The sequence below is a fragment of the Kluyvera sp. 142486 genome, from assembly GCF_046569695.1.
In the GTDB taxonomy this organism is placed as follows: domain Bacteria; phylum Pseudomonadota; class Gammaproteobacteria; order Enterobacterales; family Enterobacteriaceae; genus Kluyvera.
Map to the genome: position 1 here is coordinate 1 of NZ_JBKHUI010000009.1, position 115,343 is coordinate 115,343.

The following is a 115,343-nucleotide window of genomic DNA, read 5'->3' on the forward strand; positions in this document are numbered from 1 at the left end:
ACGGCCACATCTGGCCCTGAAGTACAAAACGCCCGATGACGTTCATCAGGCGTTTTATCGACAGAAAACTGTCAACCTATATCAGGACTAGTCACAACGCTCTTATACGACCGCAATTCTCTGTAGGCCGGATAAGGCGTTTACGCCGCCATCCGGCAATCAGCACCGAATTGCCTGATGGCGCTGCGCTTATCAGGCCTACAAATACCTTTACTTCGCGCTGGTACAGTCTTTACCCGGCGCAAACGCCCCGGCTTTATCGGCCGCCAGGGTTTTCACCATCGCACCAGTATCTGGATTTGGCTCAACGGTAAAGTGCCCTTCGACCACCAGCAGAATTGGTTTGCTGTCGCTGCCCTGTGCGGCGGCGTAGTCACGCTCCAGCTGCGCGTTATTGGCTACCGCTACGCGCTGCCCGGTGGCGCAGTCGGTAAAGATGGCCGCATCGGCCATATAGAAGTACATACCGCGCATCGCCATCGGCGTGGTTGGCAGGCTAGCTTTCACCGGTTCCAGCGTGTAGTTAAGCTTTGACTCAATCGGGTTACCTTCTCGGTCAAGCATCTCCAGCTTTTCGCCCTTCGCACGATAGTAAGACTTCTCGCCTTCGCTATCGGTCAGCACCAGCTTATCGGCGGTGCGCGCCCAGGTACCGTAGGAGCCAAACGACGACGGCTCACGGCTCACGCCCTGATAGCGTTCGTTCATCACCCAGGTACCGTCCTTTTCAAGGAACAGCGAGGTTTCAATGCCCTCACAATCGGCGCAAGGGATCACCCCACGCCAGCTTTGCTGCATCGGCGTCAACTCAGCTGCCTGAGTCGGTTTCAGGGTTTTCATTTCCGAATGGTTGCATCCGAAAAGCCCAAACAGCATCCCCGTAGCCGCAATGGCCAATATCGCTTTTTTCACCCTCAATTCCTTATTCTTATTACATCCACGTCCGGCTTAATAGCGAACTTTACCGCGCAAGTTTTTCACTGAAGACTTTTGCGCTTTCGACGTCAGCCGCCGCTCCTTCGATGCCCGAGTTGGGCGCGTCGGTCGTCGGCTTTTTTGTTCTGCGGTCAGCGTTTGGATAACGGAAACCAGGCGAGCTAACGCCGCTTCACGGTTCATTTCCTGACTGCGGTACTCCTGCGCCTTAATAATAATCACACCGTCGGCAGAAATTAAGTGGTGGCTGGCTTCGAGCAGGCGCTCTTTATAATACTCTGGCAGGCTGGAGGCCCGGATGTCAAAACGCAGATGAATCGCCGTTGAGGCCTTATTCACGTGCTGACCGCCCGCCCCCTGCGCCCGGATGGCGGTAATCGTCAACTCCGTGTCAGGAATACTTACCTGCCGGGAGATAACAATCATGCCGGCAGTTGCCACGGCGTCAGATGAATTTCCAGATTATTCTGAGCGTCAGAGAGCCAGATTGCCCCTTCCTGAATCGTCGCCTGTAGCGTCATAGTACGCTCGGCAAAAGCGCTCAGCTTCGCCAGCTGTTCATCGTCGAGGTACCAGATCGTCAGGTTCTTAAAGCCCGCCATCTTGTTCTGGTTCTGCTGCCACCAGATTTCCGCGGCACGACTATTGTAGGTGAACAACGCGACTTCCTGAGACAAGCTGCAGGCTTTTTTAATCCGACGGTCGTCCGGCAGACCCAGTTCAATCCACAGATCGATGCCCAGGTGATCGTTACGCAGCCACACTTCCGGCTCGTCCTCAGAAGAGAGCCCGCGGGTAAACTGCAGACGTTCGTTCGCGTACTTAATCCACGCCAGCAGGCGCAGCATCATGCGCTCCTGGGTCTCAGAAGGATGGCGTGCCAGCGTTAACGACGCGTCCAGAAACTGGTTGCGGTCGAGATCCGCGACGTTCACCACCGCTTTATAAATTGTTGCTTTCAGCGCCATGACTTCACTCCTGCGAAAAATGGGGCTCATTGTAGCGAAATCAGGGCCAAAAGGCTGTCCTGAATTGCATCCGCCGTCACTCATCCCGCTGATAATGCTTAAATGAGTATGATATAGTCACCTTGCTAAACAGAGATTATCTTCATAGGCTTATTGAAGCGCAGACAGGAGGGCACGTGGGCAACTATTGTGAGTTGATTCGTCAACGCTACGCAGAGATTGCGAGCGGTGATTTGGGGTATATCCCGGATGCGCTAGGTTGTGTACTGAAGGTGTTGAACGATGTTGCGGCGGATAATGCCATTTCCGAATCAATCAGGGAAAAAGCCGCGTATGCGGCGGCAAACTTACTGGTGAGCGATTATGTCGATGAATGATACTTATCAACCCATCAATTGTGATGACTATGACAATCTTGAGCTCGCCTGCCAGCACCACCTCGTCCTGTCACTGGAGCTAAAAGACGGCGAAGTGCTGCAAGCCAAGGCTCATGATCTGTTATCGCGTAAAAACGTGGAATATCTGGTCGTTGATAGCGCGGGTGAACTGCGCGAACTGCGCCTCGACCGTATTACCAGCTTCAGCCACCCCGAAATCGGGACCGTGGTCGTTAGCGAATCATGATTCAATCACGGGCGGCGTCGCTGCCCGTTTTATCCCACCTCAGCGCTATACCCTCACCTGCTTCACACGCTCCGTCGACCGTGACAAAGACACCGACAGCCGTAATAAGCGTTTCACCATAAAACAGCAGCGGCGTGGTGTCGCGCAGCCAGGGCGGCACGCCCAGTTCCTGCCATATTTTCTTTAGCTTACGGCCACCGTGGCGCCCGACAATATGCAGCATCCCCGGCGCTTTAAACCGCACGGAAACCGGTTCATCTGCTCTCGGCAGGCGAATGTCTCCTCCGGTGATACAATGCAGTTCACCGAGTTCCCCCGGCAGCACCAGCGGCATCGTGAGATCAGCCCACTCCAGCACCGATTCCGTTTGCCCCTCAAGCGCCTTCACCCACCAAAGCTGCTGCTGATAACGGCGAATCTCGAAGTTACCCAGGCGCAGGCAAGGCGTCGCGTCTTCCCGCGCCAGCGCCACCTCTTGCCATACCCGCACAAGCATCTCACGCGAAGGCATCGGCGCACCGTGCCACGCCAGCCAGCGGCGCAAAATCGCCGCCCGTTTTGGCGCGCTCATCGCCATCATTGGTTCGATGGTCAACGTCCCGACATCCGTACGCAGCCGTGCAAATTCATCCGCCAGCAGTTCATCCAACAGTTGTTCCTGTTCACCGCAGAGCGCCGCGCTTCTGGCTGCCGCTTCGGCAAAATGGGGCCAGCGGGCGTTGAGTAATGGCAGGACGCGTAGACGCAGGAAATTGCGGTCGTAGGTGTCGTCCTGATTGCTCTCGTCTTCAATCCACGTCAGTGCATGCGTCTGTGCCCACTGCAGCAACGCCGCACGGGTTTCCTGTAGCAACGGACGAATTAGCTGCGTGTCACCAAACGCTGCATGCATCGGCATTGCCGAAAGTCCGGCAGGCCCGCTGCCGCGTTTAAGCGCTAACATCAGGGTTTCACTTTGATCGTCCAGATGCTGTGCCGTCACGAGAACTTCGCCCGGCATGAGCGCATCGTGAAACGCCTGATAGCGCGCGTTTCGGGCTTCCGCCTCCAGCCCAATACCACTCTGTGCCAGTTTCACCCGCTCTACCGCCAGCGGTACCTGCCATTGCGCACAGACCTGCTGGCAGTGTTCTACCCAGCTATCGGCGTTCTGGCTAATACCGTGGTGAATATGGATTGCGCGCAGCAATAGCGTTGGCTCCTGCTGCCGCCAGCAAACCAACTGGTGCAACAGCACCGTTGAATCGAGGCCACCGCTGAACGCCACCAGAAACTGGCGGTGCGGTGAGAGTCGTTGCGCGAGCGAAGATGATGTCATGGCGATGTCATAATGGAAGATATAGCCCGGCACGTTACCGGGCCGGGAGGTTAGTGGCAAGCCTTAGTGCTGGTATAGCTCCAGCGGCAGACCGTCTGGATCATTGAAAAAAGTAAAACGCTTATCGGTAAACGGGTCGATACGGATGGCTTCACAAGCCACGCCGTGCGCCTCAAGGTGCGCCACCGCCGCATCAATGTCATCCACGCTGAACGCCAGATGACGCAGGCCACAGGCTTCCGGGCGGCTAGGACGCGCCGGCGGGAACGGGAAGGAGAACAGCTCAATCACATACTGACCGTTTAGCGCCAGGTCGCCTTTCCATGAATCACGCGCTTCCCGATAGGCTTCGCTTTGCAGCGTAAAGCCGAGAATGTCGCAGTAAAAGGACTTACTCTTTGCGTAATCGGCCGCAATAATGGCAATGTGATGAACCTGTTTTAATCCCAGCATCGTTTCTCTCCGTTAACCTTATCTCTGCACGTTACCCGCGCAGGTCGTTATCACGCAACCCCCCAATGGTTTTTTAGGACTCTCACACGGTAGACGCCATTTTCATCGCGTTTTGCACCGTGAATATCGGTTTCAAAGCCCGGATAATGTCGCCCAACGGAGCAGAGCATCAGCAGGAAGTCGAGCACCGAACGGCTCTCTTCAGTGATCATCTCACCCGGCATCAGCAGCGGTACGCCCGGCGGGTACGGCAGGATCATATTGGCCGAGACGCGCCCTACCAGATCTTCCAGCGCGACCGTTTCCACCTCGCCTTTGATCTGTTTCTGCCACGCCCGATGCGGCGTGAGCTTCATCTCAGGCAGCACGTCAAAGGCACGCAGCATCAAGCGAGGGAGATCGTGCTGGCGAATCAGGCGGTGGATCCCCTGCGCCAGATCCTGGATACGCATGTTGCGATAGAAGTCCGGATCTTCGGCGTAGAGATCCGGCAGCATATTTTTGACCCGCAGGTTAAGATCGTAGGCGCGCTTAAACTCGGTCAGCCCACGCAGCAGTCCCATCGCACGGGTTTTATCAATCCCAATACTGAACAGGAACAGCAGGTTATACGGCCCGGTCTTTTCAACGACTACGCCGTGCTCATCAAGGTATTTCGCCACCAGCGCCGCCGGAATACCGTCATCGCTCATGTTGCCCTGTTCATCCATTCCTGGCGTCAGGATCGTCACCTTCACCGGGTCGAGGAACATATGATCGGCGTCAGCGTCGCTAAATCCGTGCCACGATTCACCCGGCGACACCGGCCAGCACTCCGCTTCGTCGATGGCTTCCGGCTGCCAGATATCAAAGAACCAGCTGTCAGACTCTTCGCGCAGGCGCTGAACCTCTTTACGGAAATGCAGCGCGCGTTCCACTGAACGGTTGATCAATCGTTTGCCCGGGTTACCGCGCAGCATGGCCGCTGCCGTTTCTATCGAGGCGACGATCGGGTAGCTTGGCGAGGTGGAGGTATGCATCATAAAGGCTTCGTTGAAGGTGTCTTCATCGTAGTCACCCTTAATGTGGATTAACGAGGCCTGCGACAGCGCCGCCAACATCTTGTGGGTGGATTGGGTTTCGAAGAAGACCTTGCCCGGTACCCGCTCGCCGCTCATACCGCTTTTGCCCTGATAGATGGGGTGGAAGTGAGTATAGGGTACCCAGGCCGAGTCGAAGTGAATCGACGGCACGTCCAGCGTCTGTTTGATCCAGTTGGTGTTATACAGCAGGCCATCGTAGGTAGAGTTGGTGATCACCGCGTGCACCGGCCACTCGGCGCCATCGGTACTGTTCACCTTCTGCTGCAGGCTGTCGCGGGTAAACTCGCGTCTCGGAATGCCGCCTAGTATCCCCAGTGCGTTGCGCGTCGGCTTCAACCATAGCGGCACGACGTCGTTCATCATCAGCAAGTGTGCCAGCGACTTATGGCAGTTGCGGTCAATCAGCAGCGTGCTACCGCTCGGCGCAGCGTACATACCAACGATTTTGTTCGAGGTTGAAGTACCATTGGTCACCATATAGCTCTGCTCGGCACCAAAGGTGCGGGCGATATACTCTTCGGCTTCAAGGTGCGGCCCGGTGTGATCCAGCAGCGAGCCCAGTTCGGTGACGGAAATCGACACGTCTGCCTTCAGGGTATTGGCACCGAAGAAATCATAGAACAAGCAGCCCACCGGGCTTTTCTGGTAGGCCGTACCGCCCATGTGTCCCGGCGTACAAAAGGTGTACTTACCTTCCGTGACATAGGTAAACAGTGCCTTGGTGAACGGCGGCATGATGTTATCGAGGTACTCATCGGTGTACTGACGAATGCGCGTGGCGATATCATCGGCCTGGCCCAGCGCATACTCAAAGAACCACAGCGCCATGCGCATGTCGTGCGCGCTAACGTCCATCGTCGAGTGGTTATTGATAAAGGCGTAGAGCGGCAGATATTCATTAAGCTGATTGATCTCACCGCAGAGATCGACGCTGTATTCATCCCAATCGAAAATGACTCCGCAGATACGCGGGTTGTGTTCGATAAACTTCAGCAGGTCGGCACTGTTCTGTGGCCAGATAATTTTGAAGCCTTGCGCCAGCAGCGCGCCTTCCAGCTCCTTAATCGGTTCGTCTTTGTAGTAGACGCCGTGCGGGCCCATAATGGCGATAATATTCATGCGTTCCTCCTGGAAATCCTTTACCTATCATAGCGCAGGTAGAACGCAGACAATAAAAAAGGGCCACAAACTGTGGCCCTTTTCAGTAAGGTCTTAACGAAATCGTTAGGCGTAGCCGTAGCTCATCAGGCGCTGATAGCGGCGGTTAAGCAAATCTTCTTTGCTCAGCACGTCGAGATCGGCAAGGTCAGCCAACAGCTGCGCCTTCAGGGATGCCGCCATCACCTCTGGGTTACGGTGTGCGCCGCCCAGTGGTTCCGGAACGATAGAGTCGATAAGCTTCAGCTCTTTCAGACGCGGCGCGATGATGCCCATGGCTTCAGCAGCCAGCGGTGCTTTGTCGGCGCTTTTCCACAGAATGGACGCACAGCCTTCCGGAGAGATAACGGAATAGGTGCTGTACTGCAGCATATTCACTTTATCGCCCACGCCGATAGCCAGCGCGCCGCCGGAGCCGCCTTCGCCGATAACGGTACAGATAACCGGCACGCTCAGACGAGACATTTCACGCAGGTTGCGTGCGATAGCTTCGGACTGACCGCGCTCTTCCGCGCCCACGCCAGGATAAGCCCCTGGGGTGTCGATGAAGGTGATAATAGGCATGTTGAAGCGCTCTGCCATCTCCATCAGACGCAGGGCTTTACGATAGCCTTCAGGTGCAGGCATGCCGAAGTTACGACGGATTTTCTCTTTGGTTTCGCGACCTTTCTGATGACCAATGATCATCACCGGACGACCGTCCAGACGCGCGATACCGCCAACGATAGCTTTATCGTCAGCATAGGCGCGATCGCCCGCCAGTTCGTCAAATTCATCAAACGCCAGGCGGACATAATCCAGGGTGTACGGGCGCTGCGGATGGCGCGCCAGTTGGGCTACCTGCCATGCGCCGAGATCGGCAAAGATTTTGCGCGTCAGCTCTACGCTTTTTTCACGCAGACGATGCACTTCTTCGTCGATATTAATATCCAGTTTCTCATCCTGACGGCTAACCGCAGTCAGAGAATCGATTTTCGCTTCCAGCTCTGCAATCGGCTGTTCAAAATCAAGGAAATTCAGACTCATAGTATTCCTGTATTAGTCAAACTCCAGTTCCACCTGCTCCGAACCGATGAGGCCACGCAGATCGTTGAGTAAACGATCGCTCGGAGAGACACGCCAGGTTGCACCGAAACGCAACCGCGCACGTGCATCCGCCCTCTGATAGTAGAGATGTACTGGAATGGTTCCCGAACGATGGGGTTCCAGAGACTGACGGAGTCGGTTTAAAAGCTGGTCATCAATTTGCCTGTCCGTCAGCGAGATAGCAAGCCCACGAGCGTATTTTTCCCGGGCTTCGTCAATGTCCATCACTTCGCGGGCCATCATTTTAAGGCCGCCGCTGAAGTCATCAAAGCTGACCTGTCCGCTGACGATAAGTATGCGGTCGTTTTCCAGCAGATGCTGGTATTTTTCCAGGGCTTCGGTGAATAACATCACCTCTAACCGTCCGGATCGGTCATCCAGCGTGCAGATACCGATACGATTGCCTCTCTTGGTGACCATAACCCTTGAGGCAATCACGAGCCCCGCAGCCGTGGTCACTTTACCACGTTCTGTCGGATGCATGTCTTTTAGGCGATAGCCGCCGACATAGCGCTCAATTTCTTTGAGATACTGGTTAATCGGGTGACCCGTTAAGTATAAGCCTAACGTTTCCCGCTCACCTTCCAGTACCGTGTGTTCAGGCCAGGGTTGGCAGTTCGCATAGGACTGCTCGATCTGCTCCGGCTCCTCGGCCAATACGCCGAACATATCCGCCTGCCCAATGGCTTCCGCTTTCGCATGCTGGTCAGCAGCTTTTAACGCATCGCCCAGCGAATTCATCAGCGCGGCGCGGTGTGGGCCAAGGCGATCGAACGCCCCTGACATGATCAATTTTTCCAGCACCCGGCGGTTGAGCTTTTTGGTATCGGTGCGCGCGCAAAGGTCAAACAGTTCGCGGAAGTAGCCGCCGTTATTACGCGCTTCGATGATTGCTTCAATTGGGCCTTCACCCACGCCCTTAATCGCGCCGATACCATACACGATTTCCCCGTCATGATTAACGTGGAAATGATATAAACCGGAATTGATATCCGGCGGCAGGATTTTTAGCCCCATTCGCCAGCATTCATCCACAAGGCCGACCACCTTCTCGGTGTTATCCATATCGGCGGTCATTACCGCTGCCATAAACTCAGCGGGATAGTGTGCTTTCAGCCACAGCGTCTGATAGGACACTAAAGCATAAGCAGCGGAGTGCGATTTGTTAAACCCGTAACCGGCGAATTTCTCTACCAGGTCAAAGATTTTCATCGCCAGTTCGCCGTCAACACCGCGACTTTTCGCCCCTTCTTCAAAGGTGCCGCGCTGCTTGGCCATCTCTTCCGGCTTTTTCTTACCCATTGCACGACGCAGCATATCCGCGCCGCCGAGGGTATAGCCGGAAAGCTCCTGGGCAATCTGCATGACCTGTTCTTGATACAGGATGATGCCGTACGTTGGTTCCAGCACCGGCTTCAGACATTCGTGCTGCCACTGTACGTCTGGGTATGAGATCTCTTCTCGCCCGTGCTTACGGTCGATAAAGTTATCTACCATCCCTGACTGCAGGGGGCCCGGTCGGAACAGAGCCACCAGTGCGATCATATCTTCGAAGCAGTCAGGCTGCAGACGTTTAATCAGGTCTTTCATGCCGCGGGATTCAAGCTGGAAGACCGCGGTGGTCTCCGAGCGCTGCAGCATATCAAAGCTTTTCTTATCGTCGAGCGGAATGGCCGCAATATCCAGCGGCGGCTCGCCGTTACGTTCACGCCGGGCGTTGATCATTTCCAGCGCCCAGTTGATGATGGTGAGCGTACGCAGGCCGAGGAAGTCGAACTTCACCAGCCCGGCGTATTCGACGTCGTTCTTATCAAACTGGGTAACCGGGTGCAGACCCTGCTCATCGCAGTACAGCGGCGCAAAGTCGGTAATTTTTGTCGGTGCGATAACCACACCACCGGCGTGTTTACCGGCGTTTCGGGTGACACCTTCAAGCTTACGCGCCATATCAATCAGCGCGCGAACCTCTTCATCCGCCTCATAAATTTCCGGCAGTTGCGGTTCAGCTTCAAAAGCTTTCGCCAGCGTCATTCCCGGATCGGGCGGCACCAGCTTAGAGATACGATCCACGAAGCCGTACGGGTGACCCAGGACACGGCCCACGTCGCGGATAACCGCTTTCGCCGCCATAGTACCGAAGGTGATGATCTGCGATACCGCATCACGCCCGTACATTTCCGCCACGTGTTCGATAACCTGGTCGCGTTTCTCCATGCAGAAGTCGACGTCGAAGTCGGGCATCGAGACACGTTCCGGGTTAAGGAAGCGTTCGAACAGCAGGTCAAACTCCAGCGGATCGAGGTCGGTAATTTTCAGCGCATACGCCACTAAAGAGCCCGCACCGGAACCACGGCCCGGCCCAACCGGCACGCCGTTATCTTTCGACCACTGGATAAATTCCATCACGATCAGGAAGTAGCCGGGGAAGCCCATCTGGTTGATAACTTTAAGTTCTGTCTCCAGACGTTCATCGTACGGCGGGCGCTTCTCTTCGCGCACTTTCGGATCGGGGAACAGAAATGCAAGGCGTTCTTCCAGACCTTCACGTGATTTGACAACGAGGAAGTCCTCGGTGGTCATATCGCCGGTCGGGAACTGCGGCAGGAAGTACTCGCCCAGACGCACCGTGACATTACAGCGCTTGGCGATTTCAACGGTGTTTTCCAACGCTTCCGGGATGTCGGAGAACAGCTCACACATCTCGTCTTCGCTGCGCATATACTGCTGCGCAGAGTAGTTGCGCGGACGTTTCGGGTCGTCGAGAGTAAAACCATCGTGGATGGCGACGCGGATTTCGTGCGCGTCAAAGTCGCCCGGTTCGAGGAAGCGGACATCGTTGGTCGCCACCACCGGCAGACCGCGCGTTTCCGCCAGCTCTACCGCCGCATGCAGGTAAGTTTCTTCATCCTGACGACCGGTACGAATCAGCTCGAGGAAATAGCAGTTGGGAAAATGTTCTTCATAAAAATCAACGCACTGATCCACCAGTGCCATATTACCGCGCAGCAGGCTGCGCCCGACGTCGCCCATGCGGCCGCCGGACAGCAAAATCAGCCCCTCTTTCAGCTCAATCAGCCAGTCACGATCGATGATCGGGCCAGCCGCGCCGTAGCCGCGTTGATAGGCTTTGGAGATCAGCAGCGTCAGGTTCTGGTAGCCGGTGTTATTGGCCGCCAGCACCGTTAAATGGGTGAGTTCGTCGCCGAACAGTTCGCTCTGAACGTTAAAATCTGCGCCGACGATCGGCTTGATTCCGGCACCGTGGCCCGCTCCGTAGAACTTCACCAGGCCGCACAGGTTAGTAAAATCGGTGATCGCCAGCGCAGGCATGCCAAGCGCGGCCGCCTTTTTCACCAGCGGCCCGGTTTTTGCCAGCCCATCGATCATGGAGTAGTCGCTATGCACCCGCAGGTGCACGAAACGTGGTTCAGCCATCTTTAGATTCCGGTTTACTTATTCACGACACACGAATCAGGACGCAAGTCCCAGTGCACGTTTGACGGGAGCAAAGCTGCGTCGGTGATGCTCGGTAGCGCCATATTGCGCCAGCGCTTCCAGATGGAAAGCGGTTGGATAGCCCTTATGCTGGGCAAAACCGTACTGCGGGAACACTTTATCCAGCTCAGTCATCTCGGCATCTCGCGTCACTTTAGCGAGAATAGACGCCGCGCTGATTTCCGCCACTCGGCTATCGCCTTTCACTACCGCCATAGACGGCATTGGCAGCGCCGGGCAACGATTGCCGTCGATCAGCACATATTCCGGCGGGATAGAGAGCCCGGCAACGGCGCGCTGCATCGCCAGCATGGTGGCATGCAGAATATTCAGTTCGTCGATTTCATGCGGCTCCGCGCGGCCAAGGCTCCAGCACAGCGCTTTTTCTTTGATTTCATCAAACAGCGCCAGGCGGCGTTTTTCGCTCAGCTTTTTGGAGTCGTTCAGGCCGACAATCGGGCGTGCAGGGTCGAGAATGACGGCTGCGGTAACGACCGCGCCAATCAGCGGGCCACGGCCCACTTCATCCACACCCGCGACTAAATGGGTATGGGGATATTCAAATTCAATCATTGTGCAAGCTCCAGCACCGCATCTGCCGCCTGTTCATCGGCATTGCAGCGAATTTGCAGGTGCAGGTCGCGGAACGTATCGTGCATTGCGTGGCTGGTCTTACCGTTTGCCAGCAGCGGCTGCAGCGCGTCGGCTAACGCCTGCGGCTGGCATTCGTCCTGCAACAACTCTTTCACCAGCTCACGACCGGCGAGCAGGTTTGGCAGGGAGACGTAGTCGGTTTTCACCAGACGCTGCGCCAGCCAGAAGGTGAACGGCTTCATACGATAGCCCACCACCATCGGGCATTTCGCCAGCATACACTCCAGCGCCGCCGTCCCGGAGGCCAGCAGAGCGGCATCGCTGGCGATCATCGCTTCACGCGCCATACCGTCCAGCATATGCACGGAAAGATCTGGCGCCACTTCTGCCTTGATACGTTCAAACTGTTCGCGACGCTTTGCATTCACCAGCGGGACCACGACCTCAAGGTCCGGATACTGCTGGCGCAAAAGCTGCGCGGTTTTTAAAAAGTCAGCGCTGAGCATTTCCACTTCAGCACCGCGACTGCCGGGTAACAGTGCCAGGCAGTGCACATCGTGGGCGATACCCAGCGTATCCCGTGCGGCATTTTTATCGGGGTCGAGCGGCATGGCATCCGCCATGGTATGACCGATAAAGCGGCATGGGACGTTAAATTTGTCATAAAACGCTTTTTCAAAAGGCAGAAAAGCGAGCACCAGGTCAGTGGCTCTGCCAATTTTGAAGACGCGTTTCTGTCGCCAGGCCCAAACGGACGGGCTAACATAGTGAATGGTTTTGATCCCCTGCTTCTTAAGGTTGCCCTCAAGGGTGATATTGAAATCGGGGGCATCAATGCCGACAAAGACGTCGGGTTTGAGATCGGTAAAGCGTTTGGTCAGGTCAGCGCGAATGTGCAGCAGACGACGCAGTCGCCCCAGCACTTCAACGATGCCCATCACCGCCAGCTCCTCCATTTCGTACCAGGCTTCGCAACCTTCAGCCTGCATACGTGGGCCCGCAACGCCAACAAAACGAGCGTTGGGAACTCGCGCCTTGAGGGCGCGAATCAGACCGGCACCAAGAATATCGCCGGAGGTTTCTCCGGCGACCAGGGCAATCGTTAGTGGACGCTGCTCAGTCATTAACGAATCAGGCCACGCGTAGAGCGCGCGAAGAAATCGCTAAATGGCTGAACTTCCGGATACTGCTTCGCCAGTTCGGCGATTTCCGGTTTCACTTCGTCCAACGTTTTGCCGCTGCGGTACAACGCTTTATAGGCGTTGCGGATCGCGGTGATCGCTTCACGGCTAAAGCCGCGGCGCTTCAGGCCTTCGATGTTGACGCCAAACGGCGTCGCGTGGTTGCCCTGAGCAATAACGTACGGTGGCACATCCTGAGCAACGCCAGAACAGCCGCCAACCATCACGTGTGCACCGATAATGCAGAACTGGTGCACGGCGGTCATGCCGCCGATGATAACAAAATCATCCAGCGATACGTGACCTGCGAGGGTCGCGTTATTGGCCAGGATGCAGCGGTTACCTACGGTACAATCGTGCGCTACGTGAGCGTTGATCATCAGCAGGTTATCGCTGCCCACCTTCGTCAATCCACCGCCCTGTTCTGTGCCACGGTGAATGGTGACGCTTTCGCGAATGCGGTTGCGATCGCCAATTTCCACGCGAGTTGGTTCACCAGCATATTTCAGATCCTGGTTAACTTCCCCGATAGAGGCGAACTGATAGATCTCGTTATCACGTCCAATAGTAGTATGGCCGTTAACAACAACGTGAGACTTCAGTACGGTGCCTTCGCCGATAACGACGTTTGGCCCCACAATACAAAACGGACCAATGTGGGCATTAGCACCGATAACGGCGCCGTCTTCCACAATGGCAGTAGGATGGATAAAGGCGGTTTTATCAATCACGGATCAGGCCTCCCGGCTACGCGCACACATCATCGTCGCTTCGCAAACCACTTTACCGTCTACCAGCGCAACGCCTTTAAAGCGAGTCAGGCCACGGCGAGTTTTCTCGAAGGTGACTTCCATAATCATCTGATCGCCAGGCACAACAGGACGCTTGAAGCGCGCTTCGTCGATGCCAGCAAAGTAGTACAGCTCGCCCGGCTCCAGTTTACCAACGCTTTTAAACGCCAGAATACCTGTTGCCTGCGCCATTGCTTCCAGAATCAGCACGCCCGGTAAAATCGGTTTGCCAGGGAAGTGGCCCTGGAAAAACGGCTCATTTACGGAAACATTTTTCACTGCGCGCAGAAAACGACCTTCTTCAAAATCCAGCACGCGGTCTACCAGTAAGAACGGGTAGCGGTGCGGCAGAAGTTCTAAAATCTCTTCAATGTGCAGAGTATGAGTGTCAGTTGTCAAAATACTCTTCCTGTCAAAATATACTAAGGGGCAATAATAACACGGCCTGCCGGATTACAAGAATGCCGACAGGCCGGAAAGTATCATGCGATACAGATGAAAATTAGTCTTGATTATCAAGCTTGCGTTCTACTGCTTTGAGACGCTTGCTCATTTCATCAATATTCATCACCAGTGCGGCAGTTTTGCGCCATGCCTTATTAGGCTGGAGCGGAATACCCGACGAGTAAACGCCTGGTTCGGTAATAGGACGCATGACCATGCCCATACCGGTTACTGTCACTTTGTCGCAAATTTCCATATGGCCGTTGATGACGCTGGCACCGCCAATCATGCAATAACGACCAATTTTCAGGCTACCGGCCATGATAACACCGCCTGCAACCGCAGTATTGTCGCCAATCACCACGTTGTGCGCAATCTGGCACTGGTTATCAATGATAACACCGTTGCCGATCTGCGTGTCATCAAGCGCACCGCGGTCGATCGTCGTACAGGCACCGATCTCTACACGATCGCCAATAATGACGCGACCAAGTTGAGGGATCTTCACCCAATTACCACGATCGTTGGCATAGCCGAAACCATCCGCGCCGATCACCGTGCTGGATTGGATCAGGCAATTCTCACCGATCTCGACTTCGTGGTAAATGGTGACATTAGCCCACAGACGTGAACCCGCGCCAATTTTCGTTTTTTTACCAACGAAACACCCCGCCCCAATCACGACGTTATCGCCCAGCACAACGTCAGACTCAATCACCGCATTCGCGCCGATGGAGACGTTGTTACCGAGTACCGCAGACGGACTGATGACCGCGCTCGGGGCGATATCCTGCGCCGGCTGTGGCGTGGTATCTAAAATTTGAGCCATACGTGCGTAAGTCAGGTAGGGATTCTTCACTACCAGCGCAGCGCCTTTGGCAAAAGGCAGTAAATCTTGCGTCAGGACAATCGCCGACGCTTCGCACGCAGACAGGTGATCACGGTACTTAGGGTTAACCAGGAACGTGATTTGACCCGCTTTAGCGGATTGCATGGACGCGACAGCGGTGATGACGATATCGCCATCACCGTGTAATTCCGCATCCAACTGCTGAGCTAAGTCAGCCAGTCGAATTGAAGGCATTACTTATTTAACCTGTTTCAGTACATCAGCGGTGATGTCTTTAACATCGCTGCTGTTGAATGCAACGGCGTTAGCATCAACAACCAGGTCAATGCTCTGGCTGGCAGCAACGGATTTCACAGCAGTCTGGATACGAGTAACCAGTTTGCCACGTTCTTCGTTGGTGCGACGCTGACGGTCCTGTTCAAAGGACTGTGCTTTCTGGGAGAAAGTCTGACGCTGGGAAGAGATGTCTTTTTCCAGCTTGGTGCGATCGGCACCTGCTTTCATAGACTGCAGACGCTGCATTTTAGACTGCAGGTCACCTTCCATACGCTGAAGTTCTCCAGCACGGCCTTTGAATTCGTTTTCCAGGGTGCTGGAAACGCCAGTTTTCTGTGCAACTTGCTGGAACAGGCTACCCATATTAACAATTGCAATTTTGTCTGCTGCTTGAGCAGATGCAGCCATTGCTAAACCCAGACCTGCAGCGACTAACCACTTTTTCACAATAATACTCCTTACCATCCCATATGTACCCGAGGGTACTGTTCTTTTGGTGGCCGAAGCCACCTTGACGCTATCGCCTAATGCCAGCAAAACTACACTGAACTTGCATTCCTTTGCAAAGAGCAATTACCAGGTTTTACCAATGTTAAACTGGAACTGCTCGGATTTGTCGCCCTCGTATTTCTTATACGGCTGGGCGTAGGAGAAGACCAACGGCCCTAATGGGGACATCCATTGTAATGCGATACCCGCGGACATACGGATATTGCTTGGATCGCTGTAATCTGGAATGCCTAAATTCTTCATATCCGCCGTGTTCTGCCAGTTGGTATCCCACACGGTACCGGCATCCCAGAAGAACGAAGTACGCACCGAGTTCGCGTATTTGTCGCTGATAAACGGCGTTGGGACGATCAGCTCAAGGCTGGCCACACCCATGGCGTTACCACCGACCGCATCGTCAGACTTACAGTAACCGCCGCTCTGGTCGCAGTTATCCAACCCTGGCCCACCGTTATAGACCGCTTTTGGACCAATGGTGTTGGATTGGAAGCCACGCACTGTGCTGGAGCCACCGGCATAGAAGTTCTCATAGAACGGCAGTTCTTTACCGCCTAAACCATCACCGTAGCCCCACTTGGTACGACCCAGAACCACCCACTTGTGATCTTCATCCAGTGGGAAGTAGGACGCCGTATCCAACGTCACCTTGTAGAATTCGTTGTCGGAGCCCGGAATAGTGACTTTACCGTTCAGGTTGACGCGCGAACCGTCCGTCGGGAAGTAGCCGCGGTCAAGTCGGTTATAGGTCCAACCGTAGTTAAAGGTGAAGTCATCTGCCGTAAACCCATTATCGTCGGTAGTCGTTCCCGGGTTCTGACCGATAGATTTCAGATAACGCCACATCGCCACCTGCGGTTCCATATTGGACAGGTCGTTGTGGACATAGCCCAGACCCGCACGCAGTGAGTTGTATTCGTTAATCGGGAAGCCCAGCGTACCGTCTACACCATAACTTTTGTTGGTATAGGACGACAGGTCAGCATCATCCGCTTTAAAGTCATTGTAGAAGAGACGGCCGCCAAGGCTAACACCATCCACCGTAAAGTACGGGTTGGTCACAGAAAGCTCGGTATAGGTCTGGTAGTCGTTCTTGGTACCGTTGATACCGACAGAGTAACCGGTACCTAACCAGTTATCCTGCTGAACGCCTGCCTGGAAGCTCACGCCACTTTCCGTACCGTAGCCCACACCGAAGTTGAAGCTACCGGTGTTACGCTCTTTCACCTTGTAAACCACATCTACCTGATCCGGGCTGCCCGGCACGCGTTGGGTTTCGGTGTCGACGGTTTCGAAGTAGCCCAGACGGTTCAGACGATCTTTACCCTGGTCAACTAAATCGCCGCCCAGCCACGCCCCTTCCATCTGGCGCATTTCGCGACGCAGAACGGAATCTTTTGAGGTGTCGTTGCCTTCAAAGCGAATGTTACGCACGTAGAAACGGTTACCCGCATCAACGTTGATATGCAGCTTAACGGTTTTATCCGTGTCGTTGATTTCAGGCTGAGACTGTACGCGTGGATACGCGTATCCGTAGCGACCAAGAAGTTTCTTAATGTTATCTTCCATTTTGGTCACTTTCGCGCCGTTATAGAGTTCGCCTGGTTCAATCTTGGTCAGGCCTTCAATTTCAGCCGAATGCCCTGCCAGGTTACCCGTCACCTGCACGCCAGACAGTTTGTACTGGTCGCCTTCGGTGATGTTAACGGTGATGTAGATGCCTTTTTTGTCTGGTGTCAGGCTCACCTGCGTGGAATCGATGTTGAAACGGGCGTAACCGCGATCCAGGTAGTAGCTGCGCAGGGTTTCAAGGTCACCCGCCAGCTTCTGTTTCTGGTATTTACGATCGCCAACCACGTTCCACCACGGCACTTCATCACGCAGCTGGAATGTTGAGATTAGATCTTCGGTACTGAACGCATGGTTACCGACGATGTTGATCTGTTGAATCTGGGCGGAAACCCCTTCCTGGAAGACCAGCTTCAGGTCGACACGGTTACGCGGCAGTGGCGTAACAACCGCCTTCACGCTCGCGCTGTACTTACCGACGCTGTAGTAGAAATCTTCCAGTCCTTTTTCGATATCGGACAGGGTTGTACGGTCGAGAGATTCACCAACACGGACACCTGAAGCCTCAAGGTTCTGCTTCAGCATGTCATCTTTCACCGACTTGTTGCCGGAGAAGGTGATGCTGGCGATCGTTGGGCGTTCTTTGACCTGCACCAGTAACACATCGCCGTCTCTCAGAACGCGAACGTCCTCAAAGTTACCCGTGGCAAACAGGGCGCGAATGGTGTTACTGATATCATCATCAGAGACGGTATCGCCAGGACGTACTGGCATACTGAGAAGGGCCGCACCAACAGCGACACGCTGCAAGCCTTCGAAATGAATGTCCTTCACTACGAACCCGTCAGCACCGTATACGGTTGCGCTGCTAAACAGCAGCGACGCTATAAGCAACTTTTTCATCGCCATCGTTATTATGCGTTCTTCCTAACTAACTCTCTTACAACCGAGAGAAATCATTGAAAAGTGCAAGCCCCATTAACATCATCAGCAGTATCGAGCCGATGCGATAACTAAAGTCTTGAACTCGCTCGGATACCGGGCCGCCTTTCAGCTTCTCAATCGCTAAAAACAGCAAGTGTCCCCCATCTAACACAGGGAGCGGGAACAGGTTGATTATGCCTAAATTCACGCTGATGAGTGCAAGAAACATCAGGTAGTAAATCAGCCCATACTCCGCAGACATCCCAGCCCCCTGGGCGATCGAAATCGGCCCACTGAGGTTGTTCAGTTTGACGTCACCGGTGATCAATTTTCCCAGCATACTGACGGTCAGCTTCATCAACTGCCCGGTTTTTTCCGTGGCTTCGACGATAGCGCTGAACGGCCCATACTGGCGCACTGTTTTATATTCCTCAGGCAGCGGGATAACCTTTGGTACTACCCCTGCAAACCCTTCTGTTTTTCCGCTACCGTGTTTTGTATCCGGTATCAGAGTTAAAGACAAGAGACTCCCCTGCCTTTCGATCTCCAGCGGTAATGCCTTGCCTGGATTGTCGCGCACCAGCGTGACAAACGTCATCCACTGCGTCAGCGGTTGACCGTTGACTGTAACGATCCGATCCCCTGCTTGTAAACCGGCTTTACGCGCCGCAGAGTCAGATTGCACTTCCGCCAGCACCGGTTCAATTTGCGCACCACGAGGATGAATACCGAGCGTCGTGACCGGGTCTTGCTTATCCGGTTCAAACGCCCAATGACGCAGATTAAGGATTTTATCCTGCCGCTGGTCGCTGCCGAAAGGGGCAACGGTGAGGGTGGTACTGTCATCACCAATTTTTGCCACTAACGCCATGCGCACAGCATCCCAGTCAGGCGTTTCGATACCGTCAACAGCTTTTAGTTCCGTGCCTGGTGCAATTTGTGCTTCTGCGGCGATGGAGTTGGCGGTTATTTCGCCAACTACTGGACGAACAGCCGGGACGCCGATGATAAACACCAGCCAGTAGGCGAAGATAGCAAAGAGGAAGTTGGCGATAGGCCCGGCAGCAATAACGGCAGCGCGCTGGCCAACCGTTTTGTGATTAAACGCCATATGGCGAATCTCAGGTGCCACCGCGTCAACGCGCTCATCAAGCATTTTGACGTAGCCGCCCAGCGGGATAAGGGCGATAACAAATTCGGTGCCGCGTTTGTCCACGCGGCGCCAGAGCGCTTTACCAAAGCCTATGGAAAAGCGCTCTACACGGATACCACAGCGCCGAGCGACCCAGAAATGACCAAATTCATGTACGGTGATCAATATCCCTAGCGCGATAATAAACGCGGCAAGGTTCCAGAGAATGCTCAGCATAAGTCCATCCGTTAAATCGTCCTGAAAACCAGCAGCAGCAAGCAGGCGAAGACCGGAACCGCCGCCGTCAGGCTGTCAATGCGATCAAGGATCCCACCGTGACCGGGGATCAGATGACCGCTATCTTTGATACCAGCTTCACGTTTGAACATGCTCTCAGTGAGATCGCCCAAAACGGAGGCCAACGCTGCCACGATGGAACAGGTTAACAGTGTGGATGGGGCGACGTCCAGATTTGCCCACAGGCCATAGGCCCAGGAAATGATTGCTGCCGTTACCAGGCCACCGAAGAACCCTTGCCAGGTTTTCCCTGGAGAAACTTTCGGTGCCAGCTTATGTTTGCCAAACAGCTTGCCAAACATATAGGCGCCGGAGTCTGCACCCCAGACCAGAATCATGACGTACAGCAGCCACAGCGCACCGCTGTAGTGGTTTTCATCATAATGCCAGGAACGCAGCGCCAGCATGCCCCAGAAGAAAGGAACGATAGTGACGATGCCAAAAATCAGGCGCAGCGCCTTTGATTGACGCCAGAAAGCAGCGGAACCAGGATAAGAAAGCACCAGCAGTAAGGCCACTACCCACCAAATCAGGGAGGCCCACAGCGAGGTTTCTACCACCGGCTGATGGATATTATGGTGATATTCCGGAATTAAGAAGAGCATCACCGTTAGCAACAGGCCACAGAGTACCGCCAGCCACACGCGTTGTGTCCGCGAGGTGAAACCGCTTAATTGCCCCCATTCCCATGCCGCCAGCATACAAACCACCAGCGTGACAATAGCGAAGCCGCCGGGCGGCAGCAAAAATAGGGCTGCAATAACAACCGGTATTAAGATTAATGCAGAAATCAGGCGATACTTCAGCAAAAGCTACCCCCATCAGGCCTTGTCGCCACCAGGCTCGGTGCCACCGAAACGTCGTTCGCGATTGGCGAAAGCATGCAGCGCACCTTCAAAGTCTTGTTCATCGAAATCGGGCCAAAGAACATCAGTAAAGTAAAGTTCAGCATAGGCGATTTGCCAGATAAGAAAATTACTGATTCGATGCTCTCCCCCGGTCCTAATAACTAAATCAACGGGAGCCAGTTCATGCATGCAGATCTGCTGAGACAGCAGTTCTTCACTAATTTGATCGGGGCGGAGCTCCCCTTCCTGAACCTGTTCGGCTAAGCGCTGAACTCCCTGAACAATATCCCATCGGCCGCCATAGTTAGCCGCGATGTTCAATGTTAACCCCGTATTATTTTCCGTCAGCGCTTCGGCTTTGCGGATTCGTTCCTGCAGGCGCGAATTAAACCGACGGGTATCGCCAATGATCCGCAACCGAACGTTATGACGGTGCAGACTTTTCACTTCGCTGTCCAGCGCCCAGACGAACAGCTCCATCAACGCACTCACCTCTTGCTCAGGGCGATTCCAGTTTTCACTGCTGAATGCGTATAGCGTTAATGCTTCTATACCGTTGCTAGCCGCGTAGGATACGGCGCGGCGCACGGATTTCGCCCCGGCTTTGTGGCCAAAGGCGCGAATCTTACCTTGCTTTTTCGCCCAGCGACCATTGCCATCCATAATGATCGCCACATGACGGCAACCGTGGGCTGGCTGATTCTCACTGGTTGGTTGATTAGCAGACAACATAACGCGTTTTTAATCCATGAAAAGGGATGAGCGGTACCCCGGAATACAGCTATACACTTCATCCTCCAGGTAAACCTGAATGATTTTACGTATCTTTGTCTCGCAAAAAAGCCGTGCTAAATCACGGCTCTCCCAACCACCCGGCGAAAATGCACGGCAATTGGGTGGCGCAGACTATATCACTGAAGCCAGAAGCTAACAAATGCCGTGACGGGTTGTATGCTGATTCGGCTCTCATTACCTGACGAAAAGTTTCGTCTGGGTAGCCGCCTCTTCGCGCGCCCTGGCATCAATCTCCAGCACCTCTTCCACGCTTTGCGGTTCCCGGTGGTTAAGATGATTGAGCACCGCCAGATTGACGTTGGCAATATCGGTAAAGCGGATTTGGCCGTCAAGAAACGCCGCTACTGAGACTTCGTTCGCCGCATTCAGTGCCGTTGTTGCCGCCTGCCCCTGCTCGAAGGCCTCCATCGCCAGCTTCAGACAAGGGTAGCGAGCATAATCCGGTTCGGAGAAGCTTAATGCGCCCATCTTGCAGAAATCTAACGGCTTCGCGCCGGAAACGACGCGATGAGGCCATGCCATCGTATTGGCGATCGGCGTCCGCATATCAGGCTCACCCAGCTGCGCCAGTACGCTGCCGTCCTGGTATCGCACCATTGAGTGAATCACCGACTGAGGATGAATCAGTACTTCCATCTGCTTAGCTGAAGCATTGAACAGCCAGCGGGCTTCGATGTATTCCAGACCTTTATTCATCATAGTGGCCGAGTCGACGGAGATTTTACGTCCCATCGACCAGTTCGGATGACGGCAAGCCTGATCCGGCGTCATTGCACCGAGATCGCTGATTGGCGTCTCACGGAACGGGCCACCTGACCCGGTAAGCAGAATGGATAATACCCCATGCTGCTCAAGGTCAGCGTACCCTAAGTCGGACTGAAAACTTTGCGGTAAACTCTGAAAGATGGCGTTATGCTCGCTATCAACCGGCAAGAGCTGTGCGCGATGCGTTTTTACCGCCTCCAGGAACAGACGTCCGCAGGTCACCAGCGACTCTTTGTTCGCCAGCAGGATGGTTTTTCCTGCGCGAATAGCTGAGAGCGTCGGCAACAGCCCCGCAGCCCCAACGATAGCCGCCATGACCTGATCGACCTCATCCAGCGCGGCAACATCACACGCCGCCTGCTGCCCACAAAGCACTTCCGTACGGCTGCCATGTTCACGCAGCGCCAGCTTTACCGCATCGGCGCTCTTCGCGTCATCCATTACCGCATAGCGAGGAGAAAACTCCAGGCACTGTTCAACCATCCGCTCGACGTTTTTACCTGCCACCAGCGCCGTTACCGCAAAACGTTCACGGTTGTGACGCACCACGTCCAGCGTGTTGCAACCAATAGAGCCCGTTGAGCCCAGGACAGTTAATTGCTTCATGAGATATTCCGGGTAGATAGATTTACTCTATGGATTTCAAGCAGCAGGAAGGTGGCAAATGAACGAGCCCGATGAGCTTACTCTAGTAAGTGATTCGGGTGAATGAGCGCAGCCAACGCACCTGCGGCTTGAAAGACGACGAGTAAAAGCAAAACGCCGCCAGCAAAGCACTAATGCTTCCTGTACGGCGTTCATCGCACAACTTACACAGCTTAGAACTGCATCAGTTCCGCTTCTTTCTCAGCCAGCGCCGCTTCAATTTTCTTGATAGCAACGTCAGTCAGTTTTTGTACGTCTTCCTGAGAACGGCGATCGTCATCTTCGCTGATCTCTTTGTCTTTCAGCAGCGCCTTAACTTTATCGTTCGCATCACGACGAACGTTACGCACGGAAACGCGCGCCTGTTCAGCTTCGCCACGGACAATTTTGGTCAGGTCTTTACGACGCTCTTCGGTCAGCGGAGGCAGCGGAACGCGAATGTCGGTGCCCGCTGAGCTTGGGTTCAGGCCGAGGTCAGACGCCATAATCGCTTTCTCAACGGCCGGGCCCATAGAGCGGTCGAATACGTTGATTTTCAGGGTACGGGTATCTTCTACGGTGACGCTTGCCAGCTGACGCAGCGGGGTAGCGGTGCCGTAATACTCAACGACAATGCCGTCCAGCAGGCTAGGAGAAGCACGACCCGTGCGAATTTTGCTGATTTGGTTTTTGAATGCTTCTACGCATTTGTCCATGCGTACTTCAGCATCTTTTCTGATATCGCTAATCACGTTACGAATCCTTGAAAACTAGTCTCAGTCGACCAGACAATGACACATTGCTATGAATGCGCTAAGTATAGTCTCGTTTAAATCATGCCACAGAATATACTCGTCGTCTTTCAAGCTGCGGGGGCGTTGGCTGCATTCGCTCACCCGAATCACTTACTAAAGTAAGCTCATCGGGATTCCCTCACTTGCCGCCTTCCCGCAGCTCGAAATCCATAGAGTATGAATCAATTCTGCCGGATAAACGCGAATCTTACCCGGAAATGGCCTCAACGGAAATTATTCTGTAATTAAAGTGCCTTCTTTTTCGCCCATCACCACGCGACGCAGTGCGCCTGGTTTATTCATGTTGAATACGCGAATTGGCAATTTGTGGTCACGAGCCAGCGTAAAGGCCGCCAGATCCATGACTTTCAGTTCTTTATCCAGCACTTCGGTGTAGGTCAGCTGCTCATACATGGTGGCAGACGGATCTTTTGCTGGGTCAGCGGTAAACACGCCGTCAACTTTGGTTGCTTTCAGTACCACGTCAGCTTCGATTTCGATGCCACGCAAGCAGGCTGCAGAGTCAGTGGTAAAGAACGGGTTGCCGGTACCGGCGGACAGAATCACGACGCGGTTATTACGCAGCAGGCTGATAGCCTCTGCCCAGCTGTAGTTGTCGCAAACGCCGTTCAGCGGAATCGCTGACATCAGGCGGGCGTTCACATAGGCGCGATGCAGTGCGTCACGCATTGCCAGGCCGTTCATTACCGTTGCCAGCATGCCCATGTGGTCGCCCACAACGCGGTTCATACCCGCTTTCGCCAGACCCGCGCCGCGGAACAGGTTGCCACCACCAATGACGACACCCACCTGGATGCCCAGCTCAACAAGTTCTTTAATCTCTTGCGCCATGCGGTCAAGAATACTTGCGTCAATACCGAAGCCTTCAGTCCCCTGCAATGCTTCACCGCTAAGCTTGAGCAGAATACGTTTGTAGACAGGTTTTGCGTTGGTAGCCATTTTCTTTCCTGGAGTGTCACGATTGGGATGGTAAAAATTCTGGTGACATCATGCGTTCCTTGCCAGAGCGTCCCTATAGGAGCTGGCTGATTTTCACATGACGATTTTGTGCATTAACCTCTAGCGCACAAAAGAGAGCCGCCCTCAGGCGGCTCCTTTACAGCAATTAAGACTGCTTGGACATTGCAGCAACTTCTGCTGCGAAGTCAGTCTCAACTTTCTCGATGCCTTCGCCCACTTCGAAGCGGATGAAGCCAGTTACGTCAGCATTGTGCTCTTTCAGCAGCTGACCAACAGACTTGCTTGGATCCATAACGAATGGCTGGCCAGTCAGAGAAACTTCACCGGTGAATTTCTTCATGCGGCCTTCAACCATTTTCTCTGCGATTTCTTTTGGCTTACCAGACTGCATCGCGATGTCCAGCTGTACCTGGTATTCTTTCTCTACCACTTCAGCGGATACGTCTTCTGGTTTAACGAATTCTGGCTTGCTTGCAGCAACGTGCATTGCCAGCTGTTTAACCAGCTCTTCATCAGCGCCTTTAGCAGCAACCAGAACACCGATACGTGCGCCGTGCTGGTAGTTGCCCAGAACTTCGCCTTCCAGGGAAGCAACGCGACGGATGTTGATGTTCTCACCGATTTTAGCAACCAGCGCAACGCGTTCTTCTTCGAACTGTGCTTTCAGAACGTCAACGTCGGTGATGTTACCAGCAACAGCTGCGTCCAGAACTTTGTCAGCAAATGCCTGGAAACCGGAGTCTTTAGCAACGAAGTCAGTCTGGCAGTTAACTTCCAGAATGAAGGCGATGTTGCCATTGATTTTGGTTTTGATCACGCCGTCAGCAGCAACGTTGCCTGCTTTTTTCGCTGCTTTGATAGCACCGGATTTACGCATGTTTTCGATTGCCAGCTCGATGTCGCCATTAGCTTCAGTCAGGGCTTTTTTGCAATCCATCATGCCTGCGCCAGTACGCTCACGCAGCTCTTTTACCAGGGAAGCGGTAATTTCAGCCATTCTAAAATCCTCGGAAGATTTGATCTGCCCGGCGATAAACCGCACAGATTTAAAAGTGAAAAAGGGGGCCATAAACAGGCCCCCTAACCAAACGTGTTACTACCTGGTTTATAAGGGCTCTTTCGAGCGTGCCTTATTACTCAGCTTCTACGAAGCTTTCTTCCGCCTGGGAAGCCAGATCAGAAGAACGGCCTTCACGAACGGTAGCAGCAACTGCGCTCAGGTACAGGGTCACAGCACGGATTGCATCGTCGTTACCAGGGATAACGAAGTCAACGCCATCTGGATCAGAGTTGGTATCAACGATAGAGAATACTGGGATACCCAGGTTGTTCGCTTCTTTGATAGCAATGTGTTCATGGTCAGCATCGATAACGAACAGTGCGTCCGGCAGGCCGCCCATGTCTTTGATACCGCCCAGGCTGTTTTCCAGTTTCGCCAGCTCACGAGTACGCATCAGCGCTTCTTTCTTGGTCAGCTTGTCGAAAGTACCGTCCTGAGACTGAGTTTCCAGATCTTTCAGACGTTTGATGGACTGACGAACGGTTTTCCAGTTAGTCAGCATACCGCCCAGCCAGCGATGGTTCACGAAGAACTGGTCGCAGCTGTTAGCAGCTTCTTTCACAGCTTCGCTTGCAGCGCGTTTAGTACCAACGAAAAGGATTTTACCTTTACGAGCGGAGATCTTGTTCAGTTCAGCCAGAGCTTCGTTGAACATTGGTACAGTTTTCTCAAGGTTGATGATGTGAACTTTGTTACGAGCGCCGAAGATGAAAGGCTTCATTTTCGGGTTCCAGTAACGGGTCTGGTGACCGAAGTGAACACCAGCCTTGAGCATGTCGCGCATGGAAACAGTTGCCATGGTTAAAACCTCTATAGATAAAGTTGGGGTTATGCCTCCACGTATCCCATATTACCGACCCCAAAGGGCACCCCGGAATATGTGTCGATACGTGTGTGTTATTTACACAAAGTGAGATTTGTCGCTTCCGGACAAAACAATGAACGGAAGTTCGGCGCGCTTTATACCATAAAATCGATGCCGACACCAACAGTTGTTATCATTGCGCAGGGCACGAAAGGCGAAGTTCAGAATGATTCTCAATTTGGCACAGGACGCTTCTGGCTGTTAACATTGACATCACTAATACTCAATTATTGTCGAAAAAATCGACACTGATGGACATATTCCATGGCGATTTCTATTAAGACCCCTGAAGATATTGAAAAAATGCGCGTTGCCGGCCGTCTGGCCGCTGAAGTGCTGGAAATGATCGAACCGTACGTGAAGCCTGGCGTGACCACCGGCGAACTGGACCGCATCTGCAATGACTATATCGTTAACGAGCAGAAAGCGATCTCCGCTTGCCTGAACTACCACGGTTTCCCGAAATCCGTCTGCATCTCTATTAATGAAGTGGTGTGCCACGGTATTCCGGATGACGAAAAACACCTGAAAGACGGTGACATCGTCAACATCGACGTCACGGTCATCAAAGACGAGTTCCACGGTGACACCTCCAAAATGTTTATCGTCGGTAAACCAACCATTCTGGGCGAGCGTCTGTGCCGCGTAACTCAGGAAAGCCTGTACGTCGCGCTGAGAATGGTGAAACCGGGCGTAAACCTGCGCGAAATCGGCGCGGCTATCCAAAAGTTTGTGGAAGCCGAAGGGTTTTCCGTCGTTCGTGAATACTGCGGTCACGGCATTGGCCGCGGCTTCCATGAAGAACCACAGGTTCTGCACTATGACTCTCGTGAAACCGACGTGGTGCTGAAGCAGGGCATGACCTTCACCATCGAACCGATGGTGAACGCCGGTAAGAAAGAGATCCGCACCATGAAAGACGGCTGGACGGTAAAAACCAAAGACCGAAGCTTGTCTGCGCAGTACGAGCATACTATTGTGGTGACAGACAACGGCTGCGAAATACTGACGTTACGCAAGGATGACACCATCCCGGCGATAATCTCGCACAATGAATAACGAAAAGCCGGCGAATGCCGGCTTTTTTAATGGGTGATAGTTTTTTCTTATGGGCGGCGCGCGATGAGTAACTCCATACCTGAACTGGCTTGTACAATCCTCCCTGCCCTGCCCGGTCAGCCGGAGAACCCCGTCAGCTGGCCCGAAAGCAGCCTGAACTGCGCCGATATCAAAACGCACCTCGATGAATTCCAGCGCTGGCTGGGGGTCGCTTTCGATGAAGGCATCTCTGCCGAGCAGTTGATTGAAGCGCGCACCGAGTTTATCGATCAACTGCTGCAGCGGCTGTGGCTGCTGTACGGCTTTGGCGGAGTGGATGACGCGGCCTTGGTTGCCGTTGGCGGCTACGGTCGCGGCGAACTGCACCCGCTTTCCGACGTTGACCTGCTGATTCTGAGCCGCAAAAAGCTGCCCGATGAGCAGGCGCAAAAAATTGGCGAACTGCTGACGCTGCTGTGGGACATCAAGCTGGAAGTGGGCCACAGCGTACGCACGCTGGAAGAGTGCCTGCTGGAAGGTCTATCAGACTTAACCGTCGCCACCAACCTGATTGAATCACGCCTGCTGATTGGCGACGTGGCGCTGTTCCTTGAGCTACAGAAACATATCTTCAGCGAGGGCTTCTGGCCGTCAGCTAACTTCTTCCCGGCCAAAGTCGCCGAGCAGGAAACGCGCCACCAGCGCTATCACGGCACCAGTTACAACCTCGAACCGGACATTAAAAGCAGCCCCGGCGGTCTGCGCGACATCCACACCATTCAGTGGGTCGCCCGCCGTCACTTCGGCGCGACATCGATGGATGAGATGGTGAGCTTCGGTTTCCTGACCGAAGCTGAGCGTAATGAGCTGAACGAGTGTCTGCATCTGCTATGGCGCATCCGTTTCGCCCTGCATCTTGAACTCAACCGCTATGACAACCGTCTGCTGTTCGACCGCCAGCTTAGCGTGGCCCGCCGTCTGAAGTACGAAGGCGAAGGCAACCAGCCAATCGAACACATGATGAAGGATTTCTATCGCGTCACTCGCCGCGTCGGTGAGCTGAATCACATGCTGCTGCAGCTGTTCGATGAGGCGATCCTCGCCCTCACTGAAGATGAAAAGCCGCGCGCGATTGACGACGATTTCCAACTGCGCGGCACGCTTATCGATCTGCGTGACGATACCCTGTTCATCCGCGAGCCGCAGGCCATTCTGCGCATGTTCCATATCATGGTGCGTAACAGCAGTATTACCGGTATTTACTCGACCACGCTACGTCATCTGCGTCATGCCCGTCGCCACCTCAGCCAGCCACTGTGCTATATCCCGGAAGCGCGTGAGCTGTTCCTGAGCATGCTTCGCCACCAGGGCGCCGTCAGCCGTGGCCTGCTTCCGATGCACCGCCACAGCGTACTGTGGGCCTATATGCCGCAGTGGTCATACATCGTCGGTCAGATGCAGTTTGACCTGTTCCACGCCTACACCGTGGATGAACATACGATTCGCGTGATGCTCAAGCTTGAGAGCTTTGCCCACGAAGAGACGCGTCCGCGCCACCCGCTGTGCGTCGACCTCTGGCCACGGCTGAATCATCCGGAACTTATTCTGATTGCCGCCCTGTTCCACGATATCGCCAAAGGGCGCGGCGGCGACCACTCCATTCTCGGCGCCCAGGATGTCCTGAAGTTCGCCGAGCTGCACGGCCTGAATTCGCGGGAAACCCAGTTAGTGGCCTGGCTGGTGCGTCAGCATCTGCTGATGTCGGTCACCGCCCAGCGCCGCGATATCCAGGACCCGGAAGTGATCAAGCAGTTTGCCGAAGAGGTGCAGACCGAGCACCGTCTGCGCTTCCTGGTGTGCCTGACGGTCGCCGATATCTGCGCCACCAACGAAACGTTGTGGAATAGCTGGAAACAGAGCCTGCTGCGCGAACTTTACTTCGCCACCGAGAAACAGCTGCGTCGTGGGATGCAGAACACGCCGGATATGCGCGAGCGCGTTCGTCACCATCAGATGCAAGCGCTGGCGCTACTGCGCATGGACAATATCAACGAAGAGGCGCTGCACCAAATCTGGAACCGCTGTCGCGCCAATTACTTTGTGCGTCATACGCCAAACCAGCTCGCGTGGCATGCCCGCCATCTGCTGAAGCACGACCTGACGCAGCCAATGATCCTGCTCAGCCCGCAGGCCACGCGCGGCGGTACGGAAATCTTTATCTGGAGCCCGGACCGTCCCTATCTGTTCGCCGCCGTGTGCGCCGAACTTGACCGCCGCAACCTCAGCGTCCACGACGCGCAGATTTTCACCACCCGCGACGGCATGGCGATGGACTCCTTTATCGTCCTTGAACCCGACGGCAGCCCGCTCTCCGGCGACCGTCACGAAGCCATCCGCTTTGGGCTGGAGCAGGCGATCACCCAACGCAGCTGGCAGCCACCGCAGCCGCGTCGCCAGGCGGCAAAACTGCGCCACTTCTCGGTCGATACCGAGGTCAATTTCCTGCCAACCCACACCGACCGGAAATCGTTCCTCGAGCTTATCGCGCTCGACCAACCTGGCCTGCTCGCTCGCGTCGGCCAGGTGTTTGCTGACCTCGGGATCTCGCTCCACGGGGCGAGAATTACGACAATTGGTGAACGAGTAGAAGATTTATTTATAATCGCCACCGCCGACCGGCGTGCGCTTAATAATGTGCTCCAGCAAGAAGTGCAACAACGGTTGACAGCAGCCCTCAATCCAAACGATAAAGGGTGACGTATTTTTTTTAAGTAAATGGAAAGAGTAAACAATGCAGCAATTACAGAACGTTATTGAGTCCGCTTTTGAGCGTCGCGCCGACATCACGCCGGCAAATGTGGATACCGTAACCCGCGAAGCGGTTAACCAGGTGATTTCCCTGCTGGATTCCGGCGCGCTGCGTGTCGCTGAAAAGATTGACGGTCAGTGGGTGACTCACCAATGGCTGAAGAAAGCGGTTCTGCTCTCTTTCCGTATTAACGATAACCAGGTTATCGACGGTGCGGAAAGCCGCTACTTCGATAAAGTACCAATGAAATTCGCTGATTACGACGAAGCGCGTTTCCAGAAAGAAGGTTTCCGCGTGGTACCGCCGGCTGCCGTTCGCCAGGGCGCATTCATCGCTCGCAACACCGTGCTGATGCCATCCTACGTGAACATCGGTGCTTACGTTGACGAAGGCTCCATGGTGGATACCTGGGCGACCGTAGGTTCTTGCGCGCAGATCGGTAAAAACGTTCACCTGTCCGGCGGCGTCGGCATCGGTGGCGTACTGGAGCCGCTGCAGGCGAACCCAACCATCATCGAAGACAACTGCTTCATCGGCGCACGCTCCGAAGTAGTCGAAGGCGTTATCGTAGAAGAAGGCTCCGTTATCTCCATGGGCGTATACCTGGGTCAGAGCACCAAAATCTACGACCGCGAAACCGGTGAAGTGTTCTACGGCCGCGTACCGGCAGGCTCCGTTGTCGTTTCCGGCAACCTGCCATCCAAAGACGGCAAGTACAGCCTGTACTGTGCGGTGATTGTGAAGAAAGTAGACGCCAAAACCCGCGGTAAAGTAGGCATCAACGAGCTACTGCGTACTATCGATTAATAAGATGCGAAAAAGCGGGGGCAACCCCGCTTTTTTTTATTCGTAAGCTGGCGGAAATAGATTTTTTCGTTAATTATTCAATAGTTAATTTAGATCAGGGGTACCGCTATGTACGATAATTTGAAAAGCCTGGGGATCACCAATCCCGATGAAATCGATCGTTACAGCCTCCGGCAGGAAGCCAACAACGATATCCTGAAAATCTATTTCCAGAAGGATAAGGGTGAGTTTTTCGCCAAGAGCGTGAAGTTCAAATACCCACGCCAGCGTAAAACCATTGCCAGCGATGGTCAGGGCTTCAAAGAAGTGCAGGAGATAAGCCCGAACCTGCGCTACGTGATTGATGAGCTGGATCAGATTTGCCAGCGCGATCGCACCGAAGTCGATCTTAAACGTAAGATCCTCGACGATCTACGCCATCTCGAAAGCGTTGTGACCAACAAGATCAGCGAAATTGAGGCCGATCTGGAGAAGTTGACTCGTAAATAACAGCATGTGGCTGTATTCGTAGGCCGGGTAAGGCGAAGCCGCCACCCGGCATTTTTGCCTGATGGCGCTGCGCTTATCAGGCCTACACAGACCACACACTATGCGGTTTTATCATCTCTGCTCATCCAACTGCAGCGCAATATACAGCAGCAGCCTGTCGTCGAAATTCCCCAAATCCAACCCCGTCAATTCTGAGATTCGATTGAGCCGATACTCCAGCGTATTGCGGTGAATAAACAGCGCCTTTGAGGTTGCCAGCGGCTGCACGTTGTTGCGAAACCATGCCGTCAACGTCCGGCGCAGCAAGCCGTTATTATCCATCGCCTTCAACCGCATCAGCGGGCGCGATAGCTCATTGGCCTGCCAGCCACCGCGCAGGCTGTCGAGCAGCACCGGCAGCATTAAATCCTGGTAAAAATAGCTACGGCTCTCCGGCATACGCTGTTTACCCACCATCATGGTGGTGCGCGCCGTACGGTAGGAACGGGCAATACTGCCCGGCCCGGTAAAATAGTTGCCCAGCGCCACGCGAAAACGCAGATGCCCGTTCTCTTTCATACGGGAGATCAGCTGTTCCACGCGCTTCTGGTGGTCTTCCGCGTCCCAGCGGCCAAACTGATTAAGCGCCGGTTTCAGCACCACCATCTCGGTCAGTGAGACTATCGCAATCAGATTGTTACGCTCCGGCGTCGTCAGCGCATTTTGCAGCTGCTGAAGCTCCGCCATCGCGCTATCCACGCCCAACTGCCCGCTGTCGACCTCCACCACCGCCGCGACACGCGGCTGATTAAGATCAATGCCCAGCCGCTGCGCCCATTCGGTCAACGCTGGGGTGTTCTCTTCGGCCTGAATCAGGTTCATGACCAGCTCTTCACGCAGTCGGCTATCCTGCGCCAGCAGGTGCATCAGGCGCGATTGCTCGAGCATCATCTCGGCGGTCATGCACACCAGCTCGCCGTATTTACGCAGCGTTTCCGGTTCACCGGTCAGGCCGATAACGCCGACAATCTCGCCTTCCAGCCGCAGCGGCAGGTTAATCCCCTGACGCACACCGTGCAGGTGTCGGGCCACGGCATCGTCGATGTCTACCACACGCCCTTGTGAGAGCACCAGCAGCGCACCTTCGTGCAATTCCCCAATACGCTCACGATCGCCGCTGCCGATAATACGCCCGCGGGCATCCATTACGTTGATATTGGTATCGATAATGCGCATCGTGCGCGCCACGATATCCTGCGCCATTTTAGTATCAAGATGCCAGCTAGCCATGAACCCCTCCTGTGAGCAGGTTACATGATAGGAAAGATGCAAAAGCGCCGCACTGTGCAAATGCACAAAGCACGATTGAGATCTATGGAGTTGTGGGGTGCTTCACATTACGAAGGGAAAAACCCTTTCCCCGAGCGGGGAAAGGGTTGAGGTCTCGATTACTGCATCAGCAGATAGATGGAGCTATCGCCACGCTGAATATTCAGCGCCAGTACCGAAGGTTTGCTATCGAGGATTTTGCGCAGCTCAGCGATGTTTTTCACCGCCTGCTGGTTGGCACCGACGATAATATCCCCTTTCTTCAAGCCAATCTGCGCCGCCGGAGAACCCGCTTTCACGGTATTCACCACTACGCCTTTGTCCTGACCTTTGTTGCTCATTTCAGCCCCTTCAATACCGCTGAAGATGGAGCTGGAGTCAACCTGGGTCTGGCTGCTCTGCTGCAGTTCCAGATCCACCGTCACCGGCTTACCGTCGCGCAGCAGGCCAAGGCTGATTTTGCTGCCTACCGGCATGGTGCCAACCTGCGCACGCAGCGCGGCGAAGCTGCTGATCGCCTTGCCGTTTAGTGAGGTAATCACGTCACCGGCTTTAATCCCGGCTTTCGCCGCCGAAGAGTTAGGCATCACCTGGCTCACGAAGGCACCGCGCTGGGCGTCTACTTTCATCGCTTTTGCCAGTTCGGAGTTCAGTTCGGTCCCCATGATACCCAGCTCACCGCGTTTCACCTGGCCGAATTTCACCATCTGGTCGGTCAGGTTTTTCACCATGTTGCTTGGGATGGCGAAGCCGATACCGATGTTGCCACCGTCCGGTGCGAGGATTGCGGTGTTGATACCGATAAGCTCACCGTTCAGGTTCACCAGCGCGCCGCCGGAGTTACCGCGGTTAATTGCCGCATCGGTCTGGATAAAGTTTTCGTAGTTTTCAACGTTCAGACCGCTACGACCCAGCGCGGAGACGATACCGGAGGTCACAGTTTCACCCAGGCCAAACGGGTTACCGATAGCCACGGTGTAGTCACCAACGCGCAGCGCATCAGAATCCGCCAGCTTAATCGCCGTCAGGTTTTTCGGATCCTGAATCTGAATCAGCGCAATGTCGGAACGCGGGTCTTTGCCTACCACTTTCGCATCGAACTTACGGCCGTCGCTCAGCTGAACCTTAATGGTATTGGCGTTATCCACTACGTGGTTGTTAGTGACGACGTAGCCTTTCGCGGCGTCAATCACGACACCCGAGCCGAGGGCCATAAATTTCTGCTGCTGCTGTGGCTGATTGCCGCCGTTACCGCCATCCGGGCCGGCACCGCCCTGACAGAACGGAGAGCTCTGGAACGGAGAACCATCCTGGCAGAACGGCGAGTTGTCGCCGAAGAACTGCTGGAAGTTACGTCCCATACGCGGCGTGTTTACCGTTGTGCTGCCTTCAACATTAATGCTGACGACAGACGGCATAACCTTTTCCAGCATCGGTGCCAGGCTTGGCATTGGCTGTGCGGCGGATGCGGAAGAAGATGCCGTCTCGGCCGCGCTAGCGGACAACGGAGACAGAGCCAGACTTAAACTAAGAGCCAGTGCACTCATTGCTAACGTGGTTTTTTTCATGTGTTTCAATCTCAATATCAGATTACGCAAAATTGCTGTGTTCGTGACTATCAGATTCACTTTATGGCACTAAGTTCCGTACAACTGCATCTGCTAAAAGTAAAAATTTATTGAGCGTATTTACAAAACTTCTGATTATTCTACCGCCATCAACCGCCGATATTCATCCCATGCATAGAGGTCGGTCATCCCGCTGATATAATCCTGCAGCAGGCGGCAACGATAATAATATTCCATCACCGGAAACTCAACGGAATCACGGGAAAGTTTATTAACCGCCTCAACGTAAGCTAAACGATGTCGCGTTGAGAGTTTACAAAACAACCGTGATTCGATAGGCAAGTGACGCACCCGTTCTTGCTCAACCAATTCGCTAAAGTCGCTTAATGATAATTTAAGCAAAGGCGCATAAATATCTAATAACCCGCCAATCACCCGGTAGCCCTGCAATTCTAATTGCTCGACTTCATGATGGCTAAAGACATGTTTTCTAGCTACATTTTTATATAGCTTCAGCAATTGGCTATAGCTGCTTTCATCTTCCAGCAGCGCATGATTAAAATCACCCTGGTAGATCTGCGGCAGATTTTCAATAAAACGCTGTGCCGCGTAGGGCACCAACTTATTTAACGTATTCACCCGCAAATACATAAAGAACTGATCTTCCGTACTGCGACTTAATGAATTCGCCCGAGATTTATCCCAGGCGTTTTCCACCACCTGAGCAAACAGCGACCCCTTTGTATGTTCAGGCCATGCATCATATAAATGCTGGTACAATTGCTCAACGCTAAAAATCCGCTTTTCTACCGCATCCTCGAGGTCAGCCACGCAATAAGAAATATCATCAGCAGCCTCCATAATCCACGTTAATGGGAATCGATTGTAAGGTGCTAAATCCAGTTCTTTACGTAAGCGCTCAATATAGTGCTCTTCCGCCAGGTAGTAGCCCGGTTTTTTCATTAAATAGCTGTGCGTTGCCGGGGTCTCAGCCGACCACCAGGCCGGGCGTGTGTATTTTAAAATACAGCCGACCTGCGCCCAGGTCAGGTTCATACGCATCAGGGTATGAACCTGACGGATCCCCTGCGCATTGCCTTCAAAATGGCAGAGATCCTGACGCACTTTGCTGCGCAGCGTATTAAGCGTGTCTTCGCCCTCACGGAGTCGAAGGTCGATCACCTCGCAGCGGTCATGGCTGAGCGGTTGACGCAGCGCGTCTTTTGGCGCCAGGCGCTGGCTGAACCAGTCGTTAATTGCCGCTTCGCCAAAATGACCAAATGGTGGGTTGCCGATATCGTGCATCAGGCAGGCCATCTCAACGATGCTTTCAAACGGCCCGGTCAGTTCGTCCAGACCGTAGGCCACCAGCAGTTTTTTTTCCTTTAAGCGGCTCAGAATCTCTTTGGCAATATAGCGCCCGACCTGCTGCACCTCCATCGAGTGCGTCAGGCGGGTTCGCACTGCGGCGTTGCGCTCCAGCGGGAATACCTGCGTTTTTTGCTGCAGGCGACGGATAGCCGGTGAGTTGATAATACGCCCGCGATCGCTTTCAAAAATACGCAGAATCTCATGCTCGGAGCTGACACCCTGCGGCGAGCGATAGCGCCGACGCCAGTTAATTTTGTTGCGAAAATCAATCTTAGCCATAGCCTCTCCGTCGCGAGCTTCCTATTACAAGAAATGCGCTTCCCCTGAACCACATGATAAACTATGCCTTTAAACATGGCACATCGCGAGTAAATCTATGAAAATCGGCATTATTGGCGCAATGGAAGAAGAAGTTACGCTGCTGCGTGACAAAATCGAAAATCGTCAGACTATCACCATCGGCGGTAGCGAAATCTACACCGGCCAGCTGAACGGCGTGGATGTGGCGTTACTGAAATCCGGGATTGGCAAAGTGGCCGCCGCAATGGGCGCAACGCTGCTGCTGGAGCGTTGCCAGCCGGACGTGATTATCAACACCGGTTCCGCGGGTGGCCTGGCGCCAACGCTGAAAGTGGGCGATATCGTGGTTTCTGACGAAGCGCGCTACCACGATGCCGACGTCACCGCCTTTGGCTATGACATTGGCCAGATGGCCGGTTGCCCGGCGGCGTTCAAAGCCGACGACAAGCTGATTGCCGCCGCTGAAGAGTGCATCAAATCCCTCGACCTGAACGCCGTGCGCGGCCTGATTGTCAGCGGCGATGCCTTTATTAACGGTTCCGAAGCGCTGGCAAAAATCCGCACCAACTTCCCGCAGGCGATTGCGGTAGAGATGGAAGCCACGGCGATTGCCCACGTTTGCCACAGCTTTGCCGTGCCGTTCGTGGTAGTCCGCGCGATTTCCGACGTGGCCGACCAGCAGTCTCATCTGAGCTTCGAAGAGTTCCTGGCGGTTGCCGCGAAGCAGTCGACCCTGATGGTCGAAACGCTGGTGCAGAAACTGGCACGTGGCTAAGCGATACCTGACAGGGCTGCTAGCCCTGCTGCTTAGCGCCCCGGCGTGGCTCCTCGCCACGCCGCGGGTTATTACCCTCTCCCCCGCTAATACCGAACTGGCCTTTGCTGCCGGGATCACCCCCGTTGGCGTCAGCGCGTGGTCTGATTATCCCGCCGCGGCAAAAGAGATCGAACAGGTTGCTTCCTGGCAGGGCATTAACCTCGAACGTATTGTCGCCCTGCACCCGGACGTCGTGCTGGCGTGGAAAGAAGGCAACGCCGAACGTCAGGTGAACCAGTTGCGTTCACTGGGCATTACCGTGCTGTGGGTCGATTCGCACAGCATTGAAGAAATAGCCGCAACGCTTCGCCAGCTGGCGAAATGGAGCCCGCAGCCTGAAAAAGCCGAACAGGCCGCCGCCACGCTGCTGCATGACTATGCACAGCTAAAGGCGAAATATGCAAAAGCACCGAAAAAACGGGTGTTTATGCAGTTCGGCTTTAACCCCATTTTCACCAGCAACAAAAGCGCCATCCAGAACCAGATACTGGAAGTATGCGGTGGTCAAAATATCTTTGCCGACAGCCGCGTGGCCTGGCCTCAGGTCAGCCGTGAACAGGTGCTGATGCGCCAGCCGCAGGTGATTGTCGCCGCAGGCGATGCGGGTCAGATTCCGAAAATTCAGCATTACTGGGCCAGTCAGCTCACAATACCTATTATTCCCCTTAATAGTGACTGGTTTGAACGCGCAAGCCCACGTATTATCCTCGCCGCAAAACAACTCTGTACTGCACTATCGCAGGTTAATTAATCAGGTAATGGGTCATGCTTGTCTACTGGCTGGATATTGTTGGTACCATCGTTTTCGCTGTCTCCGGCGTCTTGCTGGCAGGGAAACTGCGTATGGACCCTTTTGGCGTTCTGGTACTTGGCGTGGTAACCGCCGTGGGCGGCGGGACCATTCGTGATATGGCGCTCGCCAACGGCCCGGTCTTCTGGGTGAAAGACCCCACGGATCTGGTGGTAGCGATGGTCACCTCAATGCTGACTATCGTGCTGGTACGTCAACCGCGTCGCCTGCCAAAATGGGTGCTGCCGGTGCTGGATGCCGTGGGGCTGGCGGTGTTCGTGGGGATTGGCGTGAACAAGGCGTTTATCGCCCACTCCGGGCCGCTGGTCGCCGTCTGCATGGGGGTAGTAACCGGCGTTGGCGGCGGGATTATCCGCGACGTGCTGGCGCGTGAAGTGCCGATGATCCTGCGAACAGAAATCTACGCCACGGCCTGTATTATCGGCGGGATTGTGCACGCCACGGCCTATTACACCTTCCAGATACCGCTGGAGAACGCCAGTATGATGGGGATGGTGGTGACGCTAGCCATTCGCCTGGCGGCGATTCGCTGGCACCTGAAGCTGCCGACCTTTGCGCTGGATGATAACGGGCGCTGATTGCCGGATGGCGCTTCGCTTATCCGGGCTACCGACCGGTGTATCCCGGCCAAGCGCTGCGCCGCCGGGATACACCGGAGCCTGCGCTAGCGCACCTCGTCCGGGTGACAAGAAATACCAACAAAAAGCCCACCTCTCGGTGGGCTTTTTAATCTATCTGGTCAGCAAGCTTAGATGCTGAAAGAAGAACCACAGCCACAGGTACTGGTTGCGTTCGGGTTGGTCACGATAAAGCGTGAACCTTCCAGACCTTCGGTATAGTCCACCGAACCACCTACCAGATACTGCAGGCTCATCGGATCAACCACCAGGCCTACGCCCTGTTTTTCGATGGTCATGTCGCCTTCGTTGATCTGGTCGTCAAAGGTAAAGCCATACTGGAAGCCGCTGCAGCCGCCGCCTGTGATATACACGCGCAGCTTCAGGTTTGGATTCTCTTCATCCGCAATCAGGACTTTTACTTTTTTGGCTGCGGCGTCGGTAAACTCCAGCGGCAGCACTACGTCATCACTCATTTTTTGCTCCCATTAATACAGCGGGTCTGGGCAAATAATAACCCGACTCTTTTGGTCATTATCTAATACCCTGGTAAATCGTTCAAGTATTCTCCGGGGCCGACTGCCTGGCCTTAGCCTCTTGCTCGGCCTCCTGCTTCGCCAGGGTTCGCGCCAGAATCGTGGCGTAGAGCGGCTGCCCGCCGAGGAACTGCGCCAATAGCGTGGCACCGAGACCGGTAATAATCATTGGCAAAATGAGCTGATAATTGTCGGTCATCTCCAGCACCAGCACAATCCCGGTGAGCGGTGCGCGGACGGAAGCCGCCAGCAGCGCGCCCATTCCGGCAATCGCGAAGGTTCCCGCCTCCAGATTGTAGGCCGGGAATAGATGCATCGCCGCCATACCGAAGGCCGTTCCCAGCAGCGTGCCCAGCGCCAGCATGGGCGCAAAAATCCCGCCCGGCGCGCCGGAGGAGAAGCACAGCAGCGTGGTGATAACGCGGGCGACAAACAGGAACAACAGCGAACCGACGGTAAAGTTCCCCGCCGCCGCAATCGGGATCAGGTTAAACCCGCCGCCCGCCGCAGCCGATTGAAACAGCCCCAGCACGCCGCAACCGCCGCCAATCAGGCCGCCAATCAGCACCCATTTTGTGGTGTTGCCGCCGTGGATACGGAAAAACATATCCTGGGTTTTCAGCACCAGGGTATTAAACAGCGGACCAACACAGCCGAAAATCACGCCCAGCACCAGATACAGCCACAGCGTGTTGACCGGCGCGTTGGTCAGCTTGCCCACTTCAATCACCGGCGTTTCGCCGTTGAAAATGCGGAACATAATGCTCGACATGATAACGCCGGTGAATACTGCTTTAATCGAGATCAGGCTGTAGCGGAACTGCGGGCGCATCTCTTCGATGATAAACAGAATGCCTGCCAGCGGCGCATTGAACGCTGCCGACAAACCTGCCGCCGCGCCGGTAGCCAGTAGAGTGTGGCGTGACTCTTCATCACGCTGACGAAAAATATCGCCAACCATGCGCCCGATATTGCCGCCAATCTGCACCGTTGGCCCTTCACGCCCAAGCACCATGCCCGCGCCCAGCGTACCCATCCCGCCGAAGAATTTGACCGGCAGCACGCGCCACCAGCGTACCGGGCGCAGGTCTTCCAGCGCGCCTTCAATCTCCGGGATACCCGAACCGCCCGCTTCCGGCGCAAAGCGTCGCATCAGCCAGTAGCCAAACATGGCCAGCAGCGCCGACAGGATAAACGCCAGCGGCCAGACCAGATACCAATGGTCGGCAACCTGCGCCAGCGTGCCAATACGCAGGTTCAGCACCCAATTCACCGCATGTTCAAACGCCACGCCAACCAGTCCCACGACCGAGCCAACGATGGCGGACATCAGCAGCACCATCAGCGGGGTTTTATCGCGGTTCAGTAATTTACGCACTACGTCGCGGCGGCGTAAACGCACCATCCGCTGTGCTTCTAAAGGGGGTATTTCTGCTTTCATACCGTCATCACTAATTGGTAATACAAATACGAAGGGAGGGCATTTTACCCAGAGATGTGCGCGACGTCGCGAAAAAATTACGCGGCGAATGCTTTGTTGCAGCAGGGTAAAAACTTAGTTCACTACAGGTTAGTACGAATAGAGGAAAAGCGGCGCAGAAGATCGTTTGAACGGACCTGACCGGTTGACGTCCCTGGTGTTGGGATCTCTGCGCCTGATAAGGAAGGACTATCGTCAACATGCCTCCAGACGGAGGCATGTTTTATGTTGTGTAATACCTTACTCTTCTACGGGTTCAGGCTTCTTTTTCGCCAGCAGGTTGTAAGCCACCAGCAGAGCAAAAATACCGGTAATCGTCATGGTGATGGTGCCCGGCGTCATAAAGCGCGCCATGTTGCCAAGAATAATCCCCACCACGCCGAAGTCGGTATCGGAGAAGGTCGTGTTGGTTAAGCCCAGCGCACCCAGTACCGGAATCAGCGCCACCGGTAAGAAAGTAATCAGAATACCGTGAGCGAAGGCACCGAGAATCGCGCCGCGTTTACCGCCGGTCGCATTACCGAATACCCCAGCCGTTGCCCCACAGAAGAAGTGAGGGACGACACCTGGCAGAATCAGTACCCACTTGAGCTGCCCAAGGATGAACAGCCCCACCAGGCCGCCAACAAAGCTTGAGATAAAGCCAACTAACACCGCGTTTGGCGCGTACGGGAAGACGATTGGACAGTCCAGCGCCGGGCGTGCGTTAGGTACCAGACGCTCGGAGAAGCCGGTAAATGCCGGAACGATCTCCGCCAGGATTAAACGCACCCCTTGCAGGATAATAAATACCCCAGCCGCAAAGGTGATGGCCTGGATAAAGGAGTACACCAGGTAGTTCTGCCCGTGGCTAAAGTTGGCCTCGACGTACTCTTTGCCCGCAGAAATCGACAAGACCAGATAAATGATCATCATCGTCAGAGAGATAGAGATCGTGCTATCGCGCAGGAAGCTCAGGTTCTTCGGCATGTTCATCTCTTCGGTAGATTTAGAACCTTTACCGACGACAGAACCAATCCACCCAGAAAGCACGTAGCCAACCGTACCGGTATGCGCCAGAGCCACCTGGTCATTACCGATAATTTTACGCATATAGGGTTGTGCAATAGCCGGGAAGAAGCCCATTAACATACCGAGCGCCAATGAACCGGTGTAAATAAGCTGAACGCCTTCGAAGCCGGCTACCGACAGAATAATCGCCACCATACAGGCCATATAGAAGGTCACATGCCCGGACAGGTAGATATATTTTAAACGGGTGAATCTGGCGACCACGATATTCGCGACCATACCGAACGCCATGATAAGCGTCGTCGGCGCGCCATATTTTTCCAGAGCAATAGAGACCATCGCCTCATTGTTCGGAATAATACCCTGCACATCAAAGGCCTGCTTGAAGATATCACCTAACGGCGATAGCGAACCGACCAGAACTAAAGCCCCTCCGGATAACACCAGGAAGCCCAGTATTGTTTTAACGGTCCCTTTGATGACATCAGGGAAGGATTTTTTTTGTGCAACCAGGCCGAACAGCGCCACCAGCCCGACAAGGATTGATGGCACTTTCAGGATATCAACAATAAGCTGTAAAACGTTTTGAACAAACATATTAACCTCTGTCGCAGGGTATTTTTCTTGCCCGACTTAATTATTGCTGGTCAAAGTAGTCTTTTATTTTTTGTTCAACTTCGTTCAGGTCGATAATGTTATTAATCACAATAACTTTATCTGCCGGTAAGTTAGCGCTGAAGGCGATATCTTTCGCCATCACGAAAACATCGGCCACGTCGGGCGTTACGGAACCCAAATCAGAGTGTTCAACGTCCGCCGTGATATTAATTTTTTTGAGCACCTTTTTGATGTTCATTTCCATCATAAAGCTGCTACCCAGACCTGAACCACATACCGCCATAATTTTCATAGTAGACCTCATATTTTTACGATTGGGGTGTCATTAACAAGACGCCGACGTTTCACCGAGCAAAATCGCCTGCAATTCTTCAGTACTTTGCGTGTTAAAAATCTGCTGCATCACCTCATCATCTGACAGCACTTCAGCGAGCTGCGAAATCATTTCAATGTGGCTATTGCTGTCCGGGGCCGAGAACATGAAAATCGCGTCCACCGGATCGTTCTCTTCCGAATTGAACTCAACCGCCTGTCCCAGTTTAACAATAGAGAGACCCAATGCCTTTGCACCATGCTCTGGCCGCGTGTGCGGCATCGCGATACGCGGCGCAATCACGAAATAGGGGCCGATCTCTTCTTTCTGTTTGATAATCGAATCGATATAGGCAGGTGAAATCGCCCCTTCATCCAGCAGCGGACGAGCAGCAATCTGGATCGCCTCTTTCCAGTCACTTACCGATTGAACATACTGAACTTTGTTTTTATTCAGCCAGTTGGATAATGTTGGCATGGATATTACCTATCGTTCTTAATGAAAAAATGGGGTGACTAAAGCATGCGACGGGCAGTTTCCGTCACATTCTCTTTCGTAAAGCCAAAGTATTTAAACAGGACGCTCGCTGGCGCAGATTCCCCAAAGGAGTCCATGCCAATAACCTTTCCATCCAACCCGGTATAGCGCTGCCAGAACCCTTCAATGCTGGCTTCTATCGCCAGACGGTTACGCACGCGTTTCGGCAATACGGACTCTTTATAGGCTTCATCCTGCTTATCAAAGCGCTCGGTGCACGGCATGGAAACCACGCGAATCTGATGGCCTTCCTGCTGCAGCGTACGAGCCGCGGCAACCGCCAACGCCACCTCTGAGCCTGCGGATATCAGGATCAGCTCAGGCTCACCCTCGCAATCGACCAGCACATAGCCGCCACGCGCAATATTGTTAAGTTGTTCCGCGCTGCGAGCCTGCTGTTCAAGCGGCTGACGGGTCAGCACCAGGGCCGATGGCCCGTCCTGACGTTCAATTGCCTGCTGCCAGGAGACCGCCACTTCCACCTGATCGCATCCGCGCCAGGTTTCCATATTCGGCGTCAGGCGCAGCGAAGCCAGCTGCTCAACCGGCTGGTGTGTCGGGCCATCTTCGCCCAGACCGATGGTGTCGTGGGTATAGACAAAGATGGAACGAATCTTCATCAGTGCCGCCATGCGCAGCGCATTGCGGGCATATTCCATAAACATCAGGAAGGTGCCGCCGTAAGGGATAAACCCGCCGTGCAGCGCCAGGCCATTCATAATGGCCGACATGCCAAATTCACGAACGCCATAAGAAAGGTAGTTCCCCGCCCCATGCTCGGCGGTAAAATCGACGGACTTCTGATGCCTGGTCAGGTTAGACGGCGAAAGATCCGCTGACCCGCCCATCAACTCAGGCATCATATCGGCGAAAAAATTTAGGCAGTTCTGGCTCACCTGGCGCGTGGCCAGCGATGCCGGGTTGGCCTGCAAATCGTCAATATAGTGCTGGATATTCCCTGCCCACTGCGCAGGCAGTTCGCCCTTCATACGGCGGACAAACTCGGCGGCCAGTTCAGGCCATTGCAGTGCATAATCGGCAAACAGCGCCTCCCATGCCTGCTCGTCCTGCGCCCCTTTTTCGGTCGCATCCCAGGCAGCGTAAATATCGGCAGGAATTTCAAACGGCGGATACGGCCACTCGAGGCGCTCGCGCACCAGGGCAACTTCATCAGCGCCCAGCGCCGAACCGTGGCATTCATGGCTGTCCGCTTTATTCGGCGAGCCGAAACCGATAATGGTTTTACAGCACAGCAGGCTTGGTTTATCGCTGACCCGTTTGGCTTCGCGAACGGCAGCGTCAATCGCCTGCGGATCGTGACCATCAATACCTTCGATCACGTGCCAGCCATAGGCACGGAAGCGGGCGGCGGTATCTTCAGCGAACCAGCCTTCAACATGCCCATCGATAGAGATGCCATTATCGTCCCAGACGGCAATCAGGTTCCCCAGCCCTAAGGTTCCGGCCAGGCTGCATGCTTCATGGGAGATACCCTCCATCAGGCAGCCATCGCCCAGGAACAGCCAGGTGTAGTGATCGACGATATCAAACCCAGGCTTATTGAATTCAGCGGCCAGCGCTTTCTCGGCAATGGCCATGCCGACGGCATTCGCTACCCCTTGCCCCAACGGGCCGGTGGTGGTTTCAACGCCGGGCGTATAGCCATATTCCGGGTGTCCAGGCGTACGAGAGTGAAGCTGACGGAATTCACGGATGTCATTCATGCTCAGATCATAGCCCGTGAGGTGCAACAGAGAATAAATCAGCATCGAGCCATGACCATTCGACTGCACATAGCGATCGCGGTTAAACCACTGCGGATTTTTCGGGTTATGGCGAAGGTGATGACGCCAGACGACCTCGGCAATATCAGCCATACCCATCGGTGCGCCCGGGTGGCCGGAGTTGGCTTTCTGAATCGCGTCGACGCTCAGAATTCGAATGGCATTCGCTAATTTTCTGTTGCTCATACGTCTCTCTTTTTACCTGGATTTTACGTTCAACAATAACGTTTGCGGGGTTTTCCCCACGCCAGCATGAATAGACATGTCGAAAGAGACCTTACTTTTTGTTGTTGTATTGCTCAGCCATACCGTTCAACGCGGCTTGAGTTCTCTCCCGGCAACGAATTATAAAATAATCATTTAAATACAAATAATTACTTTAAAACATCCCGTTATTACTGCATCCTTACGTCTTTCAATATACGTCTATACATGTTTCACTTGTCTAGTCATCTTGATGATGCACATAGACGTGTCCAGATACAATATGCAAAAATGCATTTTATCGCGATGCGGCGTTTGTTCACTCAAATTCGTTAACTTGCTCACAATATGACGTTAACGGTCTGGTCGACCGAAAACAAAGTCAGGCATACATGTAAACAGGATCCAGCGGCGTTATCGCCCACATTGGTTAGGAAGAAAGTCGATGGTTGATGGCATTACAGAGAAGCAAAAAGAGGTGGTCGATTATATTCTCAGGAAGATAAAGACCGATGGTCTTTTGCCAGGGGATAAACTGGACACAGAGATTGCTATTGCCAAAAACATCGGCATTACTCGCGCCACGGTGCGCGAAGCCACGCGGCTGTTGATCGAGCAGCAGCGAATTTACCGCGTGAAGGGCTCCGGTTTGTTCGTCGGTGCCATTGGTAAAAGCAACCATTCCGGCAGATTCCACGCCCTGTCGCCTTTTGATTTCCAGGCGCAGAAGAGCGGCCATAAGGGCGTCAGAAAAGTCATCAAATTCAGCATTATGAAAGTACCGTCGCCGGAAATCGCGCAGTCTTTGCGGATAAAAAATAGCGATCAGATCTATAAAATCTTACGCCTGATGTGTTTTGACGATATTCCCGTCGCCCTTGAGCATATCCATCTGCCGGTCAATATGTTTACCAGCATGGAATTAAGCCAGCTCGAAATATCAAAATATAGCTATATCGAAAGCATCACCGGTAAAAAGGTCCAGCGCCGCGATCAGAATTTAACCGCTATCAACCTGGTTGACGAAGATATTCTTAATCTATTGAATCTCAAAGAGAATGACTCCGTTCTGGAACTTGATGAAACCGTTTATCTTGATGACGGCACCCCTTGCGAAGTCAATATTGCCATTATCAACACGCGCATTTTCCCCCTGAGACAAAACTCAACCCGCTCATAAGGCGGGCCATTTTCAGCCCGACCTCTCCGCTGCTGGTAACAAGGCAGCCACTATCATTTCTGTTGCCCAACATTCACACCACAATGGTCAAAAATTTCATAACCTCTATGGAATAATTTAGAATAGCGGGCAAAACATTTTCCACGAACCAGGATCCTGGCAATGAGCAAATCTGAAAACCTCTATAGCGCAGCGCGTGAACTAATCCCTGGCGGAGTGAACTCCCCGGTACGTGCCTTCACCGGCGTGGGCGGTACGCCGCTGTTTATCGAGCGTGCGGACGGCGCGTATCTGTACGACGTGGATGGCAAAGCCTATATCGACTATGTCGGTTCCTGGGGGCCGATGGTGCTGGGCCATAACCACCCTGCCATCCGTAATGCGGTGATTGAAGCGGCCGAGCGCGGCCTGAGCTTCGGTGCGCCGACCGAGATGGAAGTCACCATGGCGAAACTGGTTACCGAACTGGTGCCAACCATGGACATGGTGCGTATGGTCAACTCCGGTACCGAAGCGACCATGAGCGCCATTCGTCTGGCGCGCGGCTTCACCGGCCGTGACAAAATCATCAAATTCGAAGGCTGCTACCACGGCCACGCCGACTGCCTGCTGGTTAAAGCGGGCTCCGGCGCGCTGACCCTCGGCCAGCCAAACTCACCGGGCGTGCCGGCAGATTTCGCCAAGCACACCCTTACCTGCACCTATAACGATCTCGCGTCCGTACGCGCGGCGTTCGAGCAGTTCCCGCAGGATATCGCCTGCATCATCGTTGAACCGGTTGCCGGCAACATGAACTGCATCCCACCGCAGGCTGATTTCCTGCCGGGCCTGCGCGCGCTGTGCGACGAGTTCGGCGCGCTGTTGATTATCGATGAAGTGATGACCGGCTTCCGCGTGGCGCTGGCTGGCGCACAGTCCTACTACGACGTGGTGCCGGATCTGACCTGCCTTGGCAAAATCATCGGTGGCGGCATGCCGGTGGGCGCCTTCGGCGGCCGTCGCGACGTGATGGATGCGCTGGCACCAACCGGCCCGGTTTATCAGGCGGGTACCCTTTCCGGTAACCCGATTGCGATGGCGGCGGGCTTCGCTTGCCTGACCGAGGTGGCGCAGCCGGGCGTTCACGAAACCCTGACCGACCTGACCAACCAACTGGCGCAGGGTCTGCTGGATGCCGCGCAGGAAACCGGTATCCCACTGGTGGTGAACAACGTCGGCGGCATGTTCGGGATCTTCTTCACCGATGCCAAAGAAGTGACCTGCTATCAGGACGTGCTGAAGTGCGACGTTGAACGCTTTAAGCGCTTCTTCCATCTGATGCTGGATGAAGGCGTGTATCTGGCACCGTCAGCGTTTGAGGCGGGCTTTATGTCCATCGCCCACAGTGAAGAAGATATCAACAACACCGTTGATGCTGCGCGTCGGGTGTTTGCGAAGCTGTAAGTCAGAGACACATGCCGGGTGGCGGCCTCGCCTTACCCGGCCTACGTGAATCGCACAATCTGTAGGCCGGATAAGCGCATGCGCCATCCGGCTTTTTTATCGGCTCTGCTTTCTCAGCAAATAGATAAAATACGGCGCACCGATAAAGGTCGACAGCAGCCCCGCTGGCACCTGATACGGGAACATCAGCATCCGCCCGCACCAGTCAGCAAACACCAGTATCAGCCCACCAATCAGCGCCGACATCACGATATGCGGCATCGTACGACGGAAGCCCATCATGCGCGCAATATGCGGCGCCATCAGCCCAACAAAGCTTAACGGCCCGATGGTCAGCGTGGCCGCCGCCGTCAGGCACGCCGCCAGCAGCAGCAGGCTGATACGTGCCGGTGACAGCGCCATACCGATAGAGCGCGCCGTTTCGCCGCCCAGCGGCAGAATGGTTAACCAGCGGCGGCAAAGTGGCACCAGCAACAGGAAAATGATCATGGCAATGGCCGATTGCACCACCTGCTTGCCGGTCGCGTTATAGGTTGAACCAGAAATCCACGTCAGGATTTGCGCCATGCGTGGGTCACCGCTCGCCTGCAGCATCATCAGCAGCATGGTAAACGCGGTACTGAGCGCCATCCCCGCCAACAGCATACGGTGCGGTGAAAATCCGCCGCGCCCGGCGGCAATCAGGATAACCAGCAGCGTGACCGCCGCCCCCAGACTCCCCGCCGGCAGCAGCCAGACAAACGCGTTGCCCGGCACAACGAACAGCATCAGCACCACGCCGAAGGCCGCCCCGGAGCTGATCCCCAGCACTTCAGGGCTCGCCATCGGGTTGCCGGTTAAGCGCTGAATAATACAGCCCGCCACCGCCAGCATCACCCCGGCAATCAGCGCCGAGGCGATACGCGGCCAGCGCCACTGAATCAGTTCGTCGAGCAGCGTACCGCTCGCCCAGTGCCAGCTGTGCGCATCGCGCCCCAGCGACAGTGCGACAAACATCGCGGCCAGCAGGATAGCCAGCCCGCCCAGCGCAAACCACTGCACGTGCCGACGCTCATTCGCCACGCTGTCATTAGCGTTCATTGACGGCGCGCTCATGCTGCGCAGTCGCGGCAGCAGCCAGAGCAGCAACGGCGCACCAATCAGCGCGGTCACGGAGCCGGTAGAGACTTCCATCCACACCCGGGTCAGCCAGAGGATAACCTGGTCGGAGAGCCATAGAATCAGCGCGCCAATCAGCGGTGCCAACATCAGGCGGGAGAGCAAGCGTCGCGCGCCGAGCATCTTCGCCAGCAGCGGCGCAAACAGGCCGATAAAGCCGATAATCCCCACCGCATTGACGAGAAAGGCACTGATAACGATCGCCAGCGTCAACGCGCCCAGACGCGCCAGCGATAGCGCCAGCCCCAGGTTGCGCGCCACGCCATCATCCAGCCCCATCAGCGTTAACGGGCGCAGCAGCAGCAACGTAAGCATCACGCCGCCCAGCAGTTGCGGCCACAGACGCTGCACAATGCTCCAGTCGGTTTGAGTCAGCGTCCCGGTGCTCCACAGGAACATACTTTGCAGCTGGTCGTGATGGAAAATCACCATCAGTTGGTTTATCGCCCCGCAGTACAGGCTCACCACCAGCCCGGCCAGAATCAGCGTCACCGGCGAGAGGCGTTTGCCCCATGCCACGCCGAATACCAGCGCACCGACGATACAAGCCCCCGCCAGCGCGGCAAACTGTGAGGCCAGCACGCCAGGAATGGCCCACAGCGCGGTGATGGTCATCCCCAACTGCGCGCCGGTAGCCACGCCAAGCGTGGTTGGTTCAGCCAATGGGTTACGCAGCACCTGCTGGAACAGCACGCCCACCAGCCCCAGCCCGGCACCGACCAGCAGTGAGATAGTCAGGCGAGGCAGCAGGCTGTAGTGGAACAGCATCTGATCGATGGCGTTAATATCCGGCTGGCGCATCGCCTGGAACCAGAGTGAGTGAGGCAGCGCGAGGTTGAAGTTAAACCAGGTCAGCGCCAGCCCGACGACAAATAGCGCCAGCAGTAACACTGCGGCAAAAGGAGAGCGAGTCGTTTTCACGCTTTGCCTCCCAGTGAATTATCAAGGATACGGGCGAAGTTCATCGCCGACAGCGTCGCGCCATAGAACCACACCGCCGGAACGTTCTGCACGCGATTCGCACGTACAAAAGGCATCGCCTGCCATAACGGCGTGGCGGCCAGTTGGCGCATATCAGCGGCATTGCCGTGGTCAAAGCAGAGCACATCAACGTCTTTGTAGGCCGCCAGCCGGTCGATACCGACCACCGTGCTGCCCCAGAAATTGGTTTCGCCCTGCCAGGCGTTCTTCACGCCCAGGCGATCGAGGATCTCCTGGAACAGGCAGTTCGGGCCAAACACCAGCATATGGCGCGGGTCGAGCAGCGACATCATCAGCAGCGGGCGTTCGCCGCGCTGTGCAAAGCGTGGCTTCAGACTATCGATATAGGCATCAAACTCCGCCAGATGGCGATGAGCAATATCCTGCTTATTGAGCAGTTCCGCCATCTCCAGCAGCGATCGCCGCGCCTGCTCCAGCGGCTGCTTGCCGTCGCTGAAGGCAAAGCTGCGCCCCGGTGCGATGCGCGCAAGGATCTTCGGTGAGGGGCCATATCCCGCAGACCAGACCAGCATCGATGGCTTCATCTGGGTCAGCAGTTCAAGATTGGGTTCGGTACGCAGCCCCACGTCAATCACCGAGTCCGGCAGCACCGGTTCGTTGACCCACATGCGATAGTTAGGGATATCCGCCACGCCGTAAGGCGTGACGCCCAGCGCCAGCATCAGCTCCACGGGCAGCCACTCCAGCGCCACGATACGTTCAGCGTTCACCGGCGCGGCCTGGGCTTTTTGCATCTGCCAGAGCAGCGGCGAGAGCGCCATCGCCGCCAGAAAACGGCGGCGGTTTATCAAATTCGAATCAGCCATCAATAGACAAAACTTACCGGTGCGGCACCGGCTGGATGCGGAAGAATACCCATCGGGATGCCGTAAATCTGCTCCAGCGTGTCGCTGCGCATCAGTTCATCCGGCGTTCCCTGAGCAATCATTTCACCGCCGCGAAGCGCCACCAGATAGTCGCAGTAGCGCGCCGCCATGTTGATATCGTGTAGAACCGCAACCACCGTCAGACCGCGCTGCTGGCTTAAGCGATGCACCAGCGCCAGCACGTCAACCTGATGGGCGATATCCAGCGCCGAGGTTGGCTCATCGAGCAGCAGGCAACGACTATCCTGCGCCACCAGCATGGCAATCCACGCGCGCTGACGTTCGCCGCCGGAGAGGCTATCGACCAGGCGATGCGCCAGCGGCTTCAGCCCGACAAGGGAAATCGCTTCCTCGACCTTTTCACGATCGGCCACACCGAAACGGCCCAGCGCGCCGTGCCAAGGGTAGCGACCAATCGCCACCAGTTCACGGACGGTCATCCCTTCTGCGGGCGGCAGTTGCTGCGGCAGGTAGGCCACCTTGCGAGCAAAGGCTTTGCTGTTCCAGCTCGCCAGCGGCTGACCGTCCAGCAGAATCTCGCCTTCCGACGGCGGCTGATGGCGGCCGAGCATTTTCAGCAGCGTGGACTTGCCCGAGCCGTTATGACCGATAAGGCCGGTCACTTTGCCCGCGGGAAAAGTTAAGGAGAGAGGATGAAGAAGCGTACGGCCTGGAACGCGAAAAACGACCTGTTCCAGAGAAAAGGTCGTATCAGAATGAGTTGTCTTGTCCTGCATAACCGTCAACATGTTAAAGGGCGCGGAAAATCCGCGCCCTGGAGGTGGTTAGAAACGGAACGTTGCGGTAGCAACAACCTGGCGCTCAGCGCCCCAGAAGCAGCCATAGGTCTGGAAGCAGCTGGAAACATATTCACGATCAAGCAGGTTGGTCACATTGACTGCAACGCTGGAGCCAGCCATACCGAAGCGTGCCAGGTCATATTTGACAACCGCATCCATCACAGCAGCACTGCCAACTTTGAAGGTATTCGCCGGATCGCCATAGCTTGAACCAATAAAGCGTCCACCGGTACCCAGCGTCAGGCCAGACAGCACACCATCGTGGAAGGTGTAATCCCCCCACAGCGAAGCCATATTTTGTGGAACCTGCTCAACGTTATTGCCCTTCAGCTTTGTATCTTTCGTGTACTCAGCGTCCGTGTAGGTGTATGAAGCAGTGACGTTAATATTGGCATTTACCGCTGCTTTAGCTTCAAATTCAAAGCCCTGTGAGCGAACTTCTCCCGATGGAACCTGGAGATTTGAGTTATTCGGATCGGTGGTCAGGGTATTAGTTTTGGTCAGGTGATATGCCGCTGCCGTAATCACAATAGGCATATCTTTCGGCACATATTTCACGCCGGCTTCATACTGCTCGCCCTTTGATGGCGCAAACGCCATGCGCGGAACGCTATACAGATCGAATGCATTCGGTTCGAATGACTGACTGTAGCTGACATACGGAGAAATACCGTTATCGAACAGATAGTTTACACCACCACGCCACGTGAACTGGTGGTCATTACGTTCAATATAGCCGCCAACCGGAGTGGTTGAGTTCTCTCTGACGGTAGTCGCTTGCTGAGACCAGTCATATCGGCCACCCAGCGTGAAGACCCATTTGTCCCATTCAGCCTGATCCTGAACGTAGATACCCGTTTGTTTGGTTTCGTTCATCTGATATGGCTCAGCCGAATCAAAGTCAAAGTTATCCAGGGTCTGCGGGTTGTAGAGATCAAGTGCCGGGGCACTGCCAAACTTGGCATTGATATCGTTACGCATACGCATGAAATCGATACCGGTCAGCAACGTATGATCAACCGTTCCAGTAGCAAAGTTGCTCTGCAGTTGGGTATCAACGCTGAAGTTCTGCAAACGCTCATTATCAACAACGGTACCACGTCCGAGATAGTGATCTTGATCGGCGACTGGAATGGCCTGACATGGTGCGTTATAGGTGTTGGTCGTACAGATACCAGTACCATAAACACTCTGCTGAGCCGTTTTCATTTCAGCAAAGCGTAAATTCTGGCGTACGGTGAAGGTGTCATTGAAACCATGTTCAAAGCTATACCCAACCATCTTCTCGTTGCGCGAATAGCTATTGTTTTTAGCACCTTCATTAAAGTCGCTAGGCAGACGTGAGCCGTTCGGTAATGGCTGAACGGTCCCTTCTTTTGGTAACCAGCCGTAATAACCAGTTTCAGGCTCATTCTGGAAATAGGAAAGGAACGTAAAGTTGGTTTTGTCATCAGGACGCCAGGAGAACGATGGCGCGATGGTGTACCGCTGCTGCTCTGAGTGGTCCTGCTGCTCGTTATTAGAGCGCGCCAGCCCTGTCAGGCGGTAAGAAAATTCGCCGTTATCATCCAGCGCATCGCTGAAATCAAAACCAGTCTGGAACAGATTATTTGTTCCCATTTTGAACTGCACTTCTTTCAGCGGTTCAGTCGTCGGGCGTTTACTCACCATGGAGATGATCCCGCCCGGATTGCTCTTACCGTATAGCACGGAAGTTGGTCCGCGCATCAACTCAACGCGTTCCAGCATATATGGGTCGATTACTGCATCGTTGTAAAAGTTACCTTGCAGCTTCAGACCATCCAGATAATTGTTCTGGCTTAGGCCAACTGAAGTAAAACCACGAATGCTAACAAAATCGTAGGTATTGGATGCACCACGGTTGCTCACGACAACGCCTGGGGTGTATCCCAGAGCTTCCTTGACGGAACGTGACTGGTGAATCTGCATCTCTTCATTAGTAACGACTGAGATCGACTGCGGAGTCTTCTCAATCGGAGTATCAGTCTTAGTTGCCGTTGCTGAACGCTTCGCCGCAATCGTCGGAGCCGGGCCCCAGGCACTTTCCTGGGCCGCCGGTGCTGCGGTGACGGTGATGGTTTCTTCTTTAGGTTGTTCTGCTGCCTGTGCATATACAGACATGCCGCTAACCGCCGTGGCTACTACAACTGCGAGTTTACGCAGCGAGTGGGTTGGCTGAGCAGTTTTAAGACGCGCCATTGGTATATCTCTGATGAAGTGAATGATAACGTAAACGAGAATTATTATTATAACGATGGGAATAATAGGTCATGCATTGCGCGCATAGCAAGCGATATAAGTCCCTACCAGAATTAAGGGGTTAAGAATTAAACAGATGAAATAATGGCGTTAAGAAAAAGAAAAAACTTAGAGATAAAAAAAGCCCCTGCACGACGCAGAGGCTTAGTACCAATACGGTATCGAGCCATCCCGGAGTCGGCGTGAACGCCTCGTCCGGGCTACAAAATCGGCTGTAGCCCGGACGAACGAAGTGACGCCGGGATTGGCACCGATCCCCGCCAGGGCGGTATTAATTCCCGCCGAACATATCCTTAATCCAGCCCGCTACGCCGTCGCTGTCTTTCTTCTCCTGCGCCGGCTGCTGCTGTTGCTGCTGCTGAGGCTGCGAAGAGGAAGAGTCAAACGGGTTCGCTGACTGCTGCTGCTCGATAGCCTGCTGGCTCTGCTGGCAGAGTGAATCAGGGTCGGTAGTCCAGACCGGCAGCATACGGGTGCCACCGCCGCCGCAGACGAAGTTACCGCCATCGTCCACGCCCATATTCACCACGTCTTCCGGCGGCGTCAGATCCAGCGCGATAGGCGACTGAGTCTCCAGATAACGCTGGTAGATAGACATCGCACCGCTGGCGCCGTACAGCTTGGTCGGCTGGTTATTATCGCGGCCTACCCAGGTGATCACCACTTCACGACCGTCAATCCCGGCAAACCAGGTATCGACGTTGTTGTTGGTAGTCCCGGTTTTCCCTGCCAGATGCAGGTTCGGGTATTTCGCGCCCAGCTGACGGCCAGTACCACGCTGCACAACCTGCTGCATGGTCCACAACGTCAGATAAGCCGCCTGCGCCGGAACGGCACGCTCAGCCTGCGGATAGCTCTGGTACAGCACGGTACCGTCTTCCGCAATCACCGAACGCAGCGCCGACAACGGTGCACGGTTACCGCCGCTGGCGATGGTCTGGAACGCCTGGGCCACTTCAATCGGCGTCAGGTTCAGCGCCCCCAGCAGCATCGCCGGCACGGCGTTGAGCTGATCTTTCGGCGCGCCCAGCTTCAGCCAGGTGTCGGTAACCGCAGGCAGACCCAGCGCCATACCGAGGTTAACGGTCGGCACGTTCATGGAACGCGTCAGCGCATCTACCAGCATCACCTGACCGCTATAGCGACGGTCATCGTTCTGCGGTGACCACACCTGACCATTCGGCTGACGCAGCGCAATTGGCGCATCGGCAATCCAGGTATTCAGGCGGTACTGGTTCGGCTGGCTTAAGGCCGTCAGATAGGTCGCCGGTTTTGCCAGAGAACCAATCGAACGACGCGCCTGCATGGCTCGGTTGTAGCCCGCAAACTGCGGCTCAGCGCCGCCAACCATCGCACGCACTTCGCCGCTGAAGCGGTCGACCACCACCATCGCGGTTTCAAGGTCGCTCAGCTTACGCTGTTTCTTCAGCACCGGAATGCCATCGGTTGCCGCTTTTTCTGCCGCATCCTGCGCTACCGAATCGAAGGTGGTAAAGATCTTCACGCCGGAGAGATCTTTCACTTTATCGCCCAGCTTCGCCTGCAGCTCCTGACGCACCATCTGCATAAACGCTGGCTGCGGTGAAATCACCCCGCCGCGCGGCTGTACACCCAGCGGACGCGCGCTCAGCATGTCGTACAGTTCCTGATCGATGACCTTCTGCTGTTGCAGCAGGCGCAGAACCAGATTACGACGCTCCAGCGCCAGTTTCGGATTACGCCATGGGTTATAGATTGAAGCCCCTTTCACCATCCCCACCAGCAGTGCCTGTTGGTCAAGGCTCAGCTCTTCCACCGGGCGGCCAAAGTAGTACAGGCTCGCCAGCGGGAAGCCGCGGATTTCATTGTCGCCGCTCTGGCCGAGGTACACCTCGTTCATATACAGCTCAAGAATGCGGTCTTTGCTGTAGCGGGCGTCCATGATCAGCGCCATGTAGGCTTCGTTCGCCTTACGCCAGTAAGAACGTTCGCTGGAGAGGAACAGGTTCTTCACCAGCTGCTGGGTTAGCGTACTCGCCCCCTGCACCGTTCTACCGGCGGTCAGGTTCGCCAGCACCGCGCGGCCCATCGAGTAGAAGCTGATACCGTCGTGCTCGTAGAAGTGACGGTCTTCAGTGGCGATAAGCGTATCGATCAGCAGATCCGGGAAACCACTGCGCGGCACAAACAGACGCTGCTCGCCGTTTGGCGAGGACATCATAGTAATAAGGCGTGGGTCGAGACGGAAGAAACCGAACTGACGGTTGCTGTCCAGGTTCTCGATGGTTTCCAGGTGATCGCCATCAAAGGTCAGGCGTGCACGCACCTGCCCCTCTTTGCTGTCCGGGAAATCGAACGGGCGACGGATCATCTCAATGCTGTTGGCCTGCACGGTAAATTCACCGGGCCGCGTCATCGCCGATACCTGGCGATACTGGGTCGCCGTCAGCAGCTGCACCATCTCTTTTTTGCTGATCGGCATATCCGGTTCAAGGCTCACCATGCGGCCATAAACTGCCGCTGGCAACTGCCAGACTTTACCGTCGATGCGGCTACGGATTTTTTGATCCAGATACACGCCATAAATGGCGATCAGCACGGCAAAAACGATGCCGAGTTTTACCAGGAACCAGAACCAACGGCGCTTGCCGCGCGGTTTTTTCCCTTTCCCGCCGCCTTTACGCGAGCGCGGTTTTTCATCGTCATAGCCATCATCATCATAATCGTCGTCATACTCATCATCTCTGAGCTGTCGACGGCTTACCTTTTGCTTTGCCGGACGTGCAGGCTTGCCTTTACGTCCAATCGGCTCGCGGTCATTCCCCGCCATGCTTTCTCTCCGCAACATTCAGGCATAAAGGCCTGATTCTCAATTCTTCTGCCACGGGACAGAAGAAGATATCTCTCAATTTTATGCAGTTTTTCCCCGGCGTCGCATTCGCTCGGCCGGGCTACGTTTTGATGCAGCCCGGCCTGCCGGGAACAACACCATCACGAATACTTTTTCGTCCGCCGTGTCGGCGCGGTGTTTGCCGGATCGTCCGGCCAGACGTGCTTCGGATAGCGCCCTTTCATCTCTTTTTGCACTTCCCGGTACGCCCCCTGCCAGAACGCGCTTAAATCGCGCGTGATCTGCAGCGGACGCTGCGCCGGAGAGAGCAACTCCAGCACCAGCGCCACCCGCCCTTCAGCGATAGTCGGCGTGCTGGCTTCGCCAAACATCTCCTGCATACGCACCGCCAAAGCCGGCGGGTTCTCATCATCATAGCGAATAGCTATCCGACTTCCTGTGGGCACAGTGTAATGAGTTGGCAGCAAACTCACCAGACGTTGTCGTAATGACCAGGGCAACCATTCCAGCAACGCCTGATGAACATCCAGCGATTTCAACCCGCGCAACGAGTGAACGCCGCTCATGTGCGGCAGCAACCAACTCTCCAGCGCCGCCAGCAGCGAGGCGTCATCCACCGCAGGCCACTCATCTTCCGGCAACCAGCGCGCAGCGCATTGTAAACGCAAGCGTAGCTGTTCCGCTTCGTTCGTCCAGTTGAGCACGCTTAGCCCTTTCTCGCGAATGCCGGTGAGCATCGCCCGGTGCAACTCCTCTTCCGACGGCTTCGCCAGCGGGCGCACGCTCAGCGTTAACTGACCAATCTGGCTTCGGCGCAGCGCTTTCAGCGTGCCCTGGGTATCATCCCACTCGATAGTGTCAGATTGTTGAATCAGCTGCGGGCAGCGCGCCACCAGCGCATCAATATCCAGCACACAGGCCTGCAGGATGCGCGCATCCGGCGAGGCATTGCCCTGTAACAGCAGGGGCGCAATCAGCCATTCGTGGCGATTCAGCGCATCGTCGGCGTCTAACATCGCCCCCATACCGTTGGCGAGTTGATAGCGCCCTTCCTGCCCGCGTCGGCGGGCGATGCGGTCGGGGAAACCCTGCGCCAGCAGCGCAGGAATCGCGTCGCTGTCAGGCTGCCCCGCACGGCGATTAAGCCGCTTACAAAGCTGCTGGCTTCGCTGCTGCCACTGCCCCTGCGAACGGGTGAAGGCCTGCATGAGATCGCCGCTACCGCCACGCGGAGGCTCCTCCAGAATGGCTGCCAGCCGCGCCGCCGTAGCCACTTCATCGTCGCTATCCGCCGCCACCAGCATCGCCGCGAGGCGTGGGTCGTTCCCCAGCGCCGCCATTTTCTGCCCTTTCGCGGTTAAGCGCTCGTCTGTTAACGCGCCTAGCTGCGTTAGCAGGCGACGCGCTGCCGCCAGGTTCACCGCGGGAGGCGTATCCAGCCAGCAGAGCTGCGACGGATCGTTACAGCCCCACTGCAAGAGTTCGAGCAGCAGCGACGAGAGATCGCTTTGCAATATTTCCGCTTCGCTCTGCGCCGCCGCACGCTCGGCCTGATCTTTTGCCAGCAGATGCACACACACACCCGGCTCCATACGCCCCGCACGCCCGGCACGCTGGGTCATCGAGGCCTGGCTGACGCGCTGGGTTATCAGCCGTGTCAGCCCGCTGCGCACGTCAAAACGCGCCACGCGCTCCTGGGCGCTGTCCACCACCAGGCGAATACCTTCGATGGTGAGACTGGTTTCGGCAATATTGGTTGCCAGCACCACCTTCCGCTTGCCCGCTGGGGCGGGAAGAATCGCCTGACGCTGCTCGCTGAGCGGCAACGCGCCATAGAGAGGACAGAGCAGGACATCGTCGGCTACGCGCTCCGCCAGGTGATTCTGCACCCGCTGAATTTCGCCAACCCCCGGTAAAAACAGCAGCAGCGAACCACTTTCATGACGCAGCAGTTCCGCCGTCGCAATAGCCACCGCCTCATCAAAGCGCTGGTGCGCAGGCAGCGACTGATAGCGACGATCCACCGCAAACGCGCGACCTTCGGAGATAACCACCGGCGCATCCGGGAGCAGATGCTGCAGCTTGTCGTTATCAAGGGTGGCCGACATGATCAGCAGTTTGAGATCATCACGAAGCCCCTGCTGAACGTCCAGCAGCAGCGCCAGCGCGAGGTCGGCCTGTAGGCTACGTTCATGGAATTCATCGAGGATCACTAGCCCCACGCCAGACAGTTCGGGATCGTGTTGGATCATACGCGTCAGGATCCCTTCGGTCACAACCTCTAACTGGGTCGTGGGCCCTACGCAGGTTTCCGCTCGCATGCGGTAGCCGACCGTTTCTCCCGGCTTCTCACCCAGCAGTTCCGCCAGGCGCTGCGCGACATTGCGTGCCGCCAGACGGCGCGGCTCCAGCAGCAAAATACGCCCGTTAATGCCGCCGTCGCGTAAAATTTGCAGCGGTAGCCAGGTGGATTTACCTGCACCCGTTGGCGCGTTCAGCAGCACCTGCGGCGATTGCCGTAAGGCATGAAGGAGTTCAGGAAGGATGCTTGCGACCGGCAACAGGGACACGAATGGCTCCAGAGGGTTAACATTAAACGGCGGACATTGTAGCATCGCCTCAATTCATAACCGAGTCCCCACCATGTCAGAGTCAAAAAGGCTGTTTTTCGCCGTTGAGATCCCAAAGCCCATCCAGAAGCAGCTGGTGAAGTGGCGCGCCGATAATTTTGCCGACGACGCTGGCGTCCCCGTGGTCGCTGCCAATCTGCATATCACGCTGGCGTTTCTGGGCGAGGTGAGCGAGGAGAAACAGCGCGCGCTGGCCGCCATGGCAGGACGTATCCGCCAGCCCGGTTTTACGCTGAATCTGGATGATGCCGGACAGTGGCTACGCTCGCGCGTGGTGTGGCTCGGTACGCGCCAGCCGCCGCGTGGGCTGCTGCAGCTCGCCAATATGCTTCGCGCTCAGGCCGCCCGCAGCGGCTGTTATCAAAGCCCGCAGCCGTTTCACCCGCACCTGACGCTGCTGCGCAACGCCGCGCAGGCGGTGCCTATTCCCGCACCTGGTTTTCTCTGGACGTTTCCAGTGACCGGGTTCGCGCTATACGAATCACGCTTTGTCCGGGGGCGCACAAAATACACGCCATTACAGCGCTGGACGCTCAGCGAATCATAATAAGGAAAACGTATGAAGTTTACGCCACCGCTCAAGCACGCCACGCTGATTCAACGCTACAAACGCTTCCTCGCCGATGTTGTCACCCCCGAAGGTGAAACCTTCACGCTGCACTGCCCCAACACCGGTGCAATGACCGGTTGTGCAACCCAAGGTGACACCGTTTGGTATTCAACATCAGAAAATACTAAACGAAAATATCCACATACATGGGAATTAACTCAGACCCAGCAAGGGGCATTTATCTGCGTCAATACGCTGCGGGCAAACACCCTGGCAAAAGAGGCCATTCTGGCCCAACGTCTTCCCGAACTCACCGGCTACAACACGCTGAAAACCGAAGTGAAATACGGTGAAGAAAGCAGCAGAATTGACATCATGTTACAGGCAGATGATCGTCCCAACTGCTATATTGAAGTGAAGTCAGTCACACTTGCGGAAAATGAATTTGGTTACTTTCCGGATGCGGTGACCGTGCGCGGACAGAAGCATTTACGCGAGCTGATGGGCGTTGTCGCCAGGGGCGAACGCGCCGTTTTACTGTTTACTATCTTGCACTCAGCCATTGAATATTTCTCTCCTGCACACCATATTGATGCTAAATACGCAGAGTTACTCATTGAAGCAAAGAGAAAGGGGGTAGAGATTTTGGCTTATAAAGCGGAACTTTCTGCCGATAATATGACTCTGATATCGCCGTTACCCATTGCGTTATCACCGGGGGTATCTGCATAGAAAGTGTTCGGGCTGCGGCGCAAATACGCTTTTCCTCACAGCATTGTCAAGTGTTACGTTTAGATAATTGCCATCAGGAAAAGCATCTGTTATTTATAGCGGCCTGATTTTTCCCCCGAACACGGGGATCGATAGTGCGTGTTAAGGAGAAACAACATGCAAGAAGGGCAAAACCGTAAAACATCGTCCCTGAGTATTCTGTCCATCGCAGGGGTGGAGCCGTACCAGGTGAAACCGGGCGAAGAGTATATGAACGAAGCCCAGCTGGCGCACTTCCGACGTATTCTTGAAGCATGGCGTAATCAACTTAGGGATGAAGTCGATCGCACCGTTACTCACATGCAGGACGAAGCTGCAAACTTCCCGGACCCGGTAGACCGTGCCGCGCAGGAAGAAGAGTTCAGCCTCGAACTGCGTAACCGCGATCGTGAACGTAAGCTGATCAAAAAGATCGAGAAGACGTTGAAGAAAGTGGAAGATGAAGATTTCGGCTACTGCGAATCCTGTGGTGTTGAAATTGGCATTCGTCGTCTGGAAGCACGTCCAACGGCTGACCTGTGCATTGACTGCAAAACGCTGGCAGAAATCCGCGAAAAGCAGATGGCAGGTTAAGAGAACGCTAACTCTCTATCTTCAAGGCGGGAATCTCTCCCGCCTTGTTGTTTTTTTATTGCAATAATCATGTCGACACAACCTTATATAGGGCGATTTGCCCCTTCCCCTTCCGGTGAACTGCATTTTGGGTCGCTGATTGCCGCCCTGGGAAGCTATCTACAAGCTCGTGCCCAGCAGGGTATCTGGCGAGTTCGCATCGAAGATATCGATCCCCCTCGTGAAGTTCCCGGTGCTGCAACCACCATTTTGCATCAGCTGGAACATTACGGCCTCCACTGGGACGGTGACGTTCTCTGGCAGTCGCAGCGGCACGATGCCTATCGTGAAGCCCTCGCGTGGCTGAAAAGCCAGAACCTGTGCTACTACTGCACCTGTACCCGCGCGCGCATCCAGAGCATCGGTGGCACCTACGATGGTCACTGCCGTGACCTCAATTATGGTCCGGAAAATGCGGCCCTGCGTCTGCGTCAGACGCACCCGGTAACCGAATTCACCGATCTGTTGCGTGGCACCATCAAGGCCGACGAACGTCTCGCGCGTGAAGATTTCATCATTCATCGTCGTGATGGTTTGTTTGCCTATAATCTCGCGGTGGTGGTCGATGACCAGTTTCAGGGGGTTACGGAGATTGTTCGCGGTGCAGATTTGATTGAACCCACCGTGCGACAGATTTCGCTCTACCAGCAGTTTAGCTGGCAGGCACCAGACTATATTCATCTGCCGCTGGCGTTGAATGAAGAAGGTGCTAAACTTTCTAAGCAAAATCATGCACCTGCCCTACCAGCCGGCGATCCACGTCCCGTACTTATCGAGGCGCTGCGCTTTTTAGGCCAGGATATTCCGGCGCAATGGCAGGATTTCAGCACGACAGAATTACTGCATAATGCGGTCGCGCTATGGTCGCTAAATCAGGTACCTGAAATGGTGAAGATCAATCCGCCATTCTCAAATGCGTTATGCTGAGCTATGATTAGCCGCTATTTTTACTCGTCGTCTTTCGCGCCGCGGCTACGTTGACTGCGTTTGCTCACCCCAGTCACATAGTTATCTATGCTCTTGGGGATTCGCAAACTTGTCGCTTTGCCGCAACGCAAAATCCATTGAGTACATTTTGTCCCAAAGTCAGATATTACCGAGGTGCACCATTTTTACCCGAGTCGCTAATTTTTGCCGCAAGGTGCTGAGCCGTGAGGAGTGCGAGGCTGAAAACGCCGTCGCTAAACCTGCTATGACCGTTATTCCGCGCGAGCAGCACGCTATTTCACGCAAAGATATCAGCGAGAATGCCCTCAAGGTTCTTTATCGTCTGAACAAAGCAGGCTACGAGGCTTACCTCGTTGGCGGCGGCGTTCGCGACCTGCTGCTAGGCAAAAAACCAAAAGATTTCGACGTGACCACCAGCGCCACGCCTGACCAGGTTCGCAAGTTGTTCCGCAACTGCCGTCTGGTGGGCCGTCGCTTCCGTCTGGCACACGTCATGTTCGGCCCCGAAATTATCGAAGTCGCCACCTTCCGTGGTCACCACGAAGACGGCCAGTCCGATCGCACCACCTCACAGCGTGGGCAAAACGGTATGCTGCTGCGCGATAACATCTTCGGCTCCATCGAAGAAGATGCCCAGCGCCGCGACTTCACCATCAACAGCCTCTACTACAGCGTGGCGGACTTCACCGTTCGTGACTACGTTGGCGGTATGCAGGATCTGATCGACGGCGTGATCCGCCTGATTGGCGACCCGGAAACCCGCTACCGTGAAGACCCGGTGCGTATGCTGCGCGCCGTGCGCTTTGCCGCGAAGCTGGATATGCGCATCAGCCCGGAAACCGCTGAGCCAATCCCGCGTCTGGCAACCTTGATGAACGACGTGCCGCCGGCGCGCCTGTTCGAAGAAGCGCTCAAGCTGCTGCAGGCAGGCTACGGCTTCGAAACCTACAAGCTGCTGCGCGAATACAATCTGTTCCAGCCGCTGTTCCCGACCATCACCCGCTACTTCACTGAAGACGGTGATAGCCCGATGGAACGCATCATCTCTCAGGTGCTGAAGAACACCGATACCCGCATTCATAATGATATGCGCGTTAATCCGGCGTTCCTGTTCGCCGCGATGTTCTGGTATCCGCTGCTGGAGATGGCGCAGAAAATCGCTCAGGAGAGCGGACTGGCCTATTACGATGCCTTCGCACTGGCGATGAACGAGGTGCTGGATGAAGCCTGCCGTTCGCTGGCAATTCCAAAACGTATTACCACGCTGGTGCGTGATATCTGGCAGCTGCAGCTGCGGATGTCCCGTCGTCAGGGTAAACGCGCCTGGAAGCTGATGGAGCATCCAAAATTCCGCGCTGCTTACGATCTGCTGGCCCTGCGTGCTGAAGCCGAACACAACGGCGAACTGCAGCGTCTGACCCAATGGTGGGGCGAGTTCCAGGTGGTTGCGCCACCGGCCCAGAAAGATATGCTCAACGAGCTGGGCGATGAGCCGGATACCCGTCGTCGCCACCGCCGTCCGCGCAAACGCGCACCACGCCGTGAGGGCAGTGCGTGACCGTTGCCTATATCGCCATCGGCAGCAACCTCGCCTCTCCGCTGGAGCAGGTGAACGCCGCCGTTGAGGCCCTCGGCGCGATCCCGGAAAGCCGGGTCGTTGCCGTCTCCGCGTTCTACCGTACCCCGCCGCTCGGCCCACAGGATCAGCCCGATTACCTGAACGCCGCCGTGGCGCTGGAAACCACGCTCGCCGCCGATGTACTGCTCAGCCATACCCAGCGTATCGAACTGCAGCAGGGGCGTCAGCGCAAAGCCGAACGCTGGGGGCCGCGTACCCTCGATTTAGACATTATGCTATTTGGTCAGGATATTATTCATACCGATAATCTGACCGTCCCGCACTACGACATGTACAACCGCGGCTTTATGCTGTGGCCGCTGTTCGAGATTGCCCCTACGCTTATCTTCCCGGATGGCGTCAGCCTGCGTCAGCGCCTTGATGCACTGGCGGAAAACTGCCCAGCGCGCTGGTAGCGCGCCCTCCTTTTTTAGCGATCCCTGCTCTCCCTGGTATCGTTTGCCTAAAGTCATTGCCCCCCTGATTTCGGCTGTTAGAATGCCGGGTAATACGATCTTACCATCAGGGATTATTATGAAACCGACCACCATCGCCTTATTGCAGAAATGCAAACAAGAGAAAAAACGCTTCGCGACCATCACGGCATACGACTACAGCTTTGCCAAACTGTTCGCCGACGAAGGCATCAACGTGATGCTGGTAGGCGACTCTCTTGGCATGACCGTTCAGGGCCACGATTCCACGCTGCCGGTAACCGTTGAAGACATTGCCTACCACACCCGCGCCGTTCGTCGCGGCGCACCACACTGCCTGCTGCTGTCCGATCTGCCGTTTATGGCCTACGCCACGCCGGAACAGGCGTTTGAAAACGCGGCAACCGTGATGCGTGCCGGGGCGAACATGGTCAAGATTGAAGGCGGTGCCTGGCTGGTGGATACCGTAAAAATGCTGACCGACCGCGCCGTGCCGGTATGCGGCCACCTGGGGCTGACGCCGCAGTCGGTCAACATCTTCGGCGGTTATAAGGTGCAGGGCCGCGGTGATGCAGGCCAGGTGCTGCTCGACGATGCGCTGGCACTTGAAGCCGCCGGCGCGCAGCTACTGGTGCTGGAGTGCGTGCCGGTTGAGCTGGCAAAACGCGTCACCGAAGCGCTGTCGATTCCGGTTATCGGCATTGGTGCAGGTAACGTCACCGATGGGCAGATTCTGGTGATGCACGATGCATTCGGCATCACCGGCGGCCATATTCCTAAATTTGCCAAAAACTTCCTCGCTGAAGCGGGCGACATGCGCGCCGCGGTACGGCAGTATATGGCGGAAGTCGAGTCCGGGGCGTATCCGGGCGAAGAACATAGTTTCCACTAATTTTGCTGACCATGCCGGATGGCGACACCATGCGTCTTATCCGGCCTACAAACCGCCAACGAATGTAGGCCTGATAAGCGTAGCGCCATCAGGCGCTGCTATGGACCATCAGATAACTCAAGGAGTCCTGCTGTGCTGATTATTGAAACCCTGCCGCTGCTGCGCCAGCATATCCGTCGTCTGCGTCATGAAGGTAAACGCGTTGCGCTGGTTCCCACCATGGGCAACCTGCACGACGGCCATATGACGCTGGTTGAAGAAGCCAAAACCCGTGCGGACGTAGTGGTAGTCAGCATCTTTGTTAACCCGATGCAGTTCGACCGTGTCGAAGACCTGGCGCGCTACCCGCGTACGCTGCAGGAAGACTGCGAGAAGCTGAACAAACGTAAAGTTGATTTCGTCTTTGCGCCGTCGGAAGCGGAAATCTATCCGCAGGGTACCGAAAGCCAGACCTTCGTCGACGTACCGGGCCTCTCGACCATGCTGGAAGGCGCGAGCCGTCCGGGCCACTTCCGCGGCGTATCGACCATCGTCAGCAAGCTCTTCAACCTGATCCAGCCGGATATCGCCTGCTTCGGTGAGAAAGACTTCCAGCAGTTGGCGCTGATCCGCAAGATGGTCGCCGATCTCGGCTACGACATTGAGATCGTCGGCGTGCCGATTATCCGCGCCAAAGATGGCCTGGCACTCAGCTCACGCAACGGTTATCTCACCGCCGAGCAGCGTAAAATCGCGCCGGGTCTGTACAAGGTGATGAGCCGCGTGGCGGAAAAACTGAAAGCCGGTGAGCGTGACCAGGGCGAGATGATTGCTATCGCCGAGCAGGAGCTGAACGAGAAAGGCTTCCGCGCCGATGATATCCAGATTCGCGACGCCGATACCCTGCTCGACCTGACCGACAGCAGCAAACGTGCGGTGATCCTGATGGCAGCATGGCTGGGCCAGGCGCGTCTGATTGATAACCAGAGCGTTGAGCTGTAATTTCCGGAGCCCGCCCCGGCGGGCTACAATCGGGTAGCCCGGACGAGGTGCGTTAGCGCCGACTCCGGGGCGCTATTCTGCAAGACGATACCGTTTGCAGTAGGTTATGCGTGACGATACGCAATTAATCGTAAGCAAGGTTAATCGCATATGGACACCTGGTATAAATCGGGCAATACTGCCTGCGAAATTTCTCAAAGCAGTCGTGAACTGCTTTGTTTCCGTTAAGAATTAAAGGTAGACGCTATGATTCGCACAATGCTGCAGGGCAAACTCCACCGCGTGAAAGTGACGCATGCCGACCTGCACTACGAAGGCTCCTGCGCCATTGATCAGGACTTCCTCGACGCCGCCGGTATTCTGGAAAACGAAGCCATCGATATCTGGAACGTGAACAATGGCAAGCGTTTTTCCACCTACGCTATCGCGGCTGAACGCGGTTCTAAAATCATCTCCGTCAACGGCGCTGCGGCGCACAACGCTGACGTCGGCGACATCGTTATCATCGCAAGCTTCGTGACCATGAGCGATGAAGAAGCGCGTACCTGGCGCCCGAACGTGGCTTACTTCGAAGGCGACAACGAGATGAAACGCACCGCTAAAGCCATCCCGGTTCAGGTTGCGTAATGCTGAGCGCTCCGTCACGGCGGAGCGCTTATTTACCCCTGCGGTTGGTTGCTGATTAACCGCGACATCGTCTCCAGCGAATCCGTCCGCAGAATATACAGACGCTTCAGCAGCATCGGATTATCCCCCGGCTTCACCTTCCCTTTCACCGTCGTCACCGCTAAATGAAAACCGGCATCGCCCGCAGCCTGTATCGCCGTATTGTTATAGCCGCCAAACGGATAGGACAAATAGAGCACGTGCGGATTGAACTGCGACAGCGCTCGCCGGGAATGCTTAAAATCAAACAGGATGTTGTGATAGCTGCGGCTCAGCAGAATCGGCCGACGCTGCGCATCTACCCGGTGCAGGAAGTGGGTGTGTGACTGGAAATCAAAGACGTCTTTAATCCCTTCCAGCTCGGAAATACTCATAAACTGCAGCGACTTCGGCGCCCACTTCTGCGGATGACGCTTAATACGCGAGGTGATAATAAACGCCGTGGCTTTAAAACCGTACTGCTTGAGTATCGGGTAAGCGTAGCGGCTGACCGACTTTAGCCCGTCATCAAAGGTGATCACCACCGCACGCGCGGGCAGATTGGTACGATTATGTACGTAATCCTCAAGCTGATACATGGTCAACGTGGTATAACCCCGATCGCGCAGCCAGGTCATCTGGTTGCTAAAGGCACGCACCGAGGTAGTGGTAGAGGTATGACGAAAACGGGTGTTCTCTTCATCGCGCAGAATGTGATGATAGGTGATGACCGGAATGCCGTTATCCACTTGAGCGTCCAGCGCGCTGATATAGGCCAGACGTTCACCGATACGGACCTGATACCAGGTCTGATTGAGCCGATCTTTCAGCTTGTTGATAACCGGATAGCGCAGGTTCTCCGCCAGCGTACCGAACGGCGCGCTGCCGATGTCCGGCGCGTTATAGACCGGCGTATCTTTCCAGGTGACCAGGTTCTGATTGCTCAGCGGCTTGTTTAAATCTCCCAGCCCATCCTCAACGCGCTGCTTCCCCTGTACCGGCTCAAGATGCCCCTTATCGATAAAGCCCTTACCGAAGCCGAAGCTAAAGGTGTAGTAATCTTCCACGTCCGGCTCAATGGCAATGATTTGCCCGGCGCGAAGATTGCCGACGGTCATGGTTTTATTGCCGATACGCGCCCAGATAGTGGCGTCTTCCGTCGTCTGCATATAGCGGGTGGGCAACGCGGCAGCGACGCTACCGGTGAGGAAAAGCAGGAAGACAAAAATCGTACGAATAGCCATGAGCAGTAACCGAAGCGGGAAACGACTTTACTATTGTAACAAAAGCTACATCAATACCAATGTTTAAGACTCATACAGGTCGTGTAGCAGAACAAACGGCGGGTTTTTCTGCTGCTGATGCCACAGGCTGGTCACTCCGGGCGAACCCAGCGTCACAATGCGCTCGCGAAAATCGCTGCTGCTGAGGGAATCCCGCAGAGGAATCATTTGCTCGATTAATGAATAGTGGATACCCGCGATCACTTCGCAGCCGCTGTGCTTATGGCTCATCAGCGCCGCCACGCGATAAGGGGCAGCCCCGGCGTTATCGGTCAGAAAGATAACCCCGTCGCCGGAATCAGTCTGATGCAGCGCGTCGCACATCATGCGGCTGAGCATATTTGAACTCTGGCCTCGCCAGTAATTGACTGCCCGGCACTGCGGCAGCGGCCCATATTTTTTTTCCAGACGATCCAGCAGTTCCTGTGCTTTGTCGTCATGGCAGGAAATGACCCAACCTAACATCGCTTACCTCCTTAGCAGGCAAGCAGTTTAGCCGAGCAATCAATAAATAGGGGTGATGACTGTCAAAGAACGGTTCCCGGCAGATTTTTACCTGCCGGGAAATGCAGCACGGTTAGCTGCGCAGGCCGCGACCGCGCTGGATGAGATACCAGCACAGCAGGTAAAACGCCGCGATGAACACCACCAGCACGCCAAACGTCGTGACCAGCGGCACATCGTTAATGCCGAGGAAGCCATAGCGGAAGCCGCTAATCATGTAGACGATCGGGTTCAGGTGCGACAGTCCCTGCCAGAACGGCGGCAGCAGCGTCAGCGAATAGAACACCCCGCCGAGGTAGGTCAGCGGCGTCAGCACGAAGGTTGGGATCAGGCTGATGTCATCGAAGGTCTTGGCGAAAACCGCATTAAGCAGGCCAGCAAGCGAGAACAGCACCGCGGTCAGGATCAGCGTCAGCGCCACGAACACCCACGAGTGAACCTGGAACGGCACGAAGAACAGCGAAATCGCCGTGACCAGAATACCGACGCACAGGCCGCGCGCCACACCGCCGCCGACAAACCCGGCGATGATGACGTGCGTTGGCACCGGTGCCACCAGCAGCTCTTCAATGTTGCGCTGGAATTTGGCGCTAAAGAACGACGAAGCCACGTTGGCATAGGCGTTAGTGATTACCGCCATCATGATCAGGCCCGGCACGATAAACTGCATGTAGGTAAAGCCGTGCATTTCACCAATGCGGGAGCCGATTAGGTTGCCGAAAATAATAAAGTACAGCGTCATGGTGATGACGGGCGGCACCAGCGTTTGGATCCAGATACGCATAAAGCGGTGGATCTCTTTCGCCCAAATGCTTTTCAGCGCAACCCAGTAAAGCTGCATCATGCGCGATCTCCTTGTTTTTCATGAACCAGCGATACAAACAGCTCTTCAAGGCGGTTCGCTTTGTTACGCATACTCAGTACCTGGATGCCCTGCGCGCTCAACTGCGTAAAGACGCTGTTAATCCCCTGCTCGCGCAGCACTTCCACTTCCAGCGTCGAGGTATCCACCAGCGTGTGCTTGTAACCTTCGAGCTTCGGCAGTGGGCTTTTCGGCGCCAGGTCGAGAATAAAGGTTTCTGACTTCAGCTTAGAGAGCAGCTCTTTCATTGAGGTGTTCTCTACCAGTTCACCACGCTGGATAATGCCGATATTGCGGCACAGCATTTCTGCCTCTTCCAGATAGTGAGTAGTCAGAATGATGGTGGTGCCTTTGTCGTTGAGATCCTTGAGGAAGCCCCACATGGAGCGACGCAGCTCAATATCCACGCCTGCGGTCGGTTCATCGAGGATCAGCAGCTTTGGCTCATGCATCAGCGCGCGGGCAATCATCAGGCGACGCTTCATCCCGCCAGAGAGCATCCGCGCACGTTCATTGCGCTTTTCCCAAAGATCAAGCTGCTTCAGGTACTTTTCGCTGCGGATGACCGCTTCTTTATGCTCAACGCCATAGTAGCCCGCCTGGTTCACCACGATTTGCTGCACGGTTTCAAAGGGGTTGAAGTTGAACTCCTGCGGCACCAGCCCGAGCTGACGTTTGGCGTTGACCACATCTTTTTGCAGGTCATAACCAAATACGCTCACGCGCCCGGAGGTTTTGTTCACCAGCGAACTGATAATCCCGATGGTCGTCGATTTACCCGCGCCATTCGGCCCCAGAAGCGCGTAGAAATCACCGGCTTCGACTTGCAGATCGATCCCACGCAGCGCCTGTACGCCACCGGGATAGGTCTTTGTCAGTTGCTCTAATTCCAGTGCAATGGTCATAGATTTTCGCTTACCTTACATTCTGATACTTGATATTTGGTTTTAATAAATCAGGAGTTGCCCTATATTAACCCAACGAAAATTACTGGGTTACCGCTTCCATGAACGACATAGATACACTCATCAGCAACAATGCACTATGGTCAAAGATGCTGATAGAAGAGGATCCCGGGTTTTTTGAGAAACTGTCGCAAGCGCAAAAACCGCGCTTTTTATGGATTGGATGTTCTGACAGCCGCGTCCCCGCCGAACGTCTGACCGGGCTTGAGCCTGGCGAACTGTTCGTTCACCGCAACGTCGCAAACCTGGTTATCCACACCGATCTCAACTGCCTTTCCGTGGTGCAGTATGCCGTTGATGTGCTGGAAGTTGAACACATTATTATCTGCGGCCACTACGGCTGCGGTGGCGTACAGGCGGCGGTGGAAAACCCGGAGCTGGGGTTAATCGACAACTGGCTGCTGCACATCCGCGATATCTGGTTCAAACATAGTTCATTACTGGGCGAGATGCCGCCGGAACGCCGTATGGATACGCTATGCGAGCTGAACGTGATGGAGCAGGTCTATAACCTGGGCCACTCAACGATTATGCAGTCGGCATGGAAACGTGGGCAAAAGGTGATGATTCACGGTTGGGCGTACGGTATTCACGACGGCCTGCTGCGCGATCTTGATGTGACTGCTGTCAGCCGCGAAACCCTCGAGCAGCGTTACCGCCACGGGATTTCCAACCTCAAGTTAAAGCATATCAATCATAAATAGCGCAGAAATTGCCGGGTGGCGGCTAACGCCTTACCCGGCCTACAAACCTGCGCCGTAGGCCTGATAAGCAAAGCGCCATCAGGCACCCACGCATTACTCGTCTAACAGCACCACTTTGCCAACATACGGCAGATGGCGATAGCGCTGAGCATAGTCAATACCGTAACCCACCACGAATTCGTCCGGGATGGAGAAGCCGACAAACTCAACCGGCACTTCAACTTCGCGACGGGTTGGTTTATCCAGCAGCGTACAAATTGCCAGCGACTTTGGCTCACGCAGGCTCAGAATCTCACGCACTTTCGACAGCGTATTGCCGGAGTCGATAATGTCTTCGACGATCAGCACGTCTTTACCGCGAATATCTTCGTCGAGATCTTTGAGGATTTTCACGTCGCGGGTGGTGGACATACCGCTGCCATAGCTGGATGCCGTCATAAAATCGACTTCGTGCGGAACCTGTACTTCACGGCACAGGTCAGCCATGAACATGAACGAGCCGCGCAGCAGACCGACTAACACCATTTCGCTACCGCTGTCTTTATAACGTTCGTTAATCAGACGACCCAGTTCAGCGATACGCGCCTTGATCTCCGCTTCCGGGATCATCACTTCAACAGTATGTTTCATTTAACTAACCACATGATTTTAAATGTAAATCACTCAACCCGTTAACCCAGAGCCGCGAGGTTGATCAGCAAGCGTGAAAGTATACCAGCAAAACGATTGACGCGGCTAATTCGATAATAAAGCTCAATTTGTGATTTCGATCACACTTGTTAAATCCTATAATGAAATGAAAGCAATAATTAACAAACTAACGGACACTTTTCTATGGCTGAAACAAATCATCAACGTCCTGGACTGCTCGGGAGGCTAACCGCCCTCTTCGCGGCGTTCTGCGGCTTGTATTTACTGATTGGCGGCGTATGGCTGGTCGCGATTGGGGGTTCCTGGTATTACCCTATCGCGGGCCTGGTGATGCTGGGCATTACGGCACAACTCTGGCGCGCTAAGCGTTCAGCGCTGTGGCTTTACGCCGTGCTGCTGCTGGCAACCATGGTATGGGGCGTGTGGGAAGTCGGCTTCGACTTCTGGGCGCTCACGCCGCGTAGCGACGTACTGGTCATCTTCGGCGTCTGGCTGATTTTGCCGTTTGTCTGGCGTCGCCTGGTGGTGCCATCAAGCGGAGCCGTGGCAGCGCTGGTTGTCGCGCTGATTATCAGCGCCGGTATCCTTACCTGGGCTGGTTTTAATGACCCGCAGGAAGTGAACGGTACGCTGAGCGCAGACGCCACACCGGCGGAGCCCATCTCTCAGGTCGCAGACCAGGACTGGCCAGCCTATGGGCGCAACCAGGAAGGCCAGCGCTTCTCGCCGCTCAAGCAGATTAACGCCGACAACGTACATAACCTGAAGGAAGCCTGGGTGTTCCGTACCGGTGACCTGAAGCAACCAAACGATCCGGGTGAAATCACTAACGAAGTCACGCCGATAAAGATTGGCAATATGCTCTACCTCTGCACCGCCCACCAGCGCGTGTTTGCTCTGGACGCGGCAACCGGTAAAGAGAAATGGCACTTTGACCCGCAGCTTGGCACCGACCCTAGCTTCCAGCATGTGACCTGCCGTGGCGTCTCTTACCATGAAGCGACCGCCGCAAACGCGTCCCCTGACGTGGTTGCCGACTGCCCTCGCCGCATTATCCTGCCGGTGAATGATGGCCGTATCTTCGCCCTCAACGCCGACACCGGTAAGCTGTGCGAGAGCTTTGCCAACAAAGGCATTCTCAACCTGCAAACCGACATGCCGGTCACCACACCGGGCATGTACGAACCAACTTCACCGCCGATTATCACCGATAAAGTCATCGTGATTGCCGGTGCGGTCACCGATAACTTCTCTACCCGCGAGCCGTCCGGCGTGATTCGCGGCTTTGACGTTAACAGCGGTAAGTTGCTGTGGGCCTTTGACCCGGGTGCGAAAGATCCAAACGCTATCCCGCCAGCAGGTTCACACTATACCTTCAACTCGCCAAACTCCTGGGCGCCAGCGGCCTATGACGCGAAGCTGGATCTCGTCTATCTCCCGATGGGCGTGACTACGCCGGATATCTGGGGTGGCAACCGTACGCCAGAGCAGGAACGCTACGCGAGCTCAATTGTGGCGCTGAATGCCACCACCGGTAAGCTTGTCTGGAGCTACCAGACCGTTCACCACGATCTGTGGGATATGGATATGCCGTCCCAGCCGACGCTGGCAGATATCAGCGTCGACGGTAAGACGGTGCCGGTTATCTACGCTCCGGCGAAGACCGGTAATATCTTCGTGCTCGACCGCCGTAACGGCGAGCTGGTTGTGCCGGCACCGGAAAAACCGGTTCCTCAGGGTGCAGCCAAAGGCGACTACGTCACCAAAACCCAGCCGTTCTCCGATCTGAGCTTCCGTCCGAAGAAAGATCTGACCGGTGCGGACATGTGGGGTGCCACCATGTTCGACCAACTGGTGTGCCGTGTGATGTTCCACAAACTGCGCTATGAAGGCATCTTCACCCCGCCGTCCGAACAGGGCACGCTGGTATTCCCGGGTAACCTGGGGATGTTCGAATGGGGTGGTATCTCCGTTGACCCTAACCGCCAGGTGGCGATTGCTAACCCAATGGCGCTGCCGTTCGTGTCGAAGCTGATTCCACGCGGTCCAGGCAACCCGATGGAGCCACCGAAAGACGCGAAGTCCAGCGGTACCGAGTCCGGTATTCAGCCACAGTACGGCGTGCCGTTTGGCGTGACGCTGAACGCATTCCTGTCACCGTTTGGTCTGCCATGCAAACAGCCAGCCTGGGGTTATATCTCGGCGCTGGATCTGAAAACCAACGAAGTGGTGTGGAAAAAACGTCTGGGTACGCCACAGGATAGCCTGCCGTTCCCAATGCCGGTTCCGCTGCCGTTCAATATGGGTATGCCGATGTTGGGTGGCCCAATCTCAACCGCTGGTAACGTGCTGTTTATCGCGGCAACCGCCGATAACTACCTGCGCGCATACAACATGAGCAACGGTGAGAAACTGTGGCAAGGTCGTCTGCCAGCAGGCGGCCAGGCGACACCGATGACCTATGAGGTGAATGGCAAGCAGTACGTGGTCATTTCCGCAGGCGGTCACGGGTCATTTGGGACGAAGATGGGGGATTATATCGTCGCCTATGCGTTACCTGACGACGCGAAGTAAGTATTAGCGCCTTATCTGGCCTACGGAAATGTAGGCCGGATAAGGCGTTTACGCCGCCATCCGGCCATGTGCGCCGGATTGCCTGATGGCGCTACGCTTATCAGGCCTACATTTCCATCACTTATCAAACTTAATCGACAGCAGCGAAGCCCTGGCCACATCCTTATACTGCCCTTCCAAATCTTTTGTCATGTTAAACGCAGCCTGCACGGCTTTATCTTTTTCTGACGCCACCAGCAGCATATTCAGAATGTCAGTATCCGGCGCCTGAGAGCGGAAGGTAATCAACCACGCCTTATGCCCATCCACCGTCACGGCTTCTGCCTTCGGCTTGAAGTTTTTCAGCATGTTCAGCGTCGCATCCTTTGCCACATCGAGCTTGTCTGCGGGCAGCGCATGACGCCCATTGCTGATGCCTAAGGACGCTTTACCACGTTCATCACCATAGATAACCTGCGGGCGGTTTTCAGAAGGGTATTTAATTTTCGCCATGTCGTCTGACATTGGCGTGAGGGTCTGCGGGATCTCAATGCTCAGCTTTAATTGAGGAATGTCTTTCCGTTCCATCTTCATGTCAGCGTGCGCCGACACCGCCACCAGCATGACAAAAGAGGCTGCCAGAACCTTACCAAAGATAGCCATTCTTACCTCGTGATTAATAGTTAACCACAGGAGTATAGCGAGAAGTTGGCCGAATGATATGGCTGAAATCTGTATCTGCCACAGAGGGTTACCGGATAGCGGGGCCGCTATCCGGTGGCAGGTTAAACGGTAAAGCCAAGCATCATGCCGGTATCTTCATGTTCCAGCAGGTGGCAGTGCGCCATATAGGCCTGCTCTTTCGGCGCGCTATGGTCAAACTTCACCAGCACTTCGCTGACGCCGCCTTCAACACGAACCGTGTCCTTCCAGCCTGCACGGTGCACCGCCGGTGGCTGGCCGTTCTCACGCAGGATGCGGAACTGGGTGCCGTGAATGTGGAACGGATGCAGCATCATGTCGCCTTCGCCGGAAATCACCCAACGTTCATATTGCCCTTTGGCAGCAGCAAACATCGGCACGTTCATATCGAACGCTTTGCCGTTGATGCGGTTAGCGTTGTGGAAATCAAAGCCGCCATCGCCGTGGTGCATATTACCCATTTCGCCATGATCCATATTCATGCCGCCGTGGCCCATCATGCTGCCGTGATCCATGCCGCCCATCGCCTGATTGCCATACTTCTGCATCAGCGCCTGCATGCCCATCATGTCAAGCATCGGGTCCATCGACAGCTGTAGCTTACGTTCGGTCAACCCGTCGAGCGACGGTAGCGCAGGCATTGCTACGAGTGTATCCGGCAGCGTTGCTGACCCCGGAATGCCGATTGGCTGAACGTGCAGCACCGGCACCGCTTTATCGAACGGAGCGACGGCCATGCCCATCTGCGTCACCGGGAGGGTCAGGATATCGAACGGTTTGCCGTCGCGGGCATCCACCAGCACTTCAAAACGTTCGCCCATCAGCATCGGCAGTTCATTGACTTCCACCGGCTCGGCCAGCAGCCCGCCGTCGCTGGCAACGACATACATCGGGCGTTTATCGCTGGTCGCGATGGTCAGCGAACGGGCGTTACAGCCGTTCAACAGACGCAGACGCAGCCAGCCTCTTGGCGGCGTATGCTGCGGATAAGTGACGCCGTTGGTCAGTAGTGTATCGCCAAACCAGCCCACCGCCGCGCTCATCACATCCAGCTGGTAGTCAATCTCGCCGGCAGCGGTAAATCTTTTGTCCTGCATAATCACCGGCACATCGTCGATGCCCCATTGTTTAGGCAGCATCAGCTTCTGGCTATCTTCATCTTCGATAAGCACAAGGCCTGCCAGCCCCATCGCTACCTGGCGACCGGTTTTGCCATGCTGGTGCGGATGGAACCAGCAGGTCGCCGCACGCTGGGTTGGCGTAAACGTCACGGTCCGGCTGCCGCCCGGTTGGATAACCCCCTGCGGGCCGCCGTCAACCTCACCCGGTACTTCCAGGCCGTGCCAGTGCACAGTAGTCGCTTCCGGCAGGGCGTTGTTAATTTTCACCGTAATGGGTTTGCCCTGCTGCAGCTGAATAGCCGGCCCCAACAGGCTGCCGTTGTAGCCCCAGGTTGTCGCCGTTTTTCCAGCAAATTGCGACCTTCCGGCCTGAACGGTCAGCAAGATCTGATTATTGGCGTCGGCGGCAAGCAACGGAGGAATGGGAAGCATGGTGCGTTCAGCGGCGAATACCGCACGGCTCCACAGAGGCAAGGCGCTGGCAACGCCGATAGCGGCGCTGAGTTTGATAAAATCACGACGATGCATCGTTACATCCTTTTCGGCTTCTGGTGATTAATTGAGCTTAAACCCTACCCCTGCGGGAAGGTCAAGCAGAAAGCTTTAAGAAAGCCTCCCGCCGCTTCTGGAAGTATGTTAACGTTGAATATCGACGATGTAAGGTAGAAGAAATGAAGACGTTTTTCCGAACGGTACTGCTTGGATCGCTGCTGGCGATGTCCAGTTCGAGTTATGCTTTAAGCGAGTCTGAAGCAGAAGATATGGCCGATCTCACGGCGGTATTTGTCTTCCTGAAAAACGACTGTGGTTACCAGAATCTGCCGAACACACAAATTCGTCGCGCATTGGTCTTTTTTGCCCAGCAAAATCAGTGGGATCTCAGCAACTACGACACCTTTAACATGAAGGCGCTGGGTGAAGACAGCTACCGCGATCTCAGCGGCATCGGCATTCCTACTTCGAAGAAGTGCAAAGCGCTAGCTCGCGACTCGTTGAGCCTGCTGGCCTACGTCAAATAATGCGCGTCGCGGAGCCCACAGGCTCCGCATCCGTTAGCGCTGCTTTAAAAACTCACGATAGGCGGCAACGACCTGCAAAAAGTCTTCAACGCCGCACAGTGACAAGCTCTCTTCATCGTAGTAGCTCATCCCCTCTTCCATCTCATCGCCGGAAATCTCCAGCTGATTGGCGCGAACCATCACTTCTTCGCCGTCCAGCCACAGGGTGTATTCATGCCCCGCGCGCTGCCATGAGCGTTCGCTGCCTTTGACGGTACGTGCAGCCTGTTCGACTTCGTCCAGGAGCGAGAGGTTGTCTTTGACCTCTTCATTAAACCAGTGACCGACCACTTCGTGGCCCATCGACATACGTACTTTTACCCCTCCGGTAACGTCACGCAGAAATTCATAATCCATAATCTGTTCCTCTACAAAGGCAATGCGTCACCGCTGCATTGTACCTATAGGTAATTATCGCAGTCCCAAGGAATAAAAAAAGCGTAGCGGCGGGAGGAATAGAAAATAAAAAAGGCGAGAGTTCAAACTCTCGCCTTTTCTCGTAGCCCGGCCAAGCGTAGCGCCGCCGGGGAGTTCCCGGAGTCGGCGCTATGCACCTCGTCCGGGCTACGTCCTTATACTGCGGTCTGGAAGATCACGCCGTCGGCTTTCTCGGTGTACTGAGAGAGCTGGTCGAAGTTCAGGTAACGGTAGGTATCCACCGCCGTCTTATCAACCTGAGCCACGAAGGTCTGGTACTCTTCCGGGGTTGGCAGCTTACCAATCAGCGCGGAAACCGCCGCCAGCTCTGCGGAAGCCAGGAAGACATTAGCGCCGGTACCCAAACGGTTCGGGAAGTTACGGGTTGAGGTCGAAACGACCGTCGCACCGTCCGCTACACGCGCCTGGTTACCCATGCACAGGGAGCAGCCAGGGATCTCGATGCGCGCACCGCTCTTACCGAACACGCTGTAGTAACCTTCTTCAGTCAGCTGAGCCGCGTCCATACGGGTTGGCGGAGCCACCCACAGGCGGGTCGGCAGCTGGCCTTTATGGTTATCCAGCAGCTTACCGGCAGCACGGAAGTGGCCGATGTTGGTCATGCAGGAACCGATAAACACTTCGTCGATCTTCTCGCCCTGAACGTCAGACAGCAGACGCGCGTCGTCCGGATCGTTTGGCGCACACAGGATTGGCTCTTTAATGTCAGCGAGATCGATGTCGATCACCGCCGCGTATTCTGCGTCAGCATCAGCTTCCAGCAGCTGCGGGTCCGCCAGCCATTTTTCCATGCCCTGTACACGACGTTCCAGGGTACGACGGTCGCCGTAGCCTTCCGCAATCATCCACTTCAGCAGCACAATGTTGGAGGTCAGGTACTCAACGATTGGCTCTTTGTTCAGCTTGATGGTACAGCCCGCAGCGGAACGCTCTGCGGAGGCATCGGTCAGCTCGAACGCCTGCTCAACCTTCAGATCCGGCAGACCTTCGATTTCCAGGATGCGGCCAGAGAAGATGTTTTTCTTACCTTTCTTCTCAACGGTCAGCAGGCCCTGGCGAATCGCGTACAGCGGAATCGCATGAACCAGGTCGCGCAGGGTGATACCCGGCTGCATTTTGCCTTTGAAGCGGACCAGTACGGATTCTGGCATATCCAGCGGCATCACGCCGGTCGCTGCGGCAAACGCCACCAGACCAGAACCCGCCGGGAAGGAGATACCGATTGGGAAACGGGTATGGGAGTCACCGCCGGTACCCACGGTATCTGGCAGCAGCATACGGTTCAGCCAGGAGTGGATAACGCCGTCGCCCGGACGCAGGGAGACGCCGCCACGGTTCATGATGAAGTCTGGCAGCGTGTGGTGCGTGGTCACGTCAACCGGCTTAGGATATGCGGCCGTGTGACAGAAGGACTGCATCACCAGGTCAGAAGAGAAGCCCAGGCACGCCAGGTCTTTCAGTTCATCACGGGTCATTGGGCCAGTGGTATCCTGAGAACCTACGGAGGTCATCTTCGGCTCGCAGTACGCGCCCGGACGAATCCCTTTCACGCCACAGGCGCGGCCGACCATTTTCTGTGCCAGAGAGAAACCGCGGCTGCTTTCCGCCACGTCTTTTGCCTGACGGAATACGTCGCTGTGCGGCAGACCCAGCGCTTCACGCGCTTTAGTGGTCAGGCCACGGCCGATAATCAGCGGGATACGGCCACCGGCACGCACTTCGTCGATCAGCACGTCGGTTTTCAGCTCGAAGGTCGCCAGCAGTTCGCCGGTTTCGTGGTTACGCACTTCGCCTTTGAACGGATAAACGTCAATCACGTCGCCCATGTTCAGGTTAGAAACATCGACTTCAATTGGCAGCGCGCCCGCATCTTCCATGGTGTTGAAGAAGATAGGTGCAATTTTGCCGCCGAGGCACAGGCCGCCGCCGCGTTTGTTTGGCACATGAGGGATATCGTCACCCATGAACCACAGTACGGAGTTGGTCGCCGATTTACGGGAAGAGCCGGTACCCACAACGTCGCCCACGTAGGCCAGCGGGAAACCTTTCTGCTGCAGGGCTTCGATCTGTTTGATCGGGCCAACGGAGCCAGGCTGATCCGGGTCAATGCCTTCACGGGCGTTTTTCAGCATCGCCAGAGCGTGCAGAGGGATATCCGGGCGAGACCAGGCATCCGGCGCCGGAGACAGGTCATCGGTGTTAGTTTCACCGGTCACTTTGAAGACGGTAACGGTGATTTTTTCTGCCAGCGCAGGGCGGTTCAGGAACCATTCAGCATCAGCCCAGGACTGAACAACCTGCTTCGCGTAGGCGTTGCCCGCTTTGGCTTTCTCTTCTACGTCGTAGAAGTTATCAAACATCAGCAGAGTATGGGACAGCGCTTTGGCAGCAATCGGGGCCAGTTTCGCATCGTCCAGCGCATCGATCAGCGGATGGATGTTGTAACCACCCTGCATGGTGCCTAACAGTTCGATGGCTTTTTCTGGAGTAACCAGTGGGGAGGTGGCTTCGCCTTTTGCGACAGCAGCGAGGAAACCCGCTTTAACGTAGGCGGCTTCATCAACGCCCGGCGGCACACGGTTGGTTAACAGGTCTAACAGGAATTCTTCTTCGCCAGCAGGCGGGTTCTTCAGCAGCTCAACCAGCGCGGCCATTTGGGTAGCATCTAAGGGTTTTGCAACAATCCCTTCGGCGGCACGCTCAGCTACGTGCTCACGGTATTCTTTTAGCACGACGGTATCTCCTCGCTCTCATTGTCATATGCGGTCGGCGATCTCTTCACGCTCCTGTGAGACAGCAGTTTGTAGGGTAAAAGCCCGGTACCGCGAGGCCAGCATAGCAGGATTTCAGAGGGGTGTTAATCTGTTTACAAAAAAGCAACATTAAATATTTGCTGAATCGTTAATGTTGATATAACAGATTAAAAAAAGCCTTTTTACGATGAAAAAAAACCATCGAATGGCCGGGGTATTAAACATTTTGTTATGAAAGCATGACATCTAAGAGGACAATAAACGGGCAATCATCACACCGCCAGTAGACCGTTTTTCCCTCCCCTAGGCTGTGTAAACTCTTGTCAGATTTTCCTAGCAACCGCAGAAATCCCTGCTTTAATCAAAAAATAAACAATAGCCTCATTATACTCGCGGCATATCCGACTCCTCTGTTACGGACTGTGTAGTTCCCTGGAGAACCACCATGACTTTGCCCTTTAAACCCCACTATATTGCGCTTATCTGCAGCGCCGGGTTGCTCGCTGCGGCCGGTACGCTGTACGTCAAAAGCCGGGAGCCCGTCACTCCTGACGCACCTCCTGCAGTCACCGCGACGGTACCTGAAGCCGCTCCAGCCCCGGTCACCTACACCACCGCGCAAATCACGCAGTGGGTAGCGCCTATCGCACTCTACCCAGACCCGCTGCTGTCGCAGGTGCTGATGGCTTCAACCTATCCGGATAACGTGACGCAGGCGGTGCAGTGGTCGAAAGATCACCCCGGCCAGCAGGGCGATGCAGCGGTGAAAGCCGTGGCGAATCAGCCGTGGGATGCCAGCGTGAAATCGCTGGTCGCCTTCCCGCAGTTGACGGGCATGATGGGGGAAGATCCACAGTGGGTGACTAACCTCGGCAACGCGTTTCTGGCGCAACCGCAGGACGTGATGGACGCCGTGCAGAAACTGCGCCAGCTCGCCCAGCAGACCAGTTCGCTGAAGTCGACGCCGCAGCAGACGGTCACCACCACTAAACGCGTGACCTCATCTACCTCGAACTCGACGCATACCGCCAGCAGTGCGCCAACGGTTATCAAGATTGAGCCGAGCAACCCGCAGGTGGTCTACGTGCCGAACTACAACCCAACGGTGGTGTACGGCAGCAGTTGGCCTTATACCTCCGCGCCGCCGGTCTATCTGCCGCCGCCTCCAGGGGAACAGTTTGCCGACAGCTTTGTACGCGGCTTCGGCTATAGCCTTGGCGTAGCAACCACCTATGCGATTTTCAGCAATATCGATTGGGATGATGACGACCATCATCATCACGACGATGATCATCATGACGATCACTATGACGATCATGGTGGTCATCCACCGGGCTATCAGCATAATGGCGATAACATCAACATTAACGTGAATAACTTCAACAAGATAAGCGGACAGAATATCAGCGGTCAGACGATGGGATGGCAGCATAACCCGGCGTATCGTGGCAACACGCCGTACCCGAACAACAGCGTGGCTCAGCAGTTCCACCAGACCAACGTCGCCGGGGGACTGAGCGCCACGCACCAGACGCCGGGCGTCGTTGCTCCGCATCAAACCGAAGCGATTGGCGGGTTGAGTGCAACTCAACACGCGCAACCTAACCGCGACAGCCAGCGTCAGGCGGCAATGTCGCAACTGCAGCAACGTACGCATACCGGTCGCGGCAACGCCAGCCCTGCCGGGATGGGTTCGCGTGATGCCCAGCGTAACGCGGCAACACAGCAGTGGAATCAGGCGGCGCAGCGCAATAACTTCCGCGGCTATGACGCGCCGGCAAACCGTACTCAGGCGCACCCGGTACAGCAACGCGAACGCGCGGCGGCGACTCAGCATACCCAGCAGCGTCCGCAGCTCAACGCGACTCAGCGTCAAAATCTGCCAACGCACGAGCGCTTGAACGGCCAGGCGCCGCATCTGAATGCCGGAATGATGGGCCAGAACAGCGCGCTGCGCGCCAACGGCGGCGGTCTGCATAACACGGCGCTCAGCGGTAACGAAAGCCGCGCGCCGTCATGGCAGGCGCAGCAGTCTCGCGGGTTGCAGAGCCGCCATGCCTCCGGGCTCGGCGGCGAGCAGCACAGCGGTGGCCCTGCCGGGCACCATGAGTTCCGTCGACGCTAAAGGATAACGTGATGAAAAAGCAGATACAGATAGCGCTGCTGGCGCTGGCAATGTCACCACTGATGGCGCTGGCGCAGCAAACCTTCTCCACACCAGACCAGGCTGCTAGCGCGCTGGTTAATGCGGTGACCCAGAAAGATGATGCCGAGTTGGATAAACTGCTGGGCGATAACTGGCAGCAGTTCCTGCCGCCGAACGGCGTCGACCAGGATGCCGTTGACCGCTTCCTGCGCGACTGGCAGGTCAGTCACCGCATCGTCACCCAGGCCAATACCGCCTGGTTGGACGTTGGCAACGACGGCTGGCGACTGCCGATTCCGATGGAGAAAAGCGCCAAAGGCTGGGAATTTAACATGGCCGCCGGGAAGGATGAGATCCTGACCCGCGCGATTGGGCGTAACGAACTGTCGGCCATTCAGGCGATGCATGCTTACGTCGATGCTCAGCAGGACTACTACCAGTTGAACCATGCATGGGCGCAGAAAATCATCAGCAGCGAAGGTAAAAAAGATGGCCTCTACTGGCCTGCGGCCCCAGGCGAAGCGCCAAGCCCATTAGGGCCAAACTTCAGCCCCAATGCGCCGGGAGAAGGCTATCACGGCTACCGCTTCCGCATTCTGCCGGAAGGCGATAAAGGCGACGTTGCCCTACTGGCCTGGCCGGTTGAGTGGGGGCAGACCGGCGTAATGAGCTTTATGATCGACCAAAACGATCGCGTCTATGAAGCGAATCTGGGCGCTGAGTCTGAACAAAAAACGCAGGCGATTGCCCACTTTGATCCCGATGCCAGCGCGGGCTGGCAGGCGGTCGCAGAGTAAAAAAATGCCCGGCGGCGTCTACACGCTGCCGGGCACTCTTCACACCGTTAATTTACCCCTGATGCGGCATCAGTTCCGGGTGGCCCTGCACCAATGGTTTGCTGCTGGTCAACGCGGCTTCATCAGCGCTGATGCTACCGGAGTTATCGGCCCACACCCCTTCCTGCGTCTTCGTAACCTGCTGATGTTGCCCATTCAGATCCTGTCCCATCGCAGCAATATGCGTGCTTTCCGTTCCGCCGCTGTTATCGGCCCACGGAATTGTCGCATCGCTCGCAAAAGCCATACCGGAAACCAGCGTCGCAGCTAAGGCTGCTGTCGTCAGAAACATTTTCATCGTCTTACACCCTATTTTGTTAGCCTGCTATCAGTTTACGCCGTGACTATTATTCAAATTGCGGCAAGCTATAACAGAACATTTCGAGACAAATGGGGAATAAGAGAATGAAGGTGCCGAAAACATAGCAATAGCGTCGGAAAACTGTAACCCGCTTCGCAAACTTTGCTACGGTTTGACATAACTCGTTGACAGAAAGCATAAAAAAAGCGGCCGTTAAGCCGCTTTTTTCTAGGGTAGCCCGGACGAGGTGTTAGCCGACTCCGGGAAGACCGTGCGTTCCCCGGCGTCGCTATGCTCGGCCAGGCTACGGGTCAGAAGATTACTTCTTCTTCGCTTTGGCGTTTGGCAGGTCGGTAATGCTACCTTCAAAGATTTCTGCTGCCAGGCCAACAGACTCGTGCAGAGTCGGGTGAGCGTGGATGGTCAGCGCGATATCTTCAGCATCACAACCCATTTCGATAGCCAGACCGATTTCACCCAGCAGCTCGCCGCCGTTGGTGCCGACAATCGCACCACCGATAACACGGTGAGATTCTTTGTCGAAGATCAGTTTGGTCATACCGTCTGCGCAGTCGGAAGCGATAGCACGGCCAGAAGCAGCCCACGGGAAGGTGGCGGTTTCGTAGCTGATGCCTTTCTCTTTCGCTTCTTTCTCGGTCAGACCAACCCAGGCAACTTCCGGATCGGTATACGCGATGGATGGAATCACTTTCGGATCGAAGTAGTGTTTCTGGCCTGCGATAACTTCTGCAGCAACGTGACCTTCGTGAACACCTTTGTGCGCCAGCATTGGCTGACCGACGATATCGCCGATAGCAAAGATGTGTGGCACGTTGGTGCGCAGCTGTTTGTCGACGTGGATGAAGCCACGGTCGTCAACTTCTACGCCAGCTTTGCCCGCGTCGAGGTTTTTACCGTTTGGCACACGACCGATAGCCACCAGCACGGCGTCATAACGCTGTGCTTCTGCAGGGGCTTTTTTGCCTTCCATGGAAACATAGATACCGTCTTCTTTTGCTTCAACGGCGGTCACTTTGGTTTCCAGCATCAGGTTGAATTTCTTGCTGATACGTTTGGTGAAGACTTTAACGATGTCTTTGTCTGCAGCCGGGATAACCTGGTCGAACATTTCAACCACGTCAATCTCTGAACCCAGCGCATGGTATACGGTACCCATTTCCAGACCGATGATACCACCGCCCATAACCAGCAGGCGTTTTGGCACTTCTTTCAGTTCCAGGGCATCTGTGGAGTCCCAAACGCGTGGATCTTCATGCGGAATGAATGGCAGTTCGATCGGACGGGAACCCGCCGCGATGATAGCGTTGTCGAAGTTGATAACGGTTTTGCCGTTCTCGCCTTCCACTTCCAGGGTGTTTGCCCCGGTGAATTTACCCAGACCGTTTACCACTTTCACTTTACGGCCTTTGGCCATACCAGCCAGACCACCGGTCAGTTGAGTGATAACTTTCTCTTTCCAGGTACGAATTTTGTCGATATCGGTTTTCGGCTCGCCGAAGACGATACCGTGTTCAGCCAGCGATTTGGCTTCTTCGATAACTTTTGCAACGTGCAGCAGTGCTTTAGAAGGGATACAGCCAACGTTCAGACAAACACCACCGAGGGTGCTGTAACGTTCTACGATTACGGTTTCCAGACCTAAATCAGCGCAACGGAATGCAGCAGAGTAGCCCGCAGGACCTGCCCCAAGTACCACGACCTGAGTTTTAATTTCAGTACTCATCATGACCTCTATCATTTATATCCGGCGGTCTGACGTTATAGTTATTACGCCCATCATCCACCGGGACGTTCTATCCGCGTGTATTTTACAAAATTGTTAACAATTTTTAAACAACAAACGGCAAACGATTTTGTCCTTTGTTGCTGATAACCCCAAATCACCCTGAGGTTACCAGAAAAAAGCCGGCCGTCAGGCCGGCTTTTTTATTACATCACCAGACGGCGAATGTCGGACAGCATGTTGTTGATGATGGTGATAAAGCGCGCACCATCAGCACCATCGATCACGCGGTGGTCGAAGGAAAGAGAAATTGGCATCATCAGACGCGGCATAAACTCTTTACCGTTCCACACTGGCTCCATAGAGGACTTGGAGACACCGAGGATCGCCACTTCCGGCGCGTTAACAATCGGCGCGAAGTGGGTGGTACCCAGGCCGCCGATGCTGGAGATGGTGAAGCAACCGCCCTGCATTTCGCCAGCAGTCAGCTTACCGTCACGCGCTTTCTTAGAGATCACAGTCAGTTCACGGGACAGCTCGGTAATGCTCTTCTTGTTCACGTCTTTGAAGACTGGAACAACCAGACCATTTGGCGTATCAACCGCAACACCGATGTTGATGTATTTCTTCAGGGTCAGGCGCTGACCATCTTCAGACAGAGAGCTGTTGAAGCGCGGCATCTGTTCCAGAGCGGCAGCAACGGCTTTCATGATGAAGACCACTGGGGTGAATTTCACGTCCAGTTTACGTTTTTCAGCTTCGGCGTTCTGCTGTTTACGGAACGCTTCCAGATCGGTGATATCGGTCTTATCGAAGTGAGTAACGTGCGGGATCATCACCCAGTTACGGCTCAGGTTAGCACCAGAGATTTTCTGGATACGGCCCAGTTCCACTTCTTCGATTTCACCAAACTTGCTGAAGTCGACTTTCGGCCAAGGCAGCATGCCTGGGATACCGCCGCCAGCCGCTGCTGCAGTCGGAGCCGCTTCAGCGCGTTTAACGGCTTCTTTCACGTAAGCCTGAACGTCTTCGCGCAGGATACGGCCTTTACGACCCGTACCTTTCACTTTCGCCAGGTTCACACCAAACTCGCGCGCCAGGCGACGAATCAGTGGGGTTGCGTGAACGTAAGCATCGTTCTCAGCGAACTCGGTTTTACCTTCAGCCTTCGCAGCCGGTGCCGCAGCTGGTTTAGCAGCCTGAGCCGGTGCAGCAGCAGGGGCTGGAGCCGCAGCAGCTGCTGGAGCGGCAGCGGGTGCTGCGCCTTCCACTTCGAAGACCATAATCAGGGAGCCGGTAGACACTTTGTCGCCGGTGCTGATTTTGATTTCTTTCACGGTACCCGCGAACGGAGCCGGAACTTCCATAGAGGCTTTGTCGCCTTCTACGGTGATCAGTGACTGCTCAGCGGCAACTTTGTCGCCCACTTTCACCATCACTTCGGTCACTTCAACTTCGTCACCGCCGATATCCGGAACGTGAACGTCTTTCGCGCCCGCTGCTGCTGCCGGAGCCGCCGCAGCTGGAGCTGCAGCCTCTGCCGGAGCGGCTGCTGGAGCTGCGCCCGCCACTTCGAAGACCATGATCAGGGAGCCGGTAGACACTTTGTCGCCGGTGTTCACTTTGATCTCTTTCACGGTGCCCGCGAACGGTGCAGGAACTTCCATAGAGGCTTTATCGCCTTCTACGGTGATCAGAGACTGCTCAGCGGTTACGGTGTCGCCCACTTTGACCAGAATCTCAGTGACTTCAACTTCGTCACCGCCGATATCTGGAACGTGTACGTCTTTTGCCGCTGCAGCAGCAGGTGCTGCCGCCGGAGCTGCTTCTTTCTTCTCTTCTGCCTTAGCAGGTGCAGCAGCTGCTGCACCGTCGGCGGAATCGAAAATCATGATCAGTTTGCCGGTCTCAGTTTTGTCGCCAACAGAGACTTTGATCTCTTTAACGATACCAGCCTGAGGAGACGGAACTTCCATAGAGGCTTTGTCGCCTTCTACGGTGATCAGCGACTGTTCAGCTTCAACTTTGTCGCCTACTTTGACCAGGATCTCGGTGATTTCAACTTCATCAGCCCCGATGTCCGGTACATTGATTTCGATAGCCATTGTTCTTTTACCTCTTACGCCAGACGCGGGTTAACTTTTTCTGCATCGATGTTGAATTTGGTAATTGCTTCCGCAACCACTTTCTTATCGATTTCGCCACGTTTAGCCAGTTCGCCCAGTGCCGCTACTACCACGTAGGAAGCATCAACTTCGAAGTGGTGACGCAGGTTTTCACGGCTGTCAGAGCGGCCAAAGCCGTCGGTACCCAGTACGCGGTAATCATCAGCCGGTACATAAGTACGAACCTGCTCAGCAAACAGTTTCATATAGTCGGTAGATGCTACAGCTGGCGCGTCGTTCATCACCTGAGCGATGTAAGGAACGCGTGGAGTTTCCATTGGGTGCAGCATGTTCCAACGCTCGCAGTCCTGGCCATCACGTGCCAGTTCGGTGAAGGAAGTTACGCTGTACACATCGGAGCCAACGCCGTAGTCGTTCGCCAGGATCTGCGCTGCTTCACGTACGTGACGCAGGATAGAACCGGAGCCCAGCAGCTGAACTTTACCTTTGCTACCTTCGATGGTTTCGAGTTTGTAGATACCTTTACGGATACCTTCCTCGGCACCTGCTGGCATTGCCGGCATGTGGTAGTTTTCGTTCAGCGTGGTGATGTAGTAGTAAACGTTCTCTTGTTTCTCACCGTACATGCGCTCCAGACCATCGTGCATGATGACCGCAACTTCGTACGCGTAAGATGGATCGTAAGAGATACAGTTCGGGATGGTCAGAGACTGAATATGGCTGTGACCATCTTCGTGCTGCAGACCTTCGCCGTTCAGCGTCGTACGACCGGAAGTACCACCTACCAGGAAGCCGCGAGCCTGCTGGTCGCCAGCCTGCCAGCACAGGTCACCGATACGCTGGAACCCGAACATGGAGTAGTAGATGTAGAACGGAATCATCGGCAGGTTGTTGGTGCTATAAGAGGTCGCAGCCGCCAGCCAGGATGCGCCAGCACCCAGTTCGTTGATACCTTCCTGCAGAATCTGGCCTTTCTCGTCTTCTTTGTAGTAAGCAACCTGCTCACGGTCCTGCGGGGTGTACTGCTGGCCGTTCGGGCTGTAGATACCAATCTGACGGAACAGACCTTCCATACCAAAGGTACGCGCTTCATCGGCGATGATCGGCACGAGGCGGTCTTTGATGGATTTGTTCTTCAGCATCACGTTCAGAGCACGTACGAACGCGATAGTGGTAGAGATCTCTTTGTTCTGCTCTTCCAGCAGCGGGCCGAAATCTTCCAGGGTCGGCAGCTCAAGCTTCTCATCGAAGTTAGGCTGACGGCTTGGCAGGTAGCCGTGCAGTTTTTCGCGCTGGGCGTGCAGATAGGTGTGTTCTTCAGAACCTTCCGGGAAGGTAATGTAAGACAGTTTTTCAACCTGCTCGTCGGTAACAGGAACGTTGAAACGGTCGCGGATATAGCGCACGCCGTCCATGTTCATTTTCTTCACCTGGTGAGCGATGTTTTTACCTTCAGCGGTGTCACCCATGCCGTAACCTTTAATGGTATGGGCGAGGATTACGGTTGCTTTGCCTTTGGTTTCCTGCGCTTTTTTCAGTGCAGCGAAGACTTTCTTCGGATCGTGACCACCACGGTTCAGGGCCCAGATCTGCTCGTCAGTCCAGTCGGCAACCAGCGCTGCGGTTTCTGGATATTTACCGAAGAAGTGCTCACGTACGTAAGCGCCGTCTTTGGATTTGAAGGTCTGGTAGTCGCCGTCAACGGTTTCGTTCATCAGCTGGATCAGTTTACCGCTGGTGTCTTTACGCAGCAGCTCATCCCAACGACCGCCCCAGATTACCTTGATAACGTTCCAGCCAGCACCTGCGAAGATACCTTCCAGTTCGTTAATGATCTTGCCATTACCGGTAACCGGGCCATCAAGGCGCTGCAGGTTACAGTTGATAACGAAGACCAGGTTGTCCAGTTTTTCACGGGTCGCGATGGTGATAGCGCCCTTAGATTCTGGCTCATCCATCTCGCCGTCGCCCAGGAAGGCATAAACGGTTTGTTTGGAGGTGTCTTTCAGACCACGGTGTTCCAGATATTTCAGGAATTTAGCCTGATAGATAGCACCGATTGGACCCAGACCCATAGATACGGTCGGGAACTGCCAGAAGGTTGGCATCAGTTTCGGGTGCGGGTAAGAAGACAGGCCTTTACCGTGAACTTCCTGACGGAAGTTGTTCATCTGCTCTTCGGTCAGACGACCTTCCAGGAACGCACGTGCGTAGACGCCCGGAGAGATGTGACCCTGGAAGTAAACCAGGTCGCCGCCATCCTGCTCGTTGCGCGCACGGAAGAAGTGGTTGAAGCACACTTCGTAGAAGGTCGCGGAAGACTGGAAGGAAGCCATGTGGCCGCCCAGCTCGAGGTCTTTTTTAGACGCACGCAGCACGGTCATAATGGCGTTCCAGCGGATAGCAGAACGAATACGACGCTCCAGCTCCAGATTGCCCGGGTATTCCGGTTCATCTTCAACGGCAATAGTGTTGACGTAACCGCTAGCACCTGCACCCGCAGCTATCTGAACGCCGCCTTTACGGGCTTCAGAAAGCAGTTGGTCGATAAGATACTGAGCGCGCTCAACACCTTCTTCACGGATGACCGATTCGATCGCCTGTTGCCAGTCGCGAGTTTCGATCGGATCCACGTCATTGAGTAAACGTTCTGACATGGGTTATTCCTTATCTATCTAGTACGTTGATTTGTCTGGAACCTGTCCCATTGTGCTTTCGTGGGAAAACACAATAAGACAGGTTCTGCGTTTAGTTGCCGCGCGCTAATGGCGCATTTTCACATTTCCCGGTCAAACGACTGCCGGAAAAAATATTAATCCTTTCGCTGCTGGAGACGACGTAACGAGCGCTCGCGGCGGCTCTGTTCACGGCTTCTATCCAGCAAAATCTCTTCGATGAAGGCCAGGTGGCGGTGTGACGCTTCGCGTGCCTGTTCGGGCTCGCCGGCCATAATCGCTTCAAAGATGCTTGTACGGTGGTCGCTGACCTGCGGGAGCATCTCCCGGCGGGCATACAGCAACTCAAAGTTTTGGCGAACGTTTTGCGCCAGCATAGGCTCCATACACCGTAGCAGATGGAGCAGTACTACGTTGTGGGCGGCTTCGGTGACCGCAATTTGATACTGGACGACGGCGTCAGATTCAGCGTCGAGGTCACCCGACTGCTGAGCCCGTTCGATGGCCTGATGCAGTTCGCGAATGCGTACGCGATCCTCATCAGTGCTGCGCAGTGCCGCGTAATAAGCCGCGATACCTTCAAGCGCGTGACGGGTCTCTAGCAGATCAAATTGGGATTCAGGGTGGTCGGACAGAAGCTCAACCAGCGGATCGCTGAAGCTCTGCCATAGGCTGCTTTGAACAAAAGTCCCGCCGCCCTGGCGACGAAGCAGGAGCCCTTTGGCTTCGAGGCGCTGGATAGCCTCACGCAGCGAAGGGCGAGAAACGTCGAACTGTTTTGCCAGTTCGCGTTCAGGTGGAAGTTTTTCGCCGGGGCGTAACGTCCCCTCAAGAATCAAAAACTCCAACTGCTGCTCAATCACATCGGATAGTTTTGGTTGGCGGATTTTGCTGTAGGCCATTGTTCCCTGTCTCTGCCATTAGCCCGGAGTCAATTGGTCTTACCAATTTCAAGTTCGTAGCGCTAAAGTAACAAAGTATTCACCTTATGTCCATACAGGTTTTGATTGAAATCAGTAAACCCGGCACTTTTTAACAACATTACAGAAATGATGTTTCAGAAATGTAACTTTGCACAAAAAATAACTTTACCCATAAAGAAGTACAGTTAACGAAATAAAAACAAAAATACGCAAACTGAACCGTTTCAATAAACCAATTAATGAATATTAATTCATTAAAATGCATTAAATACTCATTAAGGAGTCGATGTAATACTTGCACGCTCTCGTGACAGCTGTCGGCTTTTTATCCAACCCGTCATCATCCCTTCATAAAGCAGGTGCATTCCGTCGCGCTTACCACTATTCTGCTGATGACGAAAGAGCCCTACCTCTTTTTAAGAAATGATTTTCGTAAACATAACAATACAGAAAACGGAATTTCTTAAGTACATACGCAAACAGCGTCACAATAATAACCACACACGAGGTTTCACAATGGAAGGTCAACAACAAGGCGCACAGCTTAAGCGCGGCCTTAAGAACCGCCATATACAGCTGATCGCTCTGGGCGGCGCTATCGGCACAGGCCTGTTTCTCGGCAGCGCCTCCGTTATCCAGTCTGCCGGTCCGGGTATCATTCTGGGTTACGCTATCGCGGGCTTTATCGCCTTTATGATCATGCGCCAGCTCGGCGAAATGGTGGTTGAAGAGCCGGTCGCAGGCTCCTTTAGCCATTTTGCCTATAAATATTGGGGCAACTTTGCAGGCTTCGCGTCGGGCTGGAACTACTGGGTACTGTACGTACTGGTTGCTATGGCGGAACTGACTGCCGTCGGTAAATACATCCAGTTCTGGTGGCCTGAGATCCCTACCTGGGTATCGGCGGCCGTCTTCTTTATCGCTATTAACGCCATCAACCTGACCAACGTAAAAGTGTTCGGTGAGATGGAGTTCTGGTTCGCCATTATTAAAGTCATTGCCGTTATCGCTATGATCCTGTTCGGCGCGTGGCTGCTGTTCAGCGACACCGCTGGCCCGCAGGCGACCGTGCGCAACCTGTGGGAACAGGGCGGCTTCCTGCCTCACGGCTGGATGGGGCTGGTGATGATGATGGCGATTATCATGTTCTCCTTCGGCGGCCTTGAACTGGTGGGGATCACCGCAGCAGAAGCGGATAACCCAGAGCAGAGCATTCCAAAAGCCACCAACCAGGTTATCTACCGTATCCTGATTTTCTATGTGGGCTCACTGGCGGTACTGCTCTCTCTGATGCCGTGGACCCGCGTCACTGCAGACGTCAGTCCGTTCGTGCTTATCTTCCATGAACTGGGCGACTCGTTCGTGGCGAATGCCCTGAACATCGTGGTCCTGACCGCAGCACTCTCCGTGTACAACAGCTGCGTATACTGCAACAGCCGCATGCTCTTCGGCCTGGCGCAGCAGGGCAACGCCCCGAAAGCGCTGCTGAGCGTGGATAAGCGTGGCGTACCGGTGAATACCATCCTGGTTTCCGCCGTGGTTACCGCACTGTGCGTGCTGATCAACTACCTGGCGCCAGAATCCGCCTTCGGCCTGCTGATGGCCCTGGTGGTCTCCGCGCTGGTAATTAACTGGGCGATGATTAGCCTGGCACACATGAAGTTCCGTAAAGCCAAACAGCAGCAGGGCGTCACCACTCGCTTCCCAGCGCTGTTCTACCCGTTAGGGAACTGGATTTGCCTGATCTTCATGGCGGCCGTTCTGGTCATCATGGTGATGACGCCAGGCATGGCTATCTCGGTATGGCTGATTCCGGTGTGGATCGTCATTCTGGGTATTGGCTTTATGTTTAAGCAGAAAGGCGCCAAAACCGCGAAAGCACATTAATCCTACCCACGCTCTGTACCCATTGGGTGCAGAGCGTTCTCCCCTGCGCAAAAGTGATGTACCATTCCAGCGTTACCGTCGACAAAAGGACCTGGGTGGCTAATGAAAAAAAATCTCACGATCAAAGACATTGCCGAGCTGGCAAACGTCTCTATTGCCACCGTGTCACGCGTACTCAACAACAACAGTTGGGTGTCGGATAAAACGCGAGCCAAGGTGCAGCAGGTCATCGACGAACATCAGTTCAGCCCCAATCTGATGGCGCGCAGTATGATTTCACGCAAAAGCATGACGCTGGCCGTTGTCGTCTCGGACATCACCAACCCCTACTTCGCCACCCTGGTCGAGCAAATCGAAAAAGCCTGCCTGCAGGCCGGGTACAAAATCATCCTCTTCGATACGCAATCGGCGAACAAACGCTCCGGCTCCTCACTGGTGATTGCCGAAGATCAGATCTTCAGCACCATCATCGACAGCCAGCTCGACGGCGTGATTATCCTCGGCGGCAACATCGACTACCTGAAAATCCCTGAGAGCTATCTTGAAGGGTTACAGAAGCTTATCGCCTCGCTGCCGGTACTGGTGGTTGGGCGCAAGCTGGCGCGCTACGACTACACCTGCCTCGAACGCGACCAGGTTAACTGCGTGCAGATGATCACCCGTCATCTGCTCGACAAAGGCTATCGCGAGATGGCGTTTATCGGCGGCTCGTCCAACGTCTACATGACCGGACAACGCGTCAACGCCTTCCTGAACACGCTCAATGCCGCCGGTATTGCCAGCGATAGCGCGGTGATTATCGAAACCAACTTCTACCCGGAGCATGGCTATGAGGCCGCGCTACGGCTGATTAAATCTGAACGTCCCCTGCCTCAGGCGATTCTGGCGATTAACGATCGCGTCGCGATGGGCGCGATGCGGGCGCTGAAAGATAACGGCCTGTCCGTTCCCAACGATGTGGCTATTGCCAGCTGCGAGTATTTCCCCGGCAGCGAGTATTTCATCCCGCGCATTACCACCGTTAACCATAAAAATGACGAGATTGGTCAACAGGTTATCCGCCAGATGATGACCTTGTTGCAGGATATGTTGCCAGAAGCCCACACCATCACACCGGTGCTGGTCGCCGGTGAATCCGCGTAGTTCCCCGGCTGGCCTGCGGGCCGGCTGAACAGTAAATATTCAGATCCGCATCACAAATCAACATACGTAAAATTGACGATACATTTTCTCTCATAATATTTTACTGAAAACGTTTTCAGTTTTCAGCCAAGAGAGACAGCAATGAAACCCACCATGATGACCTATATCCACGAAGAGCAGGCAACGCTTGCCCATATCCTGGATAACTATCCGCATAACGTTCCGGCCATCACCGATGCTCGCGAGTGGCTGGTGCTGGCAACCGGCTCCAGCGCGAACGCGGCGGTCAGTGCAAAATACTATGTGGAAAGCCTCTCCGCGGTTCGTCTGACCATCGCAGAACCGTTCCACTATCAGCACTTTGAAAAACATAACCCGGCGATTGGCACGGTTGTCGCCGTCTCGCAAAGCGGTGAAAGCACCTCAACGCTGCACGCGATGGAAACGCTGAAAAAACAGTACGCCGTGCAAACCGTCGGCCTGACCAGCAAGCCGCAGAGCGAACTAGCCAAAACGGCGGACCGCTTTGTCCTGCTTGATATCGGTGAGGAACGCGTCGGCTACGTGACCAAAGGCTACGTGGCGACCATCCTGACGCTAATGCTGCTGGGGCTGCGCCATGCTCGCGCGGTTGACGCTATCGACGACGCGCGGGAACAGCAGGAGTTGGCGATGCTGCGGGAAGCCGTTAACGCTATCCCGTCGATCATTGATGCCACCGAAGCGTTCTTTACCCTCTGGCAGCCAGAACTGACGTCCTCTCCACGCTTTACCAGCATTGGCTACGGCCCAGCGGTCGGCGTGTGCATGGAGATGGCGACCAAATTTACCGAAACGGTGCGCGTCCCTTCTCAGGGAATTGAGATGGAAGTCTTTATGCACGGCCCGTACTTCGAGATTAATCCACAGCACCGCCTGTTCTTCCTCGACGTGCCGAGCGTGGCCCGCGAGCGTCTGGTGCTGCTGCGCCAGTATGAACAGCGTCATACCGACTACGTCTTTACCGTCACCCCGCAGGCAAGCGATGACCCGCACACCCTGGCGCTCAACGTCGCGTTGCCAGAAACCGCGCTGCCGCTGGTGATGGTGATTCCGTTCCAAATCCTCGCGCATCACATCGCCGAGGCGAAAGGCAATAACCTGCCGCAGCGTATCTTCACCGACTTCGGCGTGGCGGTAAAAAGTAAAACCAAACCAGGCGACTACGCCTAACAACAGCCTGTACCCTACCTACTGATAAAGGTGCCTCGTTATGGCGACTCAATATTTAGCCGTTGCACAACAAATCCTGGCCGCCGTTGGCGGCCAGGAGAATATCGAACACGCAAACCACTGCGCGACTCGCCTGCGTCTGAATCTGAAAGATGACTCGCAGGTCGATGAGAAAAGCCTGTATGAGCTTTCCGAGGTCGTGAAACTGGTCAATAACGGCAGTCAATTCCAGATTGTGATCGGCCCTAAGGTGGAGAAGATCTTTGCCGCGTTGAGCGAACTGATGCCCGGCGCGCAGGGTGCCGCCCCGGTGCATAAGCAGGAGCAAGAGCAGAAGGCGTCCGCGTTTAACCGTCTGCTGAGCACGCTCTCGGCGATTTTCACCCCCTACATCGGCGTCCTGGCAGGCGTTGGGGTGGTAAAAGGTCTGGTCGTGCTGCTGCAAACGCTGGATCTTATCTCAACCAAATCCTGGCTGTTTGTGGTCTTTAACGCCCTTTCCAGCGGCGTGTTCGTGATGTTGCCGCTATTTATTGCCGTCACCGCATCGGATAAGTTCAAAACCAACCGCTTCACCGCGCTGGCGCTAACCGCCGCGATGGTCTTCCCGCTGACCGACGCCGCCACGCCGGACCACGTTGAGATCTTTAACCTCGCCTTCCCGCTGAAAATCTACGGCGGAGCGGTGATCCCGGCGATTTTCGCGGTCTGGTTCCTCAGCTACGTCGAGCGCTGGTGCAAAAAGTGGGTGCCGGAAATCGCCGCGCTGGTGTTCGTTCCGTGCCTGTCGTTGATTATCAGTGGCTTCGTGGTCTTCACCGTGATTGGCCCCATTGCTGACTATGTCGGTATTGGTATCGCCAACAGCTACACCTGGCTCTATAACCTGAGCCCGATGCTGTCCGGCGCGCTGCTGGCGGGAATTGGTCAGCTGTTTGTGGTCTTCGGTGTGCACTGGGGGATCATCCCGATTGCCCTGATTAACATGCAGGTCAACGGCTACGATACGGTGATGGCGATGTTTATGTCCGCAGTGATGGGCCAGTTCGGCGCAGCATTTGGCGCCATCTTTATTGCCCGCAATCTGAAGGACAAGCAGCTGGCTATCTCCGCCTCCATTTCGGCCTTCTTCGGTATCACCGAACCAGCACTGTACGGCGTGAACCTGAAGTACCGGATGCTGTTTATCTTCGGCTGTATCGGCGCGGCGCTGGGCGGGGCAATCACCGGCCTGCTGGAGGTCAAAACCTACAGCTTCCTGCCGGTGCTTAATGTCTTCGAGCTGGGGCTGTTCAGTGGGCCAGAGTCGAAAGCCATTTATGAAGTGTTTGCGATTATCGTCGCCTTTAGCGTCCCGATGATCCTCACCATCATCTACGGCAAAACCCGCGTGCTGGTTCCAGCCGCCGATCTTCGCTGATTATCCACATGTGGTAGCGGCTGCAAACCGCTACCACGGCCTGTTACCTGCTTCACACTTTCCCCATGGCAGCAACATTATCCATATCAACAACGTTATCCTGCTAAGCGTTCACCCGTTCTGCAGCCAATAATCCTCTCTATACTCCCCATGAGAGACCTGGCGATGAACACAAGTAAACTGTCAGTAAAAGAGAAGATTGGCTATGGTATGGGCGACGCGGGATGCAACATCATCTTCGGCGCTATCATGTTGTTCGTTAACTACTTTTACACCGATATTTTTGGTTTAGCCCCGGCACTGGTGGGCGTGTTGCTGCTGTCCATTCGCGTGATTGACGCAGTCACCGACCCTATCATGGGCGCGATGGCCGACCGTACTCGCAGTAAATATGGCCGCTTTCGCCCCTGGCTACTGTGGATAGCCTTCCCCTACGCCCTGTTCAGCGTGCTGATGTTCACCACTCCGGAATGGAGCTACAGCAGCAAAGTCATCTATGCCTTTGTCACCTATTTCCTGCTCTCCATCACCTACACTGCGATCAACATTCCTTACTGCTCGCTCGGCAGCGTTATCACCAACGATCCGAAAGAGCGCGTGGCCTGTCAGTCCTACCGCTTTGTTCTGGTCGGCATTGCCACGCTGCTGCTATCGCTGACCCTGCTGCCGATGGCTGACTGGTTCGGCGGTGCGGATAAAGCCAAAGGCTACCAGATGGCGATGACCGTGCTGGCGTTTATCGGCATGTGTATGTTCCTGTTCTGCTTTGCCACAGTGCGCGAGCGCGTGCGCCCGGCGGTGCAAACCAACGACGAACTGAAGCAGGATTTAAAAGACGTCTGGAAAAACGACCAGTGGGTACGCATTTTGCTGCTGACGCTGTGTAACGTCTGCCCCGGCTTTATCCGCATGGCGGCGACCATGTATTACGTCACCTGGGTTATGGGGGAAAGCACCCACTTCGCCACTATTTTTATTAGCCTTGGCGTGGTCGGCATGATGATCGGCAGCATGCTGGCAAAAGTGCTGACCGACCGCTGGTGCAAACTGCAGGTCTTCTTCTGGACCAACATCGCGCTGGCTATTTTCTCCGTGGCCTTCTACTTCTTCGACCCACATGCCACCACGCTAATTGTGGTGCTCTACTTCCTGCTGAACGTGCTGCACCAGATCCCTTCCCCGCTGCACTGGTCGCTGATGGCTGACGTGGACGACTACGGCGAATGGAAAACCGGTAAGCGCATTACCGGCATCAGCTTCTCCGGCAACCTGTTCTTCCTCAAGGTCGGCCTGGCGGTAGCAGGGGCGATGGTAGGCTTCCTGCTCTCCTGGTACGGCTACGACGCGGGTGCCAAAGCGCAAAGCGATACCACCATCAACGGAATTATGCTGCTGTTCACCGTCATCCCGGGGGTAGGTTATCTGATAACCGCGGGCGTCGTCCGTCTGCTGAAAGTAGACCGCCGCCTGATGAAACAGATTCAGGAAGATCTGGAAAAACGTCGCACCAACTACCGCGAGCTGAATGAATACCAGCAAGAGTTGCAATCCACTGAACACGCAAGGAAAGCCTGATGAAGAACTGGCCGAATCCCTTTATTGAACAACGCGCCGACCCGTTTATTCTGCACCATGAGGGCGAGTACTACTTTATCGCCTCGGTGCCGGAGTACGACCGGCTGGAGATCCGCCGCGCCAGCAGCCTGGACGGACTACGAACGGCGACGCCAGCCGTCGTCTGGCGCAAACCCGAAACCGGGCCAATGAGCAACCTCATCTGGGCACCCGAACTGCACGCTATCGACGGTAAATGGTACATCTACTTCGCGGCGGCCCACACTCAGGCGCTGGATGCGCTGGGGATGTTCCAGCATCGCATGTTTGCGCTGGAATGTAGCGATGCCGACCTGTTAACCGGCTCGTGGGTAGAGAAAGGTCAGGTCAAAACGCCGTTCGATACCTTCTGTCTGGACGCCACCACCTTCCAGCATCAGGGAAAACGGTGGTATCTCTGGGCGCAGAAATCGCCGGATATTGCCGGCAACTCCAACCTCTATCTGGCCGAGCTGGAAAACCCATGGACGATTAAGGGCGAGCCGGTGCTGCTCAGCAAACCGGAGTTCGACTGGGAGTGTCGGGGTTTTCTGGTCAATGAAGGGCCCGCCGTAGTGACGCACGGTAACCGCCTGTTTATCAGCTACTCCGCCAGCGCCACCGACGAAAACTACTGCATGGGGCTGCTGTGGATTGATAAAGACGCCGATATGACGCAACCCGCCAACTGGCACAAATCACCACAGCCGGTGTTCACTACCAGCTATGAAAATCGCCAGTATGGGCCGGGGCATAACAGCTTTACGCAGACTCCTGAGGGGGAAGATGTGCTGGTCTATCACGCGAGGAACTACACGGAAATTGAGGGCGACCCGCTATATGACCCGAATCGTCATACGCGTCTGAAAACGGTGCGCTGGAAAGAGGATGGCATGCCTGACTTCGGTATTCCACCAGCAGATACGCTTTAACCCTTTTGCCCGGTGGCGCTGCGCTTACCGGGCCTACATTACCGTAGGCCAGATAAGCGCAGCGCCATCCGGCGACAAACTACACCAACGTCCCGTAAATCGTCAGCAGCGCCATCACCACCACCACCGCGTACGAGGTCTTCTTCGCCATCGACACCGCGGCTTTTGGCGTCGCCACCTTATCCACATGCGGCTCACGAGCGAGCGAATACTGCGCCAGATGGGTCAGTACCTGATACTGCGAAGAGTGACGGTCGCCCAGTGACGCAAACCACGCCGGAAGCGCTTTCTCACCGTGCCCCACCAGCGCGTACACCACGCCGACCAGACGTACTGGAACCCAATCCACCACGTGTAAAATCGCATCAATGCCAGACTGCAGGCGATGATGCGGCGTCTGGTAACGCGCCAGCCAGGACTGCCAGGCGCGTAAAAACGCATACCCCATCAGCGCCACCGGCCCCCAGGAACCACCCACCACAAACCAGAAAAGCGGTGCCAGATAAAAGCGGTAGTTAATCCACAGCAGCGCATTTTGCAGCTCACGCAGGAATTCACGCTCATCGCAGCCTGCCGGCACGCCGTGGATCATCGTCAGCTCGCTGGCCATCGCCTCACGCGCATGGGCATCATCGCGGGATGCCGCTTTAAGGTACGCATGGTAGTGCATGCGCACGCGGCCTGCGCCAATACACAGCAAGCCCAGCAGGATCCAGAACAGCAGTTCCGGGACATTAAACAGCAGCCCATCCAGCGCTCGCTGGATAATACCCACGACGACCATCGCGGCGATAGTCATCACCAGCGTGCCCGCCATGGAATAGTGCTTCACTCGCCGGAACAGCGTCTCGAGGCGGTGATCGAGTTGCCAGTGTTCGCCGAGCTTAAACAGTCGCTCCGCAAACAGAACCAGAAGCGTGGTAAACAGCGTCATGTCATCTCCTTATTAGACGGGGGTGACCAGTGCACGAAAACGGGTCCAATCAAACGCTGGGCCGGGGTCAGTTTTACGCACGGGCGCAATATCACAGTGGCCGGTCATATTATCGGCAATCGCGGGGTACTCGCGAATAAGCAGCTGGGTTAACGCCGCCAGCTGCAGGTACTGTTCATCGGTATAGGCCAGCATATCGGTACCTTCAAGCTCAATGCCGATAGAAAAATCATTGCAGCGCTCGCGGCCATGATAGGAGGAGACTCCAGCATGCCAGGCGCGCTTATCAAAAGGAACGTACTGCACAATTTCGCCATCCCGGCGAATCAGGCAGTGGGCAGAAACGCGCAAATGGGCGATTTCCGCAAAGAACGGATCGGCATCGGGGTCGATCGTGCCGGTAAACAGCGCATCTATCCACGGGCCGCCAAACTGACCTGGCGGCAAACTAATGTTATGCACAACCAACAGTGAAGGCGATTCATCCTCCGGGCGACTATCATGGTGTGGAGACGGCACGTGCCGCACACCCACCAGCCAGCCCTTATCTAACTGCATTCAGGAACTCCTTATATACGGCCTTTATATTCGTTGCAGCAAGGTGCAACGCAGCAAATCCCCGGGAGCGTACATAAGTACGTGACTGGGGTGAGCGAGGAAAGCTAATGCCGCTGCGGCTTGAAGTACGACGAGTATATATGGTTATGCCGGTCGGTTCAGAGTAGCATGTTTCAAACTTTCGCATCGTTACCAATTTGGAGCTTTATTATGCCGCCTCGCCGTTATAACTCAGACCATCGACGTGACGCGCTACTGGAACGTATCAACCTCGATATCCCCAACGCCGTCGCCCAAGCACTACGCGAAGATCTGGGGGGCGAAGTTGATGCCCATAACGATATTACCGCACAATTGCTGCCGGAAAACAGCCACTCACATGCGGTGGTCATTACTCGTGAAGACGGCGTATTTTGCGGCAAACGCTGGGTTGAAGAGGTCTTTATTCAACTCGCCGGCGATGACGTCACACTCACCTGGCACGTGGCCGACGGCGACGCGGTAAAAGCCGACCAGCCGCTGTTTGAAATTGATGGCCCTTCCCGCGTGCTGCTGACTGGTGAGCGCACCGCGCTGAACTTCGTGCAAACGCTCTCCGGCGTGGCCAGCGAAGTCCGCAAATATGTCGAACTGCTGGAAGGCACCCACACCCAACTGCTGGATACCCGCAAAACGCTACCGGGCCTGCGCACCGCGCTGAAATATGCCGTACTGTGCGGCGGCGGCGCGAACCACCGTCTGGGGCTTTCCGACGCGTTCCTGATTAAAGAGAACCACATTATTGCCTCCGGCTCCGTGCGTCAGGCGGTAGAAAAAGCCTTCTGGCTGCACCCGGACGTTCCGGTTGAAGTTGAAGTGGAAAGCCTGCAGGAGCTTACCGAAGCGCTGAAGGCCGGGGCCGATATCATCATGCTTGATAACTTCAACACCGAGCAGATGCGTGAAGCGGTGAACATCACCCAAGGCCAGGCACAGCTGGAAGTCTCCGGCAACGTCACCTTCAACACCATCCGTGAATTTGCTGAAACCGGCGTGGACTATATCTCCGTCGGCGCGTTGACCAAGCACGTCCGCGCCCTCGACCTCTCCATGCGTTTCCGCTAAATCCTCACTCAATGCCCTCCTCCGCGGGGGCATTTTTTCGAGCCCGACTCCCGTATCCCCTGCAAAGCTGCAACAGCAGTACAAAGTCTGGAAGGCCGTTTCCTGTCTACGTTTTTGTCCCTCGCGATACCAGTACAGCTCTGACACAGTGGCTCCAGATTCAGCAAGGAGCAGATCATGGACAAACAAAAGGGCTTCACTCTTATCGAACTGATGGTGGTTATCGGCATTATCGCCATTCTCAGCGCCATCGGCATACCGGCCTATCAGAACTACCTGCGCAAAGCCGCACTCACCGACATGCTACAAACCTTTGTTCCCTATCGTACGGCGGTTGAACTCTGCGCGCTCGATCGCGGCGGCGTAGCTAACTGCGATGCGGGCAGTAACGGTATTCCTTCACCGACCACCACGCGCTACGTCTCAGGCATGAGCATTGCCAAAGGCACTGTCACACTCACCGGGCAAGAGAGTCTGAACGGCTTGAGCGTTACGCTGGTCCCCGGTTGGGATAACGCCAACGGCATTACCGGCTGGCAGCGTACCTGCGCCATTCAGAGCGACAGCGCCTTACAGCAAGCCTGTGAGGATGTCTTCCGCTTTGACGTGCAATAACCAGGACACCCACATGAAACACGAACAGCTGTTAACGCTGTGCCAGCGCCATCACGCGCTGCTGCTGAATAACGACATAGGGGAGTTGAATATTGCCGTCGTCGGCGCGCCGCCAGGGGAGTTGCTGGAGGCCCTGCGCTTCGCGACCCAAAAGCGGGTCGATATTGAATGCTGGGATCAGGAGCGAATGGACAAATACCTGGAGCAAAACGCTCAAAAGACGACACCAACCGCTCCAGAAGAGAGTGACAACGTGGTAGTCAGGCTCGATCGGCTTCTCAAGCAGGCGCTATCGCAGCGGGCGTCCGATATCCATCTTGAACCTTCGGAACATTATCTGCGCATCCGGTTACGGGTGGACGGCGTGCTGCATGCGCTCCCCACGGTACCGCTGCCGCTGATGACGCCGCTGATTGCCCGGCTTAAGGTACTCGGCAACCTGGATATTGCCGAACGTCGATTGCCGCAGGATGGCCAATTTACGCTGGATGTCGCCGGGAAGCCGCTCTCCTTTCGCATCTCGACGCTGCCCTGCCGTTACGGTGAAAAGGTGGTGCTGCGTCTGCTGCACAAAGTCGAACAGGCGTTGGATCTCCAGCGGCTCGGGATGTCACCAGAGGCCCTCACGCTATTTCAATCGGCGCTGGCTCAGCCGCAGGGGCTTATCCTGGTCACCGGCCCTACCGGCAGCGGGAAAACCGTCACGCTCTATAGCGCTCTGCAAAGTCGCAACAAGACAGAGGTGAATATTTGTAGCGTGGAAGATCCCATTGAAATTCCACTCGACGGCCTTAACCAGACGCAGGTCAGCACGAAAAGCGGGCTGACTTTTCAAAACGTCCTGCGATCTCTTTTACGTCAGGACCCGGATATTGTGATGGTCGGCGAAATCCGCGACGGCGAAACGGCAGAGATAGCCATTAAAGCGGCGCAAACCGGGCATCTGGTGCTCTCAACGCTGCATACCAACTCAACCGTAGAGACCTTAATCCGCTTAGAGCAGATGGGGGTGGCGCGCTGGATGGTATCGTCAGCGCTGGTGATGGTTGTCGCACAGAGATTGGTACGTAAGCTATGCCCGCACTGCCGCCAGAAAACCACCGACGAGCACTCACTGCCTCGCGCCCTATGGCCCCGGCAGTTGCCACATTGGGCAGCGCCCGGCTGCCAACACTGCTACGGCGGCTATCAGGGGCGGCTTGCGCTGTTTGAGGTTCTCCCCGTCACCGCCCCTATCCGTCAGGTCATTGCTAATGGCGTTACGCCTGCTGAGCTGATGCGCCACGCCCGGCTGGCCGGAATGAGCACGCTATTTGAAAGCGGCTGTCTGGCGGTCGAACAAGGGCAGACGACGCAGGAAGAACTGTTTCGCATACTCGGAATGCCGAAAGATGAGTGAGCAGCTATGGTTCTGGCAGGGGGTAACGGCCCAAGGAGACGCACAAAGCGGCACCCTGTGGGCCGCCCACAGACCGGCGGTATTGCTGGCCTTGCAACGTCAGCACATCACCGTGACCACCCTGAAGCGCCGGGCGGTGAATCGCGCCTTATGGCGAGCGCAGCATAGCAGTGCGGTTATCAGCCAGCTCGCCACGCTACTACAGGCTGGGCTCACGCTCTCCGACGGGCTGGCGCTTCTCGCCGAGCAGCACCCCGCGCCGCAGTGGCGGGCGCTGTTAAGCACGCTTGCCGAACGGCTGTCACAGGGCGTCTCGCTCTCAGAAGGCCTGCAGCAGTGGCCGCAGGCGTTTCCCCCGCTCTATCTGTCGATGATTCGTACCGGCGAAATCACCGGTAAATTAGAGCACTGTTGCCTGGCGCTCGCCCACCAGCAGAAGGCGGAACTGCTATTAAGAGCCAAAGTGAAAAAGGCCCTGCGCTACCCGCTGATTATTCTGTCTCTCGCCGTGCTGGTGGTCATGGCTATGGTCGGGTTTGTGCTACCGGAATTCACCGCCATTTACCGTACCTTTAATACGCCGCTTCCCGCGCTGACCCTCGCGGTAATGGCAACGGCGGCATTCGTTGAACGGTGGTTTGTGTTAATCATCGGCATCCTGTTTTTACCGCCAGGAATCAACGCAGCGCTTAGTCACCATCCGCCCTGGCTACGCCTCCGCCAGCGGGTGCTATTGGCGCTGCCGGTGATGGGAACGCTTATCCATCGACAGAGGCTTAGTCAGATATTTACCGTGCTGGCTCTGACCCAGCGAGCGGGGATCGCATTTTTACAGGGGCTGGAAACCGTTGAAGAGACGCTGAACTGCCCGTGGTGGCAAGACGTCGTGACAAGGTTACGCCAGGAGATAGCGCAAGGCTGCGCCATCTGGCAGGCGATGGAAAACAGCCGTGCTTTTACGCCCTTATGCCTACAGTTGGTGAGAACCGGCGAGGCGTCCGGTGCGCTGGATGACATGCTGGAGAATTTGGCTCGCCATCATCATGAACACACGCAAAATTTAGCCGAGAATTTAACCGCGCTGCTGGAGCCTGCGCTATTGATTGTGACCGGGGTGATTATCGGGACGCTAGTGGTGGCGATGTATCTGCCCATTTTTCATCTGGGCGATGCTATCAGCGGCGGGATGGGATAACGCTGGCGCAGGGCGCGCCAGCGTTAGCGAATTACAGGCTGTTGAACACGCGGTTCTCTTGTTCCTGTACGCGGATAAAGGTGGTGCGTTTGGTCAGCTCTTTTAAGCGCGATGCCCCAACGTAGGTGCAGGCAGAACGCAGGCCGCCCAGGATGTCGCGAGCGGTGTTATCAACCGGGCCGCGCAGCGGCAGCTTAACGGTTTTGCCTTCGGCTGCGCGGTACTGCGCAACGCCGCCAACGTGACGCTTCATCGCTGACTCAGAGCTCATGCCGTAGAACAGCATGAATTTTTCACCGTTTTCTTCCACTACGGTGCCGCCGCTCTCGTCGTGGCCGGCCAGCATACCGCCGAGCATCACGAAGTCTGCGCCGCCGCCGAATGCCTTAGCCACATCGCCTGGCATGGTGCAACCGCCATCGCTGACGATTTGGCCGCCAAGGCCGTGCGCCGCATCGGCACATTCGATAACCGCAGACAGCTGCGGATAGCCCACGCCGGTTTTCACACGGGTGGTGCACACTGAACCTGGGCCGATACCCACTTTCACGATATCAGCGCCGGACAGAATCAGCTCTTCACACATTTCACCCGTTACCACGTTGCCTGCGCAGATGGTTTTGGTCGGCCAGGCCGCACGTGCTTTTGCCACAAACTGAACGAAGTGCTCGGAGTAACCATTTGCCACATCAATGCAGACGAAGTTCAGTGACGGGTGCAGCTTCAGGATCTGCTGTGTTTTTTCGAAATCAGCATCGGAGGTGCCGGTCGATACCATCACATGACGCAGAACGTCTTCAGACTCGGCCTGAACAAACGCGCTCCACTGTTCAACAGTGTAGTGCTTGTGTACGGCGGTGAGGATATCAAAAGAGGCTAATGCTTTTGCCATCCCGAAAGTACCCACGGAGTCCATATTCGCAGCAATGATCGGCACGCCAGACCAGCGTTGTCCTGAATGTTTAAAGGTGAATTCGCGTTCCAGTTCAACATCGGAACGGCTTTTAAGGGTAGAGCGCTTAGGGCGGATAAGAACGTCTTTGAAACCTAACTTCAGATCTTCTTCGATACGCATGTGCGAATTCCTGGGGTTAATGGCAATTAAATTGAGAGCACAACTCCAGTAATGCAATCATACGCACTAATCAGGGCTTCGCAAGACTGCGAATTTCACTTTTTTTACGCTACAATCCCATAAATTTACCTGGCGATTAGTGCCGTGTATCGTTGATTCACTCACTCGGGCCGCCAGTTTTTTAACCAAATGATTTTCATACTAAAAATCCAGGGCTAAGCGGTATGACTTACACAGTAGCGTTAACAGGCGGCATCGGAAGCGGCAAAAGTACGGTCGCAGATGCGTTTTTTCGCCTGGGTATTTACGTTATTGATGCCGATATTATTGCCCGTCAGGTTGTCGAAACAGGTACACCAGCGCTAGCGGCTATTGCCGAACATTTCGGCGCATCTATTCTGACCGAGGAAGGCGCACTAAACCGTCGCGTACTGCGCGAACATATTTTCGCCCACCCCGATGAAAAAGCCTGGCTAAACGCCCTATTGCATCCCCTTATTCAGCAAGAAACGCAGCGCCAACTACAGCAGGCAACCTCGCCTTATGTACTCTGGGTTGTTCCTCTGCTGGTGGAAAACAAACTCTACGAGCGGGCCGATCGCGTACTGGTCGTCGATGTGTCACGCGAAACCCAGCTTCTTAGAACCATGCAGCGTGACCAGGTGTCGCGAGAGCATGCGGAAAATATTCTTGCTGCCCAGGCCACTCGCGAAGCGCGTCTGGCGGTAGCTGATGACGTCATTAATAACAACGGCACACCAGATGCGATTGCATCGGATGTCGCTCGCCTTCACGCCCTCTATCTTGAGCTCGCGGCACAGGCTGTATCACAGGAAAAATCGTAATGCACACCCACATCCTTTTTGAGCACCCCCTGAACGAAAAAATGCGTACCTGGCTGCGTATTGAATTTCTGACGGAACAATTGAACGCCAATTTACCCATCAGGGATCACGCCAGCGCACTGCATTTTTTTCGCAATGTAGGGGATTTACTGGATGTGTTCGAGCGCGGCGATATTCGCACCGAACTGCTCAAAGAACTGGAGCGCCAGCAGCGCAAACTGAACGCCTGGAGCGAAGTTGAGGGTGTGGACTTAACCCGTATTGATGCTCTGCGCCAGCAGTTAAAGAACAGCAGTAGCATCCTGATGGCCGCGCCGCGCGTAGGGCAATTTCTGCGTGAAGACCGGTTGATTGCGCTGGTTCGCCAGCGTCTGAGCATTCCCGGCGGCTGCTGCAGCTTCGATTTGCCAACGCTGCATATCTGGCTGCACTCAAAGCAGCATCAGCGCGATGCACAGGTTGATACCTGGCTGGAGAGCCTGGCGCCGTTGAACCAGGCGCTGTCGCTGATTCTCGATCTGGTGCGCAACTCCGCCCAGTTCCGCAAACAGACTAGCCTCAACGGCTTCTACCAGGATAACGGTGAAGATGCCGACCTGCTGCGCCTGAAGCTGGAAATTACATCGCAGCTGTATCCGCAGATCTCCGGGCACAAGAGCCGCTTTGCCATCCGCTTTATGCCGCTGGATAGTGAGCATGGTCTGGTGCCAGAGCGTCTGGATTTTGAACTGGCCTGCTGCTAAGGAGAGACCATGTCTGACGTCACCACGGTAAACTGCCCAACCTGCAACAAACCAGTTATCTGGGGCGAACAGAGCCCCTATCGCCCGTTCTGCTCCAAGCGCTGCCAGTTGATCGATCTCGGCGAATGGGCGGCAGAAGAGAAACGCATTCCGAGCAGCGGCGACCTCTCCGAGAGCGACGACTGGAGCGAAGACCAGCAGTAAACCAAAGGTAGCCCGGCCAAGCGTAGCGACGCCGTGGCCTCTCCAGAGTCGGTGCTAACGCACCTAGTCCGGGCTACAAATCTTACTCTGCAATCAGCTTTTCAATCACCGGTGCGTTCGCTGGCGGAAACTCCTCCGCGACCAGTTCCTGCTGCGCCACCCAGCGTCCCGGCTGCCCTTCTTTACCCCACGGCTCGCCTTCCCAACCGTCAACCAGCCAGAACCACAGCGTGATGTGGCGGTCGGGGAACTGATACTCCAGCTTATCAAACTGATGCAGCGACGTGGCAGCGATGCCGACCTCTTCCTGCAGTTCACGGATAACCGCATCCTGAGGCGTTTCACCGGCCTCAATTTTCCCGCCAGGAAACTCCCATTTATGGGCCATATGTGCGTCGGCAGCACGCTGGGTAATGTAGATCTCACCAGCGGTGTTGCGAATGATGCCAACGGATATTTGCAGTATTTTCATTTTGTCTTATCCATAAAAAAGGCGCAGTAGTCTGCGCCTTTTGTCTTGTTATCGTGACCTTAGCTCAGACGGCCGTGGCACTGTTTGAATTTTTTACCGGAACCGCAAGGGCACGGATCGTTACGACCCACTTTACGATCGCCGGTTTGCGCTGCCAGATCTTCTGCAACGGCTTCGTCATCGCTCTTATGGCTCAGCTGCTGCATCTGCGCCAGACGCTCAGCCTCCAGACGGCGCTGCTGCTCCATCTCTTCCACTTCTTCCGGCATACGCACCTGAACCTTGCTCAGGGTGCTGATCACTTCATACTTCAGTGACTCCAGCATCGCAGCGAACATAGCGAAGGATTCGCGCTTGTATTCCTGCTTTGGATCCTTCTGTGCATAGCCACGCAGGTGGATACCCTGACGCAGGTAGTCCATCGCCGCCAGGTGCTCTTTCCACAGGGAGTCGAGAGTCTGCAGCATCACGCCTTTCTCGAAGTGACGCATCATTTCGGTGCCAACCACTTCTTCTTTACGCTGATAGACCTCAACGGCGCTTGCCAGAATACGCTCACGCAGCGTCTCTTCGTGCAGCTCAGGCTCTTTGTCCAGCCACTCAGAGATAGGCAGTTCGAGGTCGAAGTCGTTTTTCAGACGTTCCTGCAGGCCAGGGATGTCCCACATTTCCTCCAGAGACTGCGGAGGAATGTGCGCATCAATGGTCGCTTTGAAGACATCTTCACGGATGCTGTTGATGGTTTCGCTCACGTCAGACACGTCCAGCAGTTCGTTACGCTGGGTGTAGATAGCGCGACGCTGATCGTTGGCAACGTCATCATATTCCAGCAGCTGCTTACGAATATCGAAGTTGCGGCTTTCCACTTTACGCTGTGCGTTAGCAATTGCTTTGGTCACCCACGGGTGCTCGATAGCTTCGCCCGGCTTCATCCCCAGCTTACGCATCATGCCGGACACGCGGTCGGAGGCAAAGATACGCATCAGGGCATCTTCCATGGACAGGTAGAAACGGGAAGAACCCGCATCACCCTGACGACCGGAACGGCCGCGCAGCTGGTTATCGATACGACGAGATTCGTGACGTTCGGTACCAATGATGTGCAGACCACCTGCCGCCAGAACGGCATCGTGACGAACCTGCCAATCGGCTTTAATCTGAGCAATCTGTTCAGGGGTTGGATCTTCCAGCTGCGCCACTTCCGCCTGCCAGCTGCCGCCCAGCATAATATCGGTACCACGACCCGCCATATTGGTGGCGATGGTCACGGCAGCAGGATAACCCGCCTGAGCAACGATGTCCGCTTCGCTGGCGTGGAACTTGGCGTTCAGCACGTTGTGCTTGATGCCTGCTTTGGTCAGCTCATGGGAAACCACTTCGGATTTTTCGATAGAGATAGTACCGACCAGCACCGGTTGGCCTGCGGCAGTACGCTCTTTGATATCTTCGATGATCGCCTGAATTTTTTCCGCTTCGGTCATGTAGACCAGATCCGGCATATCTTTACGGATCATTGGGCGGTTAGTTGGCACCACAACGGTATCCAGCTTGTAGATGGAGCTGAATTCGAAGGCTTCGGTGTCCGCCGTACCGGTCATACCGGCCAGCTTTTCGTACAGACGGAAGTAATTCTGGAAGGTGATGGACGCCAGCGTCTGGTTTTCATTCTGGATCTCAACGCCTTCTTTCGCTTCCACCGCCTGGTGCAGGCCATCGGACCAGCGACGGCCCTGCATGGTACGACCGGTATGTTCATCGACGATGATAACCTCGCCATCTTTGACGATGTAGTCAACGTCGCGGGTGAACAGCACGTGGGCGCGCAGCGCAGCGGTAACGTGGTGCATCAGCATGATGTTAGCCGGAGAGTACAGGGACTCGCCTTCTTCCATAATGCCTTCGTTCACCAGCAGCTCTTCAATCAGCACCAGACCGCGTTCGGTCAGGTTCACCTGGCGAGATTTTTCATCCACAGAGAAGTGACCTTCACCCTGGAAGGTGTCGGAATCTTCCTTCTCCTGACGTACCAGATGAGGAATGATTTTGTTCACTTTCTTGTACATTTCGGAGCTGTCTTCCGCCGGACCGGAGATGATAAGCGGCGTACGCGCTTCATCGATCAGGATGGAGTCAACTTCATCGACCAGCGCATAGTGCAGTTTACGCTGTACGCGCTCTTCCGGGCTGAATGCCATGTTATCGCGCAGGTAGTCAAAACCGTATTCGTTGTTGGTACCGTAGGTGATATCCGCGTTGTAGGCTTCGCGCTTAGCAGGCGCTGGCAGGCCGGACATGTTGATACCAACGGTCATGCCGAGGAATTCGAACAGCGGGCGGTTGTTTTCGGCGTCACGCTGCGCCAGATAGTCGTTGACGGTAACCACGTGCACACCCTTGCCGGACAGCGCGTTCAGGTAAGCCGGCAGCGTTGCGGTCAGGGTTTTACCTTCACCGGTACGCATTTCCGCGATGCAGCGGTCATTCAGAACCATACCGCCGAGCAGCTGCACGTCGAAGTGACGCATGCCAAACACACGCTTACTCGCTTCACGAACCACAGCAAACGCTTCTGGGATAAGGCTCTCAACGGATTCGCCTTTTTCAATGCGCGCGCGAAATTCGTTGGTCTTCGCTTTCAGTTCGTCGTCGGAGAGTTTTTCCATCTCCGGTTCCATCGCATTGATGATGCCTACAGCTTTACGCATGCGGCGCAGGGTACGGTCGTTACGACTACCAAAAACTTTGGTCAATAATTTGATTAACATAATAAAATCTCAAACGCCCCGACATTTCGGAGTCAGAAAAATAAAGGATAAAAAGCGGTTATTTTCAGACGAGGCGCTGCGGCCCGGCGCGGATCCCCTGCACCTGGCTTATCCAGGTCGGGATGCTAAATGCGTGAGGGGGTAAGGCTGGTAAAATGACGGCTTGGGCGATCACCGCCGGCGGCTGGCTTTCAACATTGAGTAACGCGTTGAGCGTATCGAGCAGAGCCAGATGCTGCGCAGCCTGAAGCGGCGACGCGGGCTCGGCAACCGGTGACGCGGTAGGCGCCATGGCAAAAGAGAGGTGGCGAATAACCGTGCGAATGGCATGCTGATGCCAGTAGTCCACGCTAAAGGATGGGCGGCGGTTGTTCTCAAGGCGCGCCAACTGCGTGAAATCAATTTTCTGCGACGGATGATGGTTACTGGTGGTCTCACGGGCAGGCGACGCTGGCTCGGTATTACTCGCAAGCGCAGGCAAGCCAAAGCTGGCAGCAACCATCCCCAACAGGAGATGCGGCCAGAAGTAGCGTCTGCCAAACTGTCGCCAACGCGTCAGCATTCCACTCACGTAATATTCCACCTTCGGTTTTAAGTACCGTTATTCTATTTTCGCGCCAAGATATTATCATTAATGCAGCGCTGCGACAGCAGGAATGACGAAATCATCACCGAAAAACGGGTTAAGAAAGCAGCGGTTGCACAGGAGTGTGATCTTTAGAAAGACACTGACGGCGGGAAAAGGAAATTTCGAGCGCTAAAAAGAAAAAACGACTGGTTCCCTGACCGGAGAGAGTGCCAGGTTGCCAGTCGAATTTACGCGATGGTTAGGCTTACGCCAGAACCATTGATGGTGCTTTGAACGCCAGCGGCAGTTCTGCGTCGTCCTGGAAGGTCACGAATTCCCAAGCTTCCTGTTTTGCCAGGACCGCCTGCAGAAGTTTGTTATTGAGCGCATGACCGGATTTGTACGCGGTAAATGCACCAATAATGTTGTGACCACACATGAACAAGTCACCGATAGCATCCAGCATTTTGTGACGAACGAATTCATCTTCAAAACGCAGGCCGTCTTCGTTCAGTACGCGATAATCGTCAACAACGATGGCACAATCGAAGCTGCCGCCCAGGCACAGGCCGCGGGACTGCAGATATTCGATATCACGCATGAAACCGAAAGTACGGGCACGGCTGATCTGGCGCATGAACGCATCTGCGGAGAAGTTCATCGCATAACGCTGCGTGCTGGAGTCAATCGCCGGGTGGTTAAAGTCGATGGTAAAGTCCAACGAGAAACCATTGTACGGTTTGAATTCAGCCCACTTATCGCCATCTTCAACGCGAACGGTGTCTTTAATACGGACGAATTTCTTCGCGCAGTTCAGTTCATCAATGCCGGCATCCAGCAACAGATAAACAAATGGCGCAGCACTACCGTCCATAATCGGGATTTCTGGCGCATCGACTTCAACAACGATGTTGTCGATACCCAGGCCCGCCAGCGCGGCGTTGAGGTGCTCTACGGTAGAAATCCGCACGTCATGCTCGTTGACCAGGCAAGTACAGAGCATAGTATCACGCACAGATTTGGCATCGGCCGGGAAATCTACCGGAGGATTCAAGTCGGTGCGACGATAGATGACCCCGGTATTTGCCGGCGCAGGGCGTAACGTCAGTGTGACCTTTTTGCCGGTATGTAAACCGACGCCAGTCGCCTGAACGATACGTTTAAGAGTCCTTTGTTTGATCATCGTATAATCTCGCCAAATTAACTATCCAACCGAAGTGTATAACACATTCGGTGGGCCAGTTTAGCACAAAGAGCGCAGATTCCCAACTTCCAGCTAATTCTTAGTCAGCTTGCTTGCGCAGGAATGCAGGGATATCCAGGTAATCCGGTTCTTTGGTGGTCTGCGGCGTATTGTCGTTAACCACTTTAGCGGCCGGTTTCTGTTCTTGCGTCAGCGGCGCCATACCATGCTGCTGATAGCGATCCAGCGCAGGCTGCTGCGTCTGCTTGTTGGTCACCAGGGTGATCTCTGGACGCTTGTCCATGCCGATACCGGTCGCAACAACGGTAACGCGCAGTTCGTCGTTCATATCCGGGTCAAGGGAAGTACCGATAACCACGGTCGCATTGTCCGACGCAAACGCACGGATAGTATTACCAACGGTTTCGAACTCATCCAGACGCAGGTCGAAGCCCGCGGTGATGTTGACCAGAACGCCACGTGCGCCGGACAGGTCGATGTCTTCAAGCAGCGGAGAAGAGATAGCCATTTCAGCCGCTTCTTCCGCACGGTCTTCACCGCTTGCCACACCGGAGCCCATCATTGCGTAGCCCATTTCGGACATCACGGTACGGACGTCCGCGAAGTCGACGTTCATCAAGCCAGGACGAGTGATCAGCTCAGCGATACCCTGTACCGCGCCTTTCAGCACGTCGTTCGCCGCGCCAAACGCGTCGAGCAGGGAGATACCGCGACCCAGAACTTTCAGCAGCTTGTCGTTCGGGATGGTAATCAGGGAGTCCACGTGCTTAGACAGCTCGGTAATACCCTGCTCCGCAAATGCCATACGCTTCTTGCCTTCAAAGTTGAAAGGCTTGGTCACGACAGCAACGGTCAGGATACCTAAATCTTTAGCCACTTCAGCAACCACTGGCGCTGCACCGGTACCGGTACCGCCGCCCATACCTGCTGCGATAAATACCATGTCTGCGCCGTCTAACGCTGCACGCAGTGCTTCACGGTCTTCATCAGCCGCGTTGCGACCGACTTCTGGGTTTGCCCCAGCGCCCAGACCTTTGGTAATACCGCTACCGATCTGGATAGTCTGGCCAACCGCCGTTTTACGCAGTGCCTGCGCATCGGTGTTAACAGCAAAAAACTCAACACCTTCGATGCGTTCGCGCACCATGTGTTCAACGGCATTACCGCCGCCGCCACCGACGCCGATGACTTTAATCACCGCGTCGTTGGTCAGTTCCATAGGTTCAAACATAGTTTCTCTCCGTTTTGTGCCTGTCGCCCGAGACCGTGAATTGTGCATTGGTCTCTTTAAAAATTAAAACTCTTTGCGTAACCAGCTATTCAGTCGTTTGATCCACGATCCGACCGATGCGGTGACGCGCTTTTCTACCTCTGCTTCACCACTTAAGTGGGACTCTTTCCCGTAGTGCAGCAGGCCCACCGCCGTTGAATAATACGGCTCCTGGGCATAGTCCGTCAGACCAGTAATATTCAGCGGCGCACCGATACGAACCTGCGTATGGAACACCCGCTGTGCGCAAGCGGCCAACCCTTCAATTTGCGCTGCGCCACCGGTCAATACAATCCCCGCCGCGAGATGGTGTTTGACACCCTGCTGACGAAGCTGTTCCTGTAACTGTAAAATCTCTTCATTGACGAGGTTCAGCAGCTCGGTATAACGCGGCTCAATGACCTCTGCCAATGTCTGTCGTTGCAGGCTACGCGGCGGACGACCGCCCACGCTTGGCACTTCAACGCTCTCATCTTTGCCCACTATGGAGCCCAGCGCGCAGCCGTGGCGCACTTTAATCGCCTCAGCATCGCTCGGTGGCGTGCCGAAGGCATAGGCGATATCGCTGGTCACCACGTTCCCTGCGTAAGGGATCACTTTGGTGTGACGCAGCGCGCCGCCGGTATAGACCGCGATATCCATTGTACCGCCGCCGATGTCCACAACGCAGACACCCAGCTCACGTTCATCTTCCGTTAACACGGAATAGCTGGAAGCCAGGCCGGCAAAAATCAGCTGATCGACCTTCAGGCCACAACGCTCTACCGCTTTGACGATATTTTTCGCCATGTCGTTGTGACAGGTAATCAGATGTACCTTCGCCTGCATACGCACACCAGATAAGCCTACCGGGTTTTTGATCCCTTCCTGATAATCAATTGCGTATTCTTGCGGAATGACGTGCAAAACACGATGTTCATCACGTACGCGAACGGATTTCGCCGTGTGAACGACGTTCTCCACGTCTTCCTGCGTGACCTCTTCTTCTGAGATAGGCACCATACCTATCTCATTTTGACAGCTAATGTGCTTACCGGAAAGCGCCAGATATACCGAAGAGATCTGGCAATCCGCCATCAGCTCCGCCTGGTCGATAGCGCGCTGCGCGCATTTCACTACCGACTCAAGGTCGTTAACCCCGCCTTTATCCATACCACGGGACGGACAACTGCCGACCCCAATGATATTAATCACTCCGTCGGGCAGAACTTCCCCTACTAAAGCGGCAACTTTTGCAGTGCCAATCTCCAGTCCAACTACCAGTTTTCTGTCCGTCGCCTTGATCATTGTTGTTCTGCCTGTGCCTGATTCTGTTGTTGATTAGTATCCGCCGCAGGAGCAGGTTCCCAGCCTACTGCCGCCCCCGAGTCATAACGCAAATCAAC

99 protein-coding genes and 1 pseudogene (1 of these 100 running past the window's edge) are annotated in these 115,343 nt (G+C 55.2%); 38 read left to right on the plus strand and 62 right to left on the minus strand.

What is annotated here, in order from left to right; genetic code table 11:
• Positions 1-210: 210 nt before the first annotated feature.
• From nlpE to ACLGE8_RS11440, 3 genes are read right to left on the minus strand one after another with little or no spacing between them, the layout of a single operon-like run.
• Positions 211-912, minus strand: coding sequence for an envelope stress response activation lipoprotein NlpE (gene nlpE / locus ACLGE8_RS11430; RefSeq protein ID WP_410998575.1), 702 nt, complete (start codon positions 910-912; stop codon positions 211-213).
• Between the two features lie 36 nt (positions 913-948).
• Entirely contained in the window at positions 949-1,362 is a 414-nt protein-coding gene (arfB, locus tag ACLGE8_RS11435; RefSeq protein ID WP_410998577.1) for an alternative ribosome rescue aminoacyl-tRNA hydrolase ArfB, read from the minus strand.
• Positions 1,359-1,904, minus strand: coding sequence for a YaeQ family protein (locus tag ACLGE8_RS11440; protein ID WP_185669208.1), 546 nt, complete (start codon positions 1,902-1,904; stop codon positions 1,359-1,361). The genes arfB and ACLGE8_RS11440 overlap by 4 nt, the downstream gene beginning before the upstream one ends.
• Before the next feature lie 176 nt (positions 1,905-2,080).
• Here ACLGE8_RS11440 and ACLGE8_RS11445 point away from each other — a divergent pair, with 176 nt between their 5' ends.
• Both ACLGE8_RS11445 and rof read left to right on the plus strand, forming a co-directional pair.
• Positions 2,081-2,281 (plus strand): YaeP family protein, encoded by a 201-nt coding sequence (locus tag ACLGE8_RS11445; protein ID WP_035891979.1) that lies wholly within the window; start codon positions 2,081-2,083, stop codon positions 2,279-2,281.
• Positions 2,268-2,528, plus strand: a complete 261-nt coding sequence (gene rof / locus ACLGE8_RS11450; protein WP_035891978.1) for a Rho-binding antiterminator — start codon at positions 2,268-2,270, stop codon at positions 2,526-2,528. The genes ACLGE8_RS11445 and rof overlap by 14 nt, the downstream gene beginning before the upstream one ends.
• Before the next feature lies 1 nt (position 2,529).
• Here the strand turns inward: rof and tilS are convergent, their stop codons facing one another.
• The 20 genes from tilS to rpsB form a co-directional block, all read right to left on the minus strand.
• Positions 2,530-3,846, minus strand: a complete 1,317-nt coding sequence (gene tilS, locus ACLGE8_RS11455) for a tRNA lysidine(34) synthetase TilS (protein WP_410998798.1) — start codon at positions 3,844-3,846, stop codon at positions 2,530-2,532.
• A 63-nt stretch (positions 3,847-3,909) separates the two neighbouring features.
• Positions 3,910-4,299, minus strand: a complete 390-nt coding sequence (locus ACLGE8_RS11460; RefSeq protein WP_410998579.1) for a VOC family protein — start codon at positions 4,297-4,299, stop codon at positions 3,910-3,912.
• Between the two features lie 50 nt (positions 4,300-4,349).
• A complete protein-coding gene (ldcC, locus tag ACLGE8_RS11465) occupies positions 4,350-6,500 on the minus strand; it encodes a lysine decarboxylase LdcC (protein ID WP_410998581.1) in 2,151 nt (716 codons plus the stop codon).
• Positions 6,501-6,605: 105 nt separating this feature from the next.
• Positions 6,606-7,565 carry an acetyl-CoA carboxylase carboxyl transferase subunit alpha gene (accA, locus tag ACLGE8_RS11470; protein ID WP_395597231.1) on the minus strand — a complete coding sequence of 320 codons (960 nt, stop codon included), beginning with the start codon at positions 7,563-7,565 and terminating at the stop codon, positions 6,606-6,608.
• Positions 7,566-7,577: 12 nt separating this feature from the next.
• A complete protein-coding gene (gene dnaE, locus ACLGE8_RS11475; RefSeq protein ID WP_410998584.1) occupies positions 7,578-11,060 on the minus strand; it encodes a DNA polymerase III subunit alpha in 3,483 nt (1,160 codons plus the stop codon).
• Positions 11,061-11,096: 36 nt separating this feature from the next.
• Entirely contained in the window at positions 11,097-11,693 is a 597-nt protein-coding gene (gene rnhB / locus ACLGE8_RS11480; RefSeq protein WP_035891972.1) for a ribonuclease HII, read from the minus strand.
• Positions 11,690-12,838, minus strand: coding sequence for a lipid-A-disaccharide synthase (gene lpxB, locus ACLGE8_RS11485; protein ID WP_410998586.1), 1,149 nt, complete (start codon positions 12,836-12,838; stop codon positions 11,690-11,692). The genes rnhB and lpxB overlap by 4 nt, the downstream gene beginning before the upstream one ends.
• Entirely contained in the window at positions 12,838-13,626 is a 789-nt protein-coding gene (gene lpxA, locus ACLGE8_RS11490; RefSeq protein WP_410998588.1) for an acyl-ACP--UDP-N-acetylglucosamine O-acyltransferase, read from the minus strand. The genes lpxB and lpxA overlap by 1 nt, the downstream gene beginning before the upstream one ends.
• A gap of 3 nt (positions 13,627-13,629) precedes the next feature.
• Positions 13,630-14,085, minus strand: a complete 456-nt coding sequence (gene fabZ, locus ACLGE8_RS11495) for a 3-hydroxyacyl-ACP dehydratase FabZ (RefSeq protein WP_004145858.1) — start codon at positions 14,083-14,085, stop codon at positions 13,630-13,632.
• A gap of 103 nt (positions 14,086-14,188) precedes the next feature.
• Entirely contained in the window at positions 14,189-15,214 is a 1,026-nt protein-coding gene (lpxD, locus tag ACLGE8_RS11500) for a UDP-3-O-(3-hydroxymyristoyl)glucosamine N-acyltransferase (RefSeq protein ID WP_333011663.1), read from the minus strand.
• A gap of 3 nt (positions 15,215-15,217) precedes the next feature.
• A complete protein-coding gene (gene skp / locus ACLGE8_RS11505; protein ID WP_106925578.1) occupies positions 15,218-15,703 on the minus strand; it encodes a molecular chaperone Skp in 486 nt (161 codons plus the stop codon).
• Between the two features lie 126 nt (positions 15,704-15,829).
• Complete coding sequence (gene bamA / locus ACLGE8_RS11510) at positions 15,830-18,241, minus strand: outer membrane protein assembly factor BamA (protein ID WP_410998595.1); 2,412 nt, start codon at positions 18,239-18,241, stop codon at positions 15,830-15,832.
• A 31-nt stretch (positions 18,242-18,272) separates the two neighbouring features.
• Positions 18,273-19,625 (minus strand): sigma E protease regulator RseP, encoded by a 1,353-nt coding sequence (rseP, locus tag ACLGE8_RS11515; RefSeq protein ID WP_410998597.1) that lies wholly within the window; start codon positions 19,623-19,625, stop codon positions 18,273-18,275.
• Between the two features lie 11 nt (positions 19,626-19,636).
• The gene (cdsA, locus tag ACLGE8_RS11520) at positions 19,637-20,494 is read right to left on the minus strand and encodes a phosphatidate cytidylyltransferase (RefSeq protein WP_410998599.1); all 858 of its coding nucleotides are present in this window, start codon (positions 20,492-20,494) and stop codon (positions 19,637-19,639) included.
• A 12-nt stretch (positions 20,495-20,506) separates the two neighbouring features.
• Positions 20,507-21,265, minus strand: coding sequence for a (2E,6E)-farnesyl-diphosphate-specific ditrans,polycis-undecaprenyl-diphosphate synthase (gene ispU, locus ACLGE8_RS11525; protein ID WP_185669219.1), 759 nt, complete (start codon positions 21,263-21,265; stop codon positions 20,507-20,509).
• Positions 21,266-21,502: 237 nt separating this feature from the next.
• Complete coding sequence (gene ispC, locus ACLGE8_RS11530) at positions 21,503-22,699, minus strand: 1-deoxy-D-xylulose-5-phosphate reductoisomerase (RefSeq protein ID WP_410998601.1); 1,197 nt, start codon at positions 22,697-22,699, stop codon at positions 21,503-21,505.
• Positions 22,700-22,911: 212 nt separating this feature from the next.
• Entirely contained in the window at positions 22,912-23,469 is a 558-nt protein-coding gene (gene frr / locus ACLGE8_RS11535) for a ribosome recycling factor (RefSeq protein WP_035891962.1), read from the minus strand.
• A 276-nt stretch (positions 23,470-23,745) separates the two neighbouring features.
• Positions 23,746-24,471: a UMP kinase gene (pyrH, locus tag ACLGE8_RS11540; protein WP_185669221.1), complete on the minus strand. Its 726-nt coding sequence runs from the start codon at positions 24,469-24,471 to the stop codon at positions 23,746-23,748.
• 166 nt (positions 24,472-24,637) lie between these two features.
• Positions 24,638-25,489, minus strand: coding sequence for a translation elongation factor Ts (gene tsf / locus ACLGE8_RS11545; RefSeq protein WP_185669222.1), 852 nt, complete (start codon positions 25,487-25,489; stop codon positions 24,638-24,640).
• A 136-nt stretch (positions 25,490-25,625) separates the two neighbouring features.
• A complete protein-coding gene (gene rpsB / locus ACLGE8_RS11550) occupies positions 25,626-26,351 on the minus strand; it encodes a 30S ribosomal protein S2 (protein WP_185669223.1) in 726 nt (241 codons plus the stop codon).
• Between the two features lie 330 nt (positions 26,352-26,681).
• On the opposite strand from rpsB, the gene map reads away from it, so the two are divergent.
• The 4 genes from map to ACLGE8_RS11570 all read left to right on the plus strand — a co-directional run bounded on the left by map (position 26,682) and on the right by ACLGE8_RS11570 (position 31,560).
• Complete coding sequence (gene map / locus ACLGE8_RS11555; RefSeq protein WP_395597222.1) at positions 26,682-27,476, plus strand: type I methionyl aminopeptidase; 795 nt, start codon at positions 26,682-26,684, stop codon at positions 27,474-27,476.
• Between the two features lie 63 nt (positions 27,477-27,539).
• On the plus strand, positions 27,540-30,212 hold the full coding sequence (glnD, locus tag ACLGE8_RS11560; protein ID WP_410998604.1) for a bifunctional uridylyltransferase/uridylyl-removing protein GlnD: 2,673 nt from the start codon (positions 27,540-27,542) through the stop codon (positions 30,210-30,212).
• 34 nt (positions 30,213-30,246) lie between these two features.
• Positions 30,247-31,071, plus strand: a complete 825-nt coding sequence (gene dapD, locus ACLGE8_RS11565; RefSeq protein ID WP_004872026.1) for a 2,3,4,5-tetrahydropyridine-2,6-dicarboxylate N-succinyltransferase — start codon at positions 30,247-30,249, stop codon at positions 31,069-31,071.
• 108 nt (positions 31,072-31,179) lie between these two features.
• Positions 31,180-31,560 (plus strand): DUF3461 family protein, encoded by a 381-nt coding sequence (locus ACLGE8_RS11570; RefSeq protein WP_410998607.1) that lies wholly within the window; start codon positions 31,180-31,182, stop codon positions 31,558-31,560.
• 111 nt (positions 31,561-31,671) lie between these two features.
• Here ACLGE8_RS11570 and cdaR read toward each other — a convergent pair whose 3' ends face one another.
• From cdaR to dgt, 3 genes are all read right to left on the minus strand, one after another.
• Positions 31,672-32,829: a DNA-binding transcriptional regulator CdaR gene (cdaR, locus tag ACLGE8_RS11575; protein WP_035891956.1), complete on the minus strand. Its 1,158-nt coding sequence runs from the start codon at positions 32,827-32,829 to the stop codon at positions 31,672-31,674.
• 158 nt (positions 32,830-32,987) lie between these two features.
• A complete protein-coding gene (gene degP / locus ACLGE8_RS11580; RefSeq protein ID WP_185669225.1) occupies positions 32,988-34,436 on the minus strand; it encodes a serine endoprotease DegP in 1,449 nt (482 codons plus the stop codon).
• Positions 34,437-34,571: 135 nt separating this feature from the next.
• On the minus strand, positions 34,572-36,086 hold the full coding sequence (dgt, locus tag ACLGE8_RS11585; protein ID WP_410998610.1) for a dGTPase: 1,515 nt from the start codon (positions 36,084-36,086) through the stop codon (positions 34,572-34,574).
• A 97-nt stretch (positions 36,087-36,183) separates the two neighbouring features.
• Here dgt and mtnN point away from each other — a divergent pair, with 97 nt between their 5' ends.
• The 3 genes from mtnN to ACLGE8_RS11600 are packed head-to-tail and all read left to right on the plus strand — an operon-like array spanning position 36,184 to position 38,313.
• Positions 36,184-36,882, plus strand: a complete 699-nt coding sequence (mtnN, locus tag ACLGE8_RS11590) for a 5'-methylthioadenosine/S-adenosylhomocysteine nucleosidase (protein ID WP_410998612.1) — start codon at positions 36,184-36,186, stop codon at positions 36,880-36,882.
• Positions 36,875-37,675: a vitamin B12 ABC transporter substrate-binding protein BtuF gene (btuF, locus tag ACLGE8_RS11595; RefSeq protein ID WP_410998614.1), complete on the plus strand. Its 801-nt coding sequence runs from the start codon at positions 36,875-36,877 to the stop codon at positions 37,673-37,675. Before mtnN ends, btuF begins: the two co-directional genes overlap by 8 nt.
• 14 nt (positions 37,676-37,689) lie before the next feature.
• Complete coding sequence (locus tag ACLGE8_RS11600; RefSeq protein WP_185669229.1) at positions 37,690-38,313, plus strand: TRIC cation channel family protein; 624 nt, start codon at positions 37,690-37,692, stop codon at positions 38,311-38,313.
• Between the two features lie 170 nt (positions 38,314-38,483).
• On the opposite strand, the gene erpA is transcribed toward ACLGE8_RS11600, so the two are convergent.
• The 6 genes from erpA to tkt all read right to left on the minus strand — a co-directional run bounded on the left by erpA (position 38,484) and on the right by tkt (position 44,817).
• The gene (gene erpA / locus ACLGE8_RS11605) at positions 38,484-38,828 is read right to left on the minus strand and encodes an iron-sulfur cluster insertion protein ErpA (protein WP_035891950.1); all 345 of its coding nucleotides are present in this window, start codon (positions 38,826-38,828) and stop codon (positions 38,484-38,486) included.
• Between the two features lie 82 nt (positions 38,829-38,910).
• Complete coding sequence (gene clcA, locus ACLGE8_RS11610) at positions 38,911-40,329, minus strand: H(+)/Cl(-) exchange transporter ClcA (RefSeq protein ID WP_410998617.1); 1,419 nt, start codon at positions 40,327-40,329, stop codon at positions 38,911-38,913.
• A gap of 279 nt (positions 40,330-40,608) precedes the next feature.
• Complete coding sequence (locus ACLGE8_RS11615; protein ID WP_410998619.1) at positions 40,609-41,976, minus strand: PTS ascorbate transporter subunit IIC; 1,368 nt, start codon at positions 41,974-41,976, stop codon at positions 40,609-40,611.
• A 40-nt stretch (positions 41,977-42,016) separates the two neighbouring features.
• Entirely contained in the window at positions 42,017-42,289 is a 273-nt protein-coding gene (locus tag ACLGE8_RS11620) for a PTS sugar transporter subunit IIB (protein WP_185669232.1), read from the minus strand.
• Between the two features lie 33 nt (positions 42,290-42,322).
• Complete coding sequence (locus tag ACLGE8_RS11625) at positions 42,323-42,787, minus strand: PTS sugar transporter subunit IIA (protein WP_410998621.1); 465 nt, start codon at positions 42,785-42,787, stop codon at positions 42,323-42,325.
• Positions 42,788-42,825: 38 nt separating this feature from the next.
• Positions 42,826-44,817: a transketolase gene (gene tkt, locus ACLGE8_RS11630; protein ID WP_410998623.1), complete on the minus strand. Its 1,992-nt coding sequence runs from the start codon at positions 44,815-44,817 to the stop codon at positions 42,826-42,828.
• Positions 44,818-45,280: 463 nt separating this feature from the next.
• On the opposite strand from tkt, the gene ACLGE8_RS11635 reads away from it, so the two are divergent.
• Together ACLGE8_RS11635 and hemL are read left to right on the plus strand one after the other, a co-directional pair.
• Positions 45,281-46,015: a GntR family transcriptional regulator gene (locus ACLGE8_RS11635; protein WP_106925532.1), complete on the plus strand. Its 735-nt coding sequence runs from the start codon at positions 45,281-45,283 to the stop codon at positions 46,013-46,015.
• Positions 46,016-46,177: 162 nt separating this feature from the next.
• Positions 46,178-47,458, plus strand: coding sequence for a glutamate-1-semialdehyde 2,1-aminomutase (gene hemL, locus ACLGE8_RS11640; RefSeq protein ID WP_333011645.1), 1,281 nt, complete (start codon positions 46,178-46,180; stop codon positions 47,456-47,458).
• 96 nt (positions 47,459-47,554) lie between these two features.
• Here hemL and fhuB read toward each other — a convergent pair whose 3' ends face one another.
• The 6 genes from fhuB to hrpB form a co-directional block, all read right to left on the minus strand.
• Positions 47,555-49,537 (minus strand): Fe(3+)-hydroxamate ABC transporter permease FhuB, encoded by a 1,983-nt coding sequence (fhuB, locus tag ACLGE8_RS11645; RefSeq protein WP_410998625.1) that lies wholly within the window; start codon positions 49,535-49,537, stop codon positions 47,555-47,557.
• Positions 49,534-50,424, minus strand: a complete 891-nt coding sequence (gene fhuD / locus ACLGE8_RS11650; protein ID WP_410998627.1) for a Fe(3+)-hydroxamate ABC transporter substrate-binding protein FhuD — start codon at positions 50,422-50,424, stop codon at positions 49,534-49,536. The genes fhuB and fhuD overlap by 4 nt, the downstream gene beginning before the upstream one ends.
• On the minus strand, positions 50,424-51,221 hold the full coding sequence (gene fhuC, locus ACLGE8_RS11655; protein ID WP_333495945.1) for a Fe3+-hydroxamate ABC transporter ATP-binding protein FhuC: 798 nt from the start codon (positions 51,219-51,221) through the stop codon (positions 50,424-50,426). The genes fhuD and fhuC overlap by 1 nt, the downstream gene beginning before the upstream one ends.
• Positions 51,222-51,269: 48 nt before the next feature.
• Positions 51,270-53,504: a ferrichrome porin FhuA gene (fhuA, locus tag ACLGE8_RS11660; protein WP_410998629.1), complete on the minus strand. Its 2,235-nt coding sequence runs from the start codon at positions 53,502-53,504 to the stop codon at positions 51,270-51,272.
• A 331-nt stretch (positions 53,505-53,835) separates the two neighbouring features.
• The gene (mrcB, locus tag ACLGE8_RS11665) at positions 53,836-56,373 is read right to left on the minus strand and encodes a bifunctional glycosyl transferase/transpeptidase (RefSeq protein WP_410998631.1); all 2,538 of its coding nucleotides are present in this window, start codon (positions 56,371-56,373) and stop codon (positions 53,836-53,838) included.
• A 161-nt stretch (positions 56,374-56,534) separates the two neighbouring features.
• The gene (hrpB, locus tag ACLGE8_RS11670; protein WP_410998633.1) at positions 56,535-58,964 is read right to left on the minus strand and encodes an ATP-dependent helicase HrpB; all 2,430 of its coding nucleotides are present in this window, start codon (positions 58,962-58,964) and stop codon (positions 56,535-56,537) included.
• 73 nt (positions 58,965-59,037) lie between these two features.
• Between hrpB and thpR the strand changes: the two genes are divergently transcribed.
• From thpR to panD, 9 genes are all read left to right on the plus strand, one after another.
• On the plus strand, positions 59,038-59,571 hold the full coding sequence (gene thpR, locus ACLGE8_RS11675; protein ID WP_410998634.1) for an RNA 2',3'-cyclic phosphodiesterase: 534 nt from the start codon (positions 59,038-59,040) through the stop codon (positions 59,569-59,571).
• A 12-nt stretch (positions 59,572-59,583) separates the two neighbouring features.
• Positions 59,584-60,306: a DNA/RNA nuclease SfsA gene (gene sfsA, locus ACLGE8_RS11680; RefSeq protein WP_410998636.1), complete on the plus strand. Its 723-nt coding sequence runs from the start codon at positions 59,584-59,586 to the stop codon at positions 60,304-60,306.
• A gap of 156 nt (positions 60,307-60,462) precedes the next feature.
• Complete coding sequence (gene dksA / locus ACLGE8_RS11685; protein WP_035891939.1) at positions 60,463-60,918, plus strand: RNA polymerase-binding protein DksA; 456 nt, start codon at positions 60,463-60,465, stop codon at positions 60,916-60,918.
• 69 nt (positions 60,919-60,987) lie between these two features.
• Positions 60,988-61,884: a tRNA glutamyl-Q(34) synthetase GluQRS gene (gluQRS, locus tag ACLGE8_RS11690; RefSeq protein WP_410998638.1), complete on the plus strand. Its 897-nt coding sequence runs from the start codon at positions 60,988-60,990 to the stop codon at positions 61,882-61,884.
• A 181-nt stretch (positions 61,885-62,065) separates the two neighbouring features.
• Positions 62,066-63,463, plus strand: coding sequence for a polynucleotide adenylyltransferase PcnB (pcnB, locus tag ACLGE8_RS11695; RefSeq protein ID WP_410998800.1), 1,398 nt, complete (start codon positions 62,066-62,068; stop codon positions 63,461-63,463).
• Positions 63,460-63,939, plus strand: a complete 480-nt coding sequence (folK, locus tag ACLGE8_RS11700; RefSeq protein ID WP_410998640.1) for a 2-amino-4-hydroxy-6-hydroxymethyldihydropteridine diphosphokinase — start codon at positions 63,460-63,462, stop codon at positions 63,937-63,939. The genes pcnB and folK overlap by 4 nt, the downstream gene beginning before the upstream one ends.
• Before the next feature lie 118 nt (positions 63,940-64,057).
• Positions 64,058-64,849, plus strand: coding sequence for a 3-methyl-2-oxobutanoate hydroxymethyltransferase (gene panB / locus ACLGE8_RS11705; RefSeq protein ID WP_410998642.1), 792 nt, complete (start codon positions 64,058-64,060; stop codon positions 64,847-64,849).
• A gap of 132 nt (positions 64,850-64,981) precedes the next feature.
• Entirely contained in the window at positions 64,982-65,830 is an 849-nt protein-coding gene (gene panC / locus ACLGE8_RS11710) for a pantoate--beta-alanine ligase (protein WP_410998644.1), read from the plus strand.
• A gap of 246 nt (positions 65,831-66,076) precedes the next feature.
• Positions 66,077-66,457, plus strand: coding sequence for an aspartate 1-decarboxylase (gene panD, locus ACLGE8_RS11715; RefSeq protein ID WP_035891933.1), 381 nt, complete (start codon positions 66,077-66,079; stop codon positions 66,455-66,457).
• 32 nt (positions 66,458-66,489) lie between these two features.
• Here the strand turns inward: panD and ACLGE8_RS11720 are convergent, their stop codons facing one another.
• The 4 genes from ACLGE8_RS11720 to ACLGE8_RS11735 all read right to left on the minus strand — a co-directional run bounded on the left by ACLGE8_RS11720 (position 66,490) and on the right by ACLGE8_RS11735 (position 70,029).
• The gene (locus tag ACLGE8_RS11720; RefSeq protein ID WP_410998646.1) at positions 66,490-67,719 is read right to left on the minus strand and encodes a polysaccharide deacetylase family protein; all 1,230 of its coding nucleotides are present in this window, start codon (positions 67,717-67,719) and stop codon (positions 66,490-66,492) included.
• A 63-nt stretch (positions 67,720-67,782) separates the two neighbouring features.
• Positions 67,783-68,223, minus strand: coding sequence for a PTS sugar transporter subunit IIA (locus tag ACLGE8_RS11725; RefSeq protein ID WP_410998648.1), 441 nt, complete (start codon positions 68,221-68,223; stop codon positions 67,783-67,785).
• Between the two features lie 112 nt (positions 68,224-68,335).
• Entirely contained in the window at positions 68,336-69,106 is a 771-nt protein-coding gene (locus tag ACLGE8_RS11730; protein ID WP_035891927.1) for an ABC transporter permease, read from the minus strand.
• Positions 69,103-70,029 (minus strand): ABC transporter ATP-binding protein, encoded by a 927-nt coding sequence (locus ACLGE8_RS11735; protein WP_410998650.1) that lies wholly within the window; start codon positions 70,027-70,029, stop codon positions 69,103-69,105. Before ACLGE8_RS11735 ends, ACLGE8_RS11730 begins: the two co-directional genes overlap by 4 nt.
• A gap of 101 nt (positions 70,030-70,130) precedes the next feature.
• Between ACLGE8_RS11735 and can the strand changes: the two genes are divergently transcribed.
• The gene (gene can / locus ACLGE8_RS11740; RefSeq protein ID WP_333499102.1) at positions 70,131-70,793 is read left to right on the plus strand and encodes a carbonate dehydratase; all 663 of its coding nucleotides are present in this window, start codon (positions 70,131-70,133) and stop codon (positions 70,791-70,793) included.
• A 93-nt stretch (positions 70,794-70,886) separates the two neighbouring features.
• Here the strand turns inward: can and hpt are convergent, their stop codons facing one another.
• Positions 70,887-71,423: a hypoxanthine phosphoribosyltransferase gene (hpt, locus tag ACLGE8_RS11745; protein WP_035891924.1), complete on the minus strand. Its 537-nt coding sequence runs from the start codon at positions 71,421-71,423 to the stop codon at positions 70,887-70,889.
• Positions 71,424-71,627: 204 nt separating this feature from the next.
• Between hpt and ACLGE8_RS11750 the strand changes: the two genes are divergently transcribed.
• A complete protein-coding gene (locus ACLGE8_RS11750) occupies positions 71,628-74,018 on the plus strand; it encodes a glucose/quinate/shikimate family membrane-bound PQQ-dependent dehydrogenase (protein WP_410998653.1) in 2,391 nt (796 codons plus the stop codon).
• A 117-nt stretch (positions 74,019-74,135) separates the two neighbouring features.
• Here ACLGE8_RS11750 and ACLGE8_RS11755 read toward each other — a convergent pair whose 3' ends face one another.
• Together ACLGE8_RS11755 and cueO are read right to left on the minus strand one after the other, a co-directional pair.
• Complete coding sequence (locus ACLGE8_RS11755; RefSeq protein WP_410998655.1) at positions 74,136-74,660, minus strand: hypothetical protein; 525 nt, start codon at positions 74,658-74,660, stop codon at positions 74,136-74,138.
• A 122-nt stretch (positions 74,661-74,782) separates the two neighbouring features.
• The gene (cueO, locus tag ACLGE8_RS11760) at positions 74,783-76,348 is read right to left on the minus strand and encodes a multicopper oxidase CueO (RefSeq protein WP_410998657.1); all 1,566 of its coding nucleotides are present in this window, start codon (positions 76,346-76,348) and stop codon (positions 74,783-74,785) included.
• 143 nt (positions 76,349-76,491) lie between these two features.
• On the opposite strand from cueO, the gene ACLGE8_RS11765 reads away from it, so the two are divergent.
• Positions 76,492-76,839 (plus strand): YacC family pilotin-like protein, encoded by a 348-nt coding sequence (locus tag ACLGE8_RS11765; RefSeq protein WP_035891920.1) that lies wholly within the window; start codon positions 76,492-76,494, stop codon positions 76,837-76,839.
• Between the two features lie 33 nt (positions 76,840-76,872).
• Here ACLGE8_RS11765 and yacL read toward each other — a convergent pair whose 3' ends face one another.
• Together yacL and acnB are read right to left on the minus strand one after the other, a co-directional pair.
• A complete protein-coding gene (gene yacL / locus ACLGE8_RS11770; RefSeq protein ID WP_410998659.1) occupies positions 76,873-77,235 on the minus strand; it encodes a protein YacL in 363 nt (120 codons plus the stop codon).
• A 215-nt stretch (positions 77,236-77,450) separates the two neighbouring features.
• Positions 77,451-80,048, minus strand: a complete 2,598-nt coding sequence (acnB, locus tag ACLGE8_RS11775) for a bifunctional aconitate hydratase 2/2-methylisocitrate dehydratase (protein ID WP_410998661.1) — start codon at positions 80,046-80,048, stop codon at positions 77,451-77,453.
• A 466-nt stretch (positions 80,049-80,514) separates the two neighbouring features.
• Between acnB and ACLGE8_RS11780 the strand changes: the two genes are divergently transcribed.
• Positions 80,515-82,194, plus strand: a complete 1,680-nt coding sequence (locus ACLGE8_RS11780; protein WP_410998663.1) for a DUF3300 domain-containing protein — start codon at positions 80,515-80,517, stop codon at positions 82,192-82,194.
• 11 nt (positions 82,195-82,205) lie between these two features.
• The gene (locus tag ACLGE8_RS11785; RefSeq protein WP_410998665.1) at positions 82,206-83,012 is read left to right on the plus strand and encodes a DUF2950 family protein; all 807 of its coding nucleotides are present in this window, start codon (positions 82,206-82,208) and stop codon (positions 83,010-83,012) included.
• A 52-nt stretch (positions 83,013-83,064) separates the two neighbouring features.
• On the opposite strand, the gene ACLGE8_RS11790 is transcribed toward ACLGE8_RS11785, so the two are convergent.
• The 5 genes from ACLGE8_RS11790 to pdhR all read right to left on the minus strand — a co-directional run bounded on the left by ACLGE8_RS11790 (position 83,065) and on the right by pdhR (position 90,799).
• Positions 83,065-83,349, minus strand: coding sequence for a hypothetical protein (locus ACLGE8_RS11790; RefSeq protein ID WP_410998667.1), 285 nt, complete (start codon positions 83,347-83,349; stop codon positions 83,065-83,067).
• 322 nt (positions 83,350-83,671) lie between these two features.
• Positions 83,672-85,096, minus strand: a complete 1,425-nt coding sequence (gene lpdA / locus ACLGE8_RS11795; protein WP_395596472.1) for a dihydrolipoyl dehydrogenase — start codon at positions 85,094-85,096, stop codon at positions 83,672-83,674.
• A 206-nt stretch (positions 85,097-85,302) separates the two neighbouring features.
• Positions 85,303-87,201, minus strand: coding sequence for a pyruvate dehydrogenase complex dihydrolipoyllysine-residue acetyltransferase (gene aceF, locus ACLGE8_RS11800; protein ID WP_410998668.1), 1,899 nt, complete (start codon positions 87,199-87,201; stop codon positions 85,303-85,305).
• A gap of 14 nt (positions 87,202-87,215) precedes the next feature.
• Complete coding sequence (gene aceE, locus ACLGE8_RS11805) at positions 87,216-89,879, minus strand: pyruvate dehydrogenase (acetyl-transferring), homodimeric type (RefSeq protein WP_410998670.1); 2,664 nt, start codon at positions 89,877-89,879, stop codon at positions 87,216-87,218.
• A gap of 155 nt (positions 89,880-90,034) precedes the next feature.
• Positions 90,035-90,799, minus strand: coding sequence for a pyruvate dehydrogenase complex transcriptional repressor PdhR (gene pdhR, locus ACLGE8_RS11810; protein WP_333499111.1), 765 nt, complete (start codon positions 90,797-90,799; stop codon positions 90,035-90,037).
• 537 nt (positions 90,800-91,336) lie between these two features.
• Here pdhR and aroP point away from each other — a divergent pair.
• The 6 genes from aroP to ACLGE8_RS11840 all read left to right on the plus strand — a co-directional run bounded on the left by aroP (position 91,337) and on the right by ACLGE8_RS11840 (position 99,007).
• Complete coding sequence (gene aroP / locus ACLGE8_RS11815; RefSeq protein ID WP_410998672.1) at positions 91,337-92,707, plus strand: aromatic amino acid transporter AroP; 1,371 nt, start codon at positions 91,337-91,339, stop codon at positions 92,705-92,707.
• 102 nt (positions 92,708-92,809) lie between these two features.
• The gene (locus ACLGE8_RS11820; protein ID WP_410998674.1) at positions 92,810-93,850 is read left to right on the plus strand and encodes a LacI family DNA-binding transcriptional regulator; all 1,041 of its coding nucleotides are present in this window, start codon (positions 92,810-92,812) and stop codon (positions 93,848-93,850) included.
• Between the two features lie 141 nt (positions 93,851-93,991).
• On the plus strand, positions 93,992-95,062 hold the full coding sequence (locus tag ACLGE8_RS11825) for an SIS domain-containing protein (RefSeq protein WP_410998676.1): 1,071 nt from the start codon (positions 93,992-93,994) through the stop codon (positions 95,060-95,062).
• A 40-nt stretch (positions 95,063-95,102) separates the two neighbouring features.
• On the plus strand, positions 95,103-96,482 hold the full coding sequence (locus ACLGE8_RS11830) for a PTS transporter subunit EIIC (protein WP_410998678.1): 1,380 nt from the start codon (positions 95,103-95,105) through the stop codon (positions 96,480-96,482).
• A gap of 165 nt (positions 96,483-96,647) precedes the next feature.
• A complete protein-coding gene (locus ACLGE8_RS11835) occupies positions 96,648-98,057 on the plus strand; it encodes a glycoside-pentoside-hexuronide (GPH):cation symporter (protein WP_410998680.1) in 1,410 nt (469 codons plus the stop codon).
• Positions 98,057-99,007, plus strand: a complete 951-nt coding sequence (locus tag ACLGE8_RS11840) for a family 43 glycosylhydrolase (protein ID WP_410998682.1) — start codon at positions 98,057-98,059, stop codon at positions 99,005-99,007. The genes ACLGE8_RS11835 and ACLGE8_RS11840 overlap by 1 nt, the downstream gene beginning before the upstream one ends.
• Positions 99,008-99,086: 79 nt before the next feature.
• On the opposite strand, the gene ampE is transcribed toward ACLGE8_RS11840, so the two are convergent.
• The gene (gene ampE, locus ACLGE8_RS11845; RefSeq protein WP_410998684.1) at positions 99,087-99,941 is read right to left on the minus strand and encodes a beta-lactamase regulator AmpE; all 855 of its coding nucleotides are present in this window, start codon (positions 99,939-99,941) and stop codon (positions 99,087-99,089) included.
• Positions 99,938-100,499: pseudogene (ampD, locus tag ACLGE8_RS11850) on the minus strand (1,6-anhydro-N-acetylmuramyl-L-alanine amidase AmpD). The gene ampE and the pseudogene ampD overlap by 4 nt, the downstream one beginning before the upstream one ends.
• Positions 100,500-100,709: 210 nt before the next feature.
• Between ampD and nadC the strand changes: the two are divergent.
• The 4 genes from nadC (at position 100,710) to hofC (ending at position 104,812) form a co-directional block, all read left to right on the plus strand.
• Positions 100,710-101,603: a carboxylating nicotinate-nucleotide diphosphorylase gene (gene nadC / locus ACLGE8_RS11855; RefSeq protein ID WP_410998686.1), complete on the plus strand. Its 894-nt coding sequence runs from the start codon at positions 100,710-100,712 to the stop codon at positions 101,601-101,603.
• 177 nt (positions 101,604-101,780) lie between these two features.
• Complete coding sequence (ppdD, locus tag ACLGE8_RS11860; protein WP_410998688.1) at positions 101,781-102,218, plus strand: prepilin peptidase-dependent pilin; 438 nt, start codon at positions 101,781-101,783, stop codon at positions 102,216-102,218.
• Between the two features lie 13 nt (positions 102,219-102,231).
• Positions 102,232-103,617: a type II secretion system protein GspE gene (gspE, locus tag ACLGE8_RS11865; RefSeq protein ID WP_410998690.1), complete on the plus strand. Its 1,386-nt coding sequence runs from the start codon at positions 102,232-102,234 to the stop codon at positions 103,615-103,617.
• A complete protein-coding gene (gene hofC, locus ACLGE8_RS11870) occupies positions 103,610-104,812 on the plus strand; it encodes a protein transport protein HofC (RefSeq protein ID WP_410998692.1) in 1,203 nt (400 codons plus the stop codon). The genes gspE and hofC overlap by 8 nt, the downstream gene beginning before the upstream one ends.
• A gap of 31 nt (positions 104,813-104,843) precedes the next feature.
• Here hofC and ACLGE8_RS11875 read toward each other — a convergent pair whose 3' ends face one another.
• On the minus strand, positions 104,844-105,887 hold the full coding sequence (locus tag ACLGE8_RS11875) for a GMP reductase (protein WP_185668533.1): 1,044 nt from the start codon (positions 105,885-105,887) through the stop codon (positions 104,844-104,846).
• Between the two features lie 224 nt (positions 105,888-106,111).
• Between ACLGE8_RS11875 and coaE the strand changes: the two genes are divergently transcribed.
• From coaE to yacG, 3 genes are read left to right on the plus strand one after another with little or no spacing between them, the layout of a single operon-like run.
• Entirely contained in the window at positions 106,112-106,732 is a 621-nt protein-coding gene (gene coaE / locus ACLGE8_RS11880) for a dephospho-CoA kinase (RefSeq protein ID WP_185668534.1), read from the plus strand.
• Positions 106,732-107,475: a cell division protein ZapD gene (gene zapD / locus ACLGE8_RS11885; protein WP_185668535.1), complete on the plus strand. Its 744-nt coding sequence runs from the start codon at positions 106,732-106,734 to the stop codon at positions 107,473-107,475. The genes coaE and zapD overlap by 1 nt, the downstream gene beginning before the upstream one ends.
• Positions 107,476-107,484: 9 nt before the next feature.
• Positions 107,485-107,679, plus strand: coding sequence for a DNA gyrase inhibitor YacG (gene yacG / locus ACLGE8_RS11890; protein ID WP_185668536.1), 195 nt, complete (start codon positions 107,485-107,487; stop codon positions 107,677-107,679).
• Positions 107,680-107,761: 82 nt separating this feature from the next.
• On the opposite strand, the gene mutT is transcribed toward yacG, so the two are convergent.
• The 7 genes from mutT to ftsQ all read right to left on the minus strand — a co-directional run.
• Positions 107,762-108,151: an 8-oxo-dGTP diphosphatase MutT gene (gene mutT / locus ACLGE8_RS11895; RefSeq protein WP_410998695.1), complete on the minus strand. Its 390-nt coding sequence runs from the start codon at positions 108,149-108,151 to the stop codon at positions 107,762-107,764.
• A 59-nt stretch (positions 108,152-108,210) separates the two neighbouring features.
• Positions 108,211-110,916, minus strand: a complete 2,706-nt coding sequence (secA, locus tag ACLGE8_RS11900; protein ID WP_185668540.1) for a preprotein translocase subunit SecA — start codon at positions 110,914-110,916, stop codon at positions 108,211-108,213.
• A 64-nt stretch (positions 110,917-110,980) separates the two neighbouring features.
• On the minus strand, positions 110,981-111,487 hold the full coding sequence (secM, locus tag ACLGE8_RS11905) for a secA translation cis-regulator SecM (protein ID WP_220440744.1): 507 nt from the start codon (positions 111,485-111,487) through the stop codon (positions 110,981-110,983).
• Positions 111,488-111,749: 262 nt separating this feature from the next.
• Positions 111,750-112,667 (minus strand): UDP-3-O-acyl-N-acetylglucosamine deacetylase, encoded by a 918-nt coding sequence (lpxC, locus tag ACLGE8_RS11910; RefSeq protein ID WP_185668542.1) that lies wholly within the window; start codon positions 112,665-112,667, stop codon positions 111,750-111,752.
• Positions 112,668-112,767: 100 nt separating this feature from the next.
• A complete protein-coding gene (gene ftsZ / locus ACLGE8_RS11915; protein WP_035893043.1) occupies positions 112,768-113,919 on the minus strand; it encodes a cell division protein FtsZ in 1,152 nt (383 codons plus the stop codon).
• A 63-nt stretch (positions 113,920-113,982) separates the two neighbouring features.
• Positions 113,983-115,245, minus strand: coding sequence for a cell division protein FtsA (gene ftsA, locus ACLGE8_RS11920; RefSeq protein WP_185668543.1), 1,263 nt, complete (start codon positions 115,243-115,245; stop codon positions 113,983-113,985).
• Positions 115,242-115,343 carry the 3' end of a cell division protein FtsQ gene (gene ftsQ / locus ACLGE8_RS11925; RefSeq protein ID WP_410998698.1) on the minus strand. 732 nt of this gene lie beyond the right edge of the window, so only the last 102 of its 834 coding nucleotides appear in the window; the start codon falls outside the window, past its right edge — the gene reads right to left on this strand; the stop codon is at positions 115,242-115,244. The genes ftsA and ftsQ overlap by 4 nt, the downstream gene beginning before the upstream one ends.

Coding starts and splice junctions, on each gene's coding strand:
- arfB (WP_410998577.1), bottom strand. CDS start 1,362: ATGATTGTTATCTCCCGGCAGGTAAGTATTCCTGACACGGAGTTGACG.
- tilS (WP_410998798.1), bottom strand. CDS start 3,846: ATGACATCATCTTCGCTCGCGCAACGACTCTCACCGCACCGCCAGTTT.
- map (WP_395597222.1), top strand. CDS start 26,682: ATGGCGATTTCTATTAAGACCCCTGAAGATATTGAAAAAATGCGCGTT.
- aceF (WP_410998668.1), bottom strand. CDS start 87,201: ATGGCTATCGAAATCAATGTACCGGACATCGGGGCTGATGAAGTTGAA.
- tkt (WP_410998623.1), bottom strand. CDS start 44,817: ATGAGCAACAGAAAATTAGCGAATGCCATTCGAATTCTGAGCGTCGAC.
- ispC (WP_410998601.1), bottom strand. CDS start 22,699: ATGAAGCAATTAACTGTCCTGGGCTCAACGGGCTCTATTGGTTGCAAC.
- ACLGE8_RS11620 (WP_185669232.1), bottom strand. CDS start 42,289: ATGAAAATTATGGCGGTATGTGGTTCAGGTCTGGGTAGCAGCTTTATG.
- rseP (WP_410998597.1), bottom strand. CDS start 19,625: ATGCTGAGCATTCTCTGGAACCTTGCCGCGTTTATTATCGCGCTAGGG.
- mutT (WP_410998695.1), bottom strand. CDS start 108,151: ATGAAAATACTGCAAATATCCGTTGGCATCATTCGCAACACCGCTGGT.
- sfsA (WP_410998636.1), top strand. CDS start 59,584: ATGAAGTTTACGCCACCGCTCAAGCACGCCACGCTGATTCAACGCTAC.
- ACLGE8_RS11730 (WP_035891927.1), bottom strand. CDS start 69,106: ATGATGCAGCTTTACTGGGTTGCGCTGAAAAGCATTTGGGCGAAAGAG.
- panB (WP_410998642.1), top strand. CDS start 64,058: ATGAAACCGACCACCATCGCCTTATTGCAGAAATGCAAACAAGAGAAA.
- ACLGE8_RS11790 (WP_410998667.1), bottom strand. CDS start 83,349: ATGAAAATGTTTCTGACGACAGCAGCCTTAGCTGCGACGCTGGTTTCC.
- ampE (WP_410998684.1), bottom strand. CDS start 99,941: ATGACGCTGTTTACCACGCTTCTGGTTCTGTTTGCGGAGCGACTGTTT.
- ACLGE8_RS11825 (WP_410998676.1), top strand. CDS start 93,992: ATGAAACCCACCATGATGACCTATATCCACGAAGAGCAGGCAACGCTT.
- ACLGE8_RS11460 (WP_410998579.1), bottom strand. CDS start 4,299: ATGCTGGGATTAAAACAGGTTCATCACATTGCCATTATTGCGGCCGAT.
- ACLGE8_RS11600 (WP_185669229.1), top strand. CDS start 37,690: ATGCTTGTCTACTGGCTGGATATTGTTGGTACCATCGTTTTCGCTGTC.
- ACLGE8_RS11765 (WP_035891920.1), top strand. CDS start 76,492: ATGAAGACGTTTTTCCGAACGGTACTGCTTGGATCGCTGCTGGCGATG.
- mtnN (WP_410998612.1), top strand. CDS start 36,184: ATGAAAATCGGCATTATTGGCGCAATGGAAGAAGAAGTTACGCTGCTG.
- rpsB (WP_185669223.1), bottom strand. CDS start 26,351: ATGGCAACTGTTTCCATGCGCGACATGCTCAAGGCTGGTGTTCACTTC.
- hofC (WP_410998692.1), top strand. CDS start 103,610: ATGAGTGAGCAGCTATGGTTCTGGCAGGGGGTAACGGCCCAAGGAGAC.
- fhuA (WP_410998629.1), bottom strand. CDS start 53,504: ATGGCGCGTCTTAAAACTGCTCAGCCAACCCACTCGCTGCGTAAACTC.
- ACLGE8_RS11755 (WP_410998655.1), bottom strand. CDS start 74,660: ATGGCTATCTTTGGTAAGGTTCTGGCAGCCTCTTTTGTCATGCTGGTG.
- hemL (WP_333011645.1), top strand. CDS start 46,178: ATGAGCAAATCTGAAAACCTCTATAGCGCAGCGCGTGAACTAATCCCT.
- ACLGE8_RS11440 (WP_185669208.1), bottom strand. CDS start 1,904: ATGGCGCTGAAAGCAACAATTTATAAAGCGGTGGTGAACGTCGCGGAT.
- ACLGE8_RS11635 (WP_106925532.1), top strand. CDS start 45,281: ATGGTTGATGGCATTACAGAGAAGCAAAAAGAGGTGGTCGATTATATT.
- yacG (WP_185668536.1), top strand. CDS start 107,485: ATGTCTGACGTCACCACGGTAAACTGCCCAACCTGCAACAAACCAGTT.
- dksA (WP_035891939.1), top strand. CDS start 60,463: ATGCAAGAAGGGCAAAACCGTAAAACATCGTCCCTGAGTATTCTGTCC.
- coaE (WP_185668534.1), top strand. CDS start 106,112: ATGACTTACACAGTAGCGTTAACAGGCGGCATCGGAAGCGGCAAAAGT.
- fhuD (WP_410998627.1), bottom strand. CDS start 50,424: ATGGCTGATTCGAATTTGATAAACCGCCGCCGTTTTCTGGCGGCGATG.
- degP (WP_185669225.1), bottom strand. CDS start 34,436: ATGAAAAAAACCACGTTAGCAATGAGTGCACTGGCTCTTAGTTTAAGT.
- bamA (WP_410998595.1), bottom strand. CDS start 18,241: ATGGCGATGAAAAAGTTGCTTATAGCGTCGCTGCTGTTTAGCAGCGCA.
- pyrH (WP_185669221.1), bottom strand. CDS start 24,471: ATGGCTACCAACGCAAAACCTGTCTACAAACGTATTCTGCTCAAGCTT.
- ACLGE8_RS11725 (WP_410998648.1), bottom strand. CDS start 68,223: ATGTTAGGTTGGGTCATTTCCTGCCATGACGACAAAGCACAGGAACTG.
- rof (WP_035891978.1), top strand. CDS start 2,268: ATGTCGATGAATGATACTTATCAACCCATCAATTGTGATGACTATGAC.
- zapD (WP_185668535.1), top strand. CDS start 106,732: ATGCACACCCACATCCTTTTTGAGCACCCCCTGAACGAAAAAATGCGT.
- aceE (WP_410998670.1), bottom strand. CDS start 89,879: ATGTCAGAACGTTTACTCAATGACGTGGATCCGATCGAAACTCGCGAC.
- aroP (WP_410998672.1), top strand. CDS start 91,337: ATGGAAGGTCAACAACAAGGCGCACAGCTTAAGCGCGGCCTTAAGAAC.
- lpxC (WP_185668542.1), bottom strand. CDS start 112,667: ATGATCAAACAAAGGACTCTTAAACGTATCGTTCAGGCGACTGGCGTC.
- lpdA (WP_395596472.1), bottom strand. CDS start 85,096: ATGAGTACTGAAATTAAAACTCAGGTCGTGGTACTTGGGGCAGGTCCT.
- tsf (WP_185669222.1), bottom strand. CDS start 25,489: ATGGCTGAAATTACCGCTTCCCTGGTAAAAGAGCTGCGTGAGCGTACT.
- yacL (WP_410998659.1), bottom strand. CDS start 77,235: ATGGATTATGAATTTCTGCGTGACGTTACCGGAGGGGTAAAAGTACGT.
- dnaE (WP_410998584.1), bottom strand. CDS start 11,060: ATGGCTGAACCACGTTTCGTGCACCTGCGGGTGCATAGCGACTACTCC.
- ppdD (WP_410998688.1), top strand. CDS start 101,781: ATGGACAAACAAAAGGGCTTCACTCTTATCGAACTGATGGTGGTTATC.
- ACLGE8_RS11720 (WP_410998646.1), bottom strand. CDS start 67,719: ATGGCTATTCGTACGATTTTTGTCTTCCTGCTTTTCCTCACCGGTAGC.
- secA (WP_185668540.1), bottom strand. CDS start 110,916: ATGTTAATCAAATTATTGACCAAAGTTTTTGGTAGTCGTAACGACCGT.
- glnD (WP_410998604.1), top strand. CDS start 27,540: ATGAGTAACTCCATACCTGAACTGGCTTGTACAATCCTCCCTGCCCTG.
- clcA (WP_410998617.1), bottom strand. CDS start 40,329: ATGAAAGCAGAAATACCCCCTTTAGAAGCACAGCGGATGGTGCGTTTA.
- dgt (WP_410998610.1), bottom strand. CDS start 36,086: ATGGCTAAGATTGATTTTCGCAACAAAATTAACTGGCGTCGGCGCTAT.
- ftsZ (WP_035893043.1), bottom strand. CDS start 113,919: ATGTTTGAACCTATGGAACTGACCAACGACGCGGTGATTAAAGTCATC.
- accA (WP_395597231.1), bottom strand. CDS start 7,565: ATGAGTCTGAATTTCCTTGATTTTGAACAGCCGATTGCAGAGCTGGAA.
- ACLGE8_RS11830 (WP_410998678.1), top strand. CDS start 95,103: ATGGCGACTCAATATTTAGCCGTTGCACAACAAATCCTGGCCGCCGTT.
- ACLGE8_RS11785 (WP_410998665.1), top strand. CDS start 82,206: ATGAAAAAGCAGATACAGATAGCGCTGCTGGCGCTGGCAATGTCACCA.
- gluQRS (WP_410998638.1), top strand. CDS start 60,988: ATGTCGACACAACCTTATATAGGGCGATTTGCCCCTTCCCCTTCCGGT.
- ftsA (WP_185668543.1), bottom strand. CDS start 115,245: ATGATCAAGGCGACGGACAGAAAACTGGTAGTTGGACTGGAGATTGGC.
- dapD (WP_004872026.1), top strand. CDS start 30,247: ATGCAGCAATTACAGAACGTTATTGAGTCCGCTTTTGAGCGTCGCGCC.
- can (WP_333499102.1), top strand. CDS start 70,131: ATGAACGACATAGATACACTCATCAGCAACAATGCACTATGGTCAAAG.
- fhuC (WP_333495945.1), bottom strand. CDS start 51,221: ATGCAGGACAAGACAACTCATTCTGATACGACCTTTTCTCTGGAACAG.
- gspE (WP_410998690.1), top strand. CDS start 102,232: ATGAAACACGAACAGCTGTTAACGCTGTGCCAGCGCCATCACGCGCTG.
- ldcC (WP_410998581.1), bottom strand. CDS start 6,500: ATGAATATTATCGCCATTATGGGCCCGCACGGCGTCTACTACAAAGAC.
- ACLGE8_RS11780 (WP_410998663.1), top strand. CDS start 80,515: ATGACTTTGCCCTTTAAACCCCACTATATTGCGCTTATCTGCAGCGCC.
- ACLGE8_RS11615 (WP_410998619.1), bottom strand. CDS start 41,976: ATGTTTGTTCAAAACGTTTTACAGCTTATTGTTGATATCCTGAAAGTG.
- ACLGE8_RS11750 (WP_410998653.1), top strand. CDS start 71,628: ATGGCTGAAACAAATCATCAACGTCCTGGACTGCTCGGGAGGCTAACC.
- ACLGE8_RS11820 (WP_410998674.1), top strand. CDS start 92,810: ATGAAAAAAAATCTCACGATCAAAGACATTGCCGAGCTGGCAAACGTC.
- ACLGE8_RS11840 (WP_410998682.1), top strand. CDS start 98,057: ATGAAGAACTGGCCGAATCCCTTTATTGAACAACGCGCCGACCCGTTT.
- ACLGE8_RS11735 (WP_410998650.1), bottom strand. CDS start 70,029: ATGACCATTGCACTGGAATTAGAGCAACTGACAAAGACCTATCCCGGT.
- panD (WP_035891933.1), top strand. CDS start 66,077: ATGATTCGCACAATGCTGCAGGGCAAACTCCACCGCGTGAAAGTGACG.
- cdaR (WP_035891956.1), bottom strand. CDS start 32,829: ATGGCTAGCTGGCATCTTGATACTAAAATGGCGCAGGATATCGTGGCG.
- erpA (WP_035891950.1), bottom strand. CDS start 38,828: ATGAGTGATGACGTAGTGCTGCCGCTGGAGTTTACCGACGCCGCAGCC.
- rnhB (WP_035891972.1), bottom strand. CDS start 11,693: ATGATTGAATTTGAATATCCCCATACCCATTTAGTCGCGGGTGTGGAT.
- pdhR (WP_333499111.1), bottom strand. CDS start 90,799: ATGGCCTACAGCAAAATCCGCCAACCAAAACTATCCGATGTGATTGAG.
- thpR (WP_410998634.1), top strand. CDS start 59,038: ATGTCAGAGTCAAAAAGGCTGTTTTTCGCCGTTGAGATCCCAAAGCCC.
- ACLGE8_RS11875 (WP_185668533.1), bottom strand. CDS start 105,887: ATGCGTATCGAAGAAGATCTGAAGTTAGGTTTCAAAGACGTTCTTATC.
- hpt (WP_035891924.1), bottom strand. CDS start 71,423: ATGAAACATACTGTTGAAGTGATGATCCCGGAAGCGGAGATCAAGGCG.
- ACLGE8_RS11570 (WP_410998607.1), top strand. CDS start 31,180: ATGTACGATAATTTGAAAAGCCTGGGGATCACCAATCCCGATGAAATC.
- lpxB (WP_410998586.1), bottom strand. CDS start 12,838: ATGACTGAGCAGCGTCCACTAACGATTGCCCTGGTCGCCGGAGAAACC.
- cueO (WP_410998657.1), bottom strand. CDS start 76,348: ATGCATCGTCGTGATTTTATCAAACTCAGCGCCGCTATCGGCGTTGCC.
- nadC (WP_410998686.1), top strand. CDS start 100,710: ATGCCGCCTCGCCGTTATAACTCAGACCATCGACGTGACGCGCTACTG.
- ACLGE8_RS11835 (WP_410998680.1), top strand. CDS start 96,648: ATGAACACAAGTAAACTGTCAGTAAAAGAGAAGATTGGCTATGGTATG.
- ACLGE8_RS11625 (WP_410998621.1), bottom strand. CDS start 42,787: ATGCCAACATTATCCAACTGGCTGAATAAAAACAAAGTTCAGTATGTT.
- mrcB (WP_410998631.1), bottom strand. CDS start 56,373: ATGGCGGGGAATGACCGCGAGCCGATTGGACGTAAAGGCAAGCCTGCA.
- lpxD (WP_333011663.1), bottom strand. CDS start 15,214: ATGCCTTCAATTCGACTGGCTGACTTAGCTCAGCAGTTGGATGCGGAA.
- ispU (WP_185669219.1), bottom strand. CDS start 21,265: ATGTTGTCTGCTAATCAACCAACCAGTGAGAATCAGCCAGCCCACGGT.